This window comes from Pseudomonas sp. PDM05, assembly GCF_014851685.1.
GTDB lineage: Bacteria > Pseudomonadota > Gammaproteobacteria > Pseudomonadales > Pseudomonadaceae > Aquipseudomonas.
This window is the reverse complement of record NZ_JACVAC010000016.1, coordinates 1-98,806: the sequence shown is the minus strand read 5'-3', so window position 1 is coordinate 98,806 and position 98,806 is coordinate 1. Positions and strand designations below refer to the sequence as shown.

Here is a 98,806-nt window from a genome sequence, read left to right as displayed (position 1 = left end):
TGCCCCTCGTCCAGCACCATGCTGGCAGCTTTGAGTTTGAACTCACTTGAATAAGATTTACGCATATCCAAACACCTCAGATTTGGGCGCCATCATAGCGCCCGATTGAAGTGTCCAAAATCATTAGGCCAGTTCAAGCCCGCTCCCACACAAGCTCACTTACACATTGGGATTTGTGTGTGGCGTCTAGCGGGCGGCGCCCAACTGGCCTTTTTCGTCGGAGAACACGATTTCTACCCGCCGGTTCTGCGCCCTGCCCCGCTCGGAAGCGTTGGCTTCGACCGGGTACTGGTCACCATAACCTTCAACCTGGATGCGTTTTTCGTCGATGCCCAGGTCCACCAGCACATCGGCCACCGATTGCGCACGGTCACGGGACAGCTTGAGGTTTTCCTGCTCGCCGCCGGTGCTGTCGGTGTAACCCTCGATACGCACCACACGCTTGGGGTTCAGTTGCAGGAACTGCACGATTTTCAGCACGGTGCGGTTGGCGGAGTTTTTCAGTTCCGCTTCACCGGTATCGAACAGCACGTCGCCCAGGGTCATCACCAAGCCACGATCGGTCTGGGTGGTGGTCAGGCTGGCGATCTGTTCTTCGAGCCATTTGCCCTGTTGCTGCACACTGGTCAGCTTGCTTTCACGCAGGGCCAGTTGCAGGCGCTGGCGCTCCAACTCGAGCTTGGCACCGCGCTCGGCATTGAGCGCCTGCTCGGTGTGTTCGCGGGCAATCGCGCTGTAACGCTGGCTCAGATAGGCGTAATGCGCGACGTCGGCGCCGCTGCCCCAGTAGCTCGACAGGCGGTCGGCGCGGGCCAGGGATTCACCGGCGCGGATCACGTCCTTGGGCGCAAAGCGCAGCACGTTGGCGTCTTCCTTGACCTTCTGGAAGTCGCTGCCCGCCTGCTGCAAAGCCTGCTCGCTATCAGGGTGACTGGCGCAACCGCCCAACACCGCCGAAACCAACAGCAGCGCACCACTCAAACCACGGATCATCGGGCTCATTGGGCTTCCCCCAACTGCAACTGCTTGCGCAGGCGTGTGATGCGGGTGTTGAGCACGTTCAACTGTTCCTGGCTTTTGCGGGTCAGCACCTTGGCTTCGGCCAGGCGCGCGTCCAGCTCGGCTTGCTCAGAGCGCATACGGGCGTTCTTGTAGGACTCGTCGGCCATGCTGCCCTTGGCCCGGGCGAATTTGGCTTCGGCCAGTTTCAACTCGGGTGATTCATCGGTGTTGGCACCCACGGCGCTGGCTTGTTCCAGGGCTTGCTGGGTGAGGCGCATTTGTTCATTCGGCGCAGGATCGGCCGCACATCCCGCCAAAGCGACAACGGCGAGGGCCGCGAAAAGAGGTCGAAGAGTCACTGAAAATCCTTACTTTGCTGGAGTGCCGACAGGTTGCTGCAATTGCGCTTTCCAGCGCTCGAGATTGCGCTGCGTTGCCGCTTGCACCACACCGGACGCGGGCAATTCTGTCATCTTTTTCGCCAGCTGTCCGCGCAGCCACGGATCATTGCAGGCAGAGTTGTGGGAAATCGCCAGGTACAGGCCGGGCTGATCGATGGGCACCTCATGCGCAATCAAGTCATTGCTCATCCCCAGGGTCTGGGCCATGGCCATGCCGGAGTAACGACCGGCAAGGACGTAGTCCACTTCCCCGAGCAGCAGTTTCTGAAACGCCGGCGTCAGACTCGGCAGGCGTTGCAGGGTGAGCTGCTGCCCGGCGAACGTTTCGAAGGCGGCGCTCAACCGTGCGCGCTCTGAGGCCGCACCTTTGTGGCCGTGCAGGTCGGCGGCGGTGGTGTAGGCCAGTGTCGAGTCCTTGCGGGTCCAGACCAGGTAGTCGGTCTGCACCAGTGCCGGGTGGATGTAGTCGAGGGTGTCCAACTCGCCCAGGTTCAGCGGCGCGTCGGCGAGGATGTCCATGCGCCCGCTGCGCACTTCGTCCAGGGCCAGGGAGCGTTTGCCGCCGTAGAGCAGGTCGATTTTCAGGCCGAGGTCCTTGCCCACTTGTTGCAGCACATCGGCGGTGGCACCGATCAGGCGTGTGGGGTCTTGGGGGTCGCGCCAGAGCAAAGGCGGTGCGTCGGGGCTGCCGGTGATCACCAGGCGCTCGCATTTGCCGGCGGCCAGCGCCAGGCCTGGCAGTAGCGTGAGGCTCAGCAGTAAGGTCCAGGGGCGCAGTTCCATGGCGAGGTGCTCCAGCAAGTCAAAAAAAACCCGGTCACAAGGACCGGGCTCTTTATAAGTGAAGCGACTGGATTAGACCAGCTTCTCCAGCTCGGGTACGGCTTCGAACAAGTCTGCCACCAGGCCGTAGTCGGCTACCTGGAAGATCGGCGCTTCTTCGTCCTTGTTGATCGCAACGATCACTTTGGAGTCTTTCATGCCGGCCAGGTGCTGGATCGCGCCGGAGATACCGACGGCGATGTACAGCTGTGGCGCCACGATCTTGCCGGTCTGGCCGACCTGCATGTCGTTGGGTACGAAGCCTGCGTCGACGGCCGCGCGGGAAGCGCCGACCGCAGCGCCCAGCTTGTCGGCCAGGGCATACAGGTGCTTGAAGTTGTCACCGTTCTGCATGCCACGCCCGCCGGAAACGACGATCTTGGCAGCGGTCAGCTCAGGACGATCCGACTTGGCCAGCTCTTCACCAACAAAGCTGGAAGTACCCGCGTTGTGGGCAGCTGCAACGGCTTCAACGGCAGCCGAACCACCTTCGGCGGCAACCGGGTCGAAACCGGTGGCACGCACGGTGATGACTTTTACCGAGGCCGTCGATTGCACGGTGGCAATGGCGTTGCCGGCGTAGATCGGGCGCTTGAAGGTGTCAGCGCTTTCAACCGAAACGATCTCGGAGATCTGGTCAACGTCCAGCTGCGCGGCGACGCGTGGCAGGATGTTTTTGCCGTTGGAAGTGGCGGCAGCCAGGATGTGGCTGTAGCCAGCGCCCAGCTCTGCAACCAGAGGGGCAACGTTTTCCGGCAACTGGTGAGCGTACGCGGCGTTGTCGGCCAGCAGCACCTTGCTCACGCCAGCGATTTTCGCGGCGGCTTCAGCCACGGCGCCAGCGCCCTGACCTGCAACCAGCACGTGAATATCGCCACCGATTTTAGCGGCAGCAGCCACGGTGTTCAGGGTGGCCGGGGCCACGACCTTGTTGTCGTGTTCAGCGATTACCAAGATAGTCATTGTCAGATTACCTTCGCTTCGTTTTTCAGTTTCTCGACCAGTTCAGCGACCGACTTGACCTTGATGCCCGCGCTGCGTGCAGCCGGTGCTTCAACCTTGACGGTCTTGTTGGTGGACGCGGTGGAAACGCCCAAAGCATCCGGAGTCAGCACTTCGAGAGGCTTCTTCTTGGCTTTCATGATGTTTGGCAGGGACGCGTAGCGCGGCTCGTTCAAACGCAGGTCGGTGGTGACGATGGCCGGCAGTTTCAGGGAAACGGTCTGGGCGCCGCCGTCGATTTCACGGGTCACGGCGACGCTGTCACCGCTCACTTCGACTTTGGACGCGAAGGTGCCCTGGCCGTAACCGGTCAGTGCAGCCAGCATCTGGCCAGTCTGGTTGTTGTCGCTGTCGATGGCTTGCTTGCCAAGGATCACCAGCTGAGGCTGTTCCTTGTCGACAACAGCCTTGAGCAGCTTGGCCACGGCCAGGGAGGTCAGCTCTTCAGCGGATTCGACCAGGATGGCGCGGTCGGCACCCAGTGCCAGGGCGGTACGCAGCTGCTCTTGAGCAGTGGTCGGGCCGATGGAAACCACGACGATTTCAGTTGCCACGCCTTTCTCTTTCAGGCGTACGGCTTCTTCCACGGCGATTTCACAGAACGGGTTCATCGACATCTTGACGTTAGCAAGATCGACGCCGGAATTGTCCGCCTTGACGCGAACTTTCACGTTGTAATCGACAACGCGTTTGACAGCTACAAGAACCTTCATGGATTCCTCGTTACTCTCCGGTGAAAAGAAAGTCGCCTAGGCGAACCTGGCGGTTGATGCTCATCGGCACACAAGGGCACCTCCAAAAACGTCGGCGGATGACCTTGCTCACGGGAAATGACGACCGTTCGTCAGTGGTGACTGAGAGGTCATTCTTTATCGCAGCGTGTAAACTGCGCGCCCGAGTTTCGGCGCGCGTCACCTGTCTTGCTTTTGGACGTGCTCTTGAAACCTGCTGTCTGCCTACGGTAAGCGCAAAACCGACCGTATATTGACCGGAACGCCTATTCTGGTCAATACGGCAAAATAGCCAGTCATAAGCCGCGTTGCTTTGATTTACCTAGCCTGCGGGCAATTCAAACAAACGTTTGTATTGGACGCTCGCAGTGGTCTATATATAATGCGCCACCTAGAGAGAAAGGTGGGTCAGGCCTTTGCGCCAGACGACACCGAACCTCCATCCATTAGAAAAAAAGCCTGTTGAGCCTTGAGTAGGAGATAACCTGTGGAACGCGAATACATGGAATTCGACGTGGTCATCGTCGGCGCTGGCCCGGCGGGCCTATCTGCCGCCTGCCGACTGAAGCAGAAGGCCGCCGAAGCCGGTAAGGAAATCAGCGTCTGCGTGGTCGAGAAAGGCTCCGAAGTGGGCGCACATATTCTCTCCGGTGCGGTGTTTGAACCCCGCGCCCTGAACGAATTGTTCCCGGACTGGAAAGAACTCGGCGCCCCGCTCAACACCCCCGTGGTGCGCGATGACATCTATGTACTGCGCAGCCCAGAAGCCTCCACCAAGGTTCCTGACTTCTTTGTGCCCAAGACCATGCACAACGAAGGCAACTACATCATCTCCCTGGGCAACCTGTGCCGCTGGCTGGCCCAGCAGGCCGAGAACCTGGGCGTGGAAGTCTACCCAGGCTTCGCCGCCCAGGAAGCGCTGTTCGACGAAAACGGCGTGGTACGCGGGATCATCACCGGCGACCTCGGTGTCGACCGCGAAGGCAACCCGAAAGAAGGCGTCTACACCCCGGGCATGGAACTGCGTGGCAAGTACACGTTGTTCGCCGAAGGTTGCCGTGGCCACATCGGCAAGCAGCTGATCCAGCGCTTCAACCTGGACAGCGACGCCGACGCCCAGCACTACGGCATCGGCCTCAAGGAAATCTGGGAAATCGACCCAGCCAAGCATCAACCAGGCCTGGTGGTGCACACCGCCGGTTGGCCGCTGGACATCATGAGCAACGAGAACACCGGCGGTTCGTTCCTCTATCACCTGGAAAACAACCAGGTGGTCGTCGGCCTGATCGTCGACCTGTCCTACAGCAACACCTTCCTGTCGCCGTTCGATGAGTTCCAGCGCCTCAAGCACCACCCGGTGCTGGCCCAGTACCTCGAAGGCGGCAAGCGCATCAGCTACGGCGCCCGCGCCCTGGCCAAAGGTGGCATCAACTCGCTGCCGAAGATGGTATTCAAGGGCGGCGCATTGATCGGCTGCGACCTGGGCACCATGAACGTGGCCAAGATCAAGGGCAGCCACACCGCGATGAAGTCTGGCATGCTCGCCGCCGACGCCGTGGCCGACCGCCTGTTTGCCGAATCCGAAGGCGGTGATGAACTGACCGCTTACGTCGACAGCTTCAAGTCCAGTTGGCTCTACGAAGAACTGTTCGCCAGCCGCAACTTCGGCCCAGCGATGCACAAGTTCGGCCCGATCATCGGTGCAGGTTTCAACTGGTTCGACCAGAACATCCTGGGCGGCAAGATGCCGTTCACCCTGCACGACACCAAGCCGGACTACGCCTGCCTCAAGCTGGCCAAGGACAGCAAGAAAATCGACTACCCCAAACCCGACGGCAAGCTGAGCTTCGACAAGCTGAGCTCGGTGTTCATCTCCGGTACCAACCATGAAGAAGAACAGCCGTGCCACTTGAAGCTGAAAGACCCGAGCATCCCGATCGGCACCAACCTGCCGCTCTACGATGAACCGGCTCAGCGCTACTGCCCGGCGGGCGTGTATGAAGTGATCACCCAGGAAGACGGCGCCAAGCGCTTCCAGATCAACGCCCAGAACTGCGTGCACTGCAAGACCTGTGACATCAAGGACCCTTCGCAGAACATCACCTGGGTGACGCCGGAAGGCGCGGGTGGGCCGACTTACCCGAATATGTAAGCTAACTGTTTAAAGAAAAGGCTCCCAGACGGGAGCCTTTTTTATGGGTCAAACGCGGTCAAATGTGGGAGCTGGCTTGCCCGCGATAGCGGTGTATCTGAACCCTACATGTGGCTGACCCACCGCTATCGCAGGCAAGCCAGCTCCCACACTGACCAGTGTTGAATCAATAAAAAGTCAGGCGACGCGCTCCTCGCCGGGGTTACGCTCGAAGTAGCGCTTATATTCGCGACTGAACTGCGACGTACTCTGATACCCCACGCTATGCGCCGCCTGCGCCACCCCCATGCCTTCCACCATCAGCAACTGCTGCGCCTTCAACAAGCGCAATCGCTTCAGGTACTGCACCGGCGACAACAAGGTGCAGCGCTTGAAATGCTCATGAAACGTCGACGCACTCATGTGCGCATACCCCGCCAATGTCTCGATATTCAACGGCTCGGCATAATGGGCGTGCAGGTGATTCAATGACGTAGCGATTCGCGAAAACTGCCCCTGCTGTTCCACCAAGGCGCGCAACACATCGGCCTGTGGCCCGCGCAGCGCGGTGAACAACAATTCACGCACCCGCGCCGGGCCCATGATCCGGCTTTCCAGCGGATCATGCAGGCACTGCAGCAGCCGTTCGACGCAGCCACGCATGGCGTCATCCAGCACCACCGAACTCATTGACTCCAACGTCTGCGCCGTCGGCGGCGGCCCGGCCTGAATGCCCATGGCCATCACCAACTCCCCCAGCACCACACGGTCGATGCCCACCGTCACCCCGTAGAGCGGCGCATCCGGTGCCATGGCAAACGTCTCGCACTCGAACGGCACCGGCATGGCCTGGATCAAATAGTGCCCGGCGCCATACTCCAGCGTGCGCGGGCCCAGGTAGGCGACTTTGCTGCCCTGGGCCACGAACATCAGGCTGGGCTCATAGATCTGTGGGCCGCGCGCCACATCGCAGCTGGCGCGCAATACCTTCACGCCCGGCAGGTGGGTCGGCGAGAAACCGTCGCAGGGCGTCAGCCCCTCAATCAAGGAAACCAGCGTGGCGTTGGCATCAAGATGGCGAGTCAACAACATGGCAAAAAACTTCGCGAAAAAGGGATGAACGCATCATCGCAGGTCCGGCGACACAAAAACCCAAACCCGGGGCACCTCCGGACGAATAGGCATGAGACTCGGAGCAATCGCCATGGCCGCTGCAAGGCCCGGCGCGGAGAATGCGCCGCCTCACCTGTCATTGCTTTTTGCGAGGTTTTTCCCATGTACACCGCCATCGGTTATGCCGCCCAGTCGGCCACCACTCCCCTCGCCCCCATGTCCTTCCAGCGCCGCAGCCCGCGCGTCGATGATGTGGCCATCGAGATCCTGTACTGCGGCGTGTGCCACTCCGACATCCACCAGGCACGCAACGAGTGGGGCATCGCCGTGTACCCGCTGATGCCGGGCCACGAGATCGTCGGCAAAGTCACCGCCGTCGGCGCCGACGTCACCGCGCACAAAGTCGGCGATCTGGTCGGCGTGGGCTGCATGGTCGACTCGTGCCGTCACTGCGACGCGTGCAAGTCGGACCTGGAGCAATACTGCCTCGAAGGCCCGACCATGACCTACGCCACCCCGGACCGCGTCGACGGCAGCAACACCATGGGCGGCTACTCCGACAGCATCGTGGTCAGCGAACACTTCGTGGTGAAGATCCCGGCCAGGCTCGACCTGGCCAGCGCCGCGCCGATCCTTTGCGCCGGCGTGACCATGTACTCGCCGATCAAGCACTACGGCATCAAGGCTGGCGACAAGGTCGGCGTATTGGGCATGGGCGGCCTCGGCCACATGGGCATCAAGCTGGCCAAGGCGATCGGCGCCGAAGTGACCTTGTTCACCCGCTCGGCGAGCAAGGCCGAGGAAGGCCGTCGCCAGGGCGCCGACCATGTGATCGTGTCCACCGACGCTGCGCAGATGCAAGCCGCTGCCGGGCAGTTCGATTTCCTGCTGGACACCATCCCGGTGCAGCACGACCTCAACCCCTACCTCGACGTGCTGCGCTTTGACGGCGTGCACATCCTGGTCGGCCTGATCGAGCCGGTCGACCCGCCGGTCAACGCCGCCAAGCTGATCCTGGGCCGCAAGGTGCTGGCCGGTTCGCTGATCGGTGGCATTGCCGAAACCCAGGAAGTCCTGGATTTCTGCGCCGAACACGGCATCAGCTGCGACATCGAAATGCTCGACATCCGCAACATCAACGAAGCCTACAGCCGCATGATCGCCGGCGATGTGAAGTACCGCTTTGTCATCGACATGGCGACCCTCAAGGTCTGATCAGGCCTTCGCGCCCAACTCCGCTGACAGCCGCGCTGCGACCTGTTTGATCACAGGGATCAGCTCGGCCATTTTCTCCAGCGGCATGTAGGGCACGGTACTGGCGATGCTGATGCCGGCGACAATCCGCCGGCTGGCATCGCGCACAGGTGCCGCGACACAACGGATCGACGGTTCGTTGTCTTCCAGGTCGAACGCATAACCGCCCACCACGTATTCACGCATGCGCTGCTCGAACTGGGCCCAGGACTGCTCCGGGTGCAGCGGCCACTGCGGGCTTTTCCCTGCGGCCGGCAAGCTGACGTCGTACAGGCGCTGCCACTCTTCGACCGAATCATCCAACAGCAACGCCTTGCCGATGCCCGTACGCGCCAGCGGCATGCGGTGGCCGACCCGCGAGCGCATTTCCGGGCCATTGCGGCCGGGGTTCTTGTGCAGGTAGAGCACGTCGTCGTACTCGCGGATGGCCAGGTGGATGGTGTCCCCGGTCAACGCCGACAATTCGTCCAGGTACGGCACCGCCAACGTCACCAACGGCAGCTCTTCACGCGCCTGGAAACCCAGCTCGATCAATTTGGGCCCCAGCAGGTAACCGACTTGCGGCACCACGCGCAGGTAGCGCTCCTCCACCAGGCAACTGGCCAGGCGGTGGGTGGTGCTGCGGGTGGTGCCGATGCGTTTGGCGATCTCTTTCAGATCCCGCGCACCGGCCGCCACCGCTTGTACCACGCCCAGGCCACGGAGCAGGGTCTGGGTGCCGGTGGGGGCGGCTTCTTTGACGGGGGTGTGGGCGTTTTCCTGCATATCGAGCCTATTAAGTGTGAAAGCACGGGCATTATGGCAAATACCGACCTTCAATAAAGTGCAGATCCAAATGTGGAAGCGGGCTTGCTCGCGAAAGCGGTGTGTCAGATACCTGATGAATTTGCTGAACCACCGCATTCGCGGGCAAGCCCGCTCCCACATTTAGCCCTCACATGGCATGGTTTAACGTTGTTTCATGCGGTCGATGATGACGGCCAACAACAGGATCGAACCACGGATCACGTACTGGTAGAAGGTATCGATGTTCTTCAGGTTCATCGCATTCTCGATGATCGCCAGGATCAACACCCCCGCGATCACATGCCGGATCATGCCGATCCCGCCGCTCAACGACACCCCACCCAGCACGCACGCCGAAATCACCGTCAGCTCGAAGCCCTGGCCAATCATCGGTTGGCCCGAGGTCATGCGCGAGGCGAGGATCACCCCGGCCAACGCGCCCACCAAGCCGTGTACGGCAAAGATGATGATCTTGGTGCGGTCCACATTCACCCCGGCCAGCAGCGCCGCTTCCTGGTTGCCGCCAATGGCCATGGTGTTGCGCCCGTAGGTGGTGTAGTTGAGCAGCCAGCCAAAGAACACAAAACACAGCACGGTGATGATGATCGGCACCGGCACACCCAGCAGTTGGCCGTTGCCGAACACGAAGAAACGTTCATCCATCACCCCCACCGCCTTGCCGTTGGAGAAGATGTAGGCCAGGCCGCGCACGATCTGCATGGTCGCCAGCGTCGCAATCAACGCATTGATGCGCAGCTTGGCAATCACGATGCCGTTGATCAGCCCCACCACCAGGCCCATCGCCAACGCGGCCGACACGCCGAGCACCACGCTGTCGGTGTCGCGGATCACGATGCCGGCCACCACGCCGGCGCAGGCGATCACCGAGCCCACCGACAGGTCGAAATGCCCCGACGCCAGGCAGAACAACATGGTGCAGGCGGCGATGCCCACCGTGGAAATCGCCAGGCCCAGCCCGCGCATGTTCAGCGGCGAAAGGAAGTTGTCGATAAACAACGCACTGAGCACAAAGATGCCCAGTGCCGCGAGCAACATCACCCAGTCATCGAGGAACTTGCGCTGGTTGAAACCCGGCCAGAAGCCCTTTGCAGTTTTTACCTCGGACATACTCACCTCGAATTCATCAAGCCCGCGAACGCGGGAGAGCCAGTTGCAACAGCCGTGCTTCGTCCGCTTCGGCGCGGGTCAATTCGCCGGTCAAGGCGCCTTCACTCATCACCAGGATGCGGTCGCTGATGCCCATCACTTCCATCAAATCGCTGGACACCACGATCACCGCAATTCCGCTTGCTGCCAGGGTATGGATGATCTGGTAGATCTCCGACTTGGCGCCGATATCGATACCGCGGGTGGGTTCGTCGAGCAGCAGCACCTTCATCGGCATCGACAGCCAGCGGCCGAGAATGGCCTTCTGCTGGTTGCCGCCGGAGAGGTACATGATCTTCTGCTCGGCATTCGGCGTCTTGACCTTCATCGCCTTGATCTGGTGCTCGGCGTTGCCCTTTTCCCAGCCGTCACGCAACAACCAGCCGAACGCCGAATGGGCGCCACGGGCACTGATGTTGATGTTCTCGGCGACGCTGGACAGCGGGATGATGCCTTCCTTTTTACGGTCTTCGGGGCACAGCAGCACCCCGGCGGCGATGGCATCGCGCGGTGAGCGCAGTTGCAGCGGCGCGCCGCACAGCTCCAGGCGACCGGCGCTGGTGCGCTCTAAACCGCTGAGCAGACGGAACAGTTCGGTGCGCCCTGCCCCGACCAGGCCGAACAGGCCGAGAATCTCGCCCTTGCGCACGTCAAAGCTGATCGGTTCACGCAAGCCGGGGCCTTGTAAACCGTCGACCTTCAACGCCACTTCGCCGTGGTCACGCGGGCGGTAATCGTAGATGTCCTGGATGTCGCGCCCGACCATGCACGTCACCAACTGGTCATGGGTCAGCGCGCTCATGTCATCGAAGGTGCGTACGAAGCGGCCGTCCTTGAACACCGTCACCGCGTTGCAGATGCGGAACACTTCTTCCATGCGGTGCGACACGTAGAGCACCACTTTGCCCTCGTCGCGCAGACGCGTGATGATCGCCATCAAGCGGTCGATCTCCCGCGCCGACAGGCTGCTGGTGGGCTCGTCAAACGCGATCACATGGGCGCCACGGGACAGCGCCTTGGCGATTTCCACCAGTTGGCGCTGGCCCAGGGACAGCCGGCCAAGCTTTTCGGCCGGGTCGATTTCATCCGCCAGGCCCTTGAGGCAAGCGAGGGCCTGCTGGCGCAGCAAGCCCCGATTGACCACGCCGAACCGCGACGGCAAATGCCCGAGGAACAGGTTTTCGGCGACGGTCATTTCCGGCACCAGGTGCAGCTCCTGGTGGATCACCGCCACGCCGTTGGCGATGCTGTCGGCGGCGCATTTGAAGGCCATGACCTGCTCGCCGATCTGCACTGTGCCGCTGCTTGGGATGTAGGCGCCGCCAAGGATTTTCAGCAGCGTCGACTTGCCCGCGCCGTTCTCGCCCATCAGCGCGTGTACCGCGTGCGGCCGCGCTTCAAAGCTGATCTGCGCCAAGGCCTTGACCCCGGGAAACTCCTTGCCGATGCCATTGAAACGCAGGGCCGCGCCGCTCATTTCCACAGACCGATTTTGGTCAGTTCTGCCTGGAAATTTTCGCGGGTGATCAGCGTTACTTCGTCCATCGCCGTGTACTTCGCCGGTTCCTTGCCGGTGGTGACCCACTCATACATCGCCAGCGCCGTGTTGTAGCCCTCGATATGCGGGCTCGGCAGCATCGAACCGAAGAAACCACTGTCAGGCTTTTTCAGCTCGCCGATGGCGTCGGTGCCATTGATACCGATGCCGATCACGTTGGCCGCCTTGAAGCCGGCGCTTTCGGTGGCGCGCACGCCGCCAAGCACGGTGTTGTCGTTCATGCCGCCGATGATCAGGTTTTTCGCGCCACTGGGCAGCTTGACCAGGGCCGAGTTGGTCGCGTCCATGCTGCCCGGCACGTCGAGGGTTTTCAGGGCGGCGGTGAGGATGTGGTCCTTGGGAAGGCCGGCTTCTTCCAGGGATTTGATCGAGCCGTCGGTGCGTTTTTTACCGGTGTCGAGTTCGTTATAGGTGTTGATCACCGCGTAGGTGTCCTTCCAGTCCCAACCGCGCTTTTTCGCTTCGCCAGCCATGGCCGCGCCTTGTTTCTGGCCGACTTCGAAAGCGGCCATGCCCAGGTACGGCACGTCCTCCATGAAGTTGCCCTTGGCATCGACGAAACGATCATCCACCGCCATGACTTTCAAGCCATTGGCCTTGGCCTTGGCCACGATCGCCGGGCCGAGGGACACATCCGGCGGGCAGATCACAAAGCCCTTGGCGCCGTTGGCCGCGAGGCTGTCGATGGCCGAAAGGGTTTTCTCGCCATCGGGCACGGCGATCTTGATCACGGTAAACCCATGGTCCTTGCCGGCTTTTTCGGCGAAGGCCCATTCGGTCTGGAACCACGGTTCCTCAGCCTGCTTGACCAGAAAGCCGATCTTCACTTCTTCAGCCGAAACAACGCCGCTGAACGCGACGGCGAGCGCCAGGGTGCCGAGTGTCTTCTTCAACATGAACCACCTCCTTCTTGTTATTGGAGAACGCTTTAGTCGTGGTACATCACAGACCGCCCGCCATCGATCATCAGGCAGGTGGCATTGATAAAGGGCGCCTCGTCGGTCGCCAGAAACAGCGCGGTCATCGCGACTTCCACCGGCTGGCCGATGCGCTTGGGCGGGTGCAGGTCGAAGGCGCGCTGGCGCTCGGCGTGGGGGTCGGGGAAACCGTTCCAGTAGTCGACGTTGAGCTGAGTCTCGATATAGCCCGGCGCGATGGCATTCACGCGGATGCCCTTGGGCGCGTATTCGATGCCAAGGGCGCGGGTCAGGCCAAGCAGGCCGTGCTTGGCCACGGGATAGGGAAAGCAGCCGGGGATGATGTGGCTGGAATGGGTGGAGGCGATATTGATGATGTTGCCGATGCCCTGCTCGATCATATGCGGCAGCACCGCACGGCAGCCGAACCAGGCGCCGTCGAGGTCGATGGCGAAGCAGCGGCGCCAGTCTTCGTCGCTCATTTGCAGCGGGTCGCGGAACACGTTGACCCCGGCGCAGTTGACCAGCACGTCCACACGGCCAAAACGCTCGATGGTCAGGTTGACCAGCGCTTGCCATTGCTCTTTTGAGGTGATGTCGACGGGTTGGGCGTGGATTGCAGCGCCGCGTTCGCGCCAGTGGGCGGCAACGGCTTGGACTTTTTCAGCCTGGATGTCAGCGATGACCAGGCGCGCCTGCTGGGCCTGGAAGCACGCGACGATGGCCTCGCCGATGCCTTGGGCGGCGCCGGTGATGATCACCACCTTGTCTTTGAGCCGCTCGCCGTAGGTTGGCTCGGGCACGGCGGGGAGGGACAACGGTTGTGCCTGCATCGCTTCACCTGTTTTATTTTTGGTAGTGAGTGCTGATGCCGTCGACTATAAACCTATCTTTTGAAATATCTCAATATATAAATTTGCATCCCACATACTGAGCAAATGCGCAAAAAAAGTGGGAGCCGGCTTATATGGGAGCTCCCACATTTGAACTTCAGTGCTTTCTAAAAAGTGATCTCAGCCCAAGGCAAAGTCGCGCAACGCATCGCCTTCCATGCGGTAGCGCACCCACTCTTCCTGGGGCTGCGCGCCGATGGATTTGTAGAAGGCGATCGCCGGCTCGTTCCAGTCCAGCACGCTCCATTCGAAGCGCCCGCAACCGTTGTCAAAGGCGATCTTCGCCAGGTGGCGCAGCAACTTCTTGCCCGCACCGCCGCCGCGTTGTTCCGGGTTGATGTAGAGGTCTTCGAGGTACAGGCAGTTGCTGCCCAGCCACGTGGAGTAGCTGAAAAAGAACACCGCGAAACCAATCGGCAAGCCGTCGCGCAAACAGATCAGGCCATGGGCGGTGGCGCCCTCACTGAACAGGCTGCGCTCGATGTCCACGACACTGGCGATCACTTCATGCCGGGCCTTTTCGTACTCGGCCAGTTCGGTGATGAAAGTCAGGATCTGCGCAGCATCGCTGGGCACCGCGGGGCGAATCTCGATGGTCATGGTCGAGCCTTGGGCAATTTCAAAGCACACATACTAAGGGGGATTCATGACTGATTGCAGTGCATTTTCATCGCTGCTGTTACTCCGTCGGCAGCTAACGCTGGGGGTGGGTTACGGCCTGACGTATTCGGTGATCAACGGGTTGGTGGCCAACGAAGCACCGCCGGGCAGCACCTCCCAGGCGTTGCTGTTGTTCAGCCTGGCGTACTTTATCGGGGTGTTCGGGTTTCCGTTGCTGGCGGGCAAGATCATCGTCGAACACGGCATGCCCACGCTGTTGTTGAGTGTGACGGCGGTGGCGGCGCTCAATTGGCTGATCAGCGTTGTTCGGCTGGTACTGCGCCGTTCGTCGCCATCCAGGCACCAACCAGCCTTGCGGGCGGACCAATAGAGGGTAAGGACAATAACTCTATGGAGATTCCCTCATGAAGCATTCCAAGTTGGCTGCCCTCGCCTTTGCAGGCCTGTTGTCGTCGGTTTCGCTGAGCGGTTTTGCGGCCACCTCCTCCACCGGCACGAGCACCCCTGACGCGACCACCGAGTCCCAGAAATCCATGGGCACGGGGCTGCAAATCAACAATGGGGCGGTGATCGAAAACTCCAACGGCGCCGACCCGCACACCAAGGGGCACGACGCGGAACGCCAGGCGCCAACTGCGGTGGGCAATGGCAAGATGGGCCCCTCGGTGAACGAGCCGACGATCAACAAAGGCGATGATTCCAACCTGCCGGGCGCGCCGAAACAGCCTGCGCCGTAGAAAGCATGTTCCGAAACCCAATGTGGCAGGGGGCTTGCCTCCTGCCACATTTTTGCCGCGGTTCAGCGCGCCAATAGCGCGTCGACCTCGGCGGTGCCAGGAGAAGTGGCCGGGCCCCAGCGCGTCACGGCCAAGGCTGCCGCAGCGTTCGCACGGCGCGCCGCCTGGGCGGGTGCGAGGCCATTGGCCAAGCCTGCGATAAACACCCCAGCATGGGCATCGCCCGCACCGTTGCTGTCCACCGCCGTCACCTTGAAGCCCGGCACCTGTTCGCCATTCACCCAGCAGCCATTCGGGCCATCGCGCACCACCCGCAATGCGCCCTCGGGCAGATACCGTTGCAAGGCGCTCAAGGCCTGCGCCAACGTAGCCGCACCAGTAAATGCCAACACCTCCGGACCATTGCTGGTCCAGATGTCGATACGCGGCAGCAACGCTGCCATCAGCGCCGACTCCGGCGCCTTGACCAGCGGGCCCGGATCGAACACCAGGGTGATCTCACGCGGCAGCGCCAACAGCCAATCGAGCAACGCCTGGGCCTTGCCTTCGAGCAACAGGCTGTAACCGCTGACATAGACATAATCGTCCGCCTGCGGGACAACCCGCGCCAAATCCTCGGCCGTCAACTCGCCCTCGGCACCAAGATGGGAAATAAACGTGCGCTCGGTCGTAGCCTCGGTCAGGGACACACACAAGCCCGTGTCTTTATCGGGGCTGGCGGCCTGGGCCATCTCGACACCTTCGGCCTGCATCGCCGCGCGGGCCAAGTCACCAAAGCGCCCGTTGCCGTGGCGCCCGAGATACACCACCGGCAAGCCGTTGCGCCGTGCCGCCGCCATCACGTTGAAACCACCGCCGGCTTCGAAACTGGCGGATTGTGCCAACACGTCACCGCCAGTCGCGGGCAAGGTTTCCAGGGCCATGACCAGATCGACAATGACCTGGCCGGTGTGCAGCAATCTAGACATGACGACGCTCGACTAACGCCGGGCGACGGTCGGATGCGCCGCCCAGTACGGCATAAATCCCGCCGGCCACCAGGAAGGTGACGATCCAGCCCAGGCCGTTGTGGCCCAGCCAGGAGTCGGACAAAGGCCCGGCGAACCAGATGTTTTCGGCGGTGGTGCCGATGGTGGTAAAGCTGAAACCCAGCACGATCGCCACGGCCCAGGCGCCAAACGCGCGCCATTCCACGCCGCCGCGGTACCAATAGGCACTGCTCGGGCTGACGTCCAGCAGGTCGTTGGCGCTGTAGTGGTGACGGTGGATCAGGTCGACCACGAAGATCCCGACCCACGCGGTGATCGGTACCGCCAACAGCGAAATGAAGGTGATGAACGGGCCGTAGAAGCTGTCGGCGATCAGCATGAAGTAGATCGAGCCGGCGAAGATCGCCACGATGTCGACGATCACTGCGTGCACGCGCTTGACCTTCAAGCCGAGGGTCAAGGTGGTGAGGCCCGCCGAGTACACCGACAGGTTGTTCGACAGCAGCAGCCCGCCGAACGCGGTGATCAGGTACGGCACGGCCATCCAGGTCGGCAGCATGTCGCGGATCGCGATGATCGGGTCGGTGGCCGAGGCCAGGTCGTTGTTGCCCACCGAGAGCAGGCCGCCGAGGGTGATCAGCAGCACCAGCGGGATGCCCGCGCCAAACGCGGCCGAGGCCACCAGGCGCACGGCCTTGACGCTGCGGTGCTGGTAACGCGACATGTCGGCGCCGGCATTGGCCCAGCCGATCCCCGTGCCGGCGGCCATGGTGCCGACGCCGATGATCATCGCACTCAGCGGCGCCGGCGTCGCGTTGAACACCGCGCTCCAGTCGATGGTGGCGCAGAGGAAGCCGCCCACCAGGATATTCAGGGCGCCGAACACGTAGGTCGCCCACTTCTGGATCACCAGCAAGGTGGCGTGACCGAGGCCGGATACCGACAGGGTCAGCAGCACGAAGATGGCGATGAATACTAGCGTCAGAACCGGTGCGCTTTTCGCCTCGACCGGCGAGCCAAACAGGATCGAGCACAACGACAGCAGCACGAACGCGGCTGTGGTGGTGTTCACGGTTTCCCAGCCCAGGCGCGACATCAGCGAGACCAGCGTCGGGCCGATGTTGCCGCGCACGCCGAAGATCGCCCGGGACAAGGTCAGGCTCGGCGCACGGCCACGTCGACCGGCGATGGAGATGATGCCCACCACCGCGAACGAACCGGCCGCGCCGAGGATCGCGACGATGATTGCCTGCCAGATGGCCAGGCCGCGAAACGCCACCAGCGTCGCCCCCAGCGGCAGGCCGAGGATGCTGATATTGGCGGCGAACCAGACCCAGAACAGTTGCAGCGGATGGCCGTTGCACTCGCTTTCCGGAACCGGTTCGATACCACGTGTTTCCAATTGCCCGGCGCTTTGGCCGCTAGGGGTGCTACTCATGAAGGATGCTCCTGGTGCCTGTCTTATTGTGGTTGTGGCAAGTGTTCCATGCAGTCGATCAAGTGTGGGAGCGGGTGGATCTGTGCCAGTCAGCGCAGGGCGAGTAGTGCCTGGACCAGTGGCTGCAAGTCCAGACCATTGACCCGCCTGACCTGCTCGACCATCGCCTGTGGCCAGCACTGCATGCCCAGGCAGGCACCCAGCATGGCGCCGAGAATCGCGGCGATGGTATCGGTGTCGCCGCCCAGGCTGGCAGCCAGGCACAAGGCTTCAAACGCGCTCATGTCGCCCACCGCCACTTGCTGCGCAAGGGCGAACGAGACCACGACCGACTCCTGGGATGCGACGGAGGTGCCGATCAATTCGTAGAGCAAATCGGCAAACAGCGCTTTGTCGCCACTGCCGACACTCAGGGTGCGCGCCCAACTGATGCGGGTGGACATGCGTCCTCCGGCAATCCAGTGACCATGGCTTTGCGCCTGCTGGGCGATCTGGGTGCCGATGTTCAGTGCTTCGCCCAAATCCACGCCGTTGATCCCGGCCGAGACCACCGCCGCCACCGCCGCCGCGCTGGAGATGCCCAGGCTGGTGTTGTGGGTGACCTGGCACGCCTGGATCACAGCCTGGATAAACCGCGCCGGATCGCTGACATCAGCGGCGATACCGACCGGGGTGATGCGCATCGCGGCACCGTTGGTGGTGCCGTAACGCCCGGACTCCTGCGGGGTGTGGCCGGCGAGGATCATGTCGATCGCACGTTTGGTCGATGGGCCGAGCAAGTCCTGGGAACCCTTGGCGCGCATCAGCGCTTCCCACGCGATCAAGCGCTTGGCCAGCACGCTCGGCTCGATGGTGCCTCGGCCTTCGACGAGCAGCTCGCCGACCAGAATCGCCTGCTCGGTGTCATCGGTGATGGAACCGGCGGGCATGTTCGGTGCGATGGGCTGGTTGGCGTCGGCATCTTCCAGGGTGGTGATCGCACCGAAGCGTGCGCGCACCTGTTCGCGGCTCAGGGACTGGGTGGGCATGCCCAGGGCATCGCCCAAGGCCAGGCCGTAGAAGGCGCCGAGCGCGCGGTTGAGCGGGGTCATTTCGGGTTTCCAAATTGCAGATGCAGGCGAAAGTGCAGCGGGTCGAGCAAGCTTTCAACGTATTCCATAAAGCGCTCGCGACGGTCATAGGTGGTGCGCGAGGCCTTGAGAAACACGCTGCCGCTGGGGCGACCGAGCAGCTCGGCGTCGCTGTCACTGAGGGGCTCGGCGCCGATCCATTGGTCACCTTCGGCGCCGACAAAGCCGTAGGCTGCCAAGGTGATGGTCAGGGAGTTTTCGATCAGGCCAACATCCGGCAGGCTCTCCAGGCCACCGGAAGCCGGCATCAGCGAACGTTCCAGGGACACGGCGGTACCGTCTGACGTGCGCCGGCGGCGGTCGAGAGCAATGAATTGCTCGGTGCCGAAGCGGCTGAACAGGTCCGGGCGGCTCACGGCCTCGAACCGCAGGACGTCGGTGCTCACCTGCGCCCCGGTGTCCGCCAGGGCTTGTGCCCAGCCGCTGCGCTGGTCGAGCATCATGCCGTCAAAGGTAACGATGGAGCCGACGCCGCTCTGGGTCGCAATGTAATGACGTCGCTTGAGCTCGGCCAGCGCCTCGCGCAGGGTGCCCCGGCTGACGGCAAACTCTTCGGCCAGTTGATGCTCACCCGGGAGCAGGAAACCGTCGGCCATCACCCCACCCTCGATACGGCGGATGAGCTCGTCGACGACGCGTTTTTTCTTATCAAATCGAACATGTCTAATCATGTACAAATTCATACCCGAAAGCGCCCGCTGTCAGCAAGCGAATTATTTTAGGAGGATGAAAAAGCCAGCCTCAGGGTTCCAGGCCAATCCTGAAGAATTCCCCGCCACTCCATACGCCCAGCCAGTTCTGACCGTTGATCGGACGGCTGACCGCCAGTTCGACCAATTGGTAGAACACATTGCGATGCACGAGGGCTTCGAGGTTGGTGCGCACCCGCAGATAGGGTGACGGTTCCTGGGTGACTGGGTCAATGACCACCCGCAGCGGGTGCTCGAGGCCGGCATCGATCTGCTCGTCGACATTGGTGGTAAAGCGCAGCACCTGGCTTTCGCCCTGCCCTTCGACGTCAAGTGTCAGCGCAACGAACGGCGCATCATCGACGCGGATGCCGACTTTTTCCACGGGAGTGATCAGAAAGTACTCATCGCCATCGCGGCGGATGATATTGGAGAACAGCTTGACCATCGGCTTACGCCCGATCGGCGTGCCCTGGTAGAACCAGGTGCCGTCGCGGGCGATGCGCATGTCGATATGGCCGCAGAACTCCGGGTTCCATAGGTGCACTGGCGCCGGTCCCTTGCCCTTGGGCAGTTGGGCCAACAGATCATTGGCCTTGGCGGAATCGGTCATGGGCTGCTCCTGTGTCTTATTGATCGCTCATGCCCAGCAGGCTGCGGGCGTACTGCGCCAGGGGGCGGGCGATCAGATCCTGGGGTCGGTTGTCGTGGAACGTCAGTAAACCGCCACGGCTGCGAATCCGCACAGTATCAATCAAATACTGGGTGCTGGTCTCGATCAACATCACCTGGATCACACCGCTGTCGAGGCCGACGCGATCGAGGGCTTCCTGGTCGGCCCATTCATCGGCGTTGCCGATGCGGTCATCGGCTGCCGCGAAACGGCAATACAGCAGGTAGTGGGCCCCCGCGCCGCGCGCTTCAGTCATTGCCTGCTCGAGACCTTCCGGCTGACGGGCGCGACGGACCATGGGGAAGTACTCGACGAACCCGTTGAAGGCTTCTTCGGCCACCACGTTGGGACGCGGGTAGGCACTGCCCGGCGGCACAAATGCGCCTTGAGCGATAAAGACAAAGGAGTCCGGTTGCAGGCGGATCGAGTTGGTACGGCGGGTGTCGCTGTGGTCGAGCAACCCGGCGTCACTCATCTGATAGCGAGTGCCTTCGGCCATATCGCTGACGGTCATGCAACCACTCAGCGCCAACGACGCCAGCAACAAAACCAGACTACGCATCCTAATCCTCCAGAAGCCGGTGACGGAAAACCGGCGAATGGGCGTGAGATGCAGAATCCGCGCCATTCACAGACGACACAAATCAAATGTGGGAGCGGGCTTGTGTGGGAGCGGGCTTGCTCGCGAATGCGGTGTGTCAGTCAGCACATCTGTTTCTGATACACCGCATTCGCGAGCAAGCCCGCTCCCACAGGGGAATGTGGCGGAAGAATATCGGGTCAGCCGCCAATGATCTTCATGATGGTGGCCCCGCCCGAGAACGCCACTTCCTGCTTATCGCCCAAGGCCTTCATCAACAGCCCTTGCAGCGCCGGCAGCGCCTGATGGCGCGGCTTGTCCAGCAGGTCGCCGACATAGTGACGGTTGCTCGACGACAGACAGCCATGCAACCAACCCGTGGACGACAGGCGCAGCCGCGAACAGGTGCGGCAGAACGGCACGCTTTCGTTGGCGATCACGCCGAAGTAGCCCTTGCCGGGGATTTCATAACGCACAGCGGTGGCGTCCACCGGAGCGTTGGCTTGCAGGTATTCGTATTGTTCGCCGATCAGGCTGAGCAGCTGTTGCAGGCTGACGAATTGCTGCAGGAATGCATTGGAATCCTTGGCCAGGTGGCCCATGCGCATCAACTCGATAAAACGCAGCTCGTAACCACGCTCCAGGCAGTAGTCGAGCAGTGGCATCACCTGATCCAGGTTCTGGCCGCGCAACGGCACCATGTTGACCTTGATCTTGATCCCGGCGGCGCGGGCCTGGTCCATACCGTCGAGCACGCTGGCCAGGTCGCCGCCACGGGCGATGCTGCGGAAGGCGGCGGCGTCCAGGGTGTCGAGGGAGACGTTGATGCGCTTGATCCCGGCCTCCACCAGCAACGGCAGTTTGCGCGCCAGCAGTTGGCCGTTGGTGGTCAGGCTGATGTCACTCAGGCCCAGCTGCCCCACCGCGCCCATGAAGGCTTCCAGTTTGGGACTGACCAGCGGCTCACCGCCGGTGATGCGCAGGCGCTCGATGCCCGCCGCTTCGATCAGGTACTCGACACCCCGCGCCATGGCCTCGGCCGAGAGTTCGTCCTGGGCAGCCACCAACCGCTTGCCATTGGGCACGCAGTAGGTACACGCATAATTGCAGGCTGAGGTCAGGCTGATCCGCAAATTGCGAAAACGCCTGCCTTGACGATCAACGATCATGGATCACTCCGGCAGAGGATGATTCGGGCGCGCTAAAAGCTGACTTAAAAATCAGCTTTTAGCAAGAGTCCTTGCCTGAGTATATTCCTGGGGTACTACGCGTGGCAGCAAATCATTAGCTGGCGGGCGTTTCAGCGGGCGGCAGTTCGGTGCTGTGCTTGCGCTTGTTGCCCATGCGCACGCCGATGTCCATCAGGAACTGGAAGAAACCTTCCTGATCTTCCAACACATTGCTCCAGAATGGCGAGTGGTACAGCGCCACGGCACCATGCACCAACGCCCAGGCGGCGCAGTAGTGGAAATACGGCGGTACGTCTTCAAGCTTGCCTTCGCTGATGCGGCCCTTGATCAACAGGGTCAGGCGTTCGAAGTTCGAGGCGCGGATCTTGTGCAGTTCCTCGACCATTTCCGGCACCTGATGGCCCTTGACCACCTTTTCTTCCAGGCGGTCGAACAGGCGATAACGCTGCGGGTCGCGCATGCGGAACTCGAAGTAGGCGCGGGACAGGGCTTCCTTGTCCTTGTCCACATCGGCCGAATGCAGCAGCTCGTTCAAGTCGCGCTCGTAATCGAGCATCAGGCGCAGGTAGATCTCGGCCTTGGACTTGAAGTGCTTGTAGATCGTGCCTTTGCCGATACCCACGGCATCCGCGATCATCTCGACGGTGACGCTGTCTTCACCTTGTTCGAGGAACAGCTTGAGCGCGGTGTCGAGAATTTCCTGCTCACGGCGGCGAAACTCACGGACCTTACGGGGTTCTTTGTGCATGAGGAAGAGGTCTGCAAAGGTGACTATGGGGAGGGTTGCGCAGGGCCACGCAGACGCGGCGATACGATTTACCCGGTGCGAGGGATTATCCCGACTGAACGGTCGTTGGGCAACGCCTATGTGAACCCGTCATGCACTTTAGTTTCAGCGCGCCAACGTTTTCACCGCTCCCAGTCAGAAATAACACGCACAAACTGCGCCTGTGCACCCGCGCGATGAGAACTCAAGCGAAGCGCGTGTATTCCAAATCTGTTTAAAAATCGACCAGTCACGACTGGACTGAATCAGATACTGATCAATACTTGAACTGTCGGCGTGACATCTCCCCCAAGTGACGCGCCGACCCTGGGTACCGACGGACTGCGTGCCCTGTTTTACTCCTAATGGTCTTAACCCGGATTCACCCCCCAGAACCCGGGTTTTTTTTGCCTACGATTTGACGTGGGCCAACGGGAACAGACGCTTGAAGTTCTGCGTGGTCTGCTCGGCAAAACGCTCGTAGGACTCGCCGCGCAACATCGCCAGGTAATCCGCCACATCCCGCACGTACTCCGGCAGGTTCGGCTTGCCGCGATGGGGGATGGGCGCCAGGTACGGCGAGTCGGTCTCCACCAGCAGGCGATCGGCCGGCACTTGGCGCGCCACATCGCGAAGGGCGTCGGCGTTGCGGAAGGTGACGATACCCGACAGGGAAATGTAGAAACCCAGGTCCAGGGCCGCCTTGGCCATGTCCCAGTCTTCGGTGAAGCAATGCAGCACACCGGCCTGGGGCAACGCGGCTTCGCGCAGCAGGGCCAGGGTGTCGGCGCGGGCGCCACGGGTGTGGACGATCACCGGCTTGCCGGTCTGCTGGGCGGCCTGCAAGTGCAGGCGGAAGGAGGCCTGCTGCAATTCGGCAGCCTCGGGTTCGTAGTGGTAATCCAGGCCGGTTTCGCCGATCGCCACCACACGCGGGTGATTGAGTTCGCCCAGCAACCAGTCGAGGGCCGGGGCTTCGCCGGGCTTGAGGTCCAGCGGGTGGATCCCCACCGAGCAGTCCACATCCACATAACGCTCGGCCAGGGCTTTGACGTCGGCCGCGTTTTCAGCGCTGACGCCGATGCACAGGAAGTGCCCTACCCCACACTGGCGCGCGGCTTCGAGGGCGGCATCAAGGGAGCCGCCGTGCTGGGCGAGGTCAAGGCGATCTAGGTGGCAATGGGAATCTACGAGCATGGGCAATTACAACTTGAGTCGCGAAAAAGGGTCTGGCCGACGATACACCGGTCGGCCACGGAAATTAACGGCGGCCGAGCAAACCGACCCACTGCACCAGCAGCGCTTCGAGCAACAGCACGCGGTTGAGGTTGGCTTTGCCGAGCACCTTCTGGCGCTGGGCAAGAATCCAGTCCTGAATGTTGAGCACCTTGTCCTGAGCGCTTTTCTGCGCCAGGTACTGCACGACTTTGCGCATGTCCGGCAGGCCCAGGCCGTTTTCGTCCTGGGTCAACTGATAGCGCAGGATCAGGCTCGACCAGTCGCAAAACCAGTCGAACAGCAGCAACAGCGGAATATCCTTCCAGGCCGTCTCGGCCAACTGGGTGGCGGACAGTTCCTGCTTGAGCAGTTTCTTCACCCCATCCACCACCAGCGCACGTTGTTCACGTACGCCTTGGGCCTGCAATTTCACCGCAGCCAGCGGCGAACCGGCGGCCAGGGTCAGCAATTCGCCACGCTCTTCTGCGCTGCACTCCGGCAACGCCTGGGCCAGCCACTCGAGGCTCATGGCCTCGCTCGGCAACGGGCAGGCCTGCTGTACACAGCGGCTGCGGATAGTCGGCAGCAAACGACTGGACTGGTGGCTCACCAGCAGCAACACCGTATCGCCGGACGGCTCTTCCAGGCTCTTGAGCAGGGCGTTGGCGGCATTGATGTTCATCGCCTCCACCGGCTCGATCAACACGACTTTGCGCCCGCCCATCTGCGCGGTCTGCACCACGAAGCTGACGAGATCGCGCACCTGATCGACCTTGATCGCCTTGTCGGCTTCTTCAGGTTCCAGCAGGTAGTTATCCGGATGGCTGCCGGCCTTGAGCAACAGGCAGGATTTGCACTCGCCACACGCCTCCAGATTGACCGGGCGCTGGCACAACAGGCTGGCCATCAGACGCTCGGCAAGCGCGCGCTTGCCGATGCCAATCGGCCCGTGCAACAGGTAAGCGTGGGCGTGCTGGGCACGGCCGGCCAACTGTTGCCAGAGGCTGGCCTGCCACGGGTAGGCTTCAGCCACGGGCGCGCTCCAGCAACGTGGGCAGCAAGGCATCGATGGCGTGCTGCACCTGGGCCAAGGGTTGGGCAGCGTCCAGCAGGTAGTAGCGTGCCGGCTCGGCCTTGGCACGCGCGAGAAACGCGCTGCGCACCGCGTCGAAGAATGCACGGCCTTCCAGCTCGAAGCGATCCAGGCGACCACGGGCACTGGCGCGGGCCAGGCCGACTTCCACCGGCAGGTCGAATACCAGGGTCAGGTCGGGACGCAGATCGCCTTGCACGAAGGTTTCCAAGGTGGCGATACGCGCCAGGGACAAACCGCGGCCGCCGCCCTGGTAGGCGTAGGTGGAATCGGTGAAGCGGTCGCAGATCACGACGGCACCGCGGGCCAGCGCCGGGCGGATCACTTCAGCCAGATGCTGGGCGCGGGCGGCGAACACCAGCAGCAGTTCGGTATCCGGATTCATCGGCTCGTCACCCGGGGCCAGCAGCACTTCGCGGATGCGCTCGGCCAGCGGCGTGCCACCGGGCTCACGGGTCAACACCACCTCGACGCCATCAGCGCGCAAGCGCTCGGCCAGGTAATCGCGGTTGGTGCTTTTGCCGGCGCCTTCAGGGCCTTCCAGGGTAATAAACAAGCCAGTCACGGGCAGTCCTTAGTCAGAGTCATTGCGGGCTTTGCGGTTCGGCAGGCGCATCGGCCGGTGGTGTTGCGTCTTCTGCCGGCTTTGCCGCAGGCGCCGGGCTGGAGCGGTAATCGGCGCGGCGCTTGAGCTGGAACTCGCGCACGGCGGCATTATGCGCATCCAGGTCATCGGAGAAAATATGGCTGCCATCGCCACGGGCGACAAAATACAGGCTGCTGCCCGGCACCGGGTTCAGCGCGGCATGGATCGCTTCGCGGCCGACCATGGCGATGGGCGTCGGCGGCAGGCCGGCAATCATGTAGGTGTTGTAGGGGTTGGCTTCCTTGAGATGGGCACGGGTCAACTTGCCGTTGTAGCGCTCCCCCAGGCCATAGATCACCGTCGGGTCGGTCTGCAGCAGCATGCCGATCTTCATCCGGCGCACAAACACCCCGGCAATCTGGCCGCGCTCCTCCGGCACGCCGGTCTCCTTCTCCACCAGCGAAGCCATGATCAGCGCCTGGTAGGGCTCGGTATACGGCACATCGGCAGCCCGCTTGCTCCACTCCTGGGCGAGGACATCGTCCAGGCGGTTGTAGGCTTTTTTCAGGAACTCGACGTCAGTCATGCCGCGTACGAAGCGGTAGGTGTCGGGGAAGAAGCGCCCTTCCGGAAACACGCCGGGGTGGCCAAGCTTGTCCATCACTTCGCTGTCGGTGAGGCCTGACAGGGTTTGCACGATCTTTTCATGCTTGGCCAGGGCCGAGCGTACTTGGCGGAAGTTCCAGCCCTCCACCAGAGTCAGGCTGTATTGCACCACTTCGCCACGCTGCCACAGGCCGATCAAACCTTGTGCGGTCATGCCGGGGGTCATGCGGTATTCGCCGCTGTGCAGGGGCTGGCCGTCGAGATTGAAACGCCAGTAAAGACGCAACCAGAAGGCGCCGTCGAGCACGCCGTCGGCTTCGAGGCGATTGAAGGTGCCGGTAGGCGTCGCCCCGGCCGGTACGTCGAGCAGCTGCTCCTGGGTCAGGTTCAGGGGCTGCTTGAGGGCAGCGTCGTATTTCCAGGCGCCATAGCCCAACAGCAAAGCCGCCGAGAACAGACCAACCAGCAGCAGTACAACCAGTTTTCGTATCAACTCAAATATCCAATAGCGCGCGAACAATGCCTTGCAGTTTACGGGTGAGCGGCCCAACCGACCAGCTCATCGCAGCGCAGGCACGCACCGGCCAGATGCCATAAACGCTGTTGCAAACGAAGACTTCATCGGCCTGCTGCAACTGTTCGATGCTGATGTCGGCCACGGCCACCGGGATGCCCAGGGTTTGCGCCTGGGCCAGAATCTCGGCGCGCATCACGCCGGCAACGCCGCAACGGGTCAGATCGGCGGTTAATAACAAGCCGTTGCGCACCAGGAACAGGTTGCTGAATACGCCTTCAATGACCCGCCCGGACGTATCCAGCATCAAGCCTTCGGCGTGCTCGGCATCCTGCCATTCGGCGCGGGCGATCACTTGTTCCAGGCGGTTGAGGTGTTTGAGGCCGGCAAGCAGAGGCTGCTCGGCCAAGCGGGTGGCGCACGGAAACAGGCGGATGCCGTCGCTTCCATGAGCCGGGGGATAGGTAGCGGGCGGACTGCCCTGCAAGATACGGCGCAGCGGCGCGCCGGGGTTGAGGCCATAACCTCTCAGGCTGTCGCCACGGGTGAGGATCAACTTGAGAACACCGTCGCCGAGGGCGGCGGCATAGGCCTGCACTTCGCTGCGAATCACACTGTGATCCGCGGCGAGAGCGAGGCGCCTGCAACCGTCTTCAAGACGCTGCAGGTGGCGGTCGAGCAGCACAGGCTGCCCGGCCTTGACGGCGATGGTCTCGAATAGCCCATCGCCATACGCCAGGCCGCGATCTTTCAGAGGCACGCTGTCCGCTGGCTGACCGTCGACCCAGCTGTCCATCACTCGGCGAACCGGCGGAACACCAGGGAACCGTTGGTGCCACCAAAGCCGAACGAGTTGGAGATCGTCACGTCGATCGGCATCGGTTGCGGTTCATGCGGCACGAAGTTCAGATCGCAGCCCTCGTCCGGCTCATCCAGGTTGATGGTCGGCGGAGCGACCTGATCCTTGATGGCCATCACACTGAAAATCGCCTCGACCGCGCCCGCCGCACCCAACAGGTGACCGGTCATGGACTTGGTGGAACTGACCGCCAGCTTGTAGGCGTGTTCGCCGAACACCGACTTGATGGCCTCGGCTTCCGCCAGGTCGCCGGTCGGGGTCGAGGTGCCGTGGGCATTGATGTACTGCACCTGGTCCGCATTGATCTTCGCGTCGCGCAGGGCGTTGGTGATGCAACGTGCAGCACCGGCACCGTCGGACGGTGGCGAAGTCATGTGGTAGGCGTCGCCGCTCATGCCAAAGCCGATCAGCTCGGCGTAGATGGTGGCGCCACGCGCCTTGGCGTGTTCCAACTCTTCCAGCACCAGGGCGCCGGCACCGTCGGACAGCACGAAACCGTCACGGCCCTTGTCCCACGGACGGCTGGCACGAGTCGGCTCGTCGTTGCGGGTCGACAGCGCACGGGACGCGCCAAAGCCGCCCATGCCAAGGCCGCAGGCAGCCATTTCAGCGCCGCCGGCGATCATCACGTCAGCTTCGTCGTAGGCGATGTTGCGCGCCGCCATACCGATGCAATGCGTACCGGTAGTGCACGCGGTGGCGATGGCGTAGTTAGGTCCCTGTGCGCCCAAGTGGATGGACAGGAAGCCGGAAATCATATTGATGATCGAGCCCGGCACGAAGAACGGTGAAATTCGACGGGGGCCAGTATCGTGCAGGATGCGGCTGGTTTCTTCGATATTGGTCAGACCACCAATACCCGAACCCATGGCCACGCCGATGCGATCACGGTTGGCGTCGGTAACTTCCAGGCCGGCATTACGCACTGCCTGAAAACCGGCAGCCAGGCCGTATTGAATGAACAGGTCGAGTTTGCGGGACTCTTTGATCGAGAGATATTCCTCGACATTGAAACCCTTTACCGAGCCGCCAAAACGGGTGGAATAGGCAGAAAGGTCCGTATGTTCAATCAGACCAATACCACTGCGGCCAGCCAGAATGCCCTGCCAACTGCTCGGCACATCCGTACCCAGTGGCGACAACATACCCATACCGGTGACTACGACGCGTCTACGCGACACAGCACTCTCCTTTTTCTAATGACGACACTTTGCTTCAGGCTCACTTTTCGTCAGAGCTAAAGAAAAAACCGCACGCTGTAACAGCAGTGCGGTTTTTCCCAACAGCAAGCGACGACTAAAAACTATTACGCCTGATGGCTGGTAACGTAGTCGATAGCAGCTTGAACAGTAGTGATTTTTTCAGCTTCTTCGTCCGGGATTTCGGTCTCGAATTCCTCTTCCAGAGCCATCACCAGCTCAACGGTGTCAAGGGAATCGGCACCCAGGTCTTCTACGAAGGAAGCAGTGTTGACCACTTCTTCTTCTTTGACGCCCAGTTGCTCGGCAACGATTTTCTTGACGCGCTCTTCGATGGTGCTCATACCTTGTTTAACTCCTAATGGACAAATTCAGGCAGCTGGCCAGTGGGTAAGTGTATAGAAAGCCTTTTCAGCTTTTCAACTGAAAGCTTCACCCACGTACCCGGTCGGCCACCTGCCTATAAATTAAGTTGCAGCTTTATAACGGATTTTAGACAGCTCGTATGACATTTTTTTGAAGCGATCCGTCACAATTTAACTCATGTACATCCCGCCGTTAACCGGGATTGTAGCCCCAGTCACGTATGCCGCACCGTCGGATGCCAGGAAAGTGACCACATTCGCGATCTCTTGAGCCTGGCCCAGACGGCCCAGCGGAATCTGCGTCAGCAAGGCTTCACGCTGTGCTTCCGGCAGCTCGCGGGTCATATCGGTGTCGATGAACCCTGGGGCCACCGAGTTGACCGTAATCGACCGCGAACCGACTTCACGTGCCAATGCACGGCTGAAACCTTCCAGACCGGCCTTGGCGGACGCGTAGTTTACTTGGCCTGCGTTGCCCATGGCACCCACTACGGAGCCAATATTGATAATTCGGCCCCAACGCGCCTTGGTCATGCCGCGCAAAACGCCCTTGGACAGGCGAAACAGACTGTTCAGGTTGGTATCGACCACGTCGTACCACTCGTCGTCTTTCATGCGCATCATCAGGTTGTCGCGGGTAATACCGGCGTTGTTTACCAGAATAGCCGGCGCGCCGAACTGCGCAGTGATCTGGGCCAATACGGCAGCCACGGACTCATCGCTGGTCACGTTCAGCTCAAGGCCGGTGCCTTGTACGCCGTTTTCCTTCAGGGTCGCGGCGATACGCTCGGCGCCCGAAGCGGAGGTGGCGGTGCCGATCACGATGGCGCCTTGGCGACCCAGTTCGAGGGCGATGGCCTGGCCAATACCACGGCTTGCGCCAGTAACCAGTGCAACTTTACCTTGCAGACTCATGCAGGCTTCTCCTAATTCTTCAGGCCAGTGCTGCGCGAGCGGCAGCAAAGGCATCCGGGGTATTGAGGTTAGCGGTCGACACACCGTCGGCGCAGCGCTTGTTCAGGCCGGCCAGGACTTTGCCCGGGCCGCACTCGACCAGTTCGGTGGCGCCATTGGCGGCCAGGGTCTGGACCGATTCAACCCAGCGTACCGGCTTGTAGAGCTGCTCCAGCAGGTCGCGCTTGAGGGTATCGAGGTCGGCGGCCACGGCCGCGCTGACGTTCTGCACCAGCGGGATCTGCGGCGCCTGCCAGTTGATGGCGGCGATGGACTCGGCAAAACGCTCGGCTGCCGGGCGCATCAGCTCACAGTGGGACGGCACGCTTACCGGCAACGGCAACGCACGCTTGGCACCACGAGCCTTGCAGCCTTCGATGGCGCGCTCGACTGCTGCCTTGGCACCGGCGATCACCACCTGACCAGGGGAGTTGAAGTTCACTGCGCTGACCACTTCACCCTGGGCCGCTTCGGCACAGGCTTCGATCACTACTGCATCGTCCAGGCCCAGGATTGCAGCCATGCCGCCCTGCCCCGCCGGAACGGCTTCTTGCATCAGTTGACCACGACGCTCGACCAGTTTGACCGCTTCACCGAGGGTCAGGCTGCCCGCCGCGACCAGGGCGCTATATTCGCCCAGGCTGTGACCGGCAACGAATGCCGGACGCGCGCCGCCTTCGGCCAGCCACAAGCGCCACAGGGCGATCGAAGCGGTCAGGATGGCCGGCTGGGTCTTGTCGGTTTGATTGAGCTGCTCTTCCGGCCCTTGCTGGGTCAGAGCCCACAGGTCGTAACCCAGGGCATCGGAAGCTTCCTTGAAAGTGTCCAGGATCAGCGGGTATTGCGCGCCCAGCTCGGCCAACATGCCGAGGGACTGCGAACCCTGCCCTGGAAAGACGAATGCGAGGGATGTAGACATGTAACAAGCCCCTAATGATCTGGTCGTCAAAAATGAACGCGCCTACGATGGGAGCGCACGAAACTGACAGATTGGATGGTCAATTGAACTGGCCGGTCACATTTAAGCATTTCCGGGCCGATTCGCCTAAGGCAACAGGTCTTCAAGACGGCCATGCAAGCGTTGCGGCAGGTTTTCCTGGATCTCGATCAGGGCTCGCGCAATCGCGCTTTGAAAGCCTTCTACACCGGCCGAACCATGGCTTTTCACCACAATGCCCTGCAGGCCGAGAAAGCTCGCACCGTTATGCCGCGCCGGCGCCAGGTCAGCCTGCAGGCGCCGCATCAACGGCAGCGCCAGGGCACCGACCAGGCGCGACGCAAAACCTTGCCTGAACAACGCCTCGATGCGCGCGGCGATCATGGTCGCCAGCCCCTCACTGGATTTGAGCAGGATATTGCCGACAAACCCGTCGCACACCACCACATCCGCCTCACCCCGGTACAAACCATCACCTTCGACGAAGCCGATGTAGTTCAAGCCGCGTGCGCCTTGAAGCAGCGTAGCGGCGAGCTTGACCTGTTGGTTGCCCTTGATGTCTTCGGTGCCGATATTCAGCAGCGCCACTCGCGGGCGAGCCACGCCTAGCGCTTCGGCAGCCACCGAGCCCATGACGGCGAACTGGAACAGGTGCTCGGCACTGCAATCGACGTTCGCGCCAAGGTCCAGCAGTTGGCAATAGCCCTTCTGCGTCGGAATGGCCGCGACCATCGCCGGCCGGTCAATGCCTGGCAGCGTCTTGAGTACATAGCGCGACAACGCCATCAACGCCCCGGTATTGCCCGCACTGACGCAGGCTTGCACCTTGCCATCGCGCAGCAACTCAAGCGCCACCCGCATTGAAGAGTCAGGCTTGCCACGCAGGGCAGCCGCCGGCTTCTCATCCATGGTGATGGTTTCGCTGGCTGGCGTAATCGTCAGGCGCGCGCGATCCACCGCCGGATGGCTGGCAATCAGTTCTTCAAGTAAGGAGGGTTGACCGACAAGGGTCAGGTGCAGCGAGGGCGTTGCAGACAGGCTGGCAATGCAGGCCTGAACAATGCTGCGGGGACCGAAGTCCCCGCCCATTGCGTCTATCGCGATGACTAGAGCAGACAAGTGATTACTCGTCAGCGCCCTTGTCGATCACTTTACGACCACGGTATACGCCTTCTGGCGATACGTGGTGACGCAGGTGAATTTCACCAGTGGTTTTTTCTACAGACAGAGTGCTTGCCGTCAGGGCGTCGTGCGAACGACGCATGTCACGGGCAGAGCGGGATTTTTTGTTCTGCTGAACAGCCATAATTGATTAACTCCTAAACGTTTGGGTCACGCTTTAACTGCGCCAATACACTGAACGGGTTGGACCGCGTTACCTCGTCCTCGCTCGGTTCGGACTCGTCATCGAGCCCCTCCGGCTGCTGGCATTCTTCCGGATGATGAGCAGGCACAATGGGCAAGGCGAGCAGAAGCTCCTCCTCGATCAGTGCATGCAGATCCAATGGATCTTCGCCCAGTTCCAGCACGTCATAACCTTTCGGCAACGACTGGGTATTCGCACCCTCCTTTACCACAGCGTAACTGCATTCGCTGTGAATCGGCAGGGTGACCAGCTCAAGACAACGCTGGCAAACCATTTTGACTTCGGTGTCGATAAAGCTGTGAATTACCACAGATTTACGTTCATCTCGTTCAAAAACGAATTTCGCCTGCACCGTACCGACAGTGTCGGAAAGCGGGTCGCAGAGTCTCTCCAAATCGGCCAGCAGCAATTCACCTTGAAGGGAAGTGCCACGATCAGCCAATTTGCGCGGGTCAACGTGAGGTGGAATCGGGTCATTCAACATAGGCGCAGCATTATAGGGATGCACCCAGCCATGTCAAAGGAAATTCAGCCCTGTCCGTCGCCAGGAGTCCTCGCTAGAATCCGCGACTGCCCTGAGGAGACGCCCATGCTGCCTTTATTACTCGCTTCCAGCTCGGTTTATCGCCGGGAATTGCTCGGCCGCCTGCACTTGCCGTTCATCTGCAGCTCGCCGGACATTGACGAAAGCCATCGCGCCAATGAGTCTGCCGTCGAGCTGGTCAAGCGCCTCGCCGCAGAAAAAGCCCGCGCCCTTGCCGCCGAGCACCCAGGGCATTTGATCATCGGCTCCGACCAAGTGGCGGCGCTCGACGGACGGATCATCGGCAAACCCCACACCTTCGAGAACGCCCGTAAACAATTGCTGGCGGCGAGCGGCAAGCGCGTCAGCTTCCTCACCGGCCTGGCCCTGCTCAACAGCGACACCGGCCACTGCCAGGTGGACTGCGTGCCATTCACGGTGCAGATGCGCGTACTGGACGCCGAGCGAATCGAGCGTTACCTGCGCATCGAGCAGCCGTATGACTGCGCAGGCAGCTTCAAGGCCGAGGGACTGGGCGTGAGCCTGTTCCAGAGCACCGAAGGGCCGGATGCCACCAGCCTGATCGGGCTGCCATTGATTCGACTGGTGGATATGCTGCTGGCCGAAGGCGTACAAATCCCCTAAGCCCACCACAAAACCAAATGTGGGAGCGGGCTTGCCCGCGAATGCAGTGGATCAGCCAATACATCAGGTGACTGAAACACCGCATTCGCGGGCAGGCCCGCTCCCACATTTTGATCTACACCAGGTTCGAAATCTCAGCGCAGGGTCGGACCCTGGAAGCCCATGTACAGCGCGAGCTTCTCCGCCACGCTGGCACCCAGCTTCTTGGAGAACCGATCAAACGGCGATTCCTGCACCGTAAAGTCCACCAGCTCTTTCTCGCCGACCACGTCCCGCGCCACCGAGCTGGCACTGCCCAGCCCATCGATCAAGCCCAACGGCAGCGCCTGCTCGCCGGACCAGACCAAGCCGGAAAACAGCTCCGGATGTTCCTTATCCTTCAGCCGATCCCCGCGCCCCTGCTTCACGCTGGCGATGAACTGGCGATGCGTGGTGTCGAGCACACCCTGCCAGAACTGGGTCTCATCAGGCTTCTGCGGCTGAAACGGATCCAGGAACGACTTGTGCTCACCCGACGTATAGGTGCGACGCTCCACACCCAGCTTCTCCATGGCACCGACAAAGCCATAACCGGCCGCTGTCACGCCAATGGAACCGACCAGGCTGGCCTTGTCGGCGTAGATCTGGTCAGCGGCACTGGCAATGTAATAGGCACCTGAGGCACCCAGATCGGAAATCACCGCATACAGCTTGGTATCCGGGTGCAGGCCGCGCAGGCGACGAATCTCGTCATACACGTAACCCGACTGCACCGGACTGCCGCCCGGGCTGTTGATACGCAGGATCACACCCTTGACCTTGGGATCTTCAAACGCCGAGCGCAGACTACCGACGATGTTGTCGGCACTGGCGGCCTCCTTGTCGGCAATTACCCCACGCACCTCGATCAAGGCGGTGTAGTTGCTGCCACGGGCGGCACTCTTCTCCATGTCCACCAGCGGACTGAACAGCACCAGCATGCCGAGCAGGTAAGTGAAGGTCAGCAGCTTGAAGAAAATCCCCCACCGCCGCGCACGACGCTGCTCCTGGACGCTAGCCAGGAGGGTTTTCTCCAGCAGCTTCCAGCTCTTGTCGTCACCATTCTCGGCCTTTTCAGGCGTTTTCCACTCATCACTCATGCCAATAACCCCAGCAAAGACTTAGTGAGCCTGACCGAGCCAGGCTTGCAATTCGGAAAAATGATTGATCGTCAGCCGTGGTTCGTACTGCTGCAAGGCTTCGGCGGACTGGGCGCCATAACTGACCGCAACACAGTCCATGCCCGCGTTGCGCGCCATCATCAGGTCGAAGGAGGCATCGCCCACCATCAACGCCTGGCGCGGCGCTACGCCGCAATGGGCGAGGATCTGCTCCAGCATCAACGGGTGCGGCTTGCTGGCGGTTTCATCGGCAGCGCGGGTAATGTCGAAGTAATCTTCCCAGCCATGGGCCCTGAGCACGCGATCCAGCCCGCGACGGGCCTTGCCGGTGGCGACCGCCAGGTGGTAACCCTCGGCGCGGAACGCGGCCAGGGAATGCACCACCCCCTCAAACAACGGCGAAGGCTCGGCCTCCAGGGCGATGTAGTGGTCGGCGTAGTGTTCACGGAACGCGATCAGCTCAGCATCGCTGATCTCGGGGTACAGGGTGCGGATCGCTTCGGGCAGGCCCAGGCCGATGATGCCCTTGACCGCATGATCGCTGCACAACGCGTAACCCGAGCGGGTCGACGCAGCGTGCATCGACTCGACGATCCGGCCAATCGAATCGGCCAACGTGCCGTCCCAATCAAAAATCAGCAGCTTGTAGTCAGGGTGCGACACTCAAACGCTCCACGGTCTTGGCCCACATCTCGTCGACCGGGGCCTGCAGCTTCAGTTCGCCGCCATCCGGCAGCGGCACGGTGAGCATGTAGGCGTGCAGGAACAGGCGTTTGCCACCCAGGTCGCGGATTTCCTTGGAGAAATCCTCGTCGCCGTACTTGGTGTCACCGGCGATGCAATGCCCGGCATGCAGGGTGTGCACACGAATCTGGTGGGTTCGCCCGGTGACCGGCTTGGCTTCGACCATGGTGGCAAAGTCGCCGAAGCGGCGCAGCACCTTGAACAGGGTCAGGGCTTCTTTGCCCTCCTCGTCCACCTCCACCATGCGCTCGCCGGAGCGCAGGTTGCTCTTCTGCAGCGGCGCCCGCACGCTCTTGATCGAGCTGGCCCAGTTGCCACGCACCAGCGCCATGTAGCGCTTGTCCACGCCATCGCCACGCAGGGCGGTGTGCAGGTGGCGCAACATGCTGCGCTTCTTGGCGATCATCAGCAGGCCGGAAGTGTCACGGTCCAGGCGGTGGACCAACTCCAGCTCCTTGGCATCCGGACGCAACTGACGAAAGGCTTCGATCACACCGAAATTCAGGCCGCTGCCGCCGTGGACGGCAATGCCGCAAGGCTTGTTGATCACGATCAGCTTGTTGTCTTCGAAGACAATCGAGGCTTCCAGGCGCTGCAACAGGCCCTGGGCCAGCGGCACAGGCTCGTCACGTTCCGGCACGCGCACCGGCGGCACACGGACGATATCGCCCGCCTGCAGCTTGTACTCGGGCTTGATCCGGCCCTTGTTCACCCGCACTTCACCTTTACGCAAGATGCGGTAAATCAAGGTCTTGGGCACGCCTTTGAGCCTGGCCAGGAGAAAATTGTCGATGCGTTGGCCGGCATATTCCGGCGAGACCTCGAGCAGCTGGACGCTGGGGGTCTGGGGGGCGGTAGTCGTCATGGCGGCGATGATAACAATTTTTTATGGAATTGAAGCACTTAATCATTGCTGCTATAGTCGCGAACGCCGCCAAAAGCGGCCTGGCCAGAGGACATGCGGCATACAGCCGGCCCTGACCATCGCAATTCATCAGGACGCGAGGCCGTCCTACGGGGCTTTCGCCACCTTGGAAGGCTCAGGATTGTAACGAGCGCAGGTGACATGAGGCCTGAAGCGAGTGCAGAAAGCAGAGTGAATACTCGCGTTTTGCGCCGATATTTACGGCCAGTTCACAAAGTGCAGTCAGTCTTGGGCCAGACCATGGCGAATGCTTCGGAAACAACGCCTGTTAAGAGCTGAGTGAGAGCGCAGTCGCCCACACCTAGTCTTGTTTAGCCATGAGCGTGTTCTCCCCATTGGAAAACACGGTAAATGCCAACCCGCTGCGGATTCTGCGCGCGGCAGCACCCGAATTATCAGGGATACGTGTAGGGTGGAGATGCACAACCGTCGGACCGTGTAGCACTAGGCTTATATTTAGACGCTTCATCTCGTCCACAGTCGCCGGTTGATTCCTCCTCCTGACCTTAGCTTTTGTTGAAGTGGTGCCTTGGTCACCACAGCAAACAAGCAGGACGCGTCCGTCGCGCCTTTGCCCCCTTTGGGCAGATGTCGCTGGACACTGGAGTGGCCAACCACTCTTGACGCACCTGACACCGACCGTGAGAAGTCGTGTGTGCCGAACGCCGTTTCCGGCAGCCCGGAAACCGACGGTACAACATGAAAAGAATGCTGATTAACGCAACTCAACCCGAAGAGTTGCGTGTTGCACTGGTAGATGGCCAACGCCTCTACGACCTGGACATCGAATCCGGTGCACGCGAGCAAAAGAAGGCCAACATCTATAAAGGCCGTATTACTCGCATCGAACCAAGCCTTGAGGCTGCCTTTGTCGATTTCGGCTCCGAGCGCCACGGCTTCCTGCCACTCAAAGAAATCTCCCGCGAATACTTCAAGAAAGCCCCTGAAGGCCGCGTGAACATCAAGGACGTCCTGAGCGAAGGCCAGGAAGTCATCGTCCAGGTGGAAAAAGAAGAACGTGGCAACAAGGGCGCAGCCCTGACCACCTTCATCAGCCTGGCTGGCCGTTACCTGGTCCTGATGCCGAACAACCCACGTGCCGGCGGCATTTCCCGTCGCATCGAAGGCGAAGAGCGTAACGAACTGCGTGAAGCGCTGAACGGCCTGGTTGCACCGGCCGACATGGGCCTGATCGTTCGCACTGCCGGCCTTGGCCGCAGCAGCGAAGAAATGCAGTGGGACCTCGACTACCTGCTGCAACTGTGGACCGCCATCAAAGAAGCGTCCCTGGATCGTTCCGCGCCATTCCTGATCTACCAGGAAAGCAACGTGATCATCCGCGCCATCCGCGACTACCTGCGCCAGGACATCGGCGAAGTGCTGATCGACAGCGTTGAAGCCCAGGACGAAGCCCTGACCTTCATCCGCCAGGTGATGCCGCAGTACGCCAGCAAGATCAAGCTGTACGAAGACAGCGTGCCGCTGTTCAACCGTTTCCAGATCGAAAGCCAGATCGAGACCGCCTTCCAGCGCGTAGTCGAACTGCCTTCCGGTGGCTCCATCGTGATCGACCCGACCGAAGCCCTGGTGTCCATCGACATCAACTCGGCGCGCGCAACGAAAGGCAGCGACATCGAAGAAACCGCCCTGCAGACCAACCTGGAAGCGGCTGAAGAAATCGCCCGCCAGCTGCGCCTGCGTGACATCGGCGGCCTGATCGTGATCGACTTCATCGACATGACTCCAGCCAAGAACCAGCGCGCCGTGGAAGAGAAAGTCCGCGAATGCCTGGAAGCTGACCGTGCCCGCGTGCAAGTCGGCCGCATCTCGCGCTTCGGCCTGCTGGAAATGTCCCGTCAGCGCCTGCGTCCGTCCCTGGGCGAGAGCAGCGGCATCGTCTGCCCGCGTTGCAACGGCACCGGCATCATCCGTGACGTTGAATCGCTGTCCCTGGCAATCCTGCGCCTGATCGAAGAAGAAGCCCTGAAAGACCGCACCGCCGAAGTCCGCGCGCAAGTGCCGATCCCGGTTGCCGCGTTCCTGCTCAACGAAAAACGCAACTCGATCACCAAGATCGAACTGCGCACCCGTGCCCGTATCGTCATCCTGCCGAACGATCACCTCGAAACGCCGCACTTCGAAGTGCAGCGCCTGCGTGATGACAGCCCGGAAGCCCACAGCGGCCAGTCCAGCTACGAAATCGCCGCTGCTGCTGCCGAAGTGGAAGAAGTCCAGCCGGCCGCTGCGACCCGCACCCTGGTTCGCCAGGAAGCCGCCGTCAAGACCGCGCCAGCCCGTGCCAACGCACCGGTCCCGGTTGAAGCCGCCGCTCCGGTTGCCGCACCGGCCGCCCTGCCTGAGCCAAGCCTGTTCAAGGGCCTGGTGAAGTCGCTGGTCAGCCTGTTTGCCACCAAGGAAGAGCCTGCTGCTCCGGTTGTGGTTGAAAAACCAGCGGCCGAGCGCCCGGCGCGCAACGAAGAACGTCGCAACGGTCGCCAGCAGAGCCGTAACCGCAACGGCCGCCGTGACGAAGAGCGCAAGCCACGCGAAGAACGTGCACCGCGTGAAGAGCGCGCACCACGTGAAGAGCGTGCTCCTCGCGAAGCCCGTGAAGAGACTCCAACCGTAGCCCGCGAAGAGCGTGCACCGCGTGAAGAACGCGCACCACGCACCCCACGTGCCCCACGTGAAGATCGCAAGCCACGTGGCGAGCGTGAAGAACGCGTGCGTGAACTGCGTGAACCGCTGGACGCAGCACCTGCCGTCGCCGCTGCTGGTGCCGCCGCTGTTGCTGAAGAGCGCCCGGCTCGCCAGCCACGCGAAGAGCGTGCGCCACGTGAAGAACGTCAGCCACGCCCACCGCGTGAAGAGCGTCAGCCACGTGCCGAACAGGCCGCCGCTGCCAGCGAAGACGAAGAAGTACTGAGCGCTGAAGAGCAGTCGCAGGAAGACGGTCAGGACGGCGCCGAAGGCGATCGCCCACGCCGCCGCTCCCGTGGCCAGCGTCGTCGCAGCAACCGTCGTGAGCGTCAACGTGACGCCAACGGCAACGTGATCGAAGGCTCGGAAGAAGCCGGCGAGAACGCAGAAGCAGCCACTGGCACCGAACTGGCTGCCGGCCTGGCCGTGACCGCGGCCGTTGCCAGCTCGGTCATCAGCGCATCGGCTGAAGCCCAGGCCCACGAGCAGGCTGAACGTGCGACCGCTGCTGTCGAAGAAACCGCCGCAGTTGAAGCACCCGTCGCCGAAACCCCAGTGGTAGAAGCGCCGGCTGTTGAAGCACCTGTTGCCGAAGCGCCGGTTGTAGAAGCAACCACACCAGTCGAAGCGCCGGTTGTTGCGCAAGTCGAACTGGCACCGGTTCACGAAGCCCAGCCAGAAGTCGAAGTGGTTGCGGTAGAAGCGGCACCGGTCGTTGAGCCTCAGCCAGTGGTTGAAGCCGTGGTTGAAGCACCCGTTGTCGAAGCCGCCCTGGAAGTTCGTGAAGTTCGTGAAGAACAGACCGCCTTCCAGTGGACTGCCGAGCCAGCCGCCCCGGTTGAAGCGCCAGCGCCTGCCCCTGTGGTAGAAGAAGCGCCGGCTCCGGTTGCCGAAGCTGTCGTGGTTGCAGAACCTGCTCCAGTGGCTGAGCCAGCACCGGTTGTCGAGCCTGCACCCGTGGTTGAAGCGCCAGTGGTTGCCGAAGTCGCCGCTCCGGTGGTTGAAGCAGCCCCGGCCAGCGCCTTGACCGAAAACGGCCGTGCGCCGAACGACCCACGTGAAGTGCGTCGTCGTCGCAAGGAAGCTGAAGCAGCCGCCGCTGCCGCTGCCGCTGCACAGGAAGCAGAACACGAGAGCAAACCTCTCGCCTGATTCCAGCAGCGACTAAAAAGCCCCGCCTGAGTGATCAGGCGGGGCTTTTTGATGCTTCCAATTTGCCATGCAGTTCAATCCGAGCGAGGTGGTGTGAAGCTCAAGAGTTGCGGCAAGTCGACATCCCAAAGCACCCCCGGGTCGTCCACCAGTACCTCCTGCACCGATGCCGACACAAACAACGCCCGCCCTCCACGATCACCGCTCAGCGCCATCAACTGCGGCCCAAACGCAGCCCCAAACGCCACAGGATGCCCATACCGCCCGCTCTGCACCGGCACACAAATGCCATCCACCTCCAGCCCCTCCACCACCCGCTCAATACTCGCAGGCTGAATAAACGGCATATCCCCCAGCACCACCAGCCAACCGTCAGCCGAACCACTGGCCGCAACCGCCGCCGCAAGGCTGTCGCCCATACCTGCAGACTCCAGCAACAGCACCTCACAGCCATACGCCCTGGCCAGACGAACCACCTCATCCCGCCCCGGCGAAGTCACCACCCAGCGCCGTACAATGCTCGCCGGCAGGTTCAGCAGCACCTGCTCGATCACCGGTCGCATCACGCCATCCAGGCCCATGCAGGCGGCCAACAGCTTGTCCTGGGCATCGCCCGCTTCAGCGCGGAACCGTCTGCCCTGCCCTGCCGCCAATACAAGCGCAGTGACCGTCACGACACCACGCCATTTTTGATCGCGACAATTTCCGCCAGCAGCGATAGCGCGATTTCCGCCGGTGTATGGCTGCCGATATACAAACCAATCGGCCCATGCAAACGCGCAATCGCCTCTGCCGACAACCCCAGCGCCGCCAAGGTTTCCCGGCGCTTCTGCGTATTGACCCGCGAACCCAGGGCGCCAATGTAGAACGCCGGTGAATTCAACGCCGTCAGCAACGCCATGTCATCCAGGCGCGGGTCATGGGTAAGGCAGACGATGGCCGTACGTTCATCGGTGTGGATATTCAACACCGCTTCGTCCGGCATGCCCGGCACGAAGCGGCCGTGCTGCTGCTCCCAGCCGTAGACGAACTCTTCCCGCGGGTCGCAGATCAGTACTTCGAAATCCAGCAGCCGCGCCATTTGCGCCACGTAGCGCGACAGTTGGCCGGCGCCGATCAGCAACAGGCGCCAACGCGGGCCGTAAATCGCACGCAGGCGCTCGCCGTCGAAGGTCACCGCATCGGTCTTGTTCGCCTCGCTCAGTGTCACCTCGCCGGTCGCCAGGTTAAGTTCACGGGCGACAATCTGGTGGGCCTCGCAGCGTTCCAGCAATTGCGACACCCACTCCCACTCATCAACACGCTCCTCGGTCAGGCGCAGGGTGCCGCCGCACGGCAAGCCAAAACGCGCCGCCTCATCGCGGGTGACACCGTAAGTCACCAGCTGCACCGGCGGCCCATCGGCCGGCAAGCGACCATCTTGCAGCCGCGCGATCAGGTCATCCTCGATGCAACCGCCGGACACTGAGCCGATCACCACACCATCACCACGCAAGGCCAACATTGCCCCCGGCGGCCGTGGCGCACTGCCCCAGGTCTGCACGACGCTGTACAACACCACACGCTGCCCGGCGCGACGCCATTCGAGCACGCTGCGCAGGACATTCAGATCAACGCTGTCCATCAAACCTCCAGCAAGCTTTACAACGGCAAACAGATTCACCCACTGTAAACCAGAAACGCAAACGCCCCGAACAGGTCGGGGCGTTTGTGTATCGCGGTCGGCGTCAGTTCACGCCGGCAGTAGCTTACTTGACGGTAGGTGCAGGGCCTTCGGCCACGCCCAGGTCATCCAGTTCGCGGGTTTCCGAGATACCGGTACCGCCGGACGCCAGCTCGCTTTGCAGCTTGTCGGTGTCCAGTTCCTTGACCCACTTGGCCACAACCAGGGTGGCCACGGCGTTACCAACCAGGTTGGTCAGGGCGCGGGCTTCAGACATGAAGCGGTCGATACCCAGGATCAGCGCCAAACCGGCAACCGGCAGGTGGCCTACGGCCGACAGGGTTGCAGCCAGTACGATGAAGCCCGAACCGGTCACGCCCGCAGCGCCTTTGGAGGACAGCAGCAGCACCAGCAGCAGCGTGATCTGGTGGGTGATGTCCATGTGGGTGTCAGTCGCCTGGGCGATGAACACGGCCGCCATGGTCAGGTAGATCGACGTACCGTCGAGGTTGAAGGAGTAGCCAGTCGGGATCACCAGGCCTACTACGGATTTCTTCGCGCCCAGACGCTCCATCTTGATCAGCATGCGTGGCAGTGCGGATTCGGAAGACGAAGTACCCAGAACGATCAGCAGCTCTTCACGGATGTAGCGGATCAGCTTGATCACGCTGAAACCGTGAGCGCGGCAGATAGCGCCCAGCACCACCAGCACGAACAGCACGCAGGTGATGTAGAAGCAGATCATCAGCTGGCCCAGTTGCACCAGGGAACCTACGCCATAGGCACCGATGGTGAACGCCATGGCGCCCAGGGCACCGATTGGCGCGAGCTTCATGATCATGTTGATGATGTTGAACATCACGTGGGCGAAGCGATCGATGAAGTCCAGTACCGGCTTGCCGTAGGCACCCAGGCGGTGCAGGGCGAAACCGAAGATCACCGAGAACATCAGCACTTGCAGGATGTCGCCGTTGGCGAAGGCGCCGACGATGGTGTTCGGGATAACGTTGAGGATAAAGCCAACGATGCTCTGGTCTTTACCGGCAGTCACGTAGGCCGCGACTTTCGAAGCGTCCAGGGTAGCCACGTCGATGTGCATGCCGGCGCCCGGTTGCACAACGTTGACCACGACCAGGCCGATCAGCAGCGCGATGGTCGAAACGATTTCGAAGTACAGCAACGCGTAGCCGCCAGTCTTGCCGACCGATTTCATGCTTTGCATGCCAGCGATGCCGCTGACAACGGTGCAGAAGATGATCGGGGCGATGACCATTTTGATCAGTTTGATGAACCCGTCACCCAATGGCTTGAGGGCCACGCCGGTATCCGGATAGAAGTGACCGAGCAAAATACCGATAACGATTGCAACGATCACCTGGAAATACAGGGATTTGTAGATTGGCTGACGAGTCGTCATTGCAAAATTCCTCAATCGTCCCGTGTGGCAAAGATCCGCCATTGCCCACGACACTTGAATTGCGAACCCTCCTGCACTGGAGGGATTTGTTGTTTGCGAGGCCTGTCGGAGCGGCCTGCGCTGTAATCTGTATCGCAAACGTCGTGCCACTTCTCTGAAAAACCCTGAAGGCCTTTAGACATCAGGGCTGAGGCTCTTCAGGCGCCCTCCAGCGCGCCGAATCAGGTGGCGGATTTCCGCCCACTCGTCCAATCACGTCCTACAATTTGGCGGATATCCGCCTTGTCGCCCTACCCTCGGCTGGCTACCATCCGCCATTCCATGGACGAGGCCTTCGCATGCGTGAACGTACCATCGCCAGTCATTACGCCCGAGCAGCCCTCGGCGGTGCGCGCCGGGCGGGTTACGACTATTCGGGCCTGCTGCAACAACTGGGCATCACCCCCGAACTGCTGAGCGAACCGCGCGCCCGCATTGCCCCGGAGCAATTTACCCGGCTGCTGCAAATGCTCTGGCTGGGGCTGGATGACGAATACCTGGGCTTTGCCGAAGGCCCGAGCAAGCGCGGCACCTTCGCCATGATGTGCCACGCGCTGATCCACTGCCGCACCCTGGAGAAGGCGCTGGAACGCGGCTTATTATTTTATAGCCTATTCCCACAGGGCCCGCGCTGGCAGCTGACGCGCGAAGGCGACATGGCCCGCTTGAGCCTGGACGACTCACAGCTGTGGGACCCGGATCACTTCCTCAGCGAATGCCTGCTGGTGATCTGGCATCGCCTCGGCAGTTGGCTGATCGGCCAGCGCATCCGGCTGAACCAGGCCACCTTCAGCTACCCGATGCCAGCCCATGCCGGAGAGTACGACCTGCTGTTCCCCTGCCCCCTGGTGTTCGGCGCGCCGCACAGCAGCCTGGTGTTTCCCGCGCGCTACCTGAGCCTGCCGCTGTTGCAGGACGAGCGCACGCTCAAGCACTTCCTCGAACGCTCGCCTGCCGACTTGCTGTCACGCCCGGACGAAGGCGACAGCCTCAGCAGCCAACTGCGCCGCTTGCTCAGCCGCGACCGCACGCCCTGGCCGGACCTGGAAGCGGTTGCCCAGCACCTGCACATCAGCCCGCAGACCCTGCGGCGGCACCTGCGCGAAGAAGGCACCAGCTTTCAGGCACTCAAGGATGAGCTGCGGCGGGACATCGCCATCTATCACCTGGGACGGGCGGATTTGTCGTTGCAGGAGATTGCCGAGCAGCTGGGGTTTTCCGAGCCGTCGGCGTTTCACCGGGCGTTCAAGAAGTGGACGGGGGTGACGCCAGGGGCTTACCGGGCGCAGGAGAGTTAGAGGTGTGTTGCTTATACTGGCCTCTTCGCGAGCAAGCCCGCTCCCACACTTGATTGCATTCCAACGTTGGAACTCGGTCGAATGTGGGAGCGGGCTTGCTCGCGAAGAGGCCAGCATGACCAATAAAGATCAAACAGCCGGAAAGTGAATCTTGAACGCGGCCCCACCCAACGGCGAATCCCCAAGGGTCAGCCGCGCACCGTAGCTCTCAATAATGTCCTTGACCACCGCCAACCCGATGCCCTGCCCCGGATGCTGGCGGTCCAGCCGCTCACCCCGTTGCAGAATCCGTGCACGCTGATCCGGCGGCACGCCCGGCCCGTCATCCTCGACGCACAACTCGATGCCTTCGAGGCTTTCCACCAGACGGATACGCACTTGGCGTACACACAGGCGGTAGGCGTTTTCCAGCAGGTTGCCGAGCAGTTCAAGCAAGGCGCCCTTCTCGATCGGCACATAGCACTCGTCCGGCAAATCGAAGGACACGCTGACGCGCTTGTCGCGGTAGACCTTGTCCAGGGTGTCGCACAGGCTTTGCAGCACCGGTTCCAGGCGGACCTGATGGCGCACCAGGCCGCTTTTGCGCAGGCTGGCGCGCTGCAGTTGGTAGCTGATCTGCTGGCTCATGCGCTCGATCTGCGATTGCAGCACCCAGGCCTGGTCGCGGTCTTCCGGGCGCTGGGCCATGTCTTCGCTCACACCCTGCAGCACAGCGAGCGGAGTTTTCAGGCTGTGGGCCAGGTCGTCGAGGGAATCGCGGTAGCGCGCCCGCTGCTCGCGCTCGCTGGCCAGCAAGCGGTTGAGGGAACCGGTAAGACGCAGCAGTTCGCGGGGGTGTTCTTCGGAAAGGCTTTCACGGGTGCCGCCTTCGATCTGGTCCAGTTCCTGGCTCAAGCGCCGCAAGGCTTGCAGGCCCCAGGTCAGGCCCAGCCACAATAGCGTGAGCAGCACCAGCAAGGCCGCGCCGAAACCCAGATAGAGGTTTTCGCGCAGGCCTTCGAGGGTCAGCTGGTATTCACGCACTGGTTGCAGGGCAACGATACTGAACGCCGCACTCTTGCCACCGAGCAACTTGACCTCGACGTCATAGACAAAGAACTCCTGGCCATTGGCCTCGCGAATCCGCGCAAACTCATTGCCGCGTCCGTCGTAGCGCGGCTTGTAGTTGATGTTCTCTTCTTTGGTCGCCCGCGAGCGCCACACCAGGTGGCCCTCACGGTCGTAGATATAGCCGAGCAGGCGGCTATCGGTGAGGTTGAAGCGCTCGTCCGGCAACTGCGCCGGCATCAGCAGGCGGTTGTTTTCCACACGGGCGGCGGAAATCAGGGTGGTGACATCCGACGCCAAGCGCTGCTCGATGGAATCCTGCAACGCCAGGCTGAACGCGCCTTGCATCGCCGGCAGCAAACCGAGCATAAACAGCACGGCCAGGGTGGCGGCCGCCAGCATCAGGCGCACGCGCAGCGAGCGAATCAAAGGCAGCGCTCATTGAACAGGTAGCCCAGGCCACGCACGGTGTCGATCGGCTTGAACCCGCCCGGGCCTTCCAACTTGCGGCGCAGGCGGCCGACCAGCACTTCGATCACGTTCGGATCGCGCTCGTCGTCATCCGGATAGAGTTGTTCCATCAGGCGGTCCTTGGCGACCACTTGCTGATGGTGACGCATGAGGTATTCGAGAATCCGATACTCGTACGCGGTCAACGCCAACGGCTGTTCATCGAGGGACGCTTGCTTGCGATTGAGGTCCAGCAACAAGGGCCCGGCGACGATGGTCGACTGGGTGAACCCGCTGGAGCGGCGCAGCAAGGCGTTCATCCGCGCCTCCAGCTCTTCGAACTGGAACGGTTTGACCACATAGTCGTCGGCCCCGGCGGCCAGGCCTTCGACCTTGTCCTGCCAGTTGCCACGGGCGGTGAGGATCAGGATCGGGAAGGTCTTGGCCTGGGTACGCAGTTGGCGGATCAGATCCAGGCCGCCCATGCCGGGCAGGCCCAGGTCAATGATCGCCAGGTCATGGTTGAATTGGCCAGTCTGGTACAGCGCTTCTTCGGCATTGGCCACGGCCTCGACCACATGCCCGCTGTCGGTCAGGCGGGTCAACAGGTGATGGCGCAGCAGCGCCTCATCTTCCACCACCAGCAATTTCATAAGGCTCTCCAAGGCAAATCAACTGTCCGACAGAGGGACATCATAGCGGCCCTGCAAGTCTTGCGGGCGCAGTTTAGTGCCATTGTAGTGGCCCGTCAGGTGTGCGTAGCCGGCACGGTAGGCCGGTTGCGCGGCGGTCAAGCCCAGGGCCTGGCCCCACGGCGTAGGTTGGCTGCCCGCATCTTCAAAGCTGACACGCTGGATCAGCGTGCTGGATTTCTTGGTTTTTTCGCTACCGAATGCAGCAAAGGCCGCGTCCGAGGCCTGGGCCCCGGCGGTGGCGCTGAGCATGGTTAACGCCAACATCAGCTTTTTGATCGCAGTCATGGTGCTTACCTCTATGCGTTTGGCTGTAGGGCCAGACTACGCAGGCGCCCCTGAACTCCCCCTGAACAGCGGGCTATCCTCTGGCCCGCCAACTCGGCAGAATACCGCCCATGACTCCTTTACCCGCTTGCTGCACCCCACTCGACGCCCATTGGTCGCTGCCCGAACCCTTGCCGGGCACGGTATTGCTCAGCACTCGCTTCGACCCGACCTTACTGGCCGAGGGCGATTTCCAGCGCAGCGCCGTGCCGCCACCGCCGAGCATCCAGCGCTCAGTGGCCAAGCGCCAGGCCGAGTTCCTTGCCGGCCGCTTGTGCGCCCGTGCCGCGTTGCAGCAGCTGGATCAGCTCGATTGCATCCCGGCCATCGGCGAAGACCGTGCCCCCGTGTGGCCTGGGCATATCAGCGGCTCCATCACCCACAGCACCGGGCATGCCGCAGCGATTGTCGGGCACAAGGCGCAGTGGCGCGGGCTGGGGATGGACCTGGAGAACGTGATGCCGCTGGAGCGCGCCGAACGGCTGGCGGGCGAAATCCTCACCGCCGATGAACTCAAGCGCATGGCGCATGTGCCGCGCGAGCAGGTTGCGTTGCTGGTGACGCTGACGTTTTCGGCCAAGGAGAGCTTGTTCAAGGCGCTGTATCCGATTGTGCAGAAGCGCTTTTATTTTGAACACGCCGAGGTGTTGGAGTGGTCTGACTCGGGGGCAGTGCGCTTGCGTTTGCTGACGGATTTGTCCCGCGAGTGGTGTCATGGCAAGGAGTTGGCGGGGCAGTTTGTGCTGGCGGATCGGCAGTTGTTGAGCCTGGTGGCGGTCGGCGCCTGATAGACCGCTTTCGCGGGCAAGCCCGCTCCCACATTTGAATGCATTCCCCTGCTGGAACTCGGTCGAGTGTGGGAGCGGGCTTGCTCGCGAAAGCGGCCTCAAGGTTTCTCCTGATCCCTGGGCCAACTCAAGCTGAAACAAGCCCCACCCAGGTTGTTGCTCTTGCCGATCAACGCCCGCCCGCCATGCCAGTAGATGATCCGCCGCACGATCGACAACCCCAGCCCATGCCCACCGGAAGCACGGGTGCGGCTGTCATCCAAGCGCAGGAACGGCGTGAAGATGCGCTCCCAGGCGCTTTCCGGCACACCCGGTCCGTCATCCTCCACATCGATGCGGCAACGCACCTGGCCGACCTGGTAACTGATCAGCACCTGCCCCTGGGCGTGACGCATGGCGTTGCTCACCAGGTTTTGCAGGGCGCGGTGCAGGTAGCGCGGCTCGGCGTCGACCCAGGCGTCGTCCCAATGCGCCGAGGACAGGCAAATACCACGGGCGACCGAGACTTGCGGGCGCAGTGGCGATAATTCGCCGACCACCTGATCGAGCAAGGCGCTGAGGTCGACACGCTGGAAATTCAGCTCCGGCGCGCCCTGTTCCAGGCGGGCATAGGTGAGCATTTCATCGACCAGGCCATCGAGGTCCTGAATGTCACTGTCCATGCCCTCCAGGTATTTGCGTCGAGCCTCGGGCGTGGTGGCATCGCCCACCATCTCCAGGCCGAAGCGCAAGCGCGCCACCGGAGTGCGCAGTTCGTGGGACACCGCACGCACCAGTTCGCGCTGGATCGCCAGCAATTGCTGCAAGTGCTCGGCCATGCCATTAAAGGCGGCAGCCAGGCGCCCCACCGAGTCGGCGCCACGGGCCGGCACGCGCACCTCCAGGCTGCCTTTGGCGATCCGTGTGGCGGCGGCTTCCAGGCCGCGCAAGCGGCGCTCCAACTGGCGCACCAATAGATAGACGATCAAACCGATCAGGGTCAGGCCGATCAACGCGATCAGGATCAGCCATTGCGCCGGGTACGGGTTCATCTGATACAGCGGGCCGATTTCCAACACCCACGGCGTACCAACCATGCCGGCGAACACGCGGATCGAATCACCGCCCTTGCCAAGGGCCATCACCGTATCGCCTTCCGATACGCGGCGGCGCTGGTCGTCGTCCATATCGGTCTGGTCAAGGGCCATCAGGTGCATCTCGAAGCCAAACCCCTTGGCTTCCTTTATGTCGGCCAGGCGTTGCGGCTGTTCGGCGACCGGAAAACGCACCAGTTCGTCGGCCAGCAGGTAAATGGTCGCCCGGGCCAATTGCTCGCTGATCTGCTGCACTTCGCCGGTCAGCACCAGGGATTCGCGCTCGCTGACCAGGCGCAACACGCGCGCCGCATGGGGGCCGGTCTGCTGCACCAGCACCTGGCCGCGCTGCAGGCGATTGCGTTGGCTGAGGTCCAACTGCGCGTCGCTGAGGCTGCGCAACTCCAGGGGAATACCGAGCAAGCGCTCCCACACCGCCAGGGCGCGCTGGCGCTCGATGGCACTCATGGGTTGCAGGTTATCGCCCATCAGGGCGAACGTGCCGTGGGCCAGGCGCTCGCGGTACTGGCCGCTGCGCACTTCGTTGAGCAGGTGCAGGGCGAGTACGCCGAGCAGCGCCACCAGGATCAGCGCCGCGCACATGCCACCGTAGATGCGCAGGAAGATCGAGTTCACAGCGGCATATCGGCAGCGGCTTCGGGGACGAACAGATAGCCTTTGCTGCGGATGGTCTTGATCAGGCGCGGGTGGATCGGGTCATCGCCTATTTTCGGGCGGATGCGCGAGATACGCACATCTATGGAGCGGTCCTGGCCGTCGTAGCCGATGCCGCGCAGGGCGATGAAGATTTCTTCGCGGGACAGAATGCGCCCGGCATTCGCCACCAATAGCCATAGCAGGTCGAATTCGGCGCTGGTCAGCTCGATGCCGCCGTCATGCAGCCAGGCTTCGCGCAGGGCATTGTCCACCACCAGCGGGCCGAATTGCAGGCGGCGCTGGTTTTCGACGATGGCCGCTTCGGCCGGTTCGCTGCGCCGCAGCAGGGCCTGGATGCGCGCCAACAAGAGGCGTGGACGCACGGGTTTGCACACGTAGTCGTCGGCGCCCATGTCCAGGCCGAGCACCTGGTCCATGTCGTCGGTACGCGCGGTGAGCATCAGGATCACGCCGTCGTAGCGCTCACGCACCTTGCGGCAGATGCTCAGGCCGTCTTCGCCGGGGAGCATGAGGTCGAGGATCACCAGGTCGGGTTGTTCGGCAACGATACGCGCCGCGGCCAGGGCACCGTCGCTTTCCACCGATACGCGCAGGCCGTTGCTTTCCAGGTAATCACGGGTCAACTCGGCCAATCGCTCGTCGTCCTCGACGATCAGTATCTGCCAGGCTTCTTGCTCCACGGGCGGTCCTCGTTGTTATTAGACATTCTTCTTACCCAGGGATATCTGCATGTGGGAGCGGGCTTGCCCGCGAAAGCGCAGTGTCAGTCACCGAATCTGTTGCTGATACATCGCCTTCGCGGGCAAGCCCGCTCCCACAGTTTGATTTCCATCGGTCATACCCTGTTTGTCATGTTTCAGAGGCATAACAAAGGCCGATTGTAGCCATGCTCACGGCCTGTAGCACAAGGCGGGAAATCCATTCGGTGATCGCGATATTTTGTGATAGGGTTCGCGCCCTTCGAAAACGGCCCAGCTGTTTTAGGTCGGAAATATTTCATGACAAACGGTGCAACGCAGCAGTAATGCGGCCTACACACACATTCAGCCTTTCATACACATTTTACCCACAGCGTTATCCACAGGTTACTGCGTTGCCAACCCTTACGAAACGCATTATCTTGTACCTCGGCGACACAGAAGACCCTATATGTAGGGTTTTTGCGCAAAGCGCCCAACCACACAAGTGGTTCGATATTCAAGGGTTTTATTGCTAGCGCAGTAGGGAACCAACCGATTTTTCAGTAGACCAAACCGCTCACGCGGATGGCAGCTGTTTCCCATCCCCGATATGGAAAACGGTACGGGTGTTGCAGGAAAAGCCTGGCACTCGCAATCAAATATAGAACGCGGAGACAACCCCCCATGCAAACCGACACAACTCGCGAGAACCCGCAAGGCTCCGTGCCGCAGGCCGCTGATTCGAACCAGGATCTGTCCGCCACTGCACCAGGCCAATTGCGCGTGATCAAGCGTAACGGCACTGTCGTTCCTTACACCGATGACAAAATCACCGTCGCCATCACCAAAGCGTTCCTTGCAGTTGAAGGCGGCACCGCTGCTGCCTCGTCGCGCATCCACGACACCGTTGCCCGCCTGACCGAACAAGTCACCGCGACCTTCAAGCGTCGCATGCCGTCGGGCGGCACCATCCATATCGAAGAAATCCAGGACCAGGTCGAACTGGCCCTGATGCGTGCCGGCGAACAGAAAGTCGCCCGCGACTACGTGATCTACCGTGACGCCCGCTCCAAGGAACGCGCTGTCCGCACCCCGGCCGAAGACGCTGCGGTACAAGCTCACCCATCGATCCGCATCACCCTGGCCGACGGCACGTTTGCACCGCTGGACCTGGGCCGCCTGAACACCATCGTGACCGAGGCCTGCGAAGGCCTGGAAGAAGTCGACGGTGACCTGATCCAGCGCGAAACCCTGAAGAACCTGTACGACGGCGTAGCCCTGACCGACGTCAACACCGCCCTGGTGATGACCGCCCGTACCCTGGTTGAACGTGAGCCGAACTACTCGTTCGTGACCGCACGCCTGCTGATGGACACCCTGCGTGCCGAAGGCCTGGGCTTCCTCGGCGTTGCCGACAGCGCGACCCACCACGAGATGGCCGACCTGTACGCCAAGGCCCTGCCGGCCTACATCGCCAAGGGTATCGAATTCGAATTGCTCAACCCGGTCCTGGCCAGCTTCGACCTGGAAAAACTCGGCAAGGCGATCAACCACGAGCGTGACCAGCAGTTCACCTACCTGGGCCTGCAAACCCTGTACGACCGTTACTTCATCCACAAGGACGGTATCCGCTTCGAACTGCCGCAAGTGTTCTTCATGCGCGTGGCCATGGGCCTGGCGATCGAAGAGAAGCACAAAGAAGACCGTGCCATCGAGTTCTACAACCTGCTGTCGTCCTTCGACTACATGTCGTCGACCCCGACCCTGTTCAACGCCGGCACCCTGCGTCCACAGCTGTCCAGCTGCTACCTGACCACCGTGCCGGATGACCTGTCGGGCATCTACCACGCGATCCACGACAACGCCATGTTGTCCAAATTCGCCGGCGGCCTGGGCAACGACTGGACACCGGTGCGTGCACTGGGTTCGTACATCAAGGGCACCAACGGCAAGTCCCAGGGCGTTGTACCGTTCCTGAAAGTGGTGAACGACACCGCCGTTGCGGTTAACCAGGGCGGCAAGCGCAAAGGCGCTGTGTGTGCCTACCTGGAAACCTGGCACATGGACATTGAAGAGTTCATCGAGCTGCGCAAGAACACCGGTGATGATCGTCGTCGTACCCACGACATGAACACCGCCAACTGGATCCCTGACCTGTTCATGAAGCGCGTCTTCGACGACGGCCAGTGGACCCTGTTCTCGCCATCCGAAGTGCCGGACCTGCACGACCTGACCGGCAAGGCCTTCGAAGAGCGCTACGAGTACTACGAAGCCCTGGCCCAGTACCCAGGCAAGATCAAGCTGTTCAAGACCATCCAGGCCAAAGACCTGTGGCGCAAGATGCTGTCCATGCTGTTCGAAACCGGTCACCCATGGCTGACCTTCAAAGACCCGTGCAACCTGCGCAGCCCGCAGCAGCACGTGGGCGTGGTCCACAGTTCGAACCTGTGCACCGAGATCACCTTGAACACCAACAAGGACGAGATCGCCGTTTGCAACCTGGGCTCGATCAACCTGCCGAACCACATCGTCAACGGCAAGCTGGACACCGCCAAGCTGGAACGTACCGTCAACACCGCAGTGCGCATGCTCGATAACGTGATCGACATCAACTACTACTCGGTGCCACAGGCGCAGAACTCCAACTTCAAGCACCGTCCGGTCGGCCTGGGCATCATGGGCTTCCAGGACGCTTTGTACCTGCAGCACATTCCTTACGGTTCGGATGCTGCGGTCGAGTTCGCCGACAAGTCCATGGAAGCGGTCAGCTACTACGCGATCCAGGCTTCCTGCGACCTGGCCGACGAGCGCGGTGCCTACGAGACGTTCCAGGGTTCGCTGTGGTCCAAGGGCATCCTGCCGCTGGATTCGCAACAGATCCTGATCGAGCAACGTGGCCAGAAGTACATCGACGTTGACCTGAACGAATCCCTGGACTGGGCGCCGGTACGTGCCCGCGTGCAGAAAGGCATTCGTAACTCCAACATCATGGCCATCGCGCCGACCGCGACCATCGCCAACATCACCGGCGTATCGCAGTCGATCGAACCGACCTACCAGAACCTGTATGTGAAATCGAACCTGTCGGGCGAATTCACCGTGATCAACCCGTACCTGGTTCGCGACCTCAAGGCCCGCGGCCTGTGGGACTCGGTCATGATCAACGACCTGAAGTACTACGACGGCTCCGTGCAGCAGATCGAGCGCATCCCGCAAGAACTCAAAGAGCTCTACGCGACCGCTTTCGAAGTGGACACCAAGTGGATCGTTGACGCCGCCAGCCGTCGTCAGAAGTGGATCGACCAGGCCCAGTCCCTGAACCTGTACATCGCCGGCGCATCGGGCAAGAAGCTGGACGTGACCTACCGCATGGCGTGGTACCGTGGCTTGAAAACCACTTACTACCTCCGTGCCCTGGCCGCGACCAGCACCGAGAAATCGACCATCAACACCGGTAAGCTGAACGCGGTTTCCAGCGGCGGCAACCACGGTGACGATTCGGTTCTCGCCGCGCCAGCCGGCCCGGCACCAGTGCCAAAGGCTTGTGCGATTGACGAGCCGGATTGCGAAGCCTGCCAATAAGCTGAGGCGGTCCCGGGCGTGAATGCCCGGGATTGATAAACCCGATAAACCCCGACTGCATAGGGTTTATCGGGTTTTTTTGTTAAGCGCTGCAGTCAGATCAATGCGTACGCGATGCCTTCCTGAGGTCTGCCTCCTCTGCGCCCCCACAACTCGACACGCCCTCCAATAACAGCCATTGCGTGCCCGTTGTAGGCCACCACCCCTAGTTGACCATTCGCGAGCTCATCGCTCGTGCTTACACGGTAACGGCCTTTGTAACCAAGGCGGTCTAGCGCCTCATGGGGCATTTCACCGTTGTTCAGGCTTTGCATCGCATGTCGAAAGCTGCGCTTGGCATCGTCGGGATTGTCATCCAGACCATTACCCTCAATCTGCGCACGCTTGGCACTTGCCGCATACAGAAAGATGCCGGTTCTCAGCAGTTGTGGATCATCCCCCTCAAAGCCCGCATATTCTGCGGCCTGCTTCAATTCGTCTCTGGAAATAAAACAACGGAATTTATCCGGCATCGTGACGTCAAAGCCGTCGGCCGTCTCGGTGACATTGTCGAAGATGTCCTGAGGGTCCTTGCCGCGATGCATTATCAGCGCCTTGCAAGCTGCAACAGTCACACAGGTTCCAAAGTATTTCTGGTAGAGACCACTCCAGATGTTACCAGGCCCGAACTCTGTACTGGGTTTCTCCCCCGGTTTCCAGCCGCTGGTCGTGTAGTCGTAAAAGCGAGCCCCCGTGGTAGGCGGAATATTGGACATCGGCTCCGAGCCACCAAAGTCTCTTGGGTTGACAATGCGGCGACCGCCACCACCACCACCACCACCACCACCACCACCACCACCACCACCACCACCACCACCGCCACCGCCGCCGCCACCACCGCCACCGCGGTTATCAATCGGTGGAGCTGGTGGTACGTCATCTGGAAACATATTCGGGAACAACGCTTTCAAGAAAGCGAGCCAAGCCTCAGAAGCATTCTTCAGCTCCTCGATGAGCTCTTTGAACCTTTTCTCGCCGAGCGACTTTCGCAGTTCATTGAGTTTGTCACGCAAGTCCTGCTCGAGCTGATTCTTGGAGGTTTTTTGGGCGTCCTCCAACGCCTTGAGCAGGTTCGAAAGGGTCTCTTTATCGGTGTCTACTTTCTGAGGATCGTCGGTCTTGTTCTGATCTTTTCCGAAACCACCCGCATAGTTATTACGACTGAATCCCCCCCATGACACCTGGACCGGCACGCTGCCTCTTAACATATACTCACCCCCCTCAATGAGCCCCCTGTTGATCTCATGGGTAATGAAAAGGGCGTAGCCAGTTCCAAGATAAAACGTGTCAAAAATCGGATTTATGCGCGGGAAAAACGAGCTCGGCACAAGAAAAATCTGCAAAAAAAACCCCTCATCGAGGGGTTTTTTTTCACCATTTACAGGTCAGCATCACGTCATCTGAATGATGGTCTGCATGATGGTGCTCTGGGTGGAGATCGTCTTGGCGTTCGCCTGATAGTTGCTCTGGGCCTTGATCAGGTCCACCAGCTCATTGGTCAGGTTGACGTTGGAGTTCTCCAGGGAGTTGGCCACGATCGAACCCAGGGTGCCGGTTTGCGGGGCGTCGTAACCCGGCTGGCCCGATGCGAAGGTCTCTCTCCAGGTGGTGCCGCCCGATGGCTGCAGGCCCTGTTCGTTGTTGAAGCTGGCCAGGGAGATCTGGCCGATGGCCTTGCTCTGCTGGTTGCTGAACGTGGCGAACAGTACGCCGCTGCCGTCGATTTTCAAGCCAGTGATCTGGCCGGTGGCGTAGCCGTCGGTGACCGGCGGGTTACGGTAGCTGGCGGAGTTGTACTGGGTAATGTTGCCCATGTTGACGGCGATCCCGTCAGGGTTGGCTTTAGCACCGTTTTTCTGCCACAAGCCGTTGACCATGCCGCCTGGAACCCAGTCGTCAACGGTCATTGTGGTGCCAGCGACATTCGGCGCAACAATAGTCTTGAGTTTGCCGGCTTCGTCAAAGGTCAGCGTCGACGCGACAGGCGCCGTCACGCCGAATGGGTCGGAACCGCTGATGGCAGTACCGTCAGGGTTGCGGCCGTCGATCAAGGTGTAGGACTTCCAGACGTTGGAGCCCGTCTTGACCATGTACTGCACCATCGAGTGGGCGTTGCCCTGGGTATCGTAAAGCGTGGTGGAGTACTGGGTGTTGAAGCTGTCGGTCTTGGTAGGATCAAACGGGTGTGCCGTCTGGTCGATCGGCAGGTCCGACGAATTCAGGTTACTGGTGGAATCCACCTTGGTGGACGCCTTTGGCGGCAGGCTCGACAGGTTCAGTTGCAGGTCGACCAGGCCACCCTTGACGATCTTGCCATTGTCATCCGCCGCATAGCCTTGCAGACGCGAGGTGCCAGTGTTGTTGGTGATGTAACCATCTTTGTCGGCACGGAAGGCGCCGCTACGGGTGTATTCCAGCGAGCCGTCGCTGCCCTTCTGTACGAAGAAGCCGCCGCCCTGGATCGCCATGTCCAGCACGCCGCCGCTGTTGTTGACGTCACCCTGGGTGAACTGCTGGGACACCGCCGCCAGGTTCACCCCGTTGCCGATGCTGTTCTGGCCGGTACCCAGTTTGGACGCGGCGTAGATGTCCGCGAATTCCGCACGGGACGATTTGAAGCCAGTGGTCGCGACGTTGGCGATGTTGTTGCCGGTCACGTCCAGTTGTTTGTTGGCCGCATAGAGGCCGCTAAGGCCGATGTTAAAAGACATGCTTCTCTCCCTTTCTGCCGTATTTAGCCGGCTCTATGTACCGATAGTCTGAATTTGCGACAGCTTGACGCTGCCCATGCCGCCCGCCAGGTTCAGCAGCATTTCGCCGCCGGTCTTGCTCAGGGTCACGCTGGTGACCGTGGCTGGCAGCGAAGTGCTCAAGGCAACGGCGTCGCCCTTGTCGTTCTTGGTGGTGGCCGCGAAGGTGTAGGTGCCCGCTGGAGCAACCTCGCCCTTTTCGTTCTTGCCATCCCAGATAAAGTCGGAAGTGCCGGCACTCTGGGCGCCCATGTCGATGGTGCGTACCACGTTGCCGTCTTTGTCGGTGATCTTGATGGAGACGTTGCCCACCGCCGAAGTCACCGCGACCGAACCGGTCATGCTCTTGCTCGTATCCACCAGGGCCTTGTCGGTCTGGGTGATGATCGAACGCCCCACCAGCGACGAAGCCTGCAGCGCTTGCGACGAGCTGAAGTTGCTGGAGATCGCATTCACCGAGTCGTTCAGCGTGTTGATGCCTTCCAGGCTGCTGAACTGCGCCAGCTGGGCCACGAACGCGCCGTTGTCCTGAGGCGACAGCGGGTTCTGGTTCTTCAGCTGAGTCACCAGCAATTGCAGGAATGCATCCTTGCCCAGGGACTGGTTGCCCGTGGCAGCGGTGGCAGCGCTCGCAACATTGTTGGTGGCAGTGTTGACCTTCGTGTTGAAAAGGTTCTGCACCGCTGTATTGGTTGATGTTGTATCAACGATAGCCATTATTCGGCGCCCCTTATCACTGACCCAGGGTCAGGACTTTTTGCATCATGGTTTTGGCGGTGTTCATCATTTCCGCGTTGGTCTGGAACGAGCGACTGGCGGAAATCATGTCAGCCATTTCCTCGACCACGTTGACGTTGGGGTAGTACACGTAACCCTTTTCGTTCGCGGCAGGGTGGTTGGGTTCGTAGCGGGCTTCGAGGTTGCTCTGGTCTTCGACCACGCCCAACACCTGCACGCCGGAACCTGCGGCACCCTGCTCCTGGAACAACGAGTCGCTGCCGCCGTTCTGACCGGCCTGGAACATGGTGGCGAACACTGGGTGGCGGGCGCGGTAGGTCTGGTCAATGCTCGACGACACGGTTTCGGCGTTGGCGATGTTACTGGCGACGGTGTTCAGACGCGTGGTCTGGGCGCTCATGCCACTACCGGCAATATTGAAAACACTGGACAGGGACATGGCTTACTCTCCACGCAGGGCTGACATCAGCCCTTTGAATTTGCTGTTGAGCAGGGTGAAGCTGGCCTGGAAGTTCACCGAGTTCTCGGCGTAGGCCGATTGCTCCAGCTGGGCGTCGACGGTGTTCTGGTCGATCGACGGCTGCATCGGCGTGCGATACAGCAGCGACTCGTCCCCACTGCTCAGGCCTTGCGCTTCGATATGACGGTTGTTGGTCATGTTCAAGGCGAAGGTGCCGTTCTTGTTCTTGTCCTGCTGTGCGGCGAGCACGGCGGAGAAGTCCAGGTCCCGAGCCTTGTAGTTCGGGGTATCGGCGTTGGCAATGTTGTTGGCCAGGACTTCGGCACGCTGGGCGCGGAAGCCCAGGGCTTGTTCGTGGATACCGAGCGCTTTATCGAAGCTGATGCTCATGGCGGAAACCTTTAGGCTGACCTGCTTTTCGTTAACAGGGTTATAGCAAGGTGTGTGCCAATTCTTCGAAGGCCCGTGTTTCAGGGCTTTGCGGGGAAGTTGCCGGGCGGCAATGCCAGAAAAGCGGCAATGGGTTTCCGCGTGGTGCCAGTAAAGCGGCAATGGGGTTTGCCGCTATTGAGAGGATTGCCGCAAAAACAACTGTGGGAGCTGGTTTGTGTGGGAGCTGGCTTGCCTGCGATGCAGACACCTCGGTACTTCAGTGATACAGAGGTGATGCTATCGCAGGCAAGCCAGCCCCCACACAAGCCTGGCTCCCACGTTTTTGATGCTTACTTGGCCTGGTAGATGATCCCAGGACTGCACTGCACCATCTGGTAGTGATCCGGCAGACCGTTCAGCGCCTCGGAAGCACCCAGGAACAAATAGCCGCCACGCTTGAGCGTGCCATGGATGCGCAACAGGATGTCTTTCTTCACTTCGGCCGAGAAGTAGATCAGCACGTTGCGGCAGAACACCATGTCGAACTTGCCCAGGCTGGCGTAGCTGTCGAGCAGGTTGAACGAGCGAAACTCCACCCGGTTCTTGATCGGCGCCTTGACCGCCCAACGCCCTGCCCCTTTCGGCTCGAAGTAACGTTGCAGGCGCTCCTGGGACAAGCCACGGCCCAGCGCCAGGCTGTCGTATTCGCCGGTCTTGCAGTTGGTGAGCATGGTGCCGGACAAGTCGGTGGCGACGATCTGCGCACCGGCCTTGAGCTGGCCCATGTTGGTCCGCTCGAACTCATCGATGGACATCGAGATCGAATACGGTTCCTGCCCCGAGGAGCACGCCGCCGACCAGATGCGCAAGCGCTGGCCCGGGCTGGCCTTGATGGCCTCCGGGAGCACTTTGCTCTTGAGCACTTCAAACGGGTAGGTATCACGAAACCACAGGGTTTCGTTGGTGGTCATGGCATCGACCACCATTTCCTTGAGCCCGCTGCGCGGCTGGCCCTGGATACGCTGCACCAACTCACCCAGGGATTTGATGCCCTGCTGTTCCATCAGTTTGTTGAGACGGCTGGATACCAGGTACTGCTTGTTTTCACCGAGCAATATGCCACAGGCTTTTTCCAGGAAGACCCGGAACTGTTCGAAATCCAAATTACCCGTAGACAATGATACCGCCTCTTAAATCGTGTGACCGCCAGGGGCAAATGCCCCTAGCCGTGATCTGCTGCCTTGATCCGGTCGACTACCCGGTTTGCCAGGTCATCAGGGCGGAATTTGGCCAGGAAGTCATCGGCACCGACTTTCTTGACCATCGCCTGATTGAATACGCCTGACAATGAAGTATGCAGGATGATATGCAATTTTTGCATGCGTGGATCGTTGCGGATCTCGGCCGTGAGGGTGTAGCCGTCCATTTCCGGCATCTCGATGTCGGAAATCATCATCAAGAATTCTTCTTCCGGCTTCTTGCCGTCATCCACCAGCTTGCGCAGGTAATCCAGGGCCTGGCGGCCATCATTGAGCGCCACCACCTCAACACCGATGGTTTCCAGGCAACGGGTCACCTGTTTGCGCGCCACCGACGAGTCGTCCACCGTCAGCACACGCAACGAAATTGCCTTGTGTGCGGTTTCAGCGTCGACCACACCCACCGAAATCGATTCCGAGGTCGGCGCCACTTCGGCGAGGATCTTCTCCACGTCGATGATTTCCACCAACTGGTTATCGACCCGCGTCACCGCCGTGAGGTAGTGATCGCGGCCGGTGCCCTTGGGTGGTGGATGGATCTCTTCCCAGTTCATGTTGACGATGCGCTCCACCGAGCGCACCAGGAACCCCTGGGTCTTGGTGTTGTACTCGGTAATGATCACGAACGGGCTTTCGCGGTCCTGCAAACCGGACGAACCAGTGGCAAGGGCCAGGTCAAGAATCGGGATGGTCGCACCACGGATGTTGGCGACGCCACACACCACCGGGCTGGACTTGGGCATGATCGTCAGCTTGGGACATTGCAGCACCTCCCGCACCTTGAATACGTTGATGCCATATAGCTGTTTGCCATCCAGGCGAAAAAGCAACAACTCCAGGCGATTCTGCCCTACCAGCTGTGTGCGCTGGTTTACTGAATCCATTACTCCTGCCATGCCCAGACTCCTACGCTAAAACCTTTGAGGGTGCGACGCGCACCCAACTCTAAACGGCACGAGCTTTGCTAATTATTGGCTATGGATATTAAAACGACAGTTTCCCGACGCCTTCAATTACCACGGTACAGCAGATTGCTCTGCGTCTCGCTGGCATTGTTCGCCCTGGGCCTCAACAGCGCGGCCCGCGCGGACAACGTCACCTTGCCTGATCTACTTATCGGCGTCACTCAGGGGTTTCTTGAGTTCACTGTAGAAGATTATCTGGCAACCACACAGACGCCGGGGCGTTATGAAATCCAAGTCAACCCATTGGACCCGCGTTTGCGTATGCCAATGTGCGACAAGGAATTGACAGCCACCCTGGAAAGTCCCGCCCAACCCATTGGTCGCGTGACGGTCAAAGTGCGCTGCGAAGGCGCGTCACCCTGGACGGTGTTCGTGCCGGCGCAGGTCAAACTGTTCCGCGATGTGGTGGTGGTCGCCCGCCCACTGAAGCGCACCGGCATCATCGGTCTCGACGATGTTGTACTGCGTGAACGCGACATCAGCCTGATCAGCCAGGGCTACCTCACCTCCGTGGACCAGGCCGTCGGGCAGAAATTGACCCGACCAGTGGTCACCGACCAGGTCATTACCCTGGTGCATCTGGAGCAGGCCGAAGTAATTCGCAAGGGTGATCAGGTGGTTATTTCCGCGAGCAGCGGTGCGTTGCAGGTGAAAATGCCAGGGGAAGCGCTGTCCAACGGCGGTATGAGCGAACAGATACGGGTAAAGAACCTCAACTCCAATCGAGTGATCAAGGCGCGGGTGACAGCCCCGGGGCAAGTCGAAGTGGCTTTATAGATCACTGGTATCGGGCGCCGGCTTTTTCTACACTGTGCGTCAGACGTCAGCGCGCGCAGGTTTATTGTCAATCGAGCCTAAAGTTTGTCCGGGTATGGCCGAAAACATGGCAAGCGTCCAAATACCCAGAGGTTTTTTTATCATGGTCATCGATTTCAGCCGTTTAAACAGTACCCAGGCTTTGCCCGGCTCTACGCGCACCAGCGGTGCCAAGGACAGCGTAGAAGCCAAGCCGCAACCGCTGCCCGCCAAGGCAGAACAGGTTGGCGCCAGCCAAAGCGGGGAATCCGTACACCTGAGCAATGAGGCTCAACAGTTGCAGAAGGTCACTGACTCGCTGCGCGATCAGCCGATTGTCAATAAGGCCCGCGTGGCCGAATTGAAACAAGCAATCGCCGATGGCAGCTACAAAGTCGACAGCAACCGTGTAGCCAGCAAGCTGCTTAACTTCGAAGCCGAGCGCTAGGCAAAGGCCTGCGCCGGGCTTTTGGACGCTTAAACCCCAAGGCCAGCCATGCACCACGACGAAAACCTGCTTCAACTGATCATTGATGATCTGGCGCCGACGCAACATTTGCTCGAGCTGCTAAAAGAAGAATCCCTGGCCCTCTATGGCCGGGACATGCCCCTGCTGGAAGAAATCCTGGCACGCAAGCAGTCGTTGATCGTGCTGCTGGAACAACACGGCAAGAAACGCAGTGAAATTCTCCTCAGCCTGGGCCTGCCCGCTGACCACGACGGCCTCGCACAATTGGCCAGTCACTCCTCCGTCGGCGACCAGTTGCTGGCGCAGAGCAAAGAACTCAATCAATTGCTCGCCCAATGCCAGGAAGCCAACCTGCTCAACGGTCAGTCGATCCAACTTCAGCAAGCCACGACCGCCAACCAGTTGCGTATACTCCATGGCGGTGAGCCTCCAGCCTTGTACAACGCCCAAGGCTCCACCTCACGCCTGGTCAAGCCAAGCACCCGCAGCCAAGCCTGACGCCGGTTTACAGCGCGCCCTATCCAAGGCGCGCCACATACTGGCAAAATGCCGGTTCTTGCGTGTAGTCGTATTTTGTCTGGAGATGGAAGAACCGTGTTCAACGCCCTTAATGCGGAAGATGCACCGCAGCCACCCAAGGTACTCACTACGCCCCTGGAAATTGTCGGCACCTTGCGGATGCTGCAAGAAAGCCACGACCCGCTGATCATCACCTTCCACGAACGCAGCCAGCGCTTCCAAAGCTACCTGGTGGACGTCGACCGGGACAAAAAGACCCTGGCACTGGACGAAATGATCCCGCGCGATGGCGAGCGCTTCCTCGAAAGCGGTGAACCATTTCGCATCGAAGGTTTCCACGAAGGCGTGCGCGTCGCCTGGGAAAGCAATGGCACCTACACCATCAGTGAAAAAGACGGCCACCGTATCTACACCGGCAGCATGCCGGACGAGGTGGTCTACCATCAGCGCCGCAATGCCTTTCGCGCCGCGCTGAAGCTGGCACAACTGGTGAACATCGAGCTGGGCGGCGAGAAACTCAAGGCGCCGGTCAGCGGCAAGCTGCTGGACATCTCCGCCACTGGCTGCAAATTGCGTTTTGAAGGCGACATCTCCGAGCGCCTGCAACTGGGCCAGGTCTATGACCGCTTTATCGCCGCCCTGCCCTTCGGCAGCATGACCACCTCCGTCGAACTGCGTTACCTGCACTTCGAAGAGAAGATCAACACCACCTTCGCTGGCGTGCGCTTCCACAACATGAGTGGCCTGGTACAACGCCAGGTCGAACGGTTTGTGTACCAACTGCAACGTGAAGCACGGCGTTTTGACAAAGACGACGACTTTTAAGCCTTAACGCATGCAGCAAAAAAACGGGCAGATCCTGATGGGATCTGCCCGTTTTTGCATTCAGGGGCGTGCCCTGCTCAAGTCATGGGGATGCTCTTCGGGGCCCAAGGGCTCCGGTGGCCCTTCGAAGGCAGGCTCTTCAACCGCTGGCTGCGCATCGGCTTCAGTCTCGGCCTCAGGCTCCTGCGGCGCAGCGGTCTGCATCTGCTCTTGCACCACCTGTTCATCGACCCGCGGGTCCAGTGCCGCCACCAGCGGCGAACTGGACATGCTGTCGGGCATGGCCACGTGATGCAGCGGCGCATCGTCCACCTGATGCAGGTTGGTCACCGCCTTCGGCCGGATGCGCCACACCAGGATCAACGCACACAGGCTGAAGAACGCGTACAACATTTGGCTGCCGAACAGCTTCATCACCACACCGGCCAGCAACGGCCCGATACTGGCACCCACGCCGTAGGTCACCAGCAACATCGCGGTGAGCGAGACGCGGCGATCACCTTCCACGTGGTCATTGGAGAACGCCACAGCCAGCGGATACAGACAGAACTGCACCAGGGAGCACACGAACCCGGCCACGAACAGCACTTCCAACGGCACTTGGGTGAGCACCGCCAACGGCAACGCCGCCACCGCCAGGCACAGGGCGAAACAACGAATCAACAGGGCGCGATCATAGCGATCAGACAACCAGCCCAACGGCCACTGCACCACCAGACCGGCAAAAATGCAGCTACCCATGAACAGACCGACCTGCTCGGTGCTCAAGCCTTGCTGCGAGGCATACAGCGGCGCCAGGCCGTAGAACGAACCGACGATCAACCCCGCGCCCAGCACCGTACTCAGCGACTGCGGCACCCGCTTGATAAAGAAGCGCGGTTCCATCGGCGCCGGATGCAGCGGCGCCGGGTGAATCCGTCGGGTCATCGCCACCGGCACCAGGCACAGGGCGAAGCACAACGCGACCAACATCAGCAATTCGAGGCCGAGCTGGGGGTGCATCACCAGGATCAGTTGACCCAGCACCAGCCCCAGGTAGGAGGCGATCATGTAGCCGCTGAACACCACTCCGCGCTGCTTGGCGTCCGCCTGTTCATTCAGCCAACTCTCGATGACCATGTACTGGCACATCATCCCCAGGCCGACAATGACCCGCAGTACGATCCACGCCGGCAGCCAGTCAATCAGGCCATGCCCCAGCACTGCCGCGCCGACGATCCCGGCACAGGTGGCATACGCACGGATATGCCCGACCCGGGCAATCAGGCGATGCCCGATCTTGCCGCCCAGCACCAGGCCAAAGTAGTTGGCCGCCATCAGCGCACCGACCCACAGGCTGTCCACATGGTCGGCCGCCAGGCGCAAGGCCAGGTAAGTACTGAGCAGGCCGGAGCCGATCAGCATCATCAAAGAGGCGAAATAAAGGGCTCGAAAAGATTTCCAGATCTGGCGCATCGGCGTTCCGAGCGGCTCCTTGCGGTGAGAGACAGGGCTATCGGCATGATAGTCCTGGGTGGGCGGGTCCGGACAGGCGGCATATGCTGTTTCCGGGGATTATTTTGCTTAACCGTCAGACGCTGCCCGGCTGGCTGCAAGGTACATAGATCGTGATAAATACACCGCGCACCTGCTGTGAACCCTGAACAGCGTCAAGGTTCGACACATCTTTAAAAAGCGCCCACAAAAAAGCCCCGCCAGAACAATCTGTGCGGGGCTTTGGATCTGGTGTCCCAGGGCCGGTTCGAACGGCCAACCTTCCCCTTAGGAGGGGGATGCTCTATCCAATTGAGCTACTGGGACCAATGACCGTCATCTCGCCGAGGGGCGGTGCGACGGACGGCGTGCATGTTAACGGCCGGGTTGGGTTTTGTCATGTCGTCTGTAGGCTTTTTGAGTGTAGGCCGCAGCTTACCGGGGTAGCTGCCGTTTGGTCCCGTGGAACCGGGCACTTGGCGCCATCGTGCAAAATGCATTACCCCAAAATGCCAGCATTGCAAATTGCAATAAAACAGCCCACCAAACTACACTTAAGTAACTGATTTTATTGAATTAAAACCTTGGCACGGGTTCTGCAATACTTCCCTTATAAAACCAACTCGGCCATGCCTGCTGCGGAGAACATGATTATGAACAGCGCCCTTCTGTTAGCTCTCAACACCGCAGCCCTGGCGGCATTGGTGGCCTTCCATTTCCAATCGAACACTAGCGACGACACCGCGCAGCTGCGTCAGCCCGTGCCCCATCATTTGCAACAGCGTCCGCAACTGGCCGTGATGGCCGTCAAACCGCAATCCGACATTCACCTGACCCAGGGCACTCAAGCAGCGCCATCCGCCGAACACTGGGTTTTCTGAGGACGTCCCAATGAACAAGCCCGCCTGGCTGTTTCTCTGCCTGACCCTGGCCAGTGCCATCCTGGGACTGAATGCCAGCGCGCGGGACGTGCAATCCAGCGCTTTTATCGCCAGCGGCGTGTTTGCCGGCATTCTGTTGCTGACCCTCATCGTGGGTCGCCGGATCAAATTCGACCCCGTACTGCGTTGACTCCCACCTACCTTATGTCGCCTCGTGCTAGTAAATCGGCAAATTGCCACTAGTCTTAAACTCAAGGGCAAAAGGCCACTTTGCTATACGATGTGCGGCCTAAAACCCTTTTGCGGCCGGGCTTTGCGCGATCATTACTGGATGAAATCCTTCGCCAAAAAGTTTTCCAACCAGTCCGCAAAAATGCAAATCAGTGCTGGCATTAAGCCTTTAGGCAGTTCAATATTTGTCACAGAATTGACGCCAAGGAACTGGCAAATCTGAGGCATGATGCGGCCTCTTTGCAATTCAGGTTGAACTTTGGTCGTGAGCCTTGTCTTAACACTCATCGCTTGCGGCCAATTCCAGAAACCGCTCCCCTGAACTAACCGGTTAAATATATGCGCCCATTGAAACAGGCAATTTATTCCAGCCGTACGGCTGACAAGTTCGTCGTACGTCTGCCAGACGGAATGCGGGAACGCATTGCCGAGGTGGCTCGCAATCATCACCGCAGCATGAACTCCGAAATCATCGCGCGCCTGGAGCAAAGCCTTATTCAGGAAGGTGCGTTGGGCGAAGAGTTGAGCATGCGCCTGGACAGCCCCGAGCTGTCACTGCACGAACGCGAACTGCTGCAGCGTTTTCGTCAGCTCTCCCACCGCCAGCAAAATGCTCTCGTCTCGCTTATCGCGCACGACGTTGAGGCGGCCGCAGAAGCCAATTGATCTGCACCTGAAAGCCGAAGCCAGCCATGTGCTGGCTTTTTTTTGCCTGGGATTTGGGAAGAGGATGCAGCAAGGGGGCAGAGCTGCCCCCATCGGGGTTGGATCAAAGCAGGAAGATCGTTGCCAACCCCAGGAAGATGAAGAAGCCACCACTGTCGGTCATCGCGGTGATCATCACACTGGCACCCATCGCAGGGTCGCGTCCGAGGCGGGCCAGGGTCATGGGGATCAACACACCCATCAAGGCGGCCAGCAGCAGGTTGAGGGTCATGGCGGCCGTCATCACGACGCCGAGCGACCAACTGCCGTAGAGCAAGTAAGCCACCACACCAATTACCCCACCCCACACAAGACCGTTGATCAAGCCAACCGCCAGCTCCTTGCGCAGCAAGCGCGATGAATTGGCGGTACTCACCTGATCCAGCGCCATGGCACGCACGATCATGGTAATCGTCTGGTTACCCGAGTTGCCGCCGATGCCGGCCACAATCGGCATCAGCGCCGCAAGGGCCACCAATTTCTCGATCGAGCCCTCGAACAACCCAATCACCCGCGACGCAATAAACGCGGTAATCAGGTTGATCGCCAACCACGCCCAACGGTTATGCAGTGAGCGCCAGACCGATGCAAAAATGTCTTCCTCTTCACGCAAACCCGCCATGTTGAGGACTTCGGTCTCACTTTCCTCACGAATCAAGTCGACCATTTCATCGATGGTCAAACGACCAATCAGCTTGCCGTTCTTGTCGACTACCGGCGCCGAGATCAAGTCGTAACGCTCGAACGCCTGGGCAGCCTCGTACGCATCTTCGTCCGGGTGAAAACTCACCGTGTCGCTGGCCATCAGGTCCGCAACTTTCTTGTCCGGATCATTGACCAGCAAACGCTTGATCGGCAGCACACCCTTGAGAATGCCTTCGTAGTCGACCACGAACAGTTTGTCGGTATGGCCAGGCAGCTCTTTCAGCCGGCGCAGGTAGCGCAGAACCACTTCCAGGCTGACGTCTTCGCGGATGGTGACCATCTCGAAGTCCATCAGGGCGCCGACCTGGTCCTCGTCATAGGACAGCGCGGAGCGCACTCGCTCACGTTGCTGGCCGTCGAGGGCCTCCATCAGCTCGTGCACGACGTCACGCGGCAGCTCAGGGGCCAAGTCAGCGAGTTCGTCGGCGTCCATCTCCTTGGCCGCAGCCAGGAGCTCGTGATCGTCCATGTCGGCGATCAGGGTTTCACGGACCGAGTCGGATACTTCGAGAAGGATGTCGCCGTCGCGGTCAGCCTTGACCAACTGCCAGAGGGTCAGTCGATCATCGAGCGGCAAGGCTTCGAGGATGTAAGCGACGTCGGCGGAGTGCAGATCATCGAGCTTGCGCTGCAACTCGACGAGGTTTTGGCGGTGGACCAGGTTTTCGACGCGGTCGTGGTTCGGACCTTCCTGGCGATGCGTAAGGTCTTCGACCACACGCTGGCGCTGCAGCAGCTCGATGACTTGAGCCAGGCGATCCTGCAGGCTTTCTTGTGTTTTCTTTACTTCTACTTCGGTCATAGGCGAACTCCACTCCCAGCAGCGGGGCACGCCGGAAGGATCAATCAGTCAATTCATGATTGGTAAAACGGGGTACTGAGTAACTACTGGGTAAGTCCATGGAGGTATTCCACAAGCCCCGGCGGGGCTGACGGGCGCAATGATACACCGCCCGACCGCTTTAAACGTTAAAAAACTGGCAAGAACAAGCGCTTGCGAGCAAAAGCTGAGCAATGGCTGGATCTATGAACTGCGACGACGCTGCCCGAAAGGAAAACACATGACGTAGGAGAAAAGATAAAACCCGGGATCATTCCCACACAAACCCCAGACGGCAAAAAGCCCGCACTAGGCGGGCTTTTTGTTTGTATGGTGCACTCGACAGGATTCGAACCTGTGACCGCTCGGTTCGTAGCCGAGTACTCTATCCAGCTGAGCTACGAGTGCAGATTGTGTTTTTAGACCAGATCACAACTGGTTGGAGCCAAGCCACCTGCATTGCTGCAACTGACTCTTAAATGGTGCACTCGACAGGATTCGAACCTGTGACCGCTCGGTTCGTAGCCGAGTACTCTATCCAGCTGAGCTACGAGTGCATTTGTTGCCGCGCATTATAGGCCGTTCAATCTCTATGTAAAGCTATTTTTTCGTTTAATTTCAACAACTTACGAAAAAACCAGATTGCAACGTACTAAGCAAATAATGGCGGAGAACGGGGGATTCGAACCCCCGACACCCTTTTGAGGTGTACTCCCTTAGCAGGGGAGCGCCTTCGGCCACTCGGCCAGCTCTCCGCAACACGGGGCGTATATTAACCACGTTCATCCCCGTTTGCAAACATAAAAAACGATAAAAATTAAAGGCTTGGTTCTTCGTCCTTCTCTTTCTTGATCCGCAGGTAGATTTCCTCACGGTGGACCGCTACCTCTTTCGGAGCGTTAACCCCAATACGCACTTGATTGCCTTTGACGCCGAGCACAGTCACGGTGATTTCGCCATCACCAATAATCAGGCTTTCTGCGCAACGACGAGTCAGAATCAGCATACCTTTCTCCTCACGCATTTCAGTTCAGGAACAACAGTCTGCAAAAAAAAGGCGTTCGACCTACAACCCAAAGGCCATGGCCCTACCCGCCTAAGTATTGTCGAGCCCACGCAAAAGAACATGCGCCCTACAAAAAAAGGAAAGGCGCGGTAAACCGCGCCTTCCTGGCATTACCGCATCACTCGCCCTGTCGGGCCGGAGCGTCGAGCTCGAACGCGGTATGCAGCGCGCGGACAGCCAGTTCCAGGTACTTCTCTTCGATCACCACCGAGACCTTGATCTCCGACGTGGAGATCATCTGGATGTTGATGCTTTCCTTGGCCAGGGCGCCAAACATGCGGCTGGCAACGCCGGCATGGGAACGCATGCCCACGCCCACGATCGACACCTTGGCAATCTTGGTGTCACCCACCACTTCACGCGCGCCAATCTCGCTGGCAGTGTTTTCCAGGATCTTGAACGCCGCATCGTACTCGTTGCGGTGCACGGTGAAGGTGAAATCGGTGGTGTTATCGTGCGAAACGTTCTGCACGATCATGTCGACTTCTACATTCGCATTACTGATCGGGCCGAGAATCTTGAAGGCCACACCCGGGGTGTCTGGCACGCCACGGATGGTCAGCTTGGCTTCATCACGGTTGAAAGCGATACCGGAAATGATCGGCTGTTCCATGGATTCCTCTTCATCAATAGTAATGAGGGTGCCCGGACCCTCTTTGAAGCTGTGCAATACGCGCAGCGGAACGTTGTACTTGCCGGCGAATTCCACCGCACGGATCTGCAACACCTTGGAACCGAGGCTGGCCATTTCCAGCATCTCTTCAAAGGTGATCTTGTCCAGGCGCTGGGCCACGGACACCACACGCGGGTCAGTGGTATAGACGCCATCCACATCGGTGTAGATCTGGCACTCATCAGCCTTGAGAGCCGCTGCCAGCGCCACGCCGGTGGTGTCCGAACCGCCACGCCCGAGGGTGGTGATGTTGCCGTGCTCGTCCACACCCTGGAAGCCGGCTACAACTACCACGCGCCCTGCTTTCAGATCAGCACGAATTTTCTGATCGTCAATCTGCAGGATGCGCGCCTTGGTGTGTGCGCTATCGGTGAGGATGCGCACCTGGCTGCCAGTGTAGGACACCGCCGGCACACCGCGCTTGTTCAGCGCCATGGCCAGCAACGCGATGGTCACCTGCTCGCCGGTAGACACGATCACATCCAGCTCACGCGGCAGCGGCGCTTGATCACCGCTGATAGCCTTGGCCAGGTCGATCAGGCGATTGGTCTCGCCGCTCATGGCCGACAGCACCACCACCAGGTCGTCGCCGGCATCGCGGAATTTCTTAACCTTGTCGGCCACCTGCTCGATTCGTTCGACGGAGCCGACCGAGGTGCCTCCAAATTTCTGTACGATCAAAGCCATTTCTAAGCCGCCTCAGCCCGTAAAGGGGCGCCCAATAAACAAATCTTCCAGCACCGGAGCGAGCCCATGACTAGACCATGGGCTCAATCATGGCGCCTTAAATACCCGCCTCGACAAACGGCACGGTCAGGGCCAGGGCCGCGTCCAGGGCACCGGCGTCTACACCACCGCCTTGCGCCATGTCCGGACGACCACCACCCTTCCCGCCCACTGCCGCAGCGGCTTGTTTCATCAAATCACCGGCCTTGAGTTGGCCAGTCAGGTCCTTGGTTACACCGGCAACCAGAACGACCTTATCCTCATGGACACCGCCGAGCAGGATCACTGCGCGGCCGAGCTTGTTCTTCAACTGATCGACCAAGGCCAACAGCGCCTTGCCGTCCTGACCGTCCAGGCGCGCGGCCAGGACTTTCACGTCCTTGACGTCCACCGCAGAAGCCGACAGATCGTCGCCCGCCGCACTGGCTGCCTTGGCTTGCAACTGCTCCAGCTGTTTCTCCAGGGCGCGGTTGCGCTCCAGTACGGCGGACAGCTTGTCGATCAGGTTGTCGCGGCTGCCCTTGACCAGGCTGGCCGCTTCCTTGAGTTGTTCTTCGGCCGCATTGAGGTAGGCCAGGGCCGCAGCACCGGTCACTGCCTCGATACGCCGCACACCGGACGCCACACCACCTTCGCTGATGATTTTCAGCAGGGCGATGTCGCCGGTGCGGTTGGCGTGGATACCGCCACACAGTTCCACCGAGAAATCACCGCCCATGCTCAGTACGCGCACGCTGTCGCCGTACTTCTCGCCGAACAGCGCCATGGCGCCCTTGGCCTTGGCGGTCTCGATGTCGGTTTCTTCGGTTTGCACCGGGGTGTTCTTGCGGATCTCGGCGTTGACGATGTCTTCCAGGGCCTTGATCTGCTCCGGCTTGATCGCTTCGAAGTGGCTGAAGTCGAAACGCAGGCGCTGGCTATCGACCAACGAGCCCTTCTGCTGGACGTGATCGCCCAGCACCTGACGCAGTGCAGCGTGCAGCAAGTGAGTGGCCGAGTGGTTCAGCGCCGTGGCGTGGCGCACGTTGGCGTCGACCTGAGTGTCGACCGGCGCACCAACGGTCAGGTTGCCCAGCACCAACTTGCCGTGATGCAGGAACGCACCGCCGGTCTTGGTGGTGTCGCGCACTTCAAACCGACCGGACGTCGAACTGAGGAAACCACAGTCACCAACCTGGCCACCGGACTCGGCGTAGAACGGCGTCTGGTCCAGGACTACTACCGCCTCCTCGCCTTCGTTCAACACGTCGACCGACTTGCCGTCTTTATAAATGGCGACGATCTTGGCCGAGCCCACGGTAGCGCTATAGCCGGTGAACTCGGTCGGCACATCAACCTTGACCAAGGTGTTGTAGTCCAGGCCAAAGGAACTGGCGGAACGTGCACGCACACGCTGGGCTTCCATCTCGCGCTCAAAACCGGCTTCATCGATGGTCAGCTCGCGCTCACGGGCGATGTCGGCAGTCAGGTCCATCGGGAAGCCGTAGGTGTCGTACAGCTTGAACACCACGTCGCCCGGCACCACGGTGCCTTTGAGCCCGGCCAGATCCTGCTCGAGGATTTTCAGGCCGTGCTCGAGGGTCTTGGAGAACTGCTCTTCTTCAGCCTTGAGCACGCGCTCGATATTACCTTGCTGCTGCTTGAGCTCCGGGAAGGCGTCGCCCATCTCGGCAACCAGTGCGGCGACGATCTTGTAGAAGAAGCTGCCAGTGGCGCCCAGCTTGTTACCGTGGCGGCAGGCGCGGCGGATGATGCGGCGCAGCACATATCCACGGCCTTCGTTCGACGGCAGCACGCCATCGGCGATCAGGAAGCCGCAGGAACGGATGTGATCGGACACCACCTTGAGCGAAGACTGGTTGTCATTGGCACAGCCAATGGCCGCCGCCGAGGCGCTCAGCAGGTTGGTGAACAGGTCGATTTCGTAGTTGGAATGCACGTGCTGCATCACCGCACTGATCCGCTCCAGGCCCATGCCGGTGTCGACCGACGGCGCTGGCAACGGATGCAACACGCCGTCGGCGGTGCGGTTGAACTGCATGAATACGTTGTTCCAGATCTCGATGTAGCGGTCACCGTCTTCTTCCGGCGAGCCTGGCGGGCCACCCCAGATGTCGGCGCCGTGGTCGTAGAAGATCTCGGTGCAAGGGCCGCACGGGCCGGTATCGCCCATGGTCCAGAAGTTGTCGGAAGCGTACGGCGCGCCTTTGTTGTCGCCGATACGGATCATGCGCTCTTCAGGCACGCCGATTTGCTGGGTCCAGATGTCATACGCTTCGTCGTCCGTCGCATAGACGGTGACCCAGAGCTTTTCTTTGGGCAGCTTCAACACGCCGGTCAGGAAGGTCCAGGCGAAGGTGATCGCATCTTTCTTGAAATAGTCGCCAAAGCTGAAGTTGCCCAGCATTTCGAAGAAGGTGTGGTGACGAGCGGTGTAACCGACGTTTTCCAAGTCGCTGTTCTTGCCGCCGGCACGCACGCACTTCTGGCTGCTGGTGGCACGGGTGTACGCGCGTTTTTCCTGGCCCAGGAAGCAGTCCTTGAACTGGTTCATCCCCGCGTTAGTGAACAGCAGGGTTGGGTCATTGCCTGGGATCAAAGAGCTGGAGGAGACACGGGTGTGACCTTGCTCTTCGAAGAAGCGAAGGAAGGCTTCACGGATTTCTGCGCTTTTCATTAGGTTCTTCCACGGAGGCTGCGGCCAAAGGCCAGTGCGCAACATCATCAGACGGAGCGACGGCAAAGGGCCGCATTATATCGGCCCTTTGCCGGTGGTACAGCGTGTTTATACGATTGAAAGGTTCAATTGGACGGTCTGCAGGGTCATTTGCGCGAAAATTCGACGAATGTCGCCAGCACCTGCTCGATCTGCGCGCGGCTCACATCCAAATGGGTGACCATGCGCAGACGCGGCGCGGCACTCAACTTGATCCCGCGCTCGGCCGCGAACGCCTTCAGTGCCTGGGCCTGGTCGCCGACCTGCACGTAGACCATGTTGGTCTGCACCGGCTCCACTTCATAGCCAGCCTTGCGCAACTCGTCCCCCAGCCATTGGGCGTTGGCGTGGTCGTCGGCCAGGCGCTGTACCTGATGATCCAATGCATACAGCCCCGCCGCCGCCAGTGAGCCGGCCTGGCGCATGCCGCCGCCAACCATCTTGCGCAGGCGTCGCGCCTTGGCGATCAACGCCGTCGAACCACAGAGCACTGAGCCAATCGGCGCGCCGAGGCCTTTGGACAGGCACACCGAAACCGAATCGAAATGCTGGGCGATTTCCCGCGCATCCACCCCCAGCTTGACCGCAGCGTTATAGATCCGCGCACCGTCCAGGTGCAGCGCCAGGCCATGCTCACGGGTGAACGCCCGCGCCTTGGCCAGGTACGCCAGCGGCAAAACCTTGCCCTGCATGGTGTTTTCCAGCGCCAGCAGGCGAGTGCGGGCGAAGTGGAAGTCGTCCGGCTTGATCGCCGCCAGCACCTCGTGCAAATCCAGTGAACCGTCCGCCTGCACTTCCAGCGGCTGCGGCTGGATCGAACCGAGCACCGCCGCGCCACCGCCTTCGTATTTGTAGGTGTGGGCTTGCTGGCCGACGATGTACTCCTCGCCGCGCTCACAATGGGCCATCAACGCCAGCAGGTTGCTCATGGTGCCGGTGGGCACGAACAACGCGGCTTCAAAGCCCAGGCGCCTGGCCATTTCGGCTTCCAGATGGTTGACGCTGGGGTCTTCGCCGTACACGTCATCGCCGCTGGCGGCAGTGGCCATCGCGTCTCGCATGCCGGGGGTGGGTTGGGTCACGGTGTCGCTGCGCAGGTCGATCACAGACATGAAACGGGCCTCTAAGGGTTGGATAAGTCCTTTTGAAGGTCATTACTGCGGGCAACGCCGCAGAATATCAAGCCCCAGGTCTATTCAATCGAATACCAACCAAACAAACCGATATAGCCTATCGATACGACAGCCGTGCAGTTTTTGAAAAACCATGATAAAAACTCTCCGCCGCCAGGGTTCTGGCGGCAACGTTCTCAGGGCGGGGTGCAATTCCCCACCGGCGGTAATTACACGCAATGTGTATAGCCCGCGAGCGCTTGGCGCCTCGAACTGCTCACGCGGGACGGCACCAAGGTCAGCAGACCCGGTGTGATCCCGGGGCCGACGGTCATAGTCCGGATGAAGAGAGAACGGGATTGGCACCTAAGGGCCGCTTGTCTTGCGTACCCTTAAATCCCATTCGATTCATAACGCCCTGTTTTTTTCTTAAACAGGAGTCAGAACATGCAACCCACCGCAATCGACAGCAAAAGCAAAAACCATCACGGCGAGCGCGTCGCGTTTATCCAGGCCTGCTGGCACAAGGAAATTGTCGACCAATCGCGCAAAGGCTTCCTCGCCGAAATGATCGCCCAGGGCTACCAGGAGTCGGACATCGATTTCTTTGAAGTCGGCGGCGCCTTTGAAATGCCCCTGCACGCCAAGCTGCTGGCCAAGACCGGCCGCTACGCCGGTATCGTTGCCGCCGCGCTGGTGGTGGACGGTGGCATCTACCGTCACGAATTCGTCGCCCAATCGGTAGTGAGCGGCCTGATGCAGGTTCAGCTGGAAACCGAAGTGCCGGTGTTCTCGGTGTCCCTGACGCCGCATCACTTCCACGCGGGCAGCGAGCACCAGACCTTCTTCTACGAGCACTTCGTACACAAAGGCCAGGAAGCGGCACGCACCTGCGCTGACACGCTGCACAAGGTCCGTGCGATCCGTCGCAGCGAGCCACGGGCCGTAGCGGTCTAAGTCACAGCACAAAACCCAATGTAGGAGCGGGCCTGCCCGCTCCCACATTGGACGGCGTTAAACCTCAAGCACTACACCAAGCCGGCATCCGTCGTCGGCACAATCAGAATCCCGGCGCGCAAGCCGTTCTTCACCTTTGGGTTGGGAAAGATAATGCGTGCGCCCTCCTCTTCGATCACCCAACGGGTCTTGGCCACGTCTTCGGCCAGCAGGTAGCCCTTTTCCAACTCCGAGAAGTTTTCCACGTCCGCCGGCAAGTGCAGCAGGAAGGTATCGCTGTGCTTGATCACTTCCCGCGCCACGGCGAACAGCTTCAGGCCGTCAAGGCTGTCGGTCTCAGGCTCGGTGCCTTCGATGATCTGCTTGAGGCGCGCCTCCAGGCGCGACACGTCCACCCCCTGGTTCTGCCCGAACGGCCGCGCCTTGCCCAACTCCAGGGTGAAGGCTTCGGCGTCGAGCTGCTCGTAGGTAAAGGCGGTAAAGGTGATCGAAGTCTTGTTCTGCAACAGCACAGCTTCCATGCCGGCGGCGCGCAGACGCGCCAGCTCTCGGCGCGAATGCTGGCGCCCGGCCTTCCACGGGTACAGCGCAAACTGCTCGATCTTCGAGCCACGAATCGCGGTATGCAGGTCGTAATGCAGGCGCGCACGACCCGGCTGGCTGAAGAAGCTGCGGGCCAATTGCTCCAGCTCGGCGGCGCGCATGGCCTCCGGGCCGATGTTTTGTTCGTGCCGGCCGTTGAACAGCCGGTTGACGTCCAGTTCCAGGTAACGCTCACCGCGACGCATGGCCTCGGGGTTGCCGAACAGGAACAGAATACGGTTGCGGGGTTTGATCTCCCCGCGGGCGATGCCATGCAACAGGCGGTCGAGCAGTTCGATCGGCGCGGTTTCGTTGCCATGGATCCCGGACGACAGCAGCAGGTCGCTGCCGTTGTCCTGGGCCTGCGGTGGGCGCACTTCAAGCGCGCCCTCGCTGAGCCAGCGCATCTGCACGCCGCCGACAGTCAGTTGAATTTTTTGCGCCGGTTCGCGACCGGCGAGGGTCAGTTCAAGCAGTTTGCCGAGGGCGAGCATAGAGCGCTTCCTTAGTGGTTGCAGCCTGGGCCGTGGACGTGATCGTCGTCATCACCTTCGACGTCGGCCGGTTCCATTTCCAGTTGCAGACTCATCAGGTTGGTGGCCAATGGGCGCATCAGCAGGTTGGCGTATTCGGCGTCGCCTTCTTCCACGTCCACGCCGATCAGCAGTTGGCCGCGGCCGTCGTGCTGGATCCAGATTTCCTTGCCCTGCCACACCACGGCAACGCGGGTGCAGGAGGTTTCCAGCTGGGTGCCGTCGGTGTCTTCAAGGATCAGTTTGAGGGTGTCGGTGGTCATAAATAGTCTCAGCCAAAGGTCGTAATAGAAGGTGGCGTTAATTGATCTGGAAAGGATAAACCGAGCCCAGTTTAAGGATTTGCGTCAGTTCATCCAGTGCCGTCCGGCATTCAAGCAGCAATTGCGGGTCAGCCAGGTCGGTTTCGCGCAGGCTGTCGCGGTAGTGCTTGCCGACCCATTGGGTCAGGGTGTCGTACAACGGCGCGGTCATGATAACCCCTGGGTTCACCGCTGCCAGCTCGGTTTCGTTCAACGCCACACGCAAACGCAGGCACGCCGGGCCACCGCCGTTCTGCATGCTTTGCTTGAGGTCGAACACCTTCACTTCGCGGATCAGCCCACCGGAGGCGGTCAGGCCTTGCAGGTAAGTCCAGACGCGTTCGTTGGCGCGGCATTCTTCCGGCACGATCAGCAGCATCGAGCCGTCAGCGCGGGTCAGCAACTGGCTATTGAACAGGTAGGAACGTACCGCGTCCTCGACGCTGACCAGGGCACGCGGTACGCACACCGATTGGAAGTTGCCGCCCAGCTTGCCCAACTTGGCTTGCAGCTCAGCGAGCATCTGCTCGGTATTGAGGAACGCGTCCTCGTGATGGAACAGCACTTCGCCGTTGCCCACCGCGATCACATCGTTGTGGAACACGCCGGCATCGATCACCGCAGGGTTCTGCTGGGCGTAGACCACGCCTTCGTCCTTCAGGCCATGCAGTCGTGCAACGGCCTGGGACGCTTCCAGTGTCTGGCGCGCCGGATACTTCTGCGGCGCCGGAAAACGGCTGTCAAACGCACTGCGACCGAACACAAAGAACTCGACGCCGGCCTCGCCATATTCACGGCACAACCGTGTGTGGTTGGCCGCGCCTTCGTCGCCGAACTGCGCTACCGCCGGCAACGCGACGTGGTGGGCGAAGTGCTTCTGATCGGCAAACATCGCCCCCAGCACGCGGCTGGTGGTCGGGTGCTCGATGCTGCGGTGGTATTTGCAGTTGAGGTTCGCGGCGGTGAAATGCACGCGACCATCCGCGGTGTCGGCACTCGGGCTGACCGTGGCGGCGTTGGCGACCCACATGCTCGATGCCGAGCAGCTTGCCACCAACAGAGGCATCGCATCCTTGGCGGCTTGCTGGATGACCTGTGCGTCGCTGCCGCTGAAGCCTAAGTTGCGCAAAGCTGCCACATCAGGACGCTCCTGGGGCGCCAGCACGCCTTGCACAAAGCCCATGTCCATCAGGGCCTTCATTTTCTGCAAGCCCTGCAACGCCGCTTCCTTGGGGTTGGAATGCTGTTGGCTGTTGCTCTGGGACGCGACGTTGCCGAAGGACAAACCGCCGTAGTTATGGGTCGGCCCCACTAGACCGTCAAAATTGACTTCATAGGATTTCATCGGCGAGGCTCCACGAACATCTGTTTTTATAGGCAATCTTCAACACAACAGAGATCAAATGTGGGAGCGGGCTTGCTCGCGAATGCGGTGAGTCAGGCACCTGATGCATCAACTGACAGACTGCTTTCGCGAGCAAGCCCGCTCCCACGTTTAGATCAGTGTTATCCCAGGAGTCAGGGTTGCTGGAACAACCAATGATGGAGTTTCCAGCGACGCCACCGGATACGCACAATAATCCGCCGCGTAATACGCACTGGCGCGATGGTTGCCCGACGCCCCTACCCCACCGAACGGTGCGGTACTCGCCGCGCCGGTCAGTTGCTTGTTCCAATTGACGATCCCGGCGCGGCTTTCCAGCCAGAACTGCTGGTAACGCGCTTCGCAATCCGACAACAAACCCGCGGCCAGGCCGTACTGGGTGTTGTTGGCCTCGGCAATCGCCGCCGCGAAATCAGCGTAGCGAATCACCTGCAACAGCGGGCCGAACAGTTCTTCGTCTGCGCGCTCGGTCACACCGGTCACGTCGATGATGCCGGGCGTCAACAGCGCGGCCTGAGCCTGCGGCTGGGTCATTTCCAGCAACGCCACGGCGCCGTTGGCCAGCATCAGCTCCTGGGCCTCCATCAACGCCTTGGCCGCTGCCAGGGAAATCACCGAGCCCATGAACGGCGCGGGTTGCTGGTCGAATGCCCCCACTTCAATCGTCGAACTCACAGCGACCAGCCGCGCCAGCAGCGCATCGCCCCACGCGCCTTGCGGCACCAGCAGGCGCCGGGCGCAGGTGCAGCGCTGGCCAGCCGAGATAAACGCCGACTGGATAATGGTGTAGACCGCCGCATCCACGTCGGCCACTTCGTCGACCACCAGCGGGTTGTTGCCGCCCATTTCCAGCGCCAGGATCTTGTCCGGGCGCCCGGAGAATTGCTGGTGCAGATGATTGCCGGTGCGGCTGGAGCCGGTGAAGAACAACCCGTCGATCCCGGGGTTGGCCGCCAGCGCGATCCCGGTTTCCCGAGCACCTTGCAGCAGGTTCAACACACCCACCGGCAAACCGGCTTCGATCCAGCACTGCACGGTCAGCTCGGCGACCTTGGGGGTCAGCTCGCTGGGTTTGAACAGTACGGTATTGCCCGCCAGCAACGCCGGGACGATATGCCCGTTAGGCAAATGGCCGGGGAAGTTATACGGGCCAAACACCGCCACCACACCGTGGGGTTTGTGGCGCAACACCGCAGTGGCGTCGCCCAGGGGGCCGCTCTTCTCGCCGGTGCGCTCGCGGTAGCTTTGCACCGAGATCGCGATCTTGTTGGCCATGCTGGTGACTTCGGTGGCCGACTCCCACAGCGGCTTGCCAGTTTCCTCACCGATGCAACGGGCGATTTCATCAGCGCGTTTCTTCAGGGTAGCCGCGAAGGCTTCCAGTACACCGATGCGCTCTTCCAGCGGGCGCCGGGCCCAGGCCGGGAACGCCTGGCGCGCAGCCTGCACGGCAGACTCGACCTGCTCGGCAGTGGCGCCGTTGCCGGCCCACAGCACCTGCTGGGTCACGGGGTTGCGCGATTCAAACAGTTCACCCTGGCCAGCCAGCCAGCTACCTGCGATATACAGCGAATTCATTATTTCGACTCCCGAGCAGCAGACAACGGTACGGCACGCACTTGATCACCCACCACCAGCTGCAGGCGCTTGGCGGTCTGCGGATCGACCACCAGCGTGCCGGCCGCCAGACGGGCCGGAGCGGCGGTGATGCGGCACTCCTCGCGCTTGCGGTTATGGATCAGGAACGGCGTGGCATCCTCCCCCGGCGTGCCAATCGCCAGCACCAGGGCCTGGCTGTCGCGCACCGCACGGATCTTGCTGGTCTCGCACTCCACCGCCGGGCCTGCGTCGAAGATGTCGACGTAGCCCTGGTAGCTGAAACCTTCACTCTTGAGCATGCTCAGCGCCGGTTCGGTATCCGGGTGGACCTTGCCGATCACGTTGCGCGCATCCTCGGAAAGGAAGCAGCTGTACAGCGGAAATTTCGGCATCAGTTCGGCGATAAAGGCCTTGTTGCCGACCCCGGTGAGGTAATCGGCCTGGCTGAATTCCATCTTGAAGAAGTGTCGCCCCAGGCTTTCCCAGAACGGCGAACGCCCGGCGTCATTGGACACCCCGCGCATCTCGGCGATGATCTTGTTGCCGAACAGTTGCGGGAACTCGGCGATAAACAGCATGCGCGCCTTGGCCAGCATGCGACCGTTGAGGCCGGTGCGGTAATCGGCGTGCAGGAACAACGAGCACAGCTCGGAATTGCCGGTGAGGTCGTTGGCCAGGAACAGCGTCGGGATCTCACGGTAGATATTCAGCTCCTGGGAGGCGCTGACCGTCAGGCCGACCCGGAAGTTGTACCAGGGCTCACGCAGGCCGACGGCGCCAGCGATGGCGGAAATACCCACCACGCGGCCTTCGTCGTTTTCCAGCACGAACAGGTAGTCGGCATCGCCGCGCCCGGCGTCGCCGCGAAAGGTTTTTTCGGCCCAGCCCACGCGGTGGGTCAGGCGCTCTTCGTTGGCCGGCAAGGTGGTGAGGCCGGTGCCGGTGCTGCGCGCCAGATCAATCAGGGCCGGTAAGTCGCTGCTGCGTACGGGACGAACGATCATGCTATCTCCTCAGACGGGCCGCTCTGTTCGAGCCACCCGCGAAACTCTGCTTTTAAACCGCGACCAGGCGCACGCTCGCGCCTTCGCCGACGCCCAACGCTTCGGCCGCTGCCAGGTCCAGGGTGACTGGCTTGCCCGGTGCGTAGTCCAGTTCCAGCATCACCGCGCGGTAATCCTGCAACTGCGCATTGCTCACCAGGTACTGGCGACCGACCCCCTTGACCATCTCGCCGATCTTCACCGGCACCACGCGGCTCTGGGCAATCGAACGAATACCCGAAACCCGCGCGTGCAGCGTCGGGCCACCGTCGAAGATGTCGATGTAATGGTCGGTCTCGAAGCCTTCGCGCATCAGGATGTCGAAGGTGATCTGCGCACGCGGGTGCACCTGGCCCATGGCTTCCTGGGCTTCGTCCGGCAACAGCGGCACGTAGATCGGATAGTGCGGCATCAGCTCGGCGAGAAAGGTGCGGCTTTTCAGCCCGCACAAGCGCTCGGCGGCGGCGTAGTTGAGGTCGAAGAAGTTGCGACCGATGGCGTCCCAGAACGGCGAGTCACCGTTCTCGTCGCTGTAGCCGACGATCTCGGTCACCACCGAGTCGGCAAAGCGCTCGGGGTGGCTGGCGACGAACAGCAGGCGGCCACGGGAATTGAGTTCCGACCACGGCGAACCGACCAGCTCGGGCACCACGTAGAAACTGGTGAGCAGGCTGTTGCCGGTGAGGTCGTGGCATTGGGAAAGCACGTGGATCTTGTTGTGGATCTTCAGCTCGCGGGAGGCGTGCACGAAGGTCTCGTTACGAAAACTGTAGAAAGGTTCCGAGTAACCGGCCGAGGCGACGATGGCCGAGCAACCGGCGAGCTTGCCGGTCTCGGTGTCTTCGAGCACGAAGAAATAGCTTTCTTCACCGTTGAAACTGACCTCGGCCGCGAAGGACGCTTCACTGGCGGCGATCTTGTCGCTGAGCCGCTCGACGTCATCCGGCAGGGAGGTGACACCAATCGGGCTGTCCGCAGCCAGACGCTGTACCTCGCCCAGATCAGCCATTTGCGCGGGGCGCATCACCAGCATGGTGTCACTCCTTAACTCGAAAAACTTGCAGGAAAAAATGCCGGACACAGTCTTGAAACCCGTGAGGTCAGGTGTGGGAGCGGGCTTGCTCGCGAAAGCGGTGTGTCATTCAACATTTGAAGTGACTGAACCACTGCATTCGCGAGCAAGCCCGCTCCCACATTTGACCTTCACAGCTCCAACCAAGGAGTCCGGCATACAAAATTTGTGTTCGGTGCCCGTATCGCCGGTCACCGAACCGTGTATCAGCCTTGCGTCAACGTCTTCACAGCACGCTCAAAACGGTCCAGACCTTCCTTGATGTCCGCCTCTTCCACCACCAGGCTTGGGGCAAAACGCACCACATCCGGGCCGGCTTGCAGGATCATCAGGTTTTCTTTCTCGGCCGCGTTGAACACGTCCTTGGCCTTGCCCTTGAACGCGTCGCTCAACACGCAACCGAGCAGCAGGCCCATGCCGCGCACTTCGGTGAAGATCCCGTATTGCTTGCCGATCTGCTCCAGGCGCGCCTTGAACAGGTCGTGCTTGGCGTTCACGCCAGCCAGCACTTGCGGGGTGTTGATCACGTCGATCACCGCCTCGCCCACCGCACATGCCAGCGGGTTGCCGCCGTAGGTGGTGCCGTGGGTGCCCACGACCAGGTGTTTGGCCAGCGCTTCGGTGGTGAGCATCGCCGCGATCGGGAAACCACCGCCCAGGCTCTTGGCGCTGGTCAGGATGTCCGGGGTCACGCCGTAGTGCTGGTAGGCGAACAGCTTGCCGGTACGGCCCATGCCGGTTTGCACTTCGTCGAACACCAGCAGTGCGTCGTGTGCGTCGCACAGCTCACGGGCACCTTGCAGGTAGGCCAGTTCGGCCGGCAGCACGCCGCCTTCGCCCTGGATCGGCTCCAGCACCACGGCGCAGGTCTTGTCCGAAACGGCGGCTTTCAGCGCGGCCAGGTCGTTGTAGGGAACGTGGGTGATGCCGGTGATTTTTGGACCGAAACCATCGGAGTACTTGGACTGGCCACCGACGTTGACAGTGAACAGGGTGCGGCCGTGGAAGCTGTTAAGCGCGGCGATGATCTCGTACTTCTCAGTGCCGAAACGGTCGAACGCGACGCGACGGGCCAGCTTGAACGCGGCCTCGTTGGCTTCGGCGCCGGAGTTGCAGAAGAACACACGCTCGGCAAAGGTGGCGTCGATCAGCTTGTGGGCCAGGCGCAGCGCCGGCTCGTTGGTGAAGACGTTGGAGACGTGCCACAGCTTGTTGGCCTGCTCGGTCAGTGCACCGACCAGCGCCGGATGGGCATGGCCCAATACGTTGACCGCGATACCGCCGGCAAAGTCGATCAGCTCGCGACCCGCCTGGTCCCATACACGGGAACCTTCGCCACGCACGGGGATGAATGCGGCAGGTGCGTAATTGGGCACCATGACTTGGTCGAAATCGGCACGTTGCACCGGGGCTTGCTCAACGGACATCGGAGTCTCCTGAAGAGGAACGCCTGCCTGGAACTGGCGGGCGATGCAGGGATTGTAAGGACAGTTTTCAGTGCAGCCTTGTCGCCAAGCGACAACTTCTTATAGCGCCAACCCGCGTTTTCAGCGGGTTTACGCCAATGCGACAAATAGCGTCGCAAAGGCGCAGTTTAAACTGCCCGGCGGTTTTACGGCAGGACCATTACACGCCCCGCCCCCTAACTATCTAAGCTCATGGGCCGCGGTGCCGCTGATCTACTAGCCGTTTTCATGACCCAAGAGATCAAGCTCATGACGACCGCTTCCCCACCCGCCACCCTGGCCCAGAGTACCCGTCACCCGGACAGCCATTACGCACCGCTGCTCGGTGCGTTCCCGCAGTGGCTCGGGCAAGCCAGCACCCGCACCCGCAGCGACCTGAAAAACGCCCAACCGCAACACGCCGTGGCGCTGGCGAATGCGCCCGCGCCATTAAAAACCGCGCTCAGCCAACACACTGCCGAGCTCTGGACCGCCCGCAACAACCTTGACCAGGCCCTCGCACACGTACAGGACGCCAGGGCCTTCGCCAAGCCGATCCTCGAAGACGCCCTGCTCACTCGCTTCAGCCTGAACCTGGATGCCGAAGCGATCTTCGTGCGCCTGTACATTCCCCAGCACGTGCCTTGGTTTCCCTCGTTGACCTCAGGCGCGGCGCGGGCCTGGACCGTGTCACTGCTGGACGCGGCCCTGCATAACTTCGACGCCCAGGAAATGCGCCCGCAGGCATACGAGGCGGGCTCGACCTTTATCACCCGGCCCTCCGACGACGGACAGTTCGACACCTTGCCCGCGATCAAACAGGCCCTGTCGATTGCCGCCTTCACCAGGCTGTGCCGCGAACTGGATATCGGCGCCCGCTATGCCACCTACCTGCGCGAGGCGCTGGGCATGACAGAGCCCGTCGCCCGCGCCGTGCTGCAGCACAAAGTCAACATCCACCAAAAGGCCGCCCTGCGCGCAGCCCTGCAAGTGGCGCGGGTACAGGGCGACATCCAGGCCGATTACGCCAGAGCGATTGAAGACCTGATCGCCGGGCGCACTGGCGTGACGATCGGCGGCCGTCCCATGGTGTGCCATGCCCTGAGCATGATGGACGCCCCACTCACCGGCATCCTGCTGTTCGCCCCCGACCCGGAGCACGCCCGCACGGTACAGCGCGTGGTGGCCTATGTGCCGGACGACCCGCAGCACCCCATCAAGGAATATGCATCGTCGCGCGCCTTCCAGCAGACCCTGGCCGAGCAACTGCGTGACGAGCAGTACCAGGGTTTTTTCAGCCGTTTTGTGGCCCACGCGCAACGCGGGGTGTTTTTTGCCGACCTCAAACAGCGGTTGGCACGGATCACCTGGCACCCTCCCAAGCCGGGCGATGGCCAGGCGCCGTGGCGCGAGGAGCCCATCGCTGCGCCCACGCTGCAAGTGGCTGCCACACCGATTTCAGGCGACGTCTGGCAACACCTGTATCAGCAGACGCTAAACAAGCTGCTCAATGACGCCCGCACCTTGGCCGTGCCCACCGCCGATGCCGATCGAAATGCACGCTGGGCGTTGTGGGACTCGTTTGTCAGCGTCGCCTCATCGGTGCTCAACGCTGTGCTGCTGGTGGTGGCGCCCTTCATCCCGGGCCTGGGTGAACTGATGCTGGGCTACATGGCCTATCAACTGCTGGATGAGGTGTTTGAAGGCATCGTCGATTGGGCGCAAGGCCTGGACAAGCAGGCGTTCGGCCACCTGATGAATATCCTCGAATCCTTGGTGCAGGCGGGTATTTTTGTCGCCGGCAGCACCTTGGGCGTGACCGAACTGCGCAAGCTGCTGCCACAGAACGTGTTGACGTTCATCGACCGTTTCAAGCCCGTCACCCTCGCCAATGGCAAGACCCGCTACTGGAAACCCGACCTCAAGCCCTACCAACAGGCCATAAACGTGCCGCCGCGCCTGGGGCATGACGGGCTGGGGCTGCTGAAGGTGCGTGACGAGGCCATCCTGCCCCTGGCAGGCCAGCACTATGCCGTGGAGCAGACGCCCGGTACCGGGCGCTATGTGATCAAGCACCCCAGCCGCCCCGACGCCTACCGCCCGACCCTCACCCATAACGGCGCCGGCGCCTGGCACAGCGAACTGGAGCAGCCGATGCAATGGGACTCCTCGACCTTGCTGCAGCGCCTGGGTCACCGCGCGCATGACCTCAGCGACGCCGACCGTGCGCTGGCCCTGCAACTGAGCGGCGTGGATGAAGCCGCCCTGCGCAGGATGCACGTCAGGGGCGACCCGCTTCCCCCATTGCTCAGCGACACCTTGAGCCGGATGCGCATCAACCGCGCCATTGAGCAACTGATCGAGCAACTGCGCAGTGACGACCCGGCGGTGTACCACGCGATCGATCCACAGGATCAGTTGCAACTGCTGACCAGCTACGGCTATTGGCCAACCGCCAAAGCCCTGCATTTTCTGGATGCCGAAGGTAACGTGGCGTGGCGCTTCGGTGAAAGCGACCGGCCCGTGGTGCAAATCCACGAAGCGCAGTTGAAGAACGGCGACTTGCTCAAGACCGTGCTGGAGGCCCTGAGCCCGGAAGAGATCCGCGCATCGTTCGGCGAACGGGCCAGCGACCCGCAATTGAGCCTGGATACCCGCGCGAAAAACCTGCGCCGCGTGCTGGCCGACATCGCCGAACGGCAACGCGCGCAACTGTTCGACTCGCGCTACGCGCTCCCGCAACCCGCCCCGTCTGCCGCTGCCCAGCGCCTGATCGACACCGCACCTGGGTTGCCGGTGAATGTCGCCGAGCACCTTTTGGAGCACGCCACCGGCAGCGAACTGCACACGCTGGACCAACAACGCACGCCGCCGCGCCTGGCGCAACTGGCCATGACCGCCATGCGGGAGGTTCGCCTCAATCGCGCCTATGAAGGCCAGCACCTGGATGCCACAGCGGGTATCGACAGCGATCGCCTGGCGCTCAACTCGCTGAAACTGATGCCGCGCTGGTCGCCTCGGGTGCGCCTGGTGGCCCGCTATCAATCGCCGCACGGGCCGGTCTGGAACAGCGTCGGCCCCGCCGATGCCACCATCGTGCGCACCCTGGTACGTACCGACGATGGCCGCTATGTGCCCTATGACGACCGGGGTGCGCTGTTTGGCGAAACCGACCTGTACAGCGCCATCCTTAAAGCCTTGCCCGATGCGCAACGCGACGCGCTGGGCATCCAGGTCAGCGACGGCCCGGAACTCAAACGCCGCTTGCGCCAACGGCCGCTGCCCCGGGATGAGCTGCGCGTGGTACTCAGCAATGGCGCGCCCAAAGCGCCGTCACTCGAAACCCTGCGCCTGCTGGGTAACAACGGCGGCTATCCCGCTCAACCGCCCGCCTCCGACCAACCCCTGACGTTGCAACAACGGGCCGAGCTGCTGTACCCACGGCTCGACCGCGACCGCATCCCCGCGCTGCTCGAGCAGTGGGAACGCCAACCCGGCGGTGCGGCCAACCGGTTGGCGGCCCTGGCTGAGGAACATCGCCAACTGCAGCAAGAGCTGGCGGCCTGGCAAACCGCGAGCCCTACCCACCACCCTGAAACCGGCGAGCCGCTCACCCCCGGCCAACGCCGTTATGAACGGCGCAACCGGCAACTGATGGCCCGGCAACTCGAACAGGCCTGGCTGCGTGAAACCGATGTCGACCAGTACTTCGACGACCCCGCACGCAACGGCCATACCCTGCGCCTGGACATACCGATCATGGGCGAGCTGCCCAACCTGAGCGCCCATTTCGACCATGTGTCGCTGCTGTCCCTGATCGGCACGCGCACGACCCGTGGCGCCCAGGCGTTTTTGAGTCGCTTCCAGCGCGTGCGTCACCTGGAAGTGCGCCACACGCCCCTGGGCAGCTTACCGGCGCAAGTACACACCTGGCCGAACCTCAACACCCTCAGCCTGAGCGACTGCAACATAGTGCTCACAGCTGCCAACCAGGTCGAGCTCGCCTCGATGAGCCGCCTGCAAACCCTCGCGCTGGATCACAACCCGCTGGGCCTGGTGCCGGACGTGCAAGCCCTGCACAACCTGATGGCCCTGGACCTGACCCGCACCGGCATCGATCGCGTGCCCGCGGGCCTACTCAACCGGCCTGAGCTGGAGGCGGCCATCCTGAGCGACAACCGCATCAGCGAGCTGCCTGAAGCGATCTACAACCAGCCTGCCACCTCCAGCTACCGATTGGACCTGTCGAACAACCCCCTTTCCGGCTCGACCCTGCAACGGGTCAAGGCTTACTTCCAGGTCCACGGCACCTGCTGGGAGGCCGACGCCCACCCCACCGACATCCGCGATGCGCAGCGGCTGTACCCGACACTGGACCGCCCGGCAATCAACCGCTTGATTTTTACCCTGCCGGGCAATATCGAACAGGGGCGGATCGAACTGGCACGCTTGGCCGGCGAACTGGACAGGCTGCAACAACAGCTCAGCACCTGGCGTCAGGCACCCGGCCAACCGGCCCTGGAACAGGCCAGGCGCAGTGCCTTGAGCCAGCGCCTGGAAGACAGCTGGAGGCGGATCACGACTCAGGAGACACGCATGCTCCAGTCCCTGGTCATCGACCAACCCCTGGTCGGCGAGCTGCCGACGCTCAGCGCGCGCTTCGACCATGTGCGCTCTCTGGTGATTCACGGTAATGGCGGCGCACTGGAGCCCGCGGCGTTTCTCGACAGTTTCCCTGCGCTGGACATCCTGGACATCGAAAACGCCCCACTCGGGCAGATCCCCGCCACGATCCTTTCACGGCCCAACCTGACGTTTCTCGGCCTGCCCCGGTGCAACATCACACTGTCAGCGCCCGCCGCAACCGCCCTGCAAGGCATGCAACACCTGGAATACCTGGACCTTAGCCACAACCCCCTGGGCCGTACGCCAGACTTTCATCAACTACCGAGGCTGTCCAACGTATTGCTGGCCGACACCGGCCTGCGCGAAGTGCCCGCCAGCCTGGTCAACAGCGTGCCGCGCAGCACGGTGAACTTGAGCAATAACGCCATCGAGACGCTGCCCGAAGAACTGTTCAACTTGTCGGAGCAGGTCAGCCGCGCCTATGACCTGTCCGGCAACCCGCTATCGCCGGCGGCGCTCGAACAGGTCAAGCGCTACAGCCAGGCCCGGCGAGAAAACTTCAATGCCCAGGCCCCCGAGGCCGATCGGGAACGCCTGTTGCGCCTGTACCCGACCTTTACCGAGGCCGAAGCAGACCGCTTCATTTTCAGGCTCCCCGGCACCATGGACGCCGTGTCCCCCACCCTCGGCCGCCTGGAAGCCGAATACGCCCAACTGACGACAGACCTGCAACAGTGGATGCTGGATGTGCCGCAACGCCACCCCATACTGGATACGCCGCTGGACGAAGCGGAACGGGCGCGTCAGCAACTGCTGCGCAATGATTTCAAGACCCTGCTGCAACAGGCGTGGCGCCGCGAAGGCGCCGAAGACGAAGAGAGCCTGAATGATGAACTCACCCATGCGCTGGTGTTGGACACTCCCATCCTCGGTGACCTGCCGCAACTGAGTGCACACTTCGACCATGTGTCCTGGTTCCAATACACCGGCGACGGCACGACCACCGGGCTCGACGGTACCTTGGGCTGCTTCCCGAACCTGCAATCGCTGGTCGTGACCCGGTGTCATCTGCCTGCGTTGCCACAATCGCTGTTCAGCATGCGCAAACTGACAAGCCTGGAACTGTCCCACTGCCAACTCAGGCTCAGCGCTTCCGACAGCGCGGCCATCGGCGACTTGGCGGACATCGAGTTTCTGGACTTGAGCGAGAACCCGCTGACACTGGCACCCGATGTCAGGCGGTTGAGCCAGTTGACTTCACTGCACCTGCGCAACACCCGGATCCGCGAGTTGCCTCGCGGCGTGTTTCAACTCAGCGCGCTGGACACACTGGACGTGAGCCAGAACCAGATCAGCCACATCCCCCCCGACCTGCTGGAGATGATCCCCACGTTCCTGGAGGACTGCGACCTGAGTGACAACCCTTGGTCGGCGCAAAGTATTGGCAGGCTGCGCAGCTACTACCTGCGCACCGGCATGGATTTCCAGGTGCCCGAGGCGAGCATGGATGAGCAGGGCAACCCGCTGTCGCCACCGACGCCCCAGACAGAGGAGGAATAAGCGTCTAGCCGCGTTCGGCGGGCACCGACGACAGCTCGAACGGGCTGCTGCTGCGCCGCTGGTTGCGGTCTTCACGCGGGGTGGCGCCGAAGAAATTGCGGTAGGCGCTGGAGAAGTGCGGCCCCGAGGAGAAGCCGCACGACAGGCCGATCTGGATGATCGACTTGCTGGTTTGCATGAGCATCTGGCGCGCCTTGTTCAGGCGCAGTTCCAGGTAGTACTGGCTGGGAACGCGGTTGAGGTATTGCTTGAAGATGCGCTCGAGCTGTCGTCGCGACACGCACACGTGCTGGGCGATTTCGTCGGTGGTCAGCGGCTCTTCGATATTCGCTTCCATCAACAGCACGGCCTGGGTCAGCTTCGGGTGGCTGGAACCCAGGCGGTTCTGCAACGGAATGCGCTGGCGTTCACCGCCTTCGCGGATGCGCTCCACCACCAGTTCTTCGGAGACCGCACCAGCCAGTTCGGCCCCGTGATCGCGGGCCAGCACCGCCAGCAGCAGGTCGAGTACCGACATGCCACCGCAGGCGGTGAGACGGTCGCGGTCCCAGTCGAACAGGTGGCTGGTGGCGATGACCTTGGGGAAACGCTCGGCGAAATCGTCCTGCCAGCGCCAGTGCACGGCGGCACGGTAGCCGTCGAGCAGGCCGAGCTGGGCCAGCGGGTAGACACCGGCCGACAAGCCACCGATCACGCAACCGGCGCGCACCAGTTGCTTGAGCGCGCTGCTCAGTTGCGAGGCGATGGCGGTGGGCGGTTCGTCCGCCAGCAGGAACAGTTTCTGGAAACCTTCCAGCTTGCCGCCCCACGGCTCGCCCGGCAGTTGCCAGGCGCCATCGGAGGCCGGCTCGGCGAGCAGGAACGACAGTTCGTAGACCACGTCCGGATGCACCCGCTGAGCAACGCGCAAGGCCTCCTCAGCCAGCGCAAGCGTGAGTGCTTTTGTGCTGGGCCAAATCAGGAAACCAATGCGATGGGCGGTCATGTAGGGCTATCCGAAGCGAGTAACAGTAATGAAGACAGGGGCTAATGCTAGCCGGTAAACCAACACAAATCTTAAAAACGGTGAAGAACCAATGTGGGAGCGGGCTTGCTCGCGAAAGCGGTGTTTCAGTTGATACAGGTATATCTGATGTACCGCTTTCGCGAGCAAGCCCGCTCCCACAGGGGATTTGAGCTAGCCTCAAGATTTCCGATCATGCACTACTTCAGTGCACAAAAGCAGCCTTGATTATTTCAAGCTACCGGACAAGAACTGCTGCAAACGCTCGGACTGCGGGTTCACCAGTACTTCACGCGGGTTGCCACGTTCTTCGACGATGCCTTTGTGCAAAAACACCAACTGGTTCGACACTTCACGGGCAAAGCCCATTTCGTGCGTCACCACCACCATGGTGCGGCCTTCCTGGGCCAGGTCCTGCATCACCTTGAGCACTTCACCGACCAGTTCCGGGTCGAGGGCCGAAGTGGGTTCGTCGAACAGCATCACCTCCGGTTCCATCGCCAGGGCACGGGCAATCGCCACACGTTGCTGCTCGCCGCCGGACATGTGGCCGGGGAACGCATCCTTGCGATGGCCCACGCCGACCTTGGCCAGGTAATGCTCGGCCTTTTCACGGGCGTCTTTCTTCGACATGCCGAGCACGTGCACCGGCGCTTCCATGACGTTTTCCAACGCGGTCATGTGCGACCACAGGTTGAAATGCTGGAACACCATCGACAGGCGCGAACGCATGCGCTGCAGCTGTTTCGGATCGGCGGCCTTGAGGGCGCCGTCCTTGTTGGCCACCAGTTTCAGCTCTTCGTTATTGAGCAGAATCTTGCCGGCGTGGGGTTGCTCCAGCAGGTTGATGCAGCGCAAAAAGGTACTTTTGCCCGAACCGCTGGAACCGATGATGCTGATCACGTCACCGGCCGCGGCGGCCAGGGACACGCCTTTGAGCACTTCATGACTGCCATAGCGTTTATGCAGGTCTTGGACTTCAAGTTTGTACATGCGGTCGGTTCTCACAAAAACAGTGGGTCAGTCATTCAGCAAATTGCCATGGCGCAGGGCTTCGCGCCCCGCGACCTTGGCCAGCCAAAAACCTGCTTGGGCATAACGCAGCCGCTCAACGGCAAACAGCACCCCGGACGTGCCGGCGCAAACAATGCTGACCTGGTCGGACAAGGGATCAATCACTTCAAAAATCTCATCACCGGCCTCGACCCATTCACCCGGCTTGCGCAGGAAACTGATCACGCCAGGATGGGGCGCGAACAGCATCTCGGTGCCTTCGAACGGCATGCCTTCACAGGCATCGAATTGTGCCGCCGGCCATTGGCCCTTGATCAGGCCTTGCTCGGCGAGGAACGCCAGAATGCCTTCGGCGTGGAAAATCGCCTCGTCGCGCCCGGTGTCGGATTGGCCACCCAACTCCAGCGTAGTCGCCAGGCACGCCAACGGGATCTGCGCGTCTGGAAACGCCTTGGACAAACGCAACCAGGGCGTCGAGCAGGCTTCATCGAACGAACTGCCACCGGAGTCTTCCGCCAACAGGCCGACCTTCACATTCAGGTGCGCGGCCAGCGAACGCCACTGCGGCCAATGCTGGGGCAACGCATACAGGTGCAATGCGGCTTCGCAGTCGCAATGCAGGTCGAGCACCACGTCGGCGCTGCAGGCGTGGCGCAACAGCACCCGCTGCATGCCTTGCAGCTGGCTCGCCGGCTCAGGCAAGGCGTCGAGAGTGTCAATCATGGCCTGTCGGATCAGGCGCACGTTGGCGTGAGGATCGTCCCCCAGCTTGCCTTCCAGCAGCGCGGCAACCGGCTCGTCCAACGCGACGAAATCGCGGTTGAAGTTCTTGCCGCTGCCGACCTCGAAACGCCCCTGGTGTGCGCCTTGCAGCAGCTGGCCGAGGCCCATCGGGTTGGCCACCGGAACCAGCTCGATGACGCCGTTGAGGGCGCCCTGCTCTTCCAGCTCGGTGAGACGCTTTTTCAGTTCCCAGGCGGTGCGCATGCCGGGCAATTCATCGGCGTGCAGGCTGGCCTGGATATAGGCCTTGCGCTCGCCGCTGCCGAAGCGGAACACGCTCAGTTGGCGCTCGCAGCCCAAATGCCCCCAGGGCAACAGGTGATCGATACGTTCCATATCAGTGCTTCCTTGGAGCCAGGTAGCTCAGCCAACGGCGCTCGGCCAACTTGAACAGGCGCACCAGGATGAAGGTCAGGCACAGGTAGAACACGCCGGCGGTGATATAGGCTTCGAACGGCAGGTAGAACTGCGCATTCACCGTGCGCGCGGCACCGGTGATGTCGATCAGGGTGACGATCGAGGCCAGGCTGGTGGTCTGCAACATCATGATCACTTCGTTGCTGTACTGCGGCAGTGCGCGGCGCAGGGCCGACGGCAGCAGGATGCGGCGATACAGCTTGTAGCGCGACATGCCCATGGCCTTGGCCGCTTCGATCTCGCCATTGGGCGTGGCCTTGAGGCTACCGGCAATGATCTCGGCGGTGTAGGCGCTGGTGTTGATCGCAAACGCCAGGCACGCACAGAACGTGGCGCTGGACAGCAGCGGCCACAGGAAGCTCTCGCGCACCACTTCGAACTGGGCCAGGCCGTAGTAGATCAGGAACAGCTGCACCAGCATCGGCGTACCGCGGATCACATAGGTGTAGAGCCAGGCCGCACCGTTGACCACCGGCTGCTTGGACACACGCATCAAGCCCAGGGGCAAGGCGGCGAGCAGGCCGAAGAACAACGAGATGGCGAGCAGTTTCAGGGTGGTCAGCAGGCCGCCAAGGTACAGCGGCATGGCCTCCCAGATGACGTTGTAGTCGAAGATCATAGATCAGCCGCCCTTACGCCTACCGAGTAGCGCTTCTCAAGATGACGCAGGGCCAGCAACGACACGCTGGTGATCACCAGGTACATCGCCGCCACTGCGAGGAAGAAGGTAAAAGGCTCGCGGGTGGCGTCTGCCGCCTGCTTGGCCTTGAACATCATGTCTTGCAAACCCACCACCGAGATCAGCGCGGTGGCCTTGGTGAGGACCAGCCAGTTGTTGGTGAAACCAGGGATCGCCAGCCGGATCATCTGCGGCACCATCACCCGGAAAAACACCTGGAAACTGCTCATGCCATACGCCAGGCCGGCCTCGGCCTGACCCTTGGGAATAGCCATGAAGGCGCCGCGGAAGGTTTCCGACAGGTAGGCGCCAAAGATGAAACCCAGGGTGCCGATGCCGGCGGCCAAGGGGTTCAAGTCGATATAGTCGTCGTAGCCGAGCAACGGCGCGACGCGGTTAAGCAAGTCCTGGCCGCCGTAGAAAATCAGCAGGATCAGCACCAGGTCGGGGATCCCGCGGATCACCGTGGAGTACAAGTCACCCAGCCAGGCCAACCAGCGCACCGGCGACAGGCGTAACGCGACCCCGATCAGACCCAGAACAATGGCCAAGGCCATGGACGACAAGGCGAGCTGAAGCGTCAACCATGCGCCATCGAGGATGACGGCCCCGTAGCCTTTCAACATGATTCAGGTCCTCGAAAAGGGGGATGAAAAAATGGCGCAAACCGCAGGAATTCTGTTGCTTGCGCCATTTCGGACTGACAGCTGCGAGTATTTACTGGGCTTCTGGGCCGTAAATATCGAAGTTGAAGTACTTTTTCTCGATTTCTTTGTATTTGCCGTTGGCACGGATCGCGGTGATGGCAGCGTTGATGCGGTCCAGGTTTTCCTTGTCGCCTTTGCGGACCGCGATGCCGATACCGTCGCCGAAGTATTTGGCGTCGGTGAAGGATGGGCCGGTGAACGCGTAGCCTTTGCCAGCGTCGGTCTTCAGGAAACCGTCTTCCAGCAGGGTGGCGTCGGCCACGGTACCGTCAAGACGACCGGCAGCCACGTCCAGGTAGATTTCGTTCTGGGTGCCGTAGGGAACGATGGTGGCGCCTTTGGGAGCCAGCACTTCCTTGGCGAAACGGTCGTGGATCGAACCGCGCTGCACGCCGATCTTCTTGTCTTTGAGCTCAGCCAGACTGTCGCTGACCGCTACGCCGTCCTTCATCACCAGGCGCGCCGGGCTCAGGTAGTAGCGTTTGGTGAAGTCCACGGACTTCTTGCGATCTTCGGTGATGGACATGGACGACAGGATCGCGTCGATCTTGCGCACTTTGAGCGCCGGGATCAGGCCGTCGAATTCTTGCTCGACCCAGGTGCACTTGACCTTCATCTCTTCGCACAGGGCGTTGCCGATGTCGTAGTCAAAACCCACGATGCTGCCATCCGGCGCCTTCGAGGCAAACGGAGGGTAGGCCGCTTCGATACCAATTTTCAGAGGCTTCTCATCAGCGAAAGCCTGCATGGACAGCACGGACAGCGCCAGGGCGCCCAACAGCACGAGTTTCTTCATCTTGGGACTCCATCGGTATAGGGCAAAACAGCAGTATGAGCCATGGCCCACGATGCGACATAAGGGAAACCGAATTGCGGTGCTGCGTCCTACACCAGTTACACACCGGAGACGACGAGCGAGTGATCGGCATTCTAACGACAGGCCGGAAGCCGATATTTCCTCAATGCGACAACAATTTACAGAAGCACCGAGAAAGCGGTTCCAGCACATTGACAGCCTCTGAATTTTATGCAGAGACAAAAGACATTAAACCTATTGATACTGCAAATTGCGGGCCTATTATTCGCAAACCCTTCTGGCACGGCAAGTCTGGCGTTTAATCTTATTGATATGGGTGTCTGCAATGGAGCTTTTCGGGGCGCAGGCGTAGCGCTTTGCCTCATGTTTGGGCGCGGGGTTACACATTTAGGGCCGCCGGTAACATTCAGAAACGTCCTACGAGAGAAACCGATATTTATTGGCTTGATGGTTATGCAGGCTCGTCATACCACCACCTCCCTCGCTATGAAATGCAATCCAAATGTGGGAGCGGGCTTGCTCGCGAATGCAGAGTGTCAGTCGCTGGAGATGTTGAATGACCCACCGCATTCGCGAGCAAGCCCGCTCCCACCGGGGATCTCCACAGCTTGCAAGGTCCCACAAAAAAGCCCCATCCGGCTTACACCGAATAGGGCTCTGTACCACCAACCCGCCTTACGCGACGTTCATGGTCTTGTGCGTTTCAATCAGATGCGCCACCACACCTGGGTCCGCCAGGGTGGAAATATCCCCCAGCCCGTCGTACTCGGCCGTGGCAATCTTGCGCAGAATGCGGCGCATGATTTTCCCCGAACGCGTCTTCGGCAAGCCCGGCGCCCACTGGATCACGTCCGGCGAAGCAATCGGCCCGATCTCTTTACGCACCCAGTTCTTCAATTCCAGGCGCAGCGCTTCGTTCGGCTCTTCGCCATTCTTGAGGGTGACATACACATAGATGCCCTGGCCCTTGATGTCATGCGGCACACCGACCACCGCCGCTTCGGCGACTTTCGGGTGGGCCACCATGGCACTTTCGATCTCGGCGGTGCCCATGCGGTGGCCAGATACGTTCAACACGTCATCCACGCGCCCGGTGATCCACCAGTAGCCGTCTTCATCGCGACGGGCGCCGTCGCCGGTGAAGTACATGCCACGGAAGGTCTTGAAGTAGGTGTCGACGAACCGGTCATGGTCGCCGTACAGCGTCCGCGCCTGGCCTGGCCACGAATCGAGGATCACCAGGTTGCCTTCGGCAGCGCCTTCGATGATGTTGCCCAGGTTATCCACCAACGCCGGCACCACGCCAAAGAACGGCCGCGCCGCTGAACCCGGCTTGAGCGCATGGGCGCCCGGCAGCGGGCTCATCAGCGTCGCGCCGGTTTCGGTCTGCCACCAGGTGTCGACGATCGGGCAACGGGATTGGCCGACGTTCTTGTAGTACCAGTCCCACGCTTCAGGGTTAATCGGCTCACCCACCGACCCCAGCAGACGCAGGCTGCTGCCATCCACGCCCTCGCAAGCGGCAGTGCCGGACGCCATCATCGCGCGGATAGCGGTCGGCGCGGTGTAGAGGATATTGACCTTGTGCTTGTCGACGATCTTGCCGACGCGGGTGATGTCCGGGTAGTTGGGCACGCCTTCGAACAGCAGCGTGGTCGCGCCATTGGCCAGCGGGCCGTAGACGATATAGGTGTGGCCGGTAACCCAACCGACGTCGGCGGTGCACCAGTAGATTTCACCTGGGCGGTAGTCGAACACGCGCTCGTGGGTCAGGGCCGCGTAGAGCAGATAGCCGCCGGTGGTGTGCTGCACGCCCTTGGGCTTGCCGGTGGAGCCGGAGGTATAAAGGATGAAGAGGGCCTCTTCGGCGCCCATCTCTTTGGGTGCGCAGACGGTGCCTGCCACTTTCATCAGGTCTTCGTACCAGATGTCGCGATGCTGGTTCCACTTGATGTTGCCACTGGTGCGCTTGCACACGATGACTTTCTGGATGCTGCTGGTTTCCGGGTTGGTCAGGGCGTCGTCGACGTTGGCCTTCAACGGAATCTTCTTACCGGCGCGGATACCTTCGTCGGCGGTGATCACCACCTTCGACTTACAGTCGATGATGCGACCGGCCAGGGCTTCCGGCGAAAAACCGCCAAACACCACGGAATGGATCGCACCGATACGGGCACACGCCAGCATGGCGACCACGGCTTCGGGGATCATCGGCATATAGATAGTCACCACGTCGCCGCGATGCACATCCTGGCCGCGCAGGGCGTTGGCGAACTTGCAGACTTCTTCATGCAGCTCGCGATAGGTGATGGTGCGGCTTTCGGAAGGATCGTCGCCCTCCCAGATGATCGCAGCCTGGTCGCCACGCTCGGCGAGGTGACGGTCCAGGCAGTTGTAGGAAACGTTCAGGGTGCCATCGGCAAACCACTTGATGTCGACATGGTGATCGTCGAACGAGGTCTGCTTCACCGCGGTGAAAGGCTTGACCCAGTCAAGGCGCTTGGCTTGCTCACGCCAGAAACCATCGGGGTTGACCACCGACTGCTGGTACATGGCCTTGTAGGTCGCCTCGTCGGTCAGCGTGTTGGCTGCTACTTCGGGGCGAACGGGGTACAGGGAAGCCGCACTCATCTTTCTTACCTCGGTGACAATAGTTGTTTTTGTATGCCCTGTTTTAGCCGGGGCTGCCCCATAGAACCATTCGACGATGGTAGTAACAAGCCCCTACATTTTGCCCTGCTATGTGCTTTGGCGGCTCTGGCCCGCGGCCCGTGGCGTTTTGCGCCTTGATGAAAAAAGCTTTACCCGTGGATTGTTACAAAAACCGCCAATAGTGTTTATCAAAAGCACGGGTATATGAATATAACCCGCGAGCCTAGAATCACTTCCGCCAACAGAGGCACTGTGATTAACAACGCAACAGCCCCCACGAAGGCAACGTTAATCCGAACCAAACAACCCTAAGTTACACACGTGGCCTCACAAAGGCCCCGTGACCCACTTCGACCTCAATAAGGTAAAAATAGAAATGAAAGCTCTAGTAGTTATGGCCCTCAGCAGCTTGTGCGCCACCGCCGCCCTGGCCGACGAAGCCCCGACTGACGTAGCTGACCGCAATGCCCCGATTGTCGAGGACTACACTTACAGCACCCATCTGGACGTTGCCAAAGTACTGTCCATGAGCGCGATTCCAGAAGTCTGCGAAGTTGTACCGGTGAAGATGGAATATGAAGATTCACAAGGTCAGCGCCATATTCTTAATTACCATGTAATGGGCAATGGCTGCTCTAACGGATAACAACTTCGTTAGTGCAAGTTGAACCTGATCGTACTCGCCGCAAGAAATCGTTCTTGCGGCCAAAAAACCTCCCCCTCCTCCCCGCGCTGCGCCCCCTCGAAAAAAAACCTGCCGCTCGTCCCTCCAGCCAACCCCAGCAAACCCGTGCCTTGGCTTGAAAAGCAGGCTTTTTGTCTGCGATCCGTGACCATCCGCCACAACACAAAGCCGATTTTTTCCCTATAATGCGCGGGTAAATCGGGCCTGCAATATCCCTTTACACTGGGATGAAGAGCCAGACCTGAGGCCCCGCTGGAGCAAACACCTGCGCTCCGCCCCTCAAGCCTCAAGCAGACCACCCGTAACCCTGATTCCGTTTAATGCCTGCGCGAGCTGTTGCAACAAACGATTCCTTAAGATCCACCGCGGCCTCTGGGCCGTGTGAACACCCAACCATCCGGTTTCACACGGGCACCTTTGAGCCCTCACGCAGGAGACGACACGTCATGCTGAGCTGGGACGAATTCGACAAAGAAGAAGAAGGCGAAGTAGCCACCAAAGGTGCCAACGCCGGCCACGCCAGCGAAGCCAACATGGACCGCCTCGACGGTGCCGGCGCTGCCGCTGCCGTGGAAGCCCGCGCCGTCACCGCCAACGACTCCGCTGCCATCGTGCGCGCCAAAGCTGCGCTGGACAAACTCGACATCGCCGAAGGCCTCGCCGAACTCGAGGGCGCCTCCGCCCGCGTCGCCGTTGACGAAAAGCGCATGATCAACTGCCGCGCCGACCTCAACCAACTCGTGCCCTTCAAGTACGACTGGGCCTGGCAGAAGTACCTCGACGGCTGCGCCAACCACT

The 98,806-nt window shown here is 61.0% G+C and carries 88 protein-coding genes, 4 tRNA genes, 2 pseudogenes and 1 riboswitch; of the genes and pseudogenes, 20 read left to right on the top strand and 74 right to left on the bottom strand.

Annotation, left to right across the window (positions count from 1 at the left end):
* Positions 1–186 precede the first annotated feature (186 nt).
* The 5 genes from IB241_RS24235 to IB241_RS24215 all read right to left on the bottom strand — a co-directional run bounded on the left by IB241_RS24235 (position 187) and on the right by IB241_RS24215 (position 3,940).
* Positions 187–1,002: an OmpA family protein gene (locus tag IB241_RS24235; RefSeq protein WP_192300704.1), complete on the bottom strand. Its 816-nt coding sequence runs from the start codon at positions 1,000–1,002 to the stop codon at positions 187–189.
* Positions 999–1,361: a DUF4398 domain-containing protein gene (locus IB241_RS24230; RefSeq protein ID WP_192300703.1), complete on the bottom strand. Its 363-nt coding sequence runs from the start codon at positions 1,359–1,361 to the stop codon at positions 999–1,001. The genes IB241_RS24235 and IB241_RS24230 overlap by 4 nt, the downstream gene beginning before the upstream one ends.
* A 9-nt stretch (positions 1,362–1,370) precedes the next feature.
* Positions 1,371–2,186, bottom strand: a complete 816-nt coding sequence (locus tag IB241_RS24225; RefSeq protein WP_192300702.1) for a substrate-binding periplasmic protein — start codon at positions 2,184–2,186, stop codon at positions 1,371–1,373.
* Between the two features lie 72 nt (positions 2,187–2,258).
* Positions 2,259–3,188, bottom strand: coding sequence for an electron transfer flavoprotein subunit alpha/FixB family protein (locus tag IB241_RS24220; protein WP_192300701.1), 930 nt, complete (start codon positions 3,186–3,188; stop codon positions 2,259–2,261).
* A 2-nt stretch (positions 3,189–3,190) separates the two neighbouring features.
* Complete coding sequence (locus IB241_RS24215; protein WP_024076934.1) at positions 3,191–3,940, bottom strand: electron transfer flavoprotein subunit beta/FixA family protein; 750 nt, start codon at positions 3,938–3,940, stop codon at positions 3,191–3,193.
* A gap of 505 nt (positions 3,941–4,445) precedes the next feature.
* Between IB241_RS24215 and IB241_RS24210 the strand changes: the two genes are divergently transcribed.
* Positions 4,446–6,110, top strand: a complete 1,665-nt coding sequence (locus tag IB241_RS24210) for an electron transfer flavoprotein-ubiquinone oxidoreductase (RefSeq protein ID WP_192300700.1) — start codon at positions 4,446–4,448, stop codon at positions 6,108–6,110.
* Positions 6,111–6,287: 177 nt separating this feature from the next.
* Here IB241_RS24210 and IB241_RS24205 read toward each other — a convergent pair whose 3' ends face one another.
* Positions 6,288–7,181 (bottom strand): AraC family transcriptional regulator, encoded by an 894-nt coding sequence (locus IB241_RS24205; RefSeq protein ID WP_192300699.1) that lies wholly within the window; start codon positions 7,179–7,181, stop codon positions 6,288–6,290.
* Positions 7,182–7,364: 183 nt separating this feature from the next.
* Between IB241_RS24205 and IB241_RS24200 the strand changes: the two genes are divergently transcribed.
* Entirely contained in the window at positions 7,365–8,417 is a 1,053-nt protein-coding gene (locus IB241_RS24200; RefSeq protein WP_192300698.1) for an NAD(P)-dependent alcohol dehydrogenase, read from the top strand.
* Here IB241_RS24200 and IB241_RS24195 read toward each other — a convergent pair whose 3' ends face one another.
* From IB241_RS24195 to IB241_RS24170, 6 genes are all read right to left on the bottom strand, one after another.
* Positions 8,418–9,221 carry an IclR family transcriptional regulator gene (locus IB241_RS24195; protein ID WP_192300697.1) on the bottom strand — a complete coding sequence of 268 codons (804 nt, stop codon included), beginning with the start codon at positions 9,219–9,221 and terminating at the stop codon, positions 8,418–8,420.
* A 183-nt stretch (positions 9,222–9,404) separates the two neighbouring features.
* A complete protein-coding gene (araH, locus tag IB241_RS24190) occupies positions 9,405–10,370 on the bottom strand; it encodes an L-arabinose ABC transporter permease AraH (RefSeq protein WP_192300696.1) in 966 nt (321 codons plus the stop codon).
* Between the two features lie 16 nt (positions 10,371–10,386).
* A complete protein-coding gene (gene araG / locus IB241_RS24185) occupies positions 10,387–11,886 on the bottom strand; it encodes an L-arabinose ABC transporter ATP-binding protein AraG (RefSeq protein ID WP_192300695.1) in 1,500 nt (499 codons plus the stop codon).
* A complete protein-coding gene (locus IB241_RS24180; protein ID WP_192300694.1) occupies positions 11,883–12,863 on the bottom strand; it encodes a substrate-binding domain-containing protein in 981 nt (326 codons plus the stop codon). Before IB241_RS24180 ends, araG begins: the two co-directional genes overlap by 4 nt.
* A 32-nt stretch (positions 12,864–12,895) precedes the next feature.
* Positions 12,896–13,717 carry an SDR family oxidoreductase gene (locus tag IB241_RS24175; protein WP_192300693.1) on the bottom strand — a complete coding sequence of 274 codons (822 nt, stop codon included), beginning with the start codon at positions 13,715–13,717 and terminating at the stop codon, positions 12,896–12,898.
* A gap of 180 nt (positions 13,718–13,897) precedes the next feature.
* Complete coding sequence (locus IB241_RS24170; RefSeq protein ID WP_010208407.1) at positions 13,898–14,377, bottom strand: GNAT family N-acetyltransferase; 480 nt, start codon at positions 14,375–14,377, stop codon at positions 13,898–13,900.
* 94 nt (positions 14,378–14,471) lie between these two features.
* On the opposite strand from IB241_RS24170, the pseudogene IB241_RS24165 reads away from it, so the two are divergent.
* Positions 14,472–14,768 (top strand): annotated as a pseudogene (locus IB241_RS24165) (MFS transporter); the annotation flags it as partial.
* Between the two features lie 34 nt (positions 14,769–14,802).
* Positions 14,803–15,135, top strand: a complete 333-nt coding sequence (locus IB241_RS24160) for a hypothetical protein (protein WP_192300692.1) — start codon at positions 14,803–14,805, stop codon at positions 15,133–15,135.
* Between the two features lie 62 nt (positions 15,136–15,197).
* Here the strand turns inward: IB241_RS24160 and IB241_RS24155 are convergent, their stop codons facing one another.
* The 20 genes from IB241_RS24155 to IB241_RS24060 all read right to left on the bottom strand — a co-directional run bounded on the left by IB241_RS24155 (position 15,198) and on the right by IB241_RS24060 (position 32,771).
* Entirely contained in the window at positions 15,198–16,103 is a 906-nt protein-coding gene (locus IB241_RS24155) for a PfkB family carbohydrate kinase (RefSeq protein WP_192300691.1), read from the bottom strand.
* The gene (locus IB241_RS24150; RefSeq protein ID WP_192300690.1) at positions 16,096–17,562 is read right to left on the bottom strand and encodes a purine-cytosine permease family protein; all 1,467 of its coding nucleotides are present in this window, start codon (positions 17,560–17,562) and stop codon (positions 16,096–16,098) included. The genes IB241_RS24155 and IB241_RS24150 overlap by 8 nt, the downstream gene beginning before the upstream one ends.
* Positions 17,563–17,651: 89 nt before the next feature.
* On the bottom strand, positions 17,652–18,653 hold the full coding sequence (locus IB241_RS24145) for an ADP-ribosylglycohydrolase family protein (protein ID WP_192300689.1): 1,002 nt from the start codon (positions 18,651–18,653) through the stop codon (positions 17,652–17,654).
* Positions 18,650–19,363, bottom strand: a complete 714-nt coding sequence (locus IB241_RS24140; protein WP_192300688.1) for a GntR family transcriptional regulator — start codon at positions 19,361–19,363, stop codon at positions 18,650–18,652. Before IB241_RS24140 ends, IB241_RS24145 begins: the two co-directional genes overlap by 4 nt.
* A 70-nt stretch (positions 19,364–19,433) precedes the next feature.
* The gene (locus IB241_RS24135; protein WP_192300687.1) at positions 19,434–19,994 is read right to left on the bottom strand and encodes a DUF1285 domain-containing protein; all 561 of its coding nucleotides are present in this window, start codon (positions 19,992–19,994) and stop codon (positions 19,434–19,436) included.
* Between the two features lie 16 nt (positions 19,995–20,010).
* A complete protein-coding gene (locus IB241_RS24130; RefSeq protein WP_192300686.1) occupies positions 20,011–20,616 on the bottom strand; it encodes a DUF4823 domain-containing protein in 606 nt (201 codons plus the stop codon).
* Positions 20,617–20,834: 218 nt separating this feature from the next.
* On the bottom strand, positions 20,835–21,803 hold the full coding sequence (locus IB241_RS24125) for a GTP 3',8-cyclase MoaA (RefSeq protein ID WP_192300685.1): 969 nt from the start codon (positions 21,801–21,803) through the stop codon (positions 20,835–20,837).
* A gap of 115 nt (positions 21,804–21,918) precedes the next feature.
* Complete coding sequence (locus tag IB241_RS24120; protein WP_192300684.1) at positions 21,919–22,572, bottom strand: TetR/AcrR family transcriptional regulator; 654 nt, start codon at positions 22,570–22,572, stop codon at positions 21,919–21,921.
* A 429-nt stretch (positions 22,573–23,001) separates the two neighbouring features.
* A complete protein-coding gene (locus IB241_RS24115; RefSeq protein ID WP_192300683.1) occupies positions 23,002–23,787 on the bottom strand; it encodes a TatD family hydrolase in 786 nt (261 codons plus the stop codon).
* Positions 23,788–23,851: 64 nt separating this feature from the next.
* Positions 23,852–24,841, bottom strand: a complete 990-nt coding sequence (locus IB241_RS24110) for a DNA polymerase III subunit delta' (protein ID WP_192300682.1) — start codon at positions 24,839–24,841, stop codon at positions 23,852–23,854.
* Positions 24,834–25,466 (bottom strand): dTMP kinase, encoded by a 633-nt coding sequence (tmk, locus tag IB241_RS24105; protein ID WP_192300681.1) that lies wholly within the window; start codon positions 25,464–25,466, stop codon positions 24,834–24,836. The genes IB241_RS24110 and tmk overlap by 8 nt, the downstream gene beginning before the upstream one ends.
* A gap of 19 nt (positions 25,467–25,485) precedes the next feature.
* Positions 25,486–26,586 carry an endolytic transglycosylase MltG gene (mltG, locus tag IB241_RS24100; RefSeq protein ID WP_192300680.1) on the bottom strand — a complete coding sequence of 367 codons (1,101 nt, stop codon included), beginning with the start codon at positions 26,584–26,586 and terminating at the stop codon, positions 25,486–25,488.
* A 1-nt stretch (position 26,587) separates the two neighbouring features.
* On the bottom strand, positions 26,588–27,403 hold the full coding sequence (pabC, locus tag IB241_RS24095; protein WP_192300679.1) for an aminodeoxychorismate lyase: 816 nt from the start codon (positions 27,401–27,403) through the stop codon (positions 26,588–26,590).
* The gene (gene fabF / locus IB241_RS24090; protein WP_192300678.1) at positions 27,403–28,647 is read right to left on the bottom strand and encodes a beta-ketoacyl-ACP synthase II; all 1,245 of its coding nucleotides are present in this window, start codon (positions 28,645–28,647) and stop codon (positions 27,403–27,405) included. Before fabF ends, pabC begins: the two co-directional genes overlap by 1 nt.
* Before the next feature lie 125 nt (positions 28,648–28,772).
* A complete protein-coding gene (gene acpP / locus IB241_RS24085; protein ID WP_003175607.1) occupies positions 28,773–29,009 on the bottom strand; it encodes an acyl carrier protein in 237 nt (78 codons plus the stop codon).
* Positions 29,010–29,201: 192 nt separating this feature from the next.
* A complete protein-coding gene (gene fabG / locus IB241_RS24080) occupies positions 29,202–29,945 on the bottom strand; it encodes a 3-oxoacyl-ACP reductase FabG (protein ID WP_192300677.1) in 744 nt (247 codons plus the stop codon).
* Positions 29,946–29,964: 19 nt separating this feature from the next.
* Positions 29,965–30,903, bottom strand: coding sequence for an ACP S-malonyltransferase (gene fabD / locus IB241_RS24075; RefSeq protein WP_021491483.1), 939 nt, complete (start codon positions 30,901–30,903; stop codon positions 29,965–29,967).
* A gap of 126 nt (positions 30,904–31,029) precedes the next feature.
* Positions 31,030–32,040, bottom strand: a complete 1,011-nt coding sequence (gene plsX, locus IB241_RS24070; RefSeq protein ID WP_192300676.1) for a phosphate acyltransferase PlsX — start codon at positions 32,038–32,040, stop codon at positions 31,030–31,032.
* Between the two features lie 4 nt (positions 32,041–32,044).
* Complete coding sequence (rpmF, locus tag IB241_RS24065) at positions 32,045–32,227, bottom strand: 50S ribosomal protein L32 (protein ID WP_008152339.1); 183 nt, start codon at positions 32,225–32,227, stop codon at positions 32,045–32,047.
* 13 nt (positions 32,228–32,240) lie between these two features.
* A complete protein-coding gene (locus tag IB241_RS24060) occupies positions 32,241–32,771 on the bottom strand; it encodes a YceD family protein (RefSeq protein WP_015885435.1) in 531 nt (176 codons plus the stop codon).
* A 105-nt stretch (positions 32,772–32,876) separates the two neighbouring features.
* On the opposite strand from IB241_RS24060, the gene IB241_RS24055 reads away from it, so the two are divergent.
* Positions 32,877–33,455 (top strand): Maf family protein, encoded by a 579-nt coding sequence (locus IB241_RS24055; protein ID WP_192300675.1) that lies wholly within the window; start codon positions 32,877–32,879, stop codon positions 33,453–33,455.
* 134 nt (positions 33,456–33,589) lie between these two features.
* Here the strand turns inward: IB241_RS24055 and IB241_RS24050 are convergent, their stop codons facing one another.
* From IB241_RS24050 to rluC, 3 genes are read right to left on the bottom strand one after another with little or no spacing between them, the layout of a single operon-like run.
* Positions 33,590–34,573, bottom strand: a complete 984-nt coding sequence (locus IB241_RS24050; protein WP_192300674.1) for a S49 family peptidase — start codon at positions 34,571–34,573, stop codon at positions 33,590–33,592.
* A 21-nt stretch (positions 34,574–34,594) separates the two neighbouring features.
* Complete coding sequence (locus IB241_RS24045) at positions 34,595–35,257, bottom strand: HAD-IA family hydrolase (RefSeq protein WP_192300673.1); 663 nt, start codon at positions 35,255–35,257, stop codon at positions 34,595–34,597.
* Positions 35,244–36,203 carry a 23S rRNA pseudouridine(955/2504/2580) synthase RluC gene (gene rluC, locus IB241_RS24040; protein WP_033901273.1) on the bottom strand — a complete coding sequence of 320 codons (960 nt, stop codon included), beginning with the start codon at positions 36,201–36,203 and terminating at the stop codon, positions 35,244–35,246. Before rluC ends, IB241_RS24045 begins: the two co-directional genes overlap by 14 nt.
* Positions 36,204–36,962: 759 nt before the next feature.
* On the opposite strand from rluC, the gene rne reads away from it, so the two are divergent.
* Positions 36,963–40,115, top strand: coding sequence for a ribonuclease E (rne, locus tag IB241_RS24035; protein ID WP_192300672.1), 3,153 nt, complete (start codon positions 36,963–36,965; stop codon positions 40,113–40,115).
* A gap of 74 nt (positions 40,116–40,189) precedes the next feature.
* Here rne and IB241_RS24030 read toward each other — a convergent pair whose 3' ends face one another.
* The 3 genes from IB241_RS24030 to IB241_RS24020 all read right to left on the bottom strand — a co-directional run bounded on the left by IB241_RS24030 (position 40,190) and on the right by IB241_RS24020 (position 43,195).
* Positions 40,190–40,789 carry a nucleotidyltransferase family protein gene (locus IB241_RS24030; protein WP_192300671.1) on the bottom strand — a complete coding sequence of 200 codons (600 nt, stop codon included), beginning with the start codon at positions 40,787–40,789 and terminating at the stop codon, positions 40,190–40,192.
* Positions 40,786–41,739 carry an XdhC family protein gene (locus tag IB241_RS24025; RefSeq protein ID WP_192300670.1) on the bottom strand — a complete coding sequence of 318 codons (954 nt, stop codon included), beginning with the start codon at positions 41,737–41,739 and terminating at the stop codon, positions 40,786–40,788. The genes IB241_RS24030 and IB241_RS24025 overlap by 4 nt, the downstream gene beginning before the upstream one ends.
* A gap of 124 nt (positions 41,740–41,863) precedes the next feature.
* Entirely contained in the window at positions 41,864–43,195 is a 1,332-nt protein-coding gene (locus IB241_RS24020; RefSeq protein ID WP_192300669.1) for a dicarboxylate/amino acid:cation symporter, read from the bottom strand.
* Positions 43,196–43,533: 338 nt separating this feature from the next.
* Between IB241_RS24020 and IB241_RS24015 the strand changes: the two genes are divergently transcribed.
* Positions 43,534–44,532, top strand: coding sequence for an AraC family transcriptional regulator (locus tag IB241_RS24015; RefSeq protein WP_192300668.1), 999 nt, complete (start codon positions 43,534–43,536; stop codon positions 44,530–44,532).
* A gap of 129 nt (positions 44,533–44,661) precedes the next feature.
* Here the strand turns inward: IB241_RS24015 and IB241_RS24010 are convergent, their stop codons facing one another.
* The 3 genes from IB241_RS24010 to IB241_RS24000 are packed head-to-tail and all read right to left on the bottom strand — an operon-like array spanning position 44,662 to position 47,009.
* A complete protein-coding gene (locus IB241_RS24010; RefSeq protein ID WP_192300667.1) occupies positions 44,662–46,008 on the bottom strand; it encodes an ATP-binding protein in 1,347 nt (448 codons plus the stop codon).
* Entirely contained in the window at positions 46,005–46,682 is a 678-nt protein-coding gene (locus IB241_RS24005; RefSeq protein WP_192300666.1) for a response regulator transcription factor, read from the bottom strand. The genes IB241_RS24010 and IB241_RS24005 overlap by 4 nt, the downstream gene beginning before the upstream one ends.
* Before the next feature lie 18 nt (positions 46,683–46,700).
* A complete protein-coding gene (locus tag IB241_RS24000) occupies positions 46,701–47,009 on the bottom strand; it encodes a hypothetical protein (protein ID WP_192300665.1) in 309 nt (102 codons plus the stop codon).
* A 110-nt stretch (positions 47,010–47,119) separates the two neighbouring features.
* Between IB241_RS24000 and IB241_RS23995 the strand changes: the two genes are divergently transcribed.
* Positions 47,120–47,836 carry a 4'-phosphopantetheinyl transferase family protein gene (locus IB241_RS23995; RefSeq protein WP_192300664.1) on the top strand — a complete coding sequence of 239 codons (717 nt, stop codon included), beginning with the start codon at positions 47,120–47,122 and terminating at the stop codon, positions 47,834–47,836.
* 98 nt (positions 47,837–47,934) lie between these two features.
* On the opposite strand, the gene IB241_RS23990 is transcribed toward IB241_RS23995, so the two are convergent.
* A complete protein-coding gene (locus tag IB241_RS23990; RefSeq protein WP_192300663.1) occupies positions 47,935–49,545 on the bottom strand; it encodes an ATP-binding protein in 1,611 nt (536 codons plus the stop codon).
* A complete protein-coding gene (locus IB241_RS23985) occupies positions 49,542–50,267 on the bottom strand; it encodes a response regulator (RefSeq protein WP_192300662.1) in 726 nt (241 codons plus the stop codon). Before IB241_RS23985 ends, IB241_RS23990 begins: the two co-directional genes overlap by 4 nt.
* 684 nt (positions 50,268–50,951) lie before the next feature.
* On the opposite strand from IB241_RS23985, the gene IB241_RS23980 reads away from it, so the two are divergent.
* The gene (locus tag IB241_RS23980) at positions 50,952–53,849 is read left to right on the top strand and encodes a ribonucleoside-diphosphate reductase subunit alpha (RefSeq protein ID WP_192300661.1); all 2,898 of its coding nucleotides are present in this window, start codon (positions 50,952–50,954) and stop codon (positions 53,847–53,849) included.
* Between the two features lie 95 nt (positions 53,850–53,944).
* Here the strand turns inward: IB241_RS23980 and IB241_RS23975 are convergent, their stop codons facing one another.
* The 7 genes from IB241_RS23975 to IB241_RS23945 form a co-directional block, all read right to left on the bottom strand.
* Complete coding sequence (locus tag IB241_RS23975) at positions 53,945–55,231, bottom strand: hypothetical protein (RefSeq protein WP_225595690.1); 1,287 nt, start codon at positions 55,229–55,231, stop codon at positions 53,945–53,947.
* A gap of 48 nt (positions 55,232–55,279) precedes the next feature.
* A complete protein-coding gene (gene flgE / locus IB241_RS23970; protein ID WP_192300660.1) occupies positions 55,280–56,599 on the bottom strand; it encodes a flagellar hook protein FlgE in 1,320 nt (439 codons plus the stop codon).
* A 33-nt stretch (positions 56,600–56,632) separates the two neighbouring features.
* A complete protein-coding gene (gene flgD / locus IB241_RS23965) occupies positions 56,633–57,355 on the bottom strand; it encodes a flagellar hook assembly protein FlgD (RefSeq protein ID WP_192300659.1) in 723 nt (240 codons plus the stop codon).
* A 16-nt stretch (positions 57,356–57,371) separates the two neighbouring features.
* Positions 57,372–57,815, bottom strand: coding sequence for a flagellar basal body rod protein FlgC (flgC, locus tag IB241_RS23960; RefSeq protein WP_192300658.1), 444 nt, complete (start codon positions 57,813–57,815; stop codon positions 57,372–57,374).
* Positions 57,816–57,818: 3 nt separating this feature from the next.
* Positions 57,819–58,226, bottom strand: a complete 408-nt coding sequence (gene flgB, locus IB241_RS23955) for a flagellar basal body rod protein FlgB (RefSeq protein WP_159936855.1) — start codon at positions 58,224–58,226, stop codon at positions 57,819–57,821.
* Between the two features lie 332 nt (positions 58,227–58,558).
* Positions 58,559–59,386, bottom strand: a complete 828-nt coding sequence (gene cheR, locus IB241_RS23950; protein WP_060756330.1) for a protein-glutamate O-methyltransferase CheR — start codon at positions 59,384–59,386, stop codon at positions 58,559–58,561.
* A 44-nt stretch (positions 59,387–59,430) separates the two neighbouring features.
* Positions 59,431–60,363 (bottom strand): chemotaxis protein CheV, encoded by a 933-nt coding sequence (locus IB241_RS23945; protein WP_192300657.1) that lies wholly within the window; start codon positions 60,361–60,363, stop codon positions 59,431–59,433.
* 81 nt (positions 60,364–60,444) lie between these two features.
* On the opposite strand from IB241_RS23945, the gene flgA reads away from it, so the two are divergent.
* The 4 genes from flgA to IB241_RS23925 all read left to right on the top strand — a co-directional run bounded on the left by flgA (position 60,445) and on the right by IB241_RS23925 (position 63,040).
* On the top strand, positions 60,445–61,209 hold the full coding sequence (gene flgA / locus IB241_RS23940; protein WP_192300656.1) for a flagellar basal body P-ring formation chaperone FlgA: 765 nt from the start codon (positions 60,445–60,447) through the stop codon (positions 61,207–61,209).
* A 142-nt stretch (positions 61,210–61,351) separates the two neighbouring features.
* A complete protein-coding gene (gene flgM, locus IB241_RS23935; protein WP_192300707.1) occupies positions 61,352–61,675 on the top strand; it encodes a flagellar biosynthesis anti-sigma factor FlgM in 324 nt (107 codons plus the stop codon).
* A 48-nt stretch (positions 61,676–61,723) separates the two neighbouring features.
* Positions 61,724–62,194 (top strand): flagella synthesis protein FlgN, encoded by a 471-nt coding sequence (locus IB241_RS23930; protein ID WP_192300655.1) that lies wholly within the window; start codon positions 61,724–61,726, stop codon positions 62,192–62,194.
* Positions 62,195–62,290: 96 nt separating this feature from the next.
* On the top strand, positions 62,291–63,040 hold the full coding sequence (locus tag IB241_RS23925) for a flagellar brake protein (RefSeq protein ID WP_192300654.1): 750 nt from the start codon (positions 62,291–62,293) through the stop codon (positions 63,038–63,040).
* Between the two features lie 60 nt (positions 63,041–63,100).
* Here IB241_RS23925 and IB241_RS23920 read toward each other — a convergent pair whose 3' ends face one another.
* Together IB241_RS23920 and IB241_RS23915 are read right to left on the bottom strand one after the other, a co-directional pair.
* The gene (locus tag IB241_RS23920; RefSeq protein ID WP_192300653.1) at positions 63,101–64,495 is read right to left on the bottom strand and encodes an MFS transporter; all 1,395 of its coding nucleotides are present in this window, start codon (positions 64,493–64,495) and stop codon (positions 63,101–63,103) included.
* Between the two features lie 268 nt (positions 64,496–64,763).
* Positions 64,764–64,840 (bottom strand) — tRNA-Arg (locus tag IB241_RS23915).
* Positions 64,841–65,166: 326 nt separating this feature from the next.
* Between IB241_RS23915 and IB241_RS23910 the strand changes: the two genes are divergently transcribed.
* The 3 genes from IB241_RS23910 to IB241_RS23900 all read left to right on the top strand — a co-directional run bounded on the left by IB241_RS23910 (position 65,167) and on the right by IB241_RS23900 (position 66,291).
* A complete protein-coding gene (locus tag IB241_RS23910; RefSeq protein ID WP_192300652.1) occupies positions 65,167–65,394 on the top strand; it encodes a hypothetical protein in 228 nt (75 codons plus the stop codon).
* Positions 65,395–65,404: 10 nt separating this feature from the next.
* Positions 65,405–65,584 (top strand): PA3371 family protein, encoded by a 180-nt coding sequence (locus IB241_RS23905; RefSeq protein WP_192300651.1) that lies wholly within the window; start codon positions 65,405–65,407, stop codon positions 65,582–65,584.
* A gap of 380 nt (positions 65,585–65,964) precedes the next feature.
* Positions 65,965–66,291 (top strand): Arc family DNA-binding protein, encoded by a 327-nt coding sequence (locus IB241_RS23900; RefSeq protein ID WP_003193592.1) that lies wholly within the window; start codon positions 65,965–65,967, stop codon positions 66,289–66,291.
* A 103-nt stretch (positions 66,292–66,394) separates the two neighbouring features.
* Here the strand turns inward: IB241_RS23900 and mgtE are convergent, their stop codons facing one another.
* The 8 genes from mgtE to ltaE all read right to left on the bottom strand — a co-directional run bounded on the left by mgtE (position 66,395) and on the right by ltaE (position 74,148).
* On the bottom strand, positions 66,395–67,837 hold the full coding sequence (gene mgtE, locus IB241_RS23895) for a magnesium transporter (RefSeq protein ID WP_192300650.1): 1,443 nt from the start codon (positions 67,835–67,837) through the stop codon (positions 66,395–66,397).
* A 349-nt stretch (positions 67,838–68,186) separates the two neighbouring features.
* Positions 68,187–68,263, bottom strand: a tRNA-Arg gene (locus IB241_RS23890).
* A 72-nt stretch (positions 68,264–68,335) separates the two neighbouring features.
* A tRNA-Arg gene (locus IB241_RS23885) sits at positions 68,336–68,412 on the bottom strand.
* Positions 68,413–68,519: 107 nt separating this feature from the next.
* Positions 68,520–68,610 (bottom strand) — tRNA-Ser (locus tag IB241_RS23880).
* A 62-nt stretch (positions 68,611–68,672) separates the two neighbouring features.
* Positions 68,673–68,861 (bottom strand): carbon storage regulator CsrA, encoded by a 189-nt coding sequence (gene csrA / locus IB241_RS23875; RefSeq protein ID WP_003175645.1) that lies wholly within the window; start codon positions 68,859–68,861, stop codon positions 68,673–68,675.
* Between the two features lie 178 nt (positions 68,862–69,039).
* Entirely contained in the window at positions 69,040–70,281 is a 1,242-nt protein-coding gene (locus IB241_RS23870) for an aspartate kinase (RefSeq protein ID WP_192300649.1), read from the bottom strand.
* 97 nt (positions 70,282–70,378) lie between these two features.
* Entirely contained in the window at positions 70,379–72,997 is a 2,619-nt protein-coding gene (alaS, locus tag IB241_RS23865) for an alanine--tRNA ligase (RefSeq protein ID WP_192300648.1), read from the bottom strand.
* A 146-nt stretch (positions 72,998–73,143) separates the two neighbouring features.
* Positions 73,144–74,148 carry a low-specificity L-threonine aldolase gene (gene ltaE, locus IB241_RS23860; RefSeq protein ID WP_192300647.1) on the bottom strand — a complete coding sequence of 335 codons (1,005 nt, stop codon included), beginning with the start codon at positions 74,146–74,148 and terminating at the stop codon, positions 73,144–73,146.
* Positions 74,149–74,337: 189 nt separating this feature from the next.
* Positions 74,338–74,507: riboswitch (FMN riboswitch) on the top strand.
* 88 nt (positions 74,508–74,595) lie between these two features.
* Here ltaE and IB241_RS23855 point away from each other — a divergent pair.
* Positions 74,596–75,105, top strand: coding sequence for a 6,7-dimethyl-8-ribityllumazine synthase (locus IB241_RS23855; protein ID WP_192300646.1), 510 nt, complete (start codon positions 74,596–74,598; stop codon positions 75,103–75,105).
* A 71-nt stretch (positions 75,106–75,176) separates the two neighbouring features.
* On the opposite strand, the gene astE is transcribed toward IB241_RS23855, so the two are convergent.
* The 7 genes from astE to IB241_RS23820 form a co-directional block, all read right to left on the bottom strand.
* Entirely contained in the window at positions 75,177–76,181 is a 1,005-nt protein-coding gene (gene astE, locus IB241_RS23850) for a succinylglutamate desuccinylase (protein WP_192300645.1), read from the bottom strand.
* A gap of 11 nt (positions 76,182–76,192) precedes the next feature.
* Positions 76,193–76,483: a hypothetical protein gene (locus IB241_RS23845; protein WP_003214319.1), complete on the bottom strand. Its 291-nt coding sequence runs from the start codon at positions 76,481–76,483 to the stop codon at positions 76,193–76,195.
* A gap of 37 nt (positions 76,484–76,520) precedes the next feature.
* The gene (gene astB, locus IB241_RS23840; RefSeq protein ID WP_192300644.1) at positions 76,521–77,867 is read right to left on the bottom strand and encodes an N-succinylarginine dihydrolase; all 1,347 of its coding nucleotides are present in this window, start codon (positions 77,865–77,867) and stop codon (positions 76,521–76,523) included.
* A 150-nt stretch (positions 77,868–78,017) separates the two neighbouring features.
* A complete protein-coding gene (astD, locus tag IB241_RS23835; protein WP_192300706.1) occupies positions 78,018–79,487 on the bottom strand; it encodes a succinylglutamate-semialdehyde dehydrogenase in 1,470 nt (489 codons plus the stop codon).
* The gene (gene astA / locus IB241_RS23830; RefSeq protein ID WP_192300643.1) at positions 79,484–80,509 is read right to left on the bottom strand and encodes an arginine N-succinyltransferase; all 1,026 of its coding nucleotides are present in this window, start codon (positions 80,507–80,509) and stop codon (positions 79,484–79,486) included. Before astA ends, astD begins: the two co-directional genes overlap by 4 nt.
* A gap of 52 nt (positions 80,510–80,561) precedes the next feature.
* Positions 80,562–81,581 carry an arginine/ornithine succinyltransferase subunit alpha gene (gene aruF / locus IB241_RS23825; protein ID WP_003175655.1) on the bottom strand — a complete coding sequence of 340 codons (1,020 nt, stop codon included), beginning with the start codon at positions 81,579–81,581 and terminating at the stop codon, positions 80,562–80,564.
* 245 nt (positions 81,582–81,826) lie between these two features.
* Positions 81,827–83,047: an aspartate aminotransferase family protein gene (locus IB241_RS23820; RefSeq protein ID WP_192300642.1), complete on the bottom strand. Its 1,221-nt coding sequence runs from the start codon at positions 83,045–83,047 to the stop codon at positions 81,827–81,829.
* 288 nt (positions 83,048–83,335) lie between these two features.
* Between IB241_RS23820 and IB241_RS23815 the strand changes: the two genes are divergently transcribed.
* Positions 83,336–89,251: a leucine-rich repeat domain-containing protein gene (locus IB241_RS23815; RefSeq protein WP_192300641.1), complete on the top strand. Its 5,916-nt coding sequence runs from the start codon at positions 83,336–83,338 to the stop codon at positions 89,249–89,251.
* A 4-nt stretch (positions 89,252–89,255) separates the two neighbouring features.
* On the opposite strand, the gene argR is transcribed toward IB241_RS23815, so the two are convergent.
* From argR to acs, 7 genes are all read right to left on the bottom strand, one after another.
* A complete protein-coding gene (gene argR / locus IB241_RS23810) occupies positions 89,256–90,236 on the bottom strand; it encodes a transcriptional regulator ArgR (RefSeq protein WP_192300640.1) in 981 nt (326 codons plus the stop codon).
* Positions 90,237–90,482: 246 nt separating this feature from the next.
* Entirely contained in the window at positions 90,483–91,247 is a 765-nt protein-coding gene (locus tag IB241_RS23805; protein WP_090400457.1) for an ABC transporter ATP-binding protein, read from the bottom strand.
* A 27-nt stretch (positions 91,248–91,274) separates the two neighbouring features.
* Positions 91,275–92,387 (bottom strand): M14 family metallopeptidase, encoded by a 1,113-nt coding sequence (locus IB241_RS23800; protein WP_192300639.1) that lies wholly within the window; start codon positions 92,385–92,387, stop codon positions 91,275–91,277.
* 1 nt (position 92,388) lies between these two features.
* Positions 92,389–93,087: an ABC transporter permease gene (locus tag IB241_RS23795; protein WP_061449306.1), complete on the bottom strand. Its 699-nt coding sequence runs from the start codon at positions 93,085–93,087 to the stop codon at positions 92,389–92,391.
* The gene (locus tag IB241_RS23790) at positions 93,084–93,773 is read right to left on the bottom strand and encodes an ABC transporter permease (protein ID WP_024077013.1); all 690 of its coding nucleotides are present in this window, start codon (positions 93,771–93,773) and stop codon (positions 93,084–93,086) included. Before IB241_RS23790 ends, IB241_RS23795 begins: the two co-directional genes overlap by 4 nt.
* Before the next feature lie 91 nt (positions 93,774–93,864).
* Entirely contained in the window at positions 93,865–94,650 is a 786-nt protein-coding gene (locus IB241_RS23785; RefSeq protein ID WP_192300638.1) for an ABC transporter substrate-binding protein, read from the bottom strand.
* Positions 94,651–95,346: 696 nt separating this feature from the next.
* Entirely contained in the window at positions 95,347–97,302 is a 1,956-nt protein-coding gene (acs, locus tag IB241_RS23780) for an acetate--CoA ligase (RefSeq protein ID WP_192300637.1), read from the bottom strand.
* Between the two features lie 397 nt (positions 97,303–97,699).
* Between acs and IB241_RS23775 the strand changes: the two genes are divergently transcribed.
* Both IB241_RS23775 and IB241_RS23770 read left to right on the top strand, forming a co-directional pair.
* Positions 97,700–97,969, top strand: coding sequence for a DUF2790 domain-containing protein (locus IB241_RS23775; RefSeq protein ID WP_192300705.1), 270 nt, complete (start codon positions 97,700–97,702; stop codon positions 97,967–97,969).
* A 485-nt stretch (positions 97,970–98,454) separates the two neighbouring features.
* Positions 98,455–98,806 (top strand): annotated as a pseudogene (locus IB241_RS23770) (ribonucleotide-diphosphate reductase subunit beta); the annotation flags it as partial.

What these genes read in the sequence shown, in the direction of transcription:
- IB241_RS24115 (WP_192300683.1), bottom strand. Translation starts at nt 23,787, where the DNA reads ATGCTCGTAGATTCCCATTGCCACCTAGATCGCCTTGACCTCGCCCAG.
- csrA (WP_003175645.1), bottom strand. Translation starts at nt 68,861, where the DNA reads ATGCTGATTCTGACTCGTCGTTGCGCAGAAAGCCTGATTATTGGTGAT.
- mgtE (WP_192300650.1), bottom strand. Translation starts at nt 67,837, where the DNA reads ATGACCGAAGTAGAAGTAAAGAAAACACAAGAAAGCCTGCAGGATCGC.
- IB241_RS23855 (WP_192300646.1), top strand. Translation starts at nt 74,596, where the DNA reads ATGCAACCCACCGCAATCGACAGCAAAAGCAAAAACCATCACGGCGAG.
- IB241_RS24130 (WP_192300686.1), bottom strand. Translation starts at nt 20,616, where the DNA reads ATGCGTAGTCTGGTTTTGTTGCTGGCGTCGTTGGCGCTGAGTGGTTGC.
- pabC (WP_192300679.1), bottom strand. Translation starts at nt 27,403, where the DNA reads ATGGACAGCTGGGTCGACGGTCAGCCAGCGGACAGCGTGCCTCTGAAA.
- flgC (WP_192300658.1), bottom strand. Translation starts at nt 57,815, where the DNA reads ATGTCCCTGTCCAGTGTTTTCAATATTGCCGGTAGTGGCATGAGCGCC.
- IB241_RS23795 (WP_061449306.1), bottom strand. Translation starts at nt 93,087, where the DNA reads ATGATCTTCGACTACAACGTCATCTGGGAGGCCATGCCGCTGTACCTT.
- IB241_RS24170 (WP_010208407.1), bottom strand. Translation starts at nt 14,377, where the DNA reads ATGACCATCGAGATTCGCCCCGCGGTGCCCAGCGATGCTGCGCAGATC.
- rpmF (WP_008152339.1), bottom strand. Translation starts at nt 32,227, where the DNA reads ATGGCTGTTCAGCAGAACAAAAAATCCCGCTCTGCCCGTGACATGCGT.
- IB241_RS23995 (WP_192300664.1), top strand. Translation starts at nt 47,120, where the DNA reads ATGACTCCTTTACCCGCTTGCTGCACCCCACTCGACGCCCATTGGTCG.
- IB241_RS24135 (WP_192300687.1), bottom strand. Translation starts at nt 19,994, where the DNA reads ATGACCGATTCCGCCAAGGCCAATGATCTGTTGGCCCAACTGCCCAAG.
- flgA (WP_192300656.1), top strand. Translation starts at nt 60,445, where the DNA reads ATGGATATTAAAACGACAGTTTCCCGACGCCTTCAATTACCACGGTAC.
- IB241_RS24180 (WP_192300694.1), bottom strand. Translation starts at nt 12,863, where the DNA reads ATGTTGAAGAAGACACTCGGCACCCTGGCGCTCGCCGTCGCGTTCAGC.
- IB241_RS23905 (WP_192300651.1), top strand. Translation starts at nt 65,405, where the DNA reads ATGAACAAGCCCGCCTGGCTGTTTCTCTGCCTGACCCTGGCCAGTGCC.
- IB241_RS24060 (WP_015885435.1), bottom strand. Translation starts at nt 32,771, where the DNA reads ATGTTGAATGACCCGATTCCACCTCACGTTGACCCGCGCAAATTGGCT.
- IB241_RS24175 (WP_192300693.1), bottom strand. Translation starts at nt 13,717, where the DNA reads ATGCAGGCACAACCGTTGTCCCTCCCCGCCGTGCCCGAGCCAACCTAC.
- IB241_RS23945 (WP_192300657.1), bottom strand. Translation starts at nt 60,363, where the DNA reads ATGGCAGGAGTAATGGATTCAGTAAACCAGCGCACACAGCTGGTAGGG.
- IB241_RS24195 (WP_192300697.1), bottom strand. Translation starts at nt 9,221, where the DNA reads ATGCAGGAAAACGCCCACACCCCCGTCAAAGAAGCCGCCCCCACCGGC.
- acpP (WP_003175607.1), bottom strand. Translation starts at nt 29,009, where the DNA reads ATGAGCACCATCGAAGAGCGCGTCAAGAAAATCGTTGCCGAGCAACTG.
- IB241_RS24055 (WP_192300675.1), top strand. Translation starts at nt 32,877, where the DNA reads ATGCTGCCTTTATTACTCGCTTCCAGCTCGGTTTATCGCCGGGAATTG.
- IB241_RS24235 (WP_192300704.1), bottom strand. Translation starts at nt 1,002, where the DNA reads ATGAGCCCGATGATCCGTGGTTTGAGTGGTGCGCTGCTGTTGGTTTCG.
- fabD (WP_021491483.1), bottom strand. Translation starts at nt 30,903, where the DNA reads ATGTCTACATCCCTCGCATTCGTCTTTCCAGGGCAGGGTTCGCAGTCC.
- rne (WP_192300672.1), top strand. Translation starts at nt 36,963, where the DNA reads ATGAAAAGAATGCTGATTAACGCAACTCAACCCGAAGAGTTGCGTGTT.
- IB241_RS24150 (WP_192300690.1), bottom strand. Translation starts at nt 17,562, where the DNA reads ATGAGTAGCACCCCTAGCGGCCAAAGCGCCGGGCAATTGGAAACACGT.
- IB241_RS24000 (WP_192300665.1), bottom strand. Translation starts at nt 47,009, where the DNA reads ATGACTGCGATCAAAAAGCTGATGTTGGCGTTAACCATGCTCAGCGCC.
- IB241_RS24005 (WP_192300666.1), bottom strand. Translation starts at nt 46,682, where the DNA reads ATGAAATTGCTGGTGGTGGAAGATGAGGCGCTGCTGCGCCATCACCTG.
- IB241_RS24215 (WP_024076934.1), bottom strand. Translation starts at nt 3,940, where the DNA reads ATGAAGGTTCTTGTAGCTGTCAAACGCGTTGTCGATTACAACGTGAAA.
- IB241_RS23790 (WP_024077013.1), bottom strand. Translation starts at nt 93,773, where the DNA reads ATGTTGAAAGGCTACGGGGCCGTCATCCTCGATGGCGCATGGTTGACG.
- IB241_RS23930 (WP_192300655.1), top strand. Translation starts at nt 61,724, where the DNA reads ATGCACCACGACGAAAACCTGCTTCAACTGATCATTGATGATCTGGCG.
- fabG (WP_192300677.1), bottom strand. Translation starts at nt 29,945, where the DNA reads ATGAGTCTGCAAGGTAAAGTTGCACTGGTTACTGGCGCAAGCCGTGGT.
- IB241_RS23910 (WP_192300652.1), top strand. Translation starts at nt 65,167, where the DNA reads ATGAACAGCGCCCTTCTGTTAGCTCTCAACACCGCAGCCCTGGCGGCA.
- IB241_RS24025 (WP_192300670.1), bottom strand. Translation starts at nt 41,739, where the DNA reads ATGGACAGCGTTGATCTGAATGTCCTGCGCAGCGTGCTCGAATGGCGT.
- rluC (WP_033901273.1), bottom strand. Translation starts at nt 36,203, where the DNA reads ATGACGACTACCGCCCCCCAGACCCCCAGCGTCCAGCTGCTCGAGGTC.
- IB241_RS23815 (WP_192300641.1), top strand. Translation starts at nt 83,336, where the DNA reads ATGACGACCGCTTCCCCACCCGCCACCCTGGCCCAGAGTACCCGTCAC.
- IB241_RS23845 (WP_003214319.1), bottom strand. Translation starts at nt 76,483, where the DNA reads ATGACCACCGACACCCTCAAACTGATCCTTGAAGACACCGACGGCACC.
- flgD (WP_192300659.1), bottom strand. Translation starts at nt 57,355, where the DNA reads ATGGCTATCGTTGATACAACATCAACCAATACAGCGGTGCAGAACCTT.
- IB241_RS23980 (WP_192300661.1), top strand. Translation starts at nt 50,952, where the DNA reads ATGCAAACCGACACAACTCGCGAGAACCCGCAAGGCTCCGTGCCGCAG.
- IB241_RS24020 (WP_192300669.1), bottom strand. Translation starts at nt 43,195, where the DNA reads ATGACGACTCGTCAGCCAATCTACAAATCCCTGTATTTCCAGGTGATC.
- araH (WP_192300696.1), bottom strand. Translation starts at nt 10,370, where the DNA reads ATGTCCGAGGTAAAAACTGCAAAGGGCTTCTGGCCGGGTTTCAACCAG.
- IB241_RS23900 (WP_003193592.1), top strand. Translation starts at nt 65,965, where the DNA reads ATGCGCCCATTGAAACAGGCAATTTATTCCAGCCGTACGGCTGACAAG.
- IB241_RS24200 (WP_192300698.1), top strand. Translation starts at nt 7,365, where the DNA reads ATGTACACCGCCATCGGTTATGCCGCCCAGTCGGCCACCACTCCCCTC.
- alaS (WP_192300648.1), bottom strand. Translation starts at nt 72,997, where the DNA reads ATGAAAAGCGCAGAAATCCGTGAAGCCTTCCTTCGCTTCTTCGAAGAG.
- IB241_RS24155 (WP_192300691.1), bottom strand. Translation starts at nt 16,103, where the DNA reads ATGTCTAGATTGCTGCACACCGGCCAGGTCATTGTCGATCTGGTCATG.
- IB241_RS23870 (WP_192300649.1), bottom strand. Translation starts at nt 70,281, where the DNA reads ATGGCTTTGATCGTACAGAAATTTGGAGGCACCTCGGTCGGCTCCGTC.
- IB241_RS23920 (WP_192300653.1), bottom strand. Translation starts at nt 64,495, where the DNA reads ATGCGCCAGATCTGGAAATCTTTTCGAGCCCTTTATTTCGCCTCTTTG.
- araG (WP_192300695.1), bottom strand. Translation starts at nt 11,886, where the DNA reads ATGAGCGGCGCGGCCCTGCGTTTCAATGGCATCGGCAAGGAGTTTCCC.
- IB241_RS23820 (WP_192300642.1), bottom strand. Translation starts at nt 83,047, where the DNA reads ATGTCCGTTGAGCAAGCCCCGGTGCAACGTGCCGATTTCGACCAAGTC.
- aruF (WP_003175655.1), bottom strand. Translation starts at nt 81,581, where the DNA reads ATGCTGGTGATGCGCCCCGCGCAAATGGCTGATCTGGGCGAGGTACAG.
- flgB (WP_159936855.1), bottom strand. Translation starts at nt 58,226, where the DNA reads ATGAGCATCAGCTTCGATAAAGCGCTCGGTATCCACGAACAAGCCCTG.
- IB241_RS24220 (WP_192300701.1), bottom strand. Translation starts at nt 3,188, where the DNA reads ATGACTATCTTGGTAATCGCTGAACACGACAACAAGGTCGTGGCCCCG.
- astA (WP_192300643.1), bottom strand. Translation starts at nt 80,509, where the DNA reads ATGATCGTTCGTCCCGTACGCAGCAGCGACTTACCGGCCCTGATTGAT.
- IB241_RS24140 (WP_192300688.1), bottom strand. Translation starts at nt 19,363, where the DNA reads ATGATTAGACATGTTCGATTTGATAAGAAAAAACGCGTCGTCGACGAG.
- IB241_RS23775 (WP_192300705.1), top strand. Translation starts at nt 97,700, where the DNA reads ATGAAAGCTCTAGTAGTTATGGCCCTCAGCAGCTTGTGCGCCACCGCC.
- IB241_RS24205 (WP_192300699.1), bottom strand. Translation starts at nt 7,181, where the DNA reads ATGTTGTTGACTCGCCATCTTGATGCCAACGCCACGCTGGTTTCCTTG.
- ltaE (WP_192300647.1), bottom strand. Translation starts at nt 74,148, where the DNA reads ATGTCTGTGATCGACCTGCGCAGCGACACCGTGACCCAACCCACCCCC.
- IB241_RS24125 (WP_192300685.1), bottom strand. Translation starts at nt 21,803, where the DNA reads ATGATCGTTGATCGTCAAGGCAGGCGTTTTCGCAATTTGCGGATCAGC.
- astE (WP_192300645.1), bottom strand. Translation starts at nt 76,181, where the DNA reads ATGCTCGCCCTCGGCAAACTGCTTGAACTGACCCTCGCCGGTCGCGAA.
- astB (WP_192300644.1), bottom strand. Translation starts at nt 77,867, where the DNA reads ATGAAATCCTATGAAGTCAATTTTGACGGTCTAGTGGGGCCGACCCAT.
- IB241_RS23805 (WP_090400457.1), bottom strand. Translation starts at nt 91,247, where the DNA reads ATGTACAAACTTGAAGTCCAAGACCTGCATAAACGCTATGGCAGTCAT.
- IB241_RS24050 (WP_192300674.1), bottom strand. Translation starts at nt 34,573, where the DNA reads ATGAGTGATGAGTGGAAAACGCCTGAAAAGGCCGAGAATGGTGACGAC.
- flgE (WP_192300660.1), bottom strand. Translation starts at nt 56,599, where the DNA reads ATGTCTTTTAACATCGGCCTTAGCGGCCTCTATGCGGCCAACAAACAA.
- IB241_RS24225 (WP_192300702.1), bottom strand. Translation starts at nt 2,186, where the DNA reads ATGGAACTGCGCCCCTGGACCTTACTGCTGAGCCTCACGCTACTGCCA.
- flgM (WP_192300707.1), top strand. Translation starts at nt 61,352, where the DNA reads ATGGTCATCGATTTCAGCCGTTTAAACAGTACCCAGGCTTTGCCCGGC.
- IB241_RS23785 (WP_192300638.1), bottom strand. Translation starts at nt 94,650, where the DNA reads ATGAAGAAACTCGTGCTGTTGGGCGCCCTGGCGCTGTCCGTGCTGTCC.
- IB241_RS23800 (WP_192300639.1), bottom strand. Translation starts at nt 92,387, where the DNA reads ATGGAACGTATCGATCACCTGTTGCCCTGGGGGCATTTGGGCTGCGAG.
- argR (WP_192300640.1), bottom strand. Translation starts at nt 90,236, where the DNA reads ATGACCGCCCATCGCATTGGTTTCCTGATTTGGCCCAGCACAAAAGCA.
- IB241_RS24160 (WP_192300692.1), top strand. Translation starts at nt 14,803, where the DNA reads ATGAAGCATTCCAAGTTGGCTGCCCTCGCCTTTGCAGGCCTGTTGTCG.
- acs (WP_192300637.1), bottom strand. Translation starts at nt 97,302, where the DNA reads ATGAGTGCGGCTTCCCTGTACCCCGTTCGCCCCGAAGTAGCAGCCAAC.
- IB241_RS24145 (WP_192300689.1), bottom strand. Translation starts at nt 18,653, where the DNA reads ATGACCCCGCTCAACCGCGCGCTCGGCGCCTTCTACGGCCTGGCCTTG.
- IB241_RS24015 (WP_192300668.1), top strand. Translation starts at nt 43,534, where the DNA reads ATGCGTGAACGTACCATCGCCAGTCATTACGCCCGAGCAGCCCTCGGC.
- IB241_RS24120 (WP_192300684.1), bottom strand. Translation starts at nt 22,572, where the DNA reads ATGCACAAAGAACCCCGTAAGGTCCGTGAGTTTCGCCGCCGTGAGCAG.